The 113,502-nt window shown below is 70.3% G+C and carries 107 protein-coding genes and 2 riboswitches (1 of these 109 only partly in view); of the genes, 61 read left to right on the forward strand and 46 right to left on the reverse strand.

Annotated features, from left to right (window positions below):
- The first annotated feature begins 130 nt into the window (after nt 1-130).
- Together ASG73_RS07610 and ASG73_RS07615 are read left to right on the forward strand one after the other, a co-directional pair.
- Entirely contained in the window at nt 131-1,369 is a 1,239-nt protein-coding gene (locus tag ASG73_RS07610) for a PhoH family protein (RefSeq protein ID WP_235499420.1), read from the forward strand.
- A gap of 204 nt (nt 1,370-1,573) precedes the next feature.
- A complete protein-coding gene (locus ASG73_RS07615; protein ID WP_055993193.1) occupies nt 1,574-2,380 on the forward strand; it encodes a hypothetical protein in 807 nt (268 codons plus the stop codon).
- Between the two features lie 219 nt (nt 2,381-2,599).
- On the opposite strand, the gene coaA is transcribed toward ASG73_RS07615, so the two are convergent.
- Entirely contained in the window at nt 2,600-3,556 is a 957-nt protein-coding gene (gene coaA, locus ASG73_RS07620; RefSeq protein ID WP_055993195.1) for a type I pantothenate kinase, read from the reverse strand.
- Between the two features lie 58 nt (nt 3,557-3,614).
- Here coaA and glmS point away from each other — a divergent pair, with 58 nt between their 5' ends.
- The 3 genes from glmS to ASG73_RS07635 all read left to right on the forward strand — a co-directional run bounded on the left by glmS (nt 3,615) and on the right by ASG73_RS07635 (nt 7,463).
- Nucleotides 3,615-5,474 carry a glutamine--fructose-6-phosphate transaminase (isomerizing) gene (glmS, locus tag ASG73_RS07625; protein WP_055993197.1) on the forward strand — a complete coding sequence of 620 codons (1,860 nt, stop codon included), beginning with the start codon at nt 3,615-3,617 and terminating at the stop codon, nt 5,472-5,474.
- A 4-nt stretch (nt 5,475-5,478) separates the two neighbouring features.
- Nucleotides 5,479-5,832: a holo-ACP synthase gene (locus ASG73_RS07630; RefSeq protein WP_055993199.1), complete on the forward strand. Its 354-nt coding sequence runs from the start codon at nt 5,479-5,481 to the stop codon at nt 5,830-5,832.
- 155 nt (nt 5,833-5,987) lie between these two features.
- The gene (locus ASG73_RS07635) at nt 5,988-7,463 is read left to right on the forward strand and encodes a bifunctional ADP-dependent NAD(P)H-hydrate dehydratase/NAD(P)H-hydrate epimerase (RefSeq protein ID WP_055993201.1); all 1,476 of its coding nucleotides are present in this window, start codon (nt 5,988-5,990) and stop codon (nt 7,461-7,463) included.
- Nucleotides 7,464-7,521: 58 nt separating this feature from the next.
- Here the strand turns inward: ASG73_RS07635 and ASG73_RS07640 are convergent, their stop codons facing one another.
- The 4 genes from ASG73_RS07640 to mgrA are packed head-to-tail and all read right to left on the reverse strand — an operon-like array spanning nt 7,522 to nt 10,378.
- Nucleotides 7,522-8,079 carry a glycine cleavage system protein R gene (locus ASG73_RS07640; RefSeq protein WP_055993203.1) on the reverse strand — a complete coding sequence of 186 codons (558 nt, stop codon included), beginning with the start codon at nt 8,077-8,079 and terminating at the stop codon, nt 7,522-7,524.
- A 25-nt stretch (nt 8,080-8,104) separates the two neighbouring features.
- Nucleotides 8,105-8,650 carry an OmpA family protein gene (locus tag ASG73_RS07645; RefSeq protein ID WP_055993205.1) on the reverse strand — a complete coding sequence of 182 codons (546 nt, stop codon included), beginning with the start codon at nt 8,648-8,650 and terminating at the stop codon, nt 8,105-8,107.
- Nucleotides 8,647-9,276 (reverse strand): hypothetical protein, encoded by a 630-nt coding sequence (locus ASG73_RS07650; protein WP_156466197.1) that lies wholly within the window; start codon nt 9,274-9,276, stop codon nt 8,647-8,649. Before ASG73_RS07650 ends, ASG73_RS07645 begins: the two co-directional genes overlap by 4 nt.
- A gap of 58 nt (nt 9,277-9,334) precedes the next feature.
- The gene (gene mgrA / locus ASG73_RS07655) at nt 9,335-10,378 is read right to left on the reverse strand and encodes an L-glyceraldehyde 3-phosphate reductase (RefSeq protein WP_055993209.1); all 1,044 of its coding nucleotides are present in this window, start codon (nt 10,376-10,378) and stop codon (nt 9,335-9,337) included.
- 48 nt (nt 10,379-10,426) lie between these two features.
- Here mgrA and alr point away from each other — a divergent pair, with 48 nt between their 5' ends.
- Genes alr through tsaD form a run of 6 tightly spaced genes read left to right on the forward strand, consistent with a single transcriptional unit; the run spans nt 10,427 to nt 15,566 of the window.
- The gene (gene alr, locus ASG73_RS07660; protein ID WP_082567085.1) at nt 10,427-11,635 is read left to right on the forward strand and encodes an alanine racemase; all 1,209 of its coding nucleotides are present in this window, start codon (nt 10,427-10,429) and stop codon (nt 11,633-11,635) included.
- Nucleotides 11,635-12,780, forward strand: coding sequence for an alpha/beta fold hydrolase (locus tag ASG73_RS07665; protein ID WP_055993211.1), 1,146 nt, complete (start codon nt 11,635-11,637; stop codon nt 12,778-12,780). Before alr ends, ASG73_RS07665 begins: the two co-directional genes overlap by 1 nt.
- On the forward strand, nt 12,777-13,259 hold the full coding sequence (tsaE, locus tag ASG73_RS07670) for a tRNA (adenosine(37)-N6)-threonylcarbamoyltransferase complex ATPase subunit type 1 TsaE (protein ID WP_055993213.1): 483 nt from the start codon (nt 12,777-12,779) through the stop codon (nt 13,257-13,259). Before ASG73_RS07665 ends, tsaE begins: the two co-directional genes overlap by 4 nt.
- On the forward strand, nt 13,256-14,014 hold the full coding sequence (gene tsaB / locus ASG73_RS07675; protein ID WP_082567086.1) for a tRNA (adenosine(37)-N6)-threonylcarbamoyltransferase complex dimerization subunit type 1 TsaB: 759 nt from the start codon (nt 13,256-13,258) through the stop codon (nt 14,012-14,014). The genes tsaE and tsaB overlap by 4 nt, the downstream gene beginning before the upstream one ends.
- Complete coding sequence (locus ASG73_RS07680) at nt 14,011-14,490, forward strand: GNAT family N-acetyltransferase (protein WP_235499390.1); 480 nt, start codon at nt 14,011-14,013, stop codon at nt 14,488-14,490. Before tsaB ends, ASG73_RS07680 begins: the two co-directional genes overlap by 4 nt.
- Entirely contained in the window at nt 14,487-15,566 is a 1,080-nt protein-coding gene (tsaD, locus tag ASG73_RS07685) for a tRNA (adenosine(37)-N6)-threonylcarbamoyltransferase complex transferase subunit TsaD (RefSeq protein ID WP_055993215.1), read from the forward strand. The genes ASG73_RS07680 and tsaD overlap by 4 nt, the downstream gene beginning before the upstream one ends.
- A 20-nt stretch (nt 15,567-15,586) precedes the next feature.
- On the opposite strand, the gene ASG73_RS07690 is transcribed toward tsaD, so the two are convergent.
- Nucleotides 15,587-16,879, reverse strand: a complete 1,293-nt coding sequence (locus ASG73_RS07690) for a glycoside hydrolase family 3 N-terminal domain-containing protein (protein ID WP_235499391.1) — start codon at nt 16,877-16,879, stop codon at nt 15,587-15,589.
- A 137-nt stretch (nt 16,880-17,016) separates the two neighbouring features.
- On the opposite strand from ASG73_RS07690, the gene ASG73_RS07700 reads away from it, so the two are divergent.
- Complete coding sequence (locus ASG73_RS07700; protein ID WP_162253969.1) at nt 17,017-18,555, forward strand: DUF11 domain-containing protein; 1,539 nt, start codon at nt 17,017-17,019, stop codon at nt 18,553-18,555.
- A gap of 106 nt (nt 18,556-18,661) precedes the next feature.
- Here ASG73_RS07700 and ASG73_RS07705 read toward each other — a convergent pair whose 3' ends face one another.
- Complete coding sequence (locus tag ASG73_RS07705; RefSeq protein WP_442905369.1) at nt 18,662-19,915, reverse strand: THUMP-like domain-containing protein; 1,254 nt, start codon at nt 19,913-19,915, stop codon at nt 18,662-18,664.
- A gap of 181 nt (nt 19,916-20,096) precedes the next feature.
- Between ASG73_RS07705 and groES the strand changes: the two genes are divergently transcribed.
- Entirely contained in the window at nt 20,097-20,390 is a 294-nt protein-coding gene (gene groES, locus ASG73_RS07710) for a co-chaperone GroES (RefSeq protein ID WP_055993222.1), read from the forward strand.
- A 107-nt stretch (nt 20,391-20,497) separates the two neighbouring features.
- A complete protein-coding gene (gene groL, locus ASG73_RS07715) occupies nt 20,498-22,105 on the forward strand; it encodes a chaperonin GroEL (protein WP_055993224.1) in 1,608 nt (535 codons plus the stop codon).
- A gap of 175 nt (nt 22,106-22,280) precedes the next feature.
- Here groL and serA read toward each other — a convergent pair whose 3' ends face one another.
- Nucleotides 22,281-23,483, reverse strand: a complete 1,203-nt coding sequence (gene serA / locus ASG73_RS07720) for a phosphoglycerate dehydrogenase (RefSeq protein WP_055993226.1) — start codon at nt 23,481-23,483, stop codon at nt 22,281-22,283.
- A gap of 118 nt (nt 23,484-23,601) precedes the next feature.
- Here serA and ASG73_RS07725 point away from each other — a divergent pair, with 118 nt between their 5' ends.
- On the forward strand, nt 23,602-24,297 hold the full coding sequence (locus ASG73_RS07725; RefSeq protein WP_055993228.1) for an aspartate/glutamate racemase family protein: 696 nt from the start codon (nt 23,602-23,604) through the stop codon (nt 24,295-24,297).
- A gap of 49 nt (nt 24,298-24,346) precedes the next feature.
- Here the strand turns inward: ASG73_RS07725 and ASG73_RS07730 are convergent, their stop codons facing one another.
- Nucleotides 24,347-24,592 carry an RNA-binding S4 domain-containing protein gene (locus ASG73_RS07730; protein WP_055993230.1) on the reverse strand — a complete coding sequence of 82 codons (246 nt, stop codon included), beginning with the start codon at nt 24,590-24,592 and terminating at the stop codon, nt 24,347-24,349.
- 32 nt (nt 24,593-24,624) lie between these two features.
- On the reverse strand, nt 24,625-24,927 hold the full coding sequence (locus ASG73_RS07735) for a WhiB family transcriptional regulator (protein ID WP_055993232.1): 303 nt from the start codon (nt 24,925-24,927) through the stop codon (nt 24,625-24,627).
- Between the two features lie 180 nt (nt 24,928-25,107).
- Here ASG73_RS07735 and guaB point away from each other — a divergent pair, with 180 nt between their 5' ends.
- A complete protein-coding gene (guaB, locus tag ASG73_RS07740) occupies nt 25,108-26,649 on the forward strand; it encodes an IMP dehydrogenase (protein ID WP_055993234.1) in 1,542 nt (513 codons plus the stop codon).
- A gap of 11 nt (nt 26,650-26,660) precedes the next feature.
- Nucleotides 26,661-27,638 carry a hypothetical protein gene (locus tag ASG73_RS07745; RefSeq protein ID WP_055993236.1) on the forward strand — a complete coding sequence of 326 codons (978 nt, stop codon included), beginning with the start codon at nt 26,661-26,663 and terminating at the stop codon, nt 27,636-27,638.
- Here the strand turns inward: ASG73_RS07745 and ASG73_RS07750 are convergent.
- Nucleotides 27,622-28,653, reverse strand: coding sequence for a P1 family peptidase (locus ASG73_RS07750; protein ID WP_055993238.1), 1,032 nt, complete (start codon nt 28,651-28,653; stop codon nt 27,622-27,624). The genes ASG73_RS07745 and ASG73_RS07750 overlap by 17 nt on opposite strands.
- A gap of 45 nt (nt 28,654-28,698) precedes the next feature.
- Here ASG73_RS07750 and ASG73_RS07755 point away from each other — a divergent pair, with 45 nt between their 5' ends.
- On the forward strand, nt 28,699-29,721 hold the full coding sequence (locus ASG73_RS07755) for a dipeptidase (RefSeq protein WP_055993240.1): 1,023 nt from the start codon (nt 28,699-28,701) through the stop codon (nt 29,719-29,721).
- Nucleotides 29,722-29,774: 53 nt separating this feature from the next.
- Here the strand turns inward: ASG73_RS07755 and ASG73_RS07760 are convergent, their stop codons facing one another.
- Nucleotides 29,775-30,041 carry an antitoxin gene (locus ASG73_RS07760; protein ID WP_055993242.1) on the reverse strand — a complete coding sequence of 89 codons (267 nt, stop codon included), beginning with the start codon at nt 30,039-30,041 and terminating at the stop codon, nt 29,775-29,777.
- 91 nt (nt 30,042-30,132) lie between these two features.
- The gene (locus ASG73_RS07765; RefSeq protein ID WP_055993244.1) at nt 30,133-31,794 is read right to left on the reverse strand and encodes a DHA2 family efflux MFS transporter permease subunit; all 1,662 of its coding nucleotides are present in this window, start codon (nt 31,792-31,794) and stop codon (nt 30,133-30,135) included.
- A gap of 136 nt (nt 31,795-31,930) precedes the next feature.
- Here ASG73_RS07765 and ASG73_RS07770 point away from each other — a divergent pair, with 136 nt between their 5' ends.
- From ASG73_RS07770 to guaA, 6 genes are all read left to right on the forward strand, one after another.
- On the forward strand, nt 31,931-33,052 hold the full coding sequence (locus tag ASG73_RS07770) for a GuaB3 family IMP dehydrogenase-related protein (protein ID WP_055993246.1): 1,122 nt from the start codon (nt 31,931-31,933) through the stop codon (nt 33,050-33,052).
- Between the two features lie 111 nt (nt 33,053-33,163).
- Entirely contained in the window at nt 33,164-34,756 is a 1,593-nt protein-coding gene (locus tag ASG73_RS07775; protein WP_055993248.1) for a succinic semialdehyde dehydrogenase, read from the forward strand.
- Entirely contained in the window at nt 34,753-36,552 is a 1,800-nt protein-coding gene (locus ASG73_RS07780) for an FAD-dependent oxidoreductase (protein ID WP_055993250.1), read from the forward strand. The genes ASG73_RS07775 and ASG73_RS07780 overlap by 4 nt, the downstream gene beginning before the upstream one ends.
- Nucleotides 36,553-36,582: 30 nt before the next feature.
- Nucleotides 36,583-37,341: an SURF1 family protein gene (locus ASG73_RS07785; protein WP_055993252.1), complete on the forward strand. Its 759-nt coding sequence runs from the start codon at nt 36,583-36,585 to the stop codon at nt 37,339-37,341.
- Nucleotides 37,338-37,679 (forward strand): DUF3817 domain-containing protein, encoded by a 342-nt coding sequence (locus ASG73_RS07790; protein WP_055993254.1) that lies wholly within the window; start codon nt 37,338-37,340, stop codon nt 37,677-37,679. The genes ASG73_RS07785 and ASG73_RS07790 overlap by 4 nt, the downstream gene beginning before the upstream one ends.
- Nucleotides 37,680-37,812: 133 nt before the next feature.
- Entirely contained in the window at nt 37,813-39,387 is a 1,575-nt protein-coding gene (gene guaA, locus ASG73_RS07795; RefSeq protein ID WP_055993256.1) for a glutamine-hydrolyzing GMP synthase, read from the forward strand.
- Between the two features lie 44 nt (nt 39,388-39,431).
- Here the strand turns inward: guaA and ASG73_RS07800 are convergent, their stop codons facing one another.
- Complete coding sequence (locus ASG73_RS07800) at nt 39,432-39,983, reverse strand: hypothetical protein (RefSeq protein ID WP_156466199.1); 552 nt, start codon at nt 39,981-39,983, stop codon at nt 39,432-39,434.
- Nucleotides 39,984-40,013: 30 nt separating this feature from the next.
- On the opposite strand from ASG73_RS07800, the gene ASG73_RS07805 reads away from it, so the two are divergent.
- Genes ASG73_RS07805 through ASG73_RS07815 form a run of 3 tightly spaced genes read left to right on the forward strand, consistent with a single transcriptional unit; the run spans nt 40,014 to nt 42,908 of the window.
- On the forward strand, nt 40,014-40,712 hold the full coding sequence (locus tag ASG73_RS07805; RefSeq protein WP_156466200.1) for a lysophospholipid acyltransferase family protein: 699 nt from the start codon (nt 40,014-40,016) through the stop codon (nt 40,710-40,712).
- A 49-nt stretch (nt 40,713-40,761) separates the two neighbouring features.
- On the forward strand, nt 40,762-42,105 hold the full coding sequence (locus ASG73_RS07810; RefSeq protein WP_235499393.1) for a Mur ligase family protein: 1,344 nt from the start codon (nt 40,762-40,764) through the stop codon (nt 42,103-42,105).
- Entirely contained in the window at nt 42,102-42,908 is an 807-nt protein-coding gene (locus ASG73_RS07815; protein WP_082567088.1) for a type 1 glutamine amidotransferase, read from the forward strand. Before ASG73_RS07810 ends, ASG73_RS07815 begins: the two co-directional genes overlap by 4 nt.
- Before the next feature lie 14 nt (nt 42,909-42,922).
- Here the strand turns inward: ASG73_RS07815 and ASG73_RS07820 are convergent, their stop codons facing one another.
- Nucleotides 42,923-44,011 (reverse strand): lysylphosphatidylglycerol synthase transmembrane domain-containing protein, encoded by a 1,089-nt coding sequence (locus tag ASG73_RS07820; protein ID WP_235499394.1) that lies wholly within the window; start codon nt 44,009-44,011, stop codon nt 42,923-42,925.
- A complete protein-coding gene (locus ASG73_RS07825) occupies nt 44,008-44,853 on the reverse strand; it encodes a PIG-L family deacetylase (protein WP_055993262.1) in 846 nt (281 codons plus the stop codon). Before ASG73_RS07825 ends, ASG73_RS07820 begins: the two co-directional genes overlap by 4 nt.
- 43 nt (nt 44,854-44,896) lie before the next feature.
- Here ASG73_RS07825 and ASG73_RS07830 point away from each other — a divergent pair, with 43 nt between their 5' ends.
- From ASG73_RS07830 to ASG73_RS07840, 3 genes are read left to right on the forward strand one after another with little or no spacing between them, the layout of a single operon-like run.
- A complete protein-coding gene (locus tag ASG73_RS07830) occupies nt 44,897-46,096 on the forward strand; it encodes a glycosyltransferase family 4 protein (RefSeq protein WP_055993264.1) in 1,200 nt (399 codons plus the stop codon).
- Complete coding sequence (locus tag ASG73_RS07835; protein WP_055993266.1) at nt 46,093-46,764, forward strand: NUDIX hydrolase; 672 nt, start codon at nt 46,093-46,095, stop codon at nt 46,762-46,764. Before ASG73_RS07830 ends, ASG73_RS07835 begins: the two co-directional genes overlap by 4 nt.
- A gap of 34 nt (nt 46,765-46,798) precedes the next feature.
- On the forward strand, nt 46,799-47,134 hold the full coding sequence (locus tag ASG73_RS07840; RefSeq protein WP_055993268.1) for a hypothetical protein: 336 nt from the start codon (nt 46,799-46,801) through the stop codon (nt 47,132-47,134).
- 86 nt (nt 47,135-47,220) lie between these two features.
- Here the strand turns inward: ASG73_RS07840 and ASG73_RS07845 are convergent, their stop codons facing one another.
- The 3 genes from ASG73_RS07845 to ASG73_RS07855 all read right to left on the reverse strand — a co-directional run bounded on the left by ASG73_RS07845 (nt 47,221) and on the right by ASG73_RS07855 (nt 50,110).
- Nucleotides 47,221-48,093: a hypothetical protein gene (locus ASG73_RS07845; protein ID WP_055993270.1), complete on the reverse strand. Its 873-nt coding sequence runs from the start codon at nt 48,091-48,093 to the stop codon at nt 47,221-47,223.
- Nucleotides 48,094-48,236: 143 nt separating this feature from the next.
- Nucleotides 48,237-49,226: a quinone oxidoreductase family protein gene (locus tag ASG73_RS07850; protein WP_055993272.1), complete on the reverse strand. Its 990-nt coding sequence runs from the start codon at nt 49,224-49,226 to the stop codon at nt 48,237-48,239.
- 53 nt (nt 49,227-49,279) lie between these two features.
- Entirely contained in the window at nt 49,280-50,110 is an 831-nt protein-coding gene (locus ASG73_RS07855; protein WP_055993274.1) for a uracil-DNA glycosylase, read from the reverse strand.
- 33 nt (nt 50,111-50,143) lie between these two features.
- Here ASG73_RS07855 and ASG73_RS07860 point away from each other — a divergent pair, with 33 nt between their 5' ends.
- Complete coding sequence (locus ASG73_RS07860) at nt 50,144-50,476, forward strand: TfoX/Sxy family protein (protein WP_055993276.1); 333 nt, start codon at nt 50,144-50,146, stop codon at nt 50,474-50,476.
- A 67-nt stretch (nt 50,477-50,543) separates the two neighbouring features.
- Here ASG73_RS07860 and ligD read toward each other — a convergent pair whose 3' ends face one another.
- From ligD to ASG73_RS07875, 3 genes are read right to left on the reverse strand one after another with little or no spacing between them, the layout of a single operon-like run.
- Entirely contained in the window at nt 50,544-51,515 is a 972-nt protein-coding gene (ligD, locus tag ASG73_RS07865) for a non-homologous end-joining DNA ligase (RefSeq protein ID WP_055993278.1), read from the reverse strand.
- 60 nt (nt 51,516-51,575) lie between these two features.
- Nucleotides 51,576-52,166, reverse strand: a complete 591-nt coding sequence (locus ASG73_RS07870; RefSeq protein WP_055993280.1) for a GNAT family N-acetyltransferase — start codon at nt 52,164-52,166, stop codon at nt 51,576-51,578.
- 21 nt (nt 52,167-52,187) lie between these two features.
- Nucleotides 52,188-53,465 (reverse strand): MFS transporter, encoded by a 1,278-nt coding sequence (locus ASG73_RS07875; RefSeq protein WP_055993282.1) that lies wholly within the window; start codon nt 53,463-53,465, stop codon nt 52,188-52,190.
- A gap of 59 nt (nt 53,466-53,524) precedes the next feature.
- Between ASG73_RS07875 and pcrA the strand changes: the two genes are divergently transcribed.
- Nucleotides 53,525-55,972 carry a DNA helicase PcrA gene (pcrA, locus tag ASG73_RS07880; RefSeq protein ID WP_055993284.1) on the forward strand — a complete coding sequence of 816 codons (2,448 nt, stop codon included), beginning with the start codon at nt 53,525-53,527 and terminating at the stop codon, nt 55,970-55,972.
- Nucleotides 55,973-56,126: 154 nt separating this feature from the next.
- On the opposite strand, the gene ASG73_RS07885 is transcribed toward pcrA, so the two are convergent.
- Nucleotides 56,127-57,059, reverse strand: coding sequence for a M23 family metallopeptidase (locus ASG73_RS07885; RefSeq protein WP_156466201.1), 933 nt, complete (start codon nt 57,057-57,059; stop codon nt 56,127-56,129).
- A gap of 139 nt (nt 57,060-57,198) precedes the next feature.
- A complete protein-coding gene (locus ASG73_RS07890; protein ID WP_235499395.1) occupies nt 57,199-58,113 on the reverse strand; it encodes a lipase family alpha/beta hydrolase in 915 nt (304 codons plus the stop codon).
- Nucleotides 58,114-58,290: 177 nt separating this feature from the next.
- Here ASG73_RS07890 and sucC point away from each other — a divergent pair, with 177 nt between their 5' ends.
- The 7 genes from sucC to ribH all read left to right on the forward strand — a co-directional run bounded on the left by sucC (nt 58,291) and on the right by ribH (nt 65,199).
- Nucleotides 58,291-59,472, forward strand: a complete 1,182-nt coding sequence (gene sucC, locus ASG73_RS07895; protein ID WP_055993290.1) for an ADP-forming succinate--CoA ligase subunit beta — start codon at nt 58,291-58,293, stop codon at nt 59,470-59,472.
- Between the two features lie 18 nt (nt 59,473-59,490).
- Nucleotides 59,491-60,381, forward strand: coding sequence for a succinate--CoA ligase subunit alpha (gene sucD, locus ASG73_RS07900; RefSeq protein WP_055993292.1), 891 nt, complete (start codon nt 59,491-59,493; stop codon nt 60,379-60,381).
- A 191-nt stretch (nt 60,382-60,572) separates the two neighbouring features.
- Nucleotides 60,573-61,406, forward strand: coding sequence for a lysozyme (locus ASG73_RS07905; protein ID WP_055993294.1), 834 nt, complete (start codon nt 60,573-60,575; stop codon nt 61,404-61,406).
- 107 nt (nt 61,407-61,513) lie between these two features.
- Nucleotides 61,514-61,643: riboswitch (FMN riboswitch) on the forward strand.
- Nucleotides 61,644-61,785: 142 nt separating this feature from the next.
- Nucleotides 61,786-62,877: a bifunctional diaminohydroxyphosphoribosylaminopyrimidine deaminase/5-amino-6-(5-phosphoribosylamino)uracil reductase RibD gene (ribD, locus tag ASG73_RS07910; RefSeq protein ID WP_055993296.1), complete on the forward strand. Its 1,092-nt coding sequence runs from the start codon at nt 61,786-61,788 to the stop codon at nt 62,875-62,877.
- Complete coding sequence (locus ASG73_RS07915) at nt 62,877-63,488, forward strand: riboflavin synthase (protein ID WP_055993298.1); 612 nt, start codon at nt 62,877-62,879, stop codon at nt 63,486-63,488. Before ribD ends, ASG73_RS07915 begins: the two co-directional genes overlap by 1 nt.
- Nucleotides 63,485-64,732: a bifunctional 3,4-dihydroxy-2-butanone-4-phosphate synthase/GTP cyclohydrolase II gene (locus ASG73_RS07920; RefSeq protein ID WP_055993299.1), complete on the forward strand. Its 1,248-nt coding sequence runs from the start codon at nt 63,485-63,487 to the stop codon at nt 64,730-64,732. The genes ASG73_RS07915 and ASG73_RS07920 overlap by 4 nt, the downstream gene beginning before the upstream one ends.
- Entirely contained in the window at nt 64,729-65,199 is a 471-nt protein-coding gene (gene ribH, locus ASG73_RS07925) for a 6,7-dimethyl-8-ribityllumazine synthase (RefSeq protein WP_055993301.1), read from the forward strand. Before ASG73_RS07920 ends, ribH begins: the two co-directional genes overlap by 4 nt.
- 169 nt (nt 65,200-65,368) lie before the next feature.
- On the opposite strand, the gene ASG73_RS07930 is transcribed toward ribH, so the two are convergent.
- Complete coding sequence (locus ASG73_RS07930; RefSeq protein WP_055993303.1) at nt 65,369-66,172, reverse strand: hypothetical protein; 804 nt, start codon at nt 66,170-66,172, stop codon at nt 65,369-65,371.
- A complete protein-coding gene (locus ASG73_RS07935) occupies nt 66,165-66,671 on the reverse strand; it encodes an RNA polymerase sigma factor (protein ID WP_055993305.1) in 507 nt (168 codons plus the stop codon). The genes ASG73_RS07930 and ASG73_RS07935 overlap by 8 nt, the downstream gene beginning before the upstream one ends.
- Nucleotides 66,672-66,794: 123 nt before the next feature.
- Between ASG73_RS07935 and ASG73_RS07940 the strand changes: the two genes are divergently transcribed.
- From ASG73_RS07940 to ASG73_RS17880, 7 genes are all read left to right on the forward strand, one after another.
- On the forward strand, nt 66,795-67,949 hold the full coding sequence (locus ASG73_RS07940; RefSeq protein WP_055993307.1) for a cell division protein PerM: 1,155 nt from the start codon (nt 66,795-66,797) through the stop codon (nt 67,947-67,949).
- Between the two features lie 97 nt (nt 67,950-68,046).
- The gene (locus tag ASG73_RS07945; RefSeq protein WP_055993309.1) at nt 68,047-68,712 is read left to right on the forward strand and encodes a hypothetical protein; all 666 of its coding nucleotides are present in this window, start codon (nt 68,047-68,049) and stop codon (nt 68,710-68,712) included.
- Between the two features lie 110 nt (nt 68,713-68,822).
- Nucleotides 68,823-69,452, forward strand: a complete 630-nt coding sequence (gene purN, locus ASG73_RS07950; RefSeq protein WP_055993311.1) for a phosphoribosylglycinamide formyltransferase — start codon at nt 68,823-68,825, stop codon at nt 69,450-69,452.
- 41 nt (nt 69,453-69,493) lie between these two features.
- Nucleotides 69,494-69,574: riboswitch (ZMP/ZTP riboswitch) on the forward strand.
- A gap of 31 nt (nt 69,575-69,605) precedes the next feature.
- A complete protein-coding gene (purH, locus tag ASG73_RS07955) occupies nt 69,606-71,204 on the forward strand; it encodes a bifunctional phosphoribosylaminoimidazolecarboxamide formyltransferase/IMP cyclohydrolase (RefSeq protein ID WP_055993313.1) in 1,599 nt (532 codons plus the stop codon).
- 29 nt (nt 71,205-71,233) lie between these two features.
- Nucleotides 71,234-72,094, forward strand: coding sequence for a bifunctional methylenetetrahydrofolate dehydrogenase/methenyltetrahydrofolate cyclohydrolase (locus ASG73_RS07960; RefSeq protein ID WP_055993316.1), 861 nt, complete (start codon nt 71,234-71,236; stop codon nt 72,092-72,094).
- Nucleotides 72,091-72,426, forward strand: coding sequence for a DUF3017 domain-containing protein (locus ASG73_RS07965; RefSeq protein ID WP_055993318.1), 336 nt, complete (start codon nt 72,091-72,093; stop codon nt 72,424-72,426). Before ASG73_RS07960 ends, ASG73_RS07965 begins: the two co-directional genes overlap by 4 nt.
- Nucleotides 72,427-72,642: 216 nt before the next feature.
- On the forward strand, nt 72,643-73,434 hold the full coding sequence (locus tag ASG73_RS17880; protein WP_156466203.1) for a hypothetical protein: 792 nt from the start codon (nt 72,643-72,645) through the stop codon (nt 73,432-73,434).
- 71 nt (nt 73,435-73,505) lie between these two features.
- Here ASG73_RS17880 and ASG73_RS07975 read toward each other — a convergent pair whose 3' ends face one another.
- The 7 genes from ASG73_RS07975 to ASG73_RS08005 all read right to left on the reverse strand — a co-directional run bounded on the left by ASG73_RS07975 (nt 73,506) and on the right by ASG73_RS08005 (nt 81,545).
- Nucleotides 73,506-74,501, reverse strand: coding sequence for a malate dehydrogenase (locus ASG73_RS07975; protein ID WP_055993322.1), 996 nt, complete (start codon nt 74,499-74,501; stop codon nt 73,506-73,508).
- Between the two features lie 89 nt (nt 74,502-74,590).
- Nucleotides 74,591-75,373, reverse strand: a complete 783-nt coding sequence (locus tag ASG73_RS07980) for an anti-sigma factor (protein WP_055993324.1) — start codon at nt 75,371-75,373, stop codon at nt 74,591-74,593.
- Nucleotides 75,370-75,945 carry an ECF RNA polymerase sigma factor SigK gene (gene sigK / locus ASG73_RS07985; RefSeq protein WP_055994434.1) on the reverse strand — a complete coding sequence of 192 codons (576 nt, stop codon included), beginning with the start codon at nt 75,943-75,945 and terminating at the stop codon, nt 75,370-75,372. The genes ASG73_RS07980 and sigK overlap by 4 nt, the downstream gene beginning before the upstream one ends.
- Nucleotides 75,946-76,030: 85 nt before the next feature.
- A complete protein-coding gene (locus ASG73_RS07990; RefSeq protein ID WP_200946727.1) occupies nt 76,031-76,684 on the reverse strand; it encodes a fasciclin domain-containing protein in 654 nt (217 codons plus the stop codon).
- A 69-nt stretch (nt 76,685-76,753) separates the two neighbouring features.
- A complete protein-coding gene (locus ASG73_RS07995) occupies nt 76,754-78,277 on the reverse strand; it encodes a molybdopterin-dependent oxidoreductase (protein ID WP_055993326.1) in 1,524 nt (507 codons plus the stop codon).
- A 145-nt stretch (nt 78,278-78,422) separates the two neighbouring features.
- Nucleotides 78,423-79,214 carry an aquaporin Z gene (gene aqpZ / locus ASG73_RS08000; RefSeq protein WP_442905354.1) on the reverse strand — a complete coding sequence of 264 codons (792 nt, stop codon included), beginning with the start codon at nt 79,212-79,214 and terminating at the stop codon, nt 78,423-78,425.
- Between the two features lie 111 nt (nt 79,215-79,325).
- Entirely contained in the window at nt 79,326-81,545 is a 2,220-nt protein-coding gene (locus ASG73_RS08005) for an NADP-dependent isocitrate dehydrogenase (protein ID WP_055993330.1), read from the reverse strand.
- A 240-nt stretch (nt 81,546-81,785) separates the two neighbouring features.
- Here ASG73_RS08005 and ASG73_RS08010 point away from each other — a divergent pair, with 240 nt between their 5' ends.
- The 3 genes from ASG73_RS08010 to ASG73_RS08020 are packed head-to-tail and all read left to right on the forward strand — an operon-like array spanning nt 81,786 to nt 84,218.
- On the forward strand, nt 81,786-82,031 hold the full coding sequence (locus tag ASG73_RS08010) for a hypothetical protein (protein ID WP_156466204.1): 246 nt from the start codon (nt 81,786-81,788) through the stop codon (nt 82,029-82,031).
- Between the two features lies 1 nt (nt 82,032).
- Nucleotides 82,033-83,502, forward strand: coding sequence for a sugar transferase (locus tag ASG73_RS08015; RefSeq protein ID WP_055993333.1), 1,470 nt, complete (start codon nt 82,033-82,035; stop codon nt 83,500-83,502).
- The gene (locus tag ASG73_RS08020; protein ID WP_055993335.1) at nt 83,502-84,218 is read left to right on the forward strand and encodes an FkbM family methyltransferase; all 717 of its coding nucleotides are present in this window, start codon (nt 83,502-83,504) and stop codon (nt 84,216-84,218) included. Before ASG73_RS08015 ends, ASG73_RS08020 begins: the two co-directional genes overlap by 1 nt.
- Nucleotides 84,219-84,227: 9 nt before the next feature.
- Here ASG73_RS08020 and ASG73_RS08025 read toward each other — a convergent pair whose 3' ends face one another.
- From ASG73_RS08025 to ASG73_RS08040, 4 genes are read right to left on the reverse strand one after another with little or no spacing between them, the layout of a single operon-like run.
- Nucleotides 84,228-84,509 (reverse strand): PqqD family protein, encoded by a 282-nt coding sequence (locus tag ASG73_RS08025; RefSeq protein WP_055993337.1) that lies wholly within the window; start codon nt 84,507-84,509, stop codon nt 84,228-84,230.
- On the reverse strand, nt 84,506-87,577 hold the full coding sequence (locus ASG73_RS18360) for a glycosyltransferase (RefSeq protein ID WP_156466205.1): 3,072 nt from the start codon (nt 87,575-87,577) through the stop codon (nt 84,506-84,508). Before ASG73_RS18360 ends, ASG73_RS08025 begins: the two co-directional genes overlap by 4 nt.
- Nucleotides 87,574-88,911, reverse strand: coding sequence for an O-antigen ligase family protein (locus ASG73_RS08035; protein WP_055993339.1), 1,338 nt, complete (start codon nt 88,909-88,911; stop codon nt 87,574-87,576). The genes ASG73_RS18360 and ASG73_RS08035 overlap by 4 nt, the downstream gene beginning before the upstream one ends.
- A 16-nt stretch (nt 88,912-88,927) precedes the next feature.
- Complete coding sequence (locus tag ASG73_RS08040; RefSeq protein ID WP_235499396.1) at nt 88,928-90,889, reverse strand: glycosyltransferase; 1,962 nt, start codon at nt 90,887-90,889, stop codon at nt 88,928-88,930.
- Nucleotides 90,890-90,986: 97 nt separating this feature from the next.
- Between ASG73_RS08040 and ASG73_RS08045 the strand changes: the two genes are divergently transcribed.
- Nucleotides 90,987-92,390, forward strand: coding sequence for a polysaccharide biosynthesis tyrosine autokinase (locus ASG73_RS08045; RefSeq protein ID WP_055993341.1), 1,404 nt, complete (start codon nt 90,987-90,989; stop codon nt 92,388-92,390).
- 80 nt (nt 92,391-92,470) lie between these two features.
- On the opposite strand, the gene ASG73_RS08050 is transcribed toward ASG73_RS08045, so the two are convergent.
- On the reverse strand, nt 92,471-93,154 hold the full coding sequence (locus tag ASG73_RS08050; protein WP_162253970.1) for a hypothetical protein: 684 nt from the start codon (nt 93,152-93,154) through the stop codon (nt 92,471-92,473).
- A gap of 118 nt (nt 93,155-93,272) precedes the next feature.
- On the opposite strand from ASG73_RS08050, the gene ASG73_RS17545 reads away from it, so the two are divergent.
- Nucleotides 93,273-93,914 (forward strand): phosphatase PAP2 family protein, encoded by a 642-nt coding sequence (locus tag ASG73_RS17545; protein ID WP_162253971.1) that lies wholly within the window; start codon nt 93,273-93,275, stop codon nt 93,912-93,914.
- On the opposite strand, the gene ASG73_RS08060 is transcribed toward ASG73_RS17545, so the two are convergent.
- Nucleotides 93,868-94,854, reverse strand: a complete 987-nt coding sequence (locus tag ASG73_RS08060) for a glycosyltransferase family 2 protein (RefSeq protein WP_055993346.1) — start codon at nt 94,852-94,854, stop codon at nt 93,868-93,870. The two genes, ASG73_RS17545 and ASG73_RS08060, sit on opposite strands and share 47 nt — an antisense overlap.
- A gap of 92 nt (nt 94,855-94,946) precedes the next feature.
- Between ASG73_RS08060 and ASG73_RS08065 the strand changes: the two genes are divergently transcribed.
- Nucleotides 94,947-95,921 (forward strand): UDP-glucuronic acid decarboxylase family protein, encoded by a 975-nt coding sequence (locus ASG73_RS08065; RefSeq protein WP_235499397.1) that lies wholly within the window; start codon nt 94,947-94,949, stop codon nt 95,919-95,921.
- Nucleotides 95,918-97,471: a lipopolysaccharide biosynthesis protein gene (locus tag ASG73_RS08070; RefSeq protein ID WP_055993350.1), complete on the forward strand. Its 1,554-nt coding sequence runs from the start codon at nt 95,918-95,920 to the stop codon at nt 97,469-97,471. Before ASG73_RS08065 ends, ASG73_RS08070 begins: the two co-directional genes overlap by 4 nt.
- An 18-nt stretch (nt 97,472-97,489) precedes the next feature.
- On the opposite strand, the gene ASG73_RS08075 is transcribed toward ASG73_RS08070, so the two are convergent.
- The 5 genes from ASG73_RS08075 to ASG73_RS08095 all read right to left on the reverse strand — a co-directional run bounded on the left by ASG73_RS08075 (nt 97,490) and on the right by ASG73_RS08095 (nt 102,786).
- On the reverse strand, nt 97,490-98,356 hold the full coding sequence (locus tag ASG73_RS08075) for a glycosyltransferase family 2 protein (RefSeq protein WP_055993352.1): 867 nt from the start codon (nt 98,354-98,356) through the stop codon (nt 97,490-97,492).
- Nucleotides 98,357-98,372: 16 nt separating this feature from the next.
- On the reverse strand, nt 98,373-99,473 hold the full coding sequence (locus ASG73_RS08080) for a glycosyltransferase family 4 protein (RefSeq protein ID WP_082567094.1): 1,101 nt from the start codon (nt 99,471-99,473) through the stop codon (nt 98,373-98,375).
- A complete protein-coding gene (locus ASG73_RS08085; protein WP_055993357.1) occupies nt 99,470-100,594 on the reverse strand; it encodes a glycosyltransferase family 4 protein in 1,125 nt (374 codons plus the stop codon). Before ASG73_RS08085 ends, ASG73_RS08080 begins: the two co-directional genes overlap by 4 nt.
- On the reverse strand, nt 100,591-101,583 hold the full coding sequence (locus ASG73_RS08090) for a glycosyltransferase family 4 protein (RefSeq protein ID WP_055993359.1): 993 nt from the start codon (nt 101,581-101,583) through the stop codon (nt 100,591-100,593). Before ASG73_RS08090 ends, ASG73_RS08085 begins: the two co-directional genes overlap by 4 nt.
- A 111-nt stretch (nt 101,584-101,694) precedes the next feature.
- Nucleotides 101,695-102,786, reverse strand: a complete 1,092-nt coding sequence (locus tag ASG73_RS08095) for an acyltransferase family protein (protein WP_055993361.1) — start codon at nt 102,784-102,786, stop codon at nt 101,695-101,697.
- 253 nt (nt 102,787-103,039) lie between these two features.
- On the opposite strand from ASG73_RS08095, the gene ASG73_RS08100 reads away from it, so the two are divergent.
- The 5 genes from ASG73_RS08100 to ASG73_RS08120 are packed head-to-tail and all read left to right on the forward strand — an operon-like array spanning nt 103,040 to nt 108,599.
- Nucleotides 103,040-103,648, forward strand: coding sequence for a hypothetical protein (locus ASG73_RS08100; RefSeq protein WP_156466207.1), 609 nt, complete (start codon nt 103,040-103,042; stop codon nt 103,646-103,648).
- Nucleotides 103,649-103,706: 58 nt separating this feature from the next.
- A complete protein-coding gene (locus ASG73_RS18555) occupies nt 103,707-105,956 on the forward strand; it encodes a glycosyltransferase family 4 protein (protein ID WP_156466208.1) in 2,250 nt (749 codons plus the stop codon).
- Nucleotides 105,957-105,969: 13 nt separating this feature from the next.
- Nucleotides 105,970-107,049, forward strand: a complete 1,080-nt coding sequence (locus tag ASG73_RS08110; protein ID WP_055993365.1) for an acyltransferase family protein — start codon at nt 105,970-105,972, stop codon at nt 107,047-107,049.
- Between the two features lie 5 nt (nt 107,050-107,054).
- Entirely contained in the window at nt 107,055-108,062 is a 1,008-nt protein-coding gene (trpS, locus tag ASG73_RS08115) for a tryptophan--tRNA ligase (RefSeq protein WP_082567099.1), read from the forward strand.
- A gap of 3 nt (nt 108,063-108,065) precedes the next feature.
- Nucleotides 108,066-108,599: a 2'-5' RNA ligase family protein gene (locus ASG73_RS08120; RefSeq protein ID WP_055993369.1), complete on the forward strand. Its 534-nt coding sequence runs from the start codon at nt 108,066-108,068 to the stop codon at nt 108,597-108,599.
- Here ASG73_RS08120 and ASG73_RS08125 read toward each other — a convergent pair.
- Both ASG73_RS08125 and ASG73_RS08130 read right to left on the reverse strand, forming a co-directional pair.
- Nucleotides 108,568-109,059 carry a MarR family winged helix-turn-helix transcriptional regulator gene (locus tag ASG73_RS08125; RefSeq protein ID WP_055993371.1) on the reverse strand — a complete coding sequence of 164 codons (492 nt, stop codon included), beginning with the start codon at nt 109,057-109,059 and terminating at the stop codon, nt 108,568-108,570. The two genes, ASG73_RS08120 and ASG73_RS08125, sit on opposite strands and share 32 nt — an antisense overlap.
- Before the next feature lie 67 nt (nt 109,060-109,126).
- Complete coding sequence (locus ASG73_RS08130; protein WP_055993374.1) at nt 109,127-110,284, reverse strand: glycosyltransferase family 4 protein; 1,158 nt, start codon at nt 110,282-110,284, stop codon at nt 109,127-109,129.
- A gap of 100 nt (nt 110,285-110,384) precedes the next feature.
- Here ASG73_RS08130 and ASG73_RS08135 point away from each other — a divergent pair, with 100 nt between their 5' ends.
- The 3 genes from ASG73_RS08135 to ASG73_RS08145 all read left to right on the forward strand — a co-directional run.
- Nucleotides 110,385-111,476, forward strand: a complete 1,092-nt coding sequence (locus ASG73_RS08135) for a mannose-1-phosphate guanylyltransferase (RefSeq protein WP_055993376.1) — start codon at nt 110,385-110,387, stop codon at nt 111,474-111,476.
- 67 nt (nt 111,477-111,543) lie between these two features.
- Nucleotides 111,544-112,740: an amidohydrolase gene (locus ASG73_RS08140; RefSeq protein WP_055993378.1), complete on the forward strand. Its 1,197-nt coding sequence runs from the start codon at nt 111,544-111,546 to the stop codon at nt 112,738-112,740.
- A gap of 159 nt (nt 112,741-112,899) precedes the next feature.
- Nucleotides 112,900-113,502 carry the 5' portion of a BMP family lipoprotein gene (locus tag ASG73_RS08145; protein ID WP_055993380.1) on the forward strand. It continues 435 nt past the right edge of the window, so only the first 603 of its 1,038 coding nucleotides appear in the window; it begins with the start codon at nt 112,900-112,902; the stop codon falls past the right edge of the window.

The following is a 113,502-nucleotide window of genomic DNA, read 5'->3' on the forward strand; positions in this document are numbered from 1 at the left end:
GACCCAGACCGTCAACCTCTCTGGCACGCAGCCCGACGGCGCGCCCGACCCCGTGAACCTCCCGCCCCAGGACGAGGGGCCACGCACCTACGTCCTCGACACGTCGGTGCTGCTGTCCGACCCACGCGCGATGCTGCGCTTCAAGGAGCACGAGGTCGTCCTGCCCGTCGTGGTCGTGACCGAGCTCGAGGGCAAGCGTCACCACCCGGAGCTGGGGTACTTCGCGCGGACGGCCCTGCGTCACCTCGACGACCTGCGCATCTCGGCAGGTCGTCTTGATGCTCCGGTCTCCGTCGGGGACGACGGGGGGACCGTGCGCATCGAGCTCAACCACACGGATCCACGCTCGTTGCCGTCCGGATTCCAGCTGGGGGACAACGACACCCGCATCCTGGCGGTCGCCAAGAACCTCTCTCTCGAGGGCGCCGACGTCACGGTTGTCTCCAAGGACCTGCCGATGCGGGTCAAGGCGTCGGCGGTGGGCATCGACGCACAGGAGTTCCGGCACGAGCAGCGTCCGTCCGACTCGGGTTGGACCGGCATGGCCGAGGTGGACATGACCGCCGAGGACGTCGACCACCTCTACGAGACGGGTCGCGTCGAGCACCTGGCCTCCGCCGAGATGCCCTGCCACACCGGCCTGAAGATCCTCTCGCCCAACGGCAGTGCCCTGGGTCGGGTCGGTGCTGACAAGCAGGTGCGTCTGGTGCGCGGGGACCGCGACGCCTTCGGACTGCACGGCCGCTCTGCCGAGCAGCGGATCGCCCTGGACCTGCTCCTCGACCCCGACGTGGGGATCGTCAGCCTCGGAGGTCGGGCCGGCACCGGCAAGAGTGCCCTGGCGATGTGCGCGGGCCTCGAGGCCGTGATGGAGCGCCGCCAGCACCGCAAGGTCATCGTCTTCCGACCGCTCTACGCCGTCGGTGGGCAGGAGCTCGGCTACCTGCCCGGCAGCGAGTCCGAGAAGATGGGCCCCTGGGCGCAGGCGGTGCACGACACCCTCGGCGCCGTGGTCTCCACGGAGGTCGTCGAGGAGATCCTCGACCGCGACATGCTCGAGGTCCTGCCCCTGACGCACATCCGCGGCCGCAGCCTCCATGACGCCTTCGTCATCGTCGACGAGGCGCAGAGCCTGGAGCGCAATGTCCTGCTGACCGTGATGTCGCGGATCGGGCAGAACTCCAAGATCGTCCTCACCCACGACGTCGCCCAGCGCGACAACCTGCGGGTGGGCCGGCACGACGGTGTCGCCGCTGTCATCGAGACGCTCAAGGGTCATCCCCTCTTCGCCCACGTCACGCTCACCCGCAGCGAGCGCAGCCCCATCGCCGCGCTGGTGACCGACCTGCTGGAGGGCCTCGAGGTCTGAGCCGTGGGGAGAAGGGAGGTCCCGCACGATCACGTGCGGGACCTCCCTTCGTCCTGTGCGTGGTTGTCCACAGCCTTTTTGCGCGCGAGTGGAGGTGTCCGTTAAGGTCTCGAACAGATAACGGCCGGACGTTCCCCCTGATCGCGTCCGGCACACCGACAGCCACTCCTCGTGAGTGGCTGTCTCACGGAAGGAGCTGGTGTCGTGCGCTCGTCGAACTACACGCCCAGACACGGCACCGCTGCGTCCGCAGAGGCGTCCAGCACGAGCAAGGCCACCACCAGCAAGCGCGCGGCAGTGCGCGCTGCCGTCCGTCGGCCCATCGTCGGTGGAGCCCTCGCCGTGGCCATGCTCGGCTCCGTGGGTGCGAGTGTCGCCATCGGTGAGCCGTCCGACTCCAGCGGAGTCGCCGCCATGAGCCTCCCGACGCCGGCAACCGAGGCTGCCGTCGCCGACGGCAACCAGGCCGACACCGCCCGCCTGGCGCAGGACCGCCGGGAGAGCAATGTCTCGCGCAGCGCCTCGCGTGAGCAGGACCGCCTCGCCGTCGCCGAGCGCCAGAAGAAGGCGGCCGCCAAGAAGGCAGCTGCCGCGAAGGCAGCCGCAGCGAAGAAGAAGGCCGCCGCCAAGCAGAAGCGCGCTGCAGAGAAGGCCAAGCCGATCTCGGAGCGCGAGTTCACCGACGCCGAGATCAAGCAGATCCAGGCCGACCCCGCCCCCTACGGCAAGCAGCTGCTGGGCGAGTACGGCTGGGGCGAGGGCGAGTGGTCCTGCCTCATGAGCCTGTGGATCGGCGAGAGCGACTGGCGCTGGGATGCGACCAACAGCTCCTCCGGCGCCTACGGCATCCCGCAGTCCCTCCCCGCGAGCAAGATGGCCACGGCCGGTGCCGACTGGAAGACCAACCCGGTCACCCAGATGCAGTGGGGCATGGACTACATCAAGACCTCCTACGGCACCCCGTGCGGCGCCAAGGCCTTCTGGGACGGCAACAACCCGCACTGGTACTGAGCCTCACCGCTCCTTGGTCCCCATGTTCCGCGTGGGCGGATGGGCCCCGGTGTGAGGGCGATCGAAGGGTAGTGACGGCACACATCAGGCCGAGGTCCGTCACGACCACGTGAGTGATTCGACGGACGAAGGGACTTCGGCGGGTGCCGTTGTTGCCCTTCGACCGCCCGCGGCAAGGTCGCCCGCGGCAACGTCGCCGCGCCAGACGACGATCGTCGGTCAGAGCTTGCGCAGGCGGATGCGGCGGACCTGGTGGTCGGCGCCCTTCGTCAGCACGAGCGTGGCGCGACCACGTGTCGGCAGGACGTTGTCGAGCAGGTTGGGCTCGTTGATCGTCTCGAAGATGTGCAGCGCGCGGGCCTCGGCCTGCTCGTCGGTGAGGCCGGCGTAGCGGTGGAAGTAGGACTGCGGGTCGGCGAAGGCCGTCTTGCGCAGACGCAGGAAACGGTCGACGTACCAGCGGCGGATGTCCTGGAGGTTGGCGTCGACGTAGACGGAGAAGTCGAAGAAGTCGCTGACTGCGAGCCCGGTGCGGCCATCGCTGCGTGTGCCGGGAGGCTGCAGGACATTGAGCCCCTCGACGATGAGCACATCGGGCTGACGCACGACGATCCGCTCGTCAGGGACGATGTCGTAGGTCAGGTGGGAGTAGACCGGGGCGGTCACCTCGGGCTGGCCGGCCTTGACCGCTGACATGAAGCGCAGCAGCGCGCGTCGGTCATAGGACTCCGGGAATCCCTTGCGCTGCAACAGCCCTCGCCGCTCGAGCTCGGCATTGGGCAGGAGGAACCCGTCAGTGGTGACGAGGTCGACCTTGGGGGTGTCGGGCCAGCGCTGCATGAGCTCGCGCAGGATCCGGGCGGTGGTCGACTTGCCGACCGCCACCGACCCGGCGACACCGATGACGAAGGGGGCCTTGGGCGGGCGCTCGCCGAGGAAGGTCGAGGTGATGCGGTGCAGCCGCGTCGTACCTGAGACGTAGAAGGTCAGCAGCCGCGACAACGGGAGGTAGACCTCCTGCACCTCCTCGAGGTCGATCGGGTCGCTCAGACCACGCAACCTGACCAGGTCGCTCTCGTCGAGGTTGAGGGGATGATTTTCCCTCAGGTGCGCCCACGCCTGTCGATCCAGCTCGACGAAGGGGGACGGGAGACTCGTCGTGGCGGCGGTGGACACGCGCCCATTGTGTCCCACCTTTTCAACAGAGGGTGCCCCGGCGGATAGCCTGTCGCTCATGTGCGGAATCGTTGGATACGTCGGGCCCGACACGGGTGCCCGTCCCTTGGACGTTGTCATGGAAGGCCTCGCGCGCCTTGAGTACCGCGGATATGACTCCGCGGGCATCGCGCTCGTCACCGGTGACGAGGTCTTCACCGAGAAGCGAGCGGGCAAGCTGGAGAACCTCCGGGCGGCCCTCGAGGGAGAGCAGGTCCCCTCGGCCGCGACCGGCATCGGGCACACCCGCTGGGCCACGCACGGTGGCCCGACCGACCAGAACGCGCACCCGCACCGCGGTGGGTCCGACGGCAAGCTCGCCGTGGTCCACAACGGCATCGTCGAGAACTTCCACCAGCTCAAGCAGGAGCTGCTCGCGCAGGGCGTCGGCTTCACCTCCGAGACCGACACCGAGGTGGCTGCCCAGCTGCTGTCCGCGGCCTTCGCGGAGACCGGTGACCTCGCCGAGGCGATGCGCGCGGTCGTCAACCGCCTCGAGGGTGCCTTCACCCTCCTCGCGGTGCACGCCGACCAGCCGGACACCGTCGTGGCCGCCCGCCGCAACAGCCCGTTGGTCGTCGGCCTGGGTGACGGCGAGAACTTCCTCGGATCCGACGTCGCTGCCTTCATCGGCTACACCAAGAAGGCCGTCGAGCTCGGTCAGGACCAGATCGTCACGATCACCCCGACGACCCACACGGTGATGAACTTCGACGGCACGCCCGCCGAGGGCACGCCCTACGAGGTCACCTGGGACGCCGCGGCCGCAGAGAAGGGTGGCTACGACACCTTCATGGAGAAGGAGATCAACGACCAGCCGCACGCGGTCGGCGACACCCTCCTGGGCCGCACGGACGCCGACGGCCGACTCGTCCTGGACGAGCTGCGCATCGACGAGGACCAGCTCAAGGACATCGACCGGATCACCATCGTGGCGTGCGGTACCGCTGCCTACGCCGGCATGGTCGCCAAGTACGCCATCGAGCACTGGACCCGCATCCCCGTCGAGGTCGCCCTCGCGCACGAGTTCCGCTACTGCGACCCGATCGTCTCCGACCGCACCCTGGTCGTCTCGGTCAGCCAGTCCGGTGAGACCGCTGACACGGCGATGGCCGTACGGCATGCCCGTTCCCTCGGGGCGCTGACGGTCTCGGTCTGCAACACCCACGGTGCGACCATCCCCCGCGAGTCCGACGCCGTGCTCTACACGCACGCCGGTCCGGAGATTGCCGTCGCCTCCACCAAGGCCTTCGTCGCGCAGATCACCGCCTGCTACGTGCTGGGCCTCTACCTCGCGCAGCTGCGGGGCGAGACCTACGCCGACGACGCCAAGGCCGTCATGGCCGAGCTGCACGAGGTGCCGGCCAAGATCGAGTCCCTGCTCGGCGAGATGGACCGGGTCAAGGAGATCGCCCGCTTCATGGCCGACACCCGCGCGGTCCTCTTCCTGGGCCGCCACGTCGGCTACCCCATCGCGATGGAGGGTGCGCTGAAGCTCAAGGAGCTCGCCTACATCCACGCCGAGGGCTTCGCCGCCGGCGAGCTCAAGCACGGCCCGATCGCGCTCATCGAGCCCGGCCAGCCGGTCTTCGTCGTCGTGCCCGGGCCCGACACCCCCAACGACCTGCACAAGAAGGTCGTCTCCAACATCCAGGAGATCCGCGCTCGCGGTGCCCGAACCCTCGTCATCGCGCAGGAAGGCGACGAGGAGGTCACCCCCTTCGCCGACGAGGTCATCCGGGTGCCGCACACGTCGCCGCTGCTGCAGCCGCTCCTGACCGTCGTGCCGTTGCAGGTCTTCGCCCTGCACCTGTCGACGGCCAAGGGCCTGGACGTCGACCAGCCGCGCAACCTCGCCAAGTCCGTCACCGTCGAGTGATCCGGTGATCGTCGGGGTCGGCGTCGACATCGTCGACATCGCTCGGCTGGGGGAGCGGCTCGAGCGCACCCCGGCCCTGCTCGGTCGTGTCTTCACCGAGAGTGAGCGCGGCCTGCCGCTGCGTTCGCTCGCGGCGCGCTTCGCGGCGAAGGAGGCCGTGGGCAAGGCGCTGTGCACCCCCGGTGATCTGCCGTGGCAGGGCGTCGAGGTGACCAACGGCGAGCACGGCGAGCCGGTCCTGGTCATCTCCGGGACCGTCGCGGCTCGGGCAGAGTCGATGGGCGTGGCCCGGATGCACATCTCGCTCAGCCATGACGGGGGCATCGCGACCGCCTTCGTCGTCGCCGAGTCCGCCTGACCTTCCCTTCCGTGCACACACTGTGGCTGGCCACAGGATCGATGGTCGGCCACAGCACGAGCTGTGGCCGACCATCGCAGGTGTAGCCAGCCGCAGTTTGTGTGTTCGGGGTCGGGCGCGTTGCCTGACGAAGGGGGAGGGGTAGCGTCGCGAGCATGATCACCGGCTACTCCGTGGAGACCATCCGTCAGGCCGAGGCGGCTCTGCCCGAGCTCCTCGAGAGTGGCGAGCTCATGCAGCGCGCGGCCCGAGGCGTCGCCCGCGTGGCGGCCGCCCGCATGCGCGAGCGCGGAGCCCGCACCGTGACCGCGCTGGTCGGGCCGGGCAACAACGGCGCCGACACCCTCTTCGCCATCGCCAGGCTGGCCAAGCGGGGCTTCGTCTCGACCGCCGTGTGCGTCGACCCCAGTGCCTCCGAGGTGCAGACGCAGGCTGCCGAGCTGGCCCGCGGCCGAGGCGTCGTCGTGCTCGACGGCGACAGCCGCGAGGCCATCACCGCCATCCACCGGGCGGAGGTGGTCCTCGACGGCATCACGGGCATCGGCGGGAGGCCGGGACTGCCCCCCTTCGCCCGGCCATGGGTGGACGCGATCAGGGACCGGACCTGGGTGATCTCCGTGGACACCCCGAGCGGGCAGCCGGTCGATGGAGGTGAGGCGCTCGCCGACGCGGTCTTCGCGGACGAGACCGTCACCTTCGGTGCGCCCAAGCCCGTGCACCTGCTGCCGCCCACCGAGACGGCATGCGGCCTGCTCACCGTCATCGACATCGGTCTCGACCTGTCCGAGGCGACACCCGCCGTGCTGCGCCTGACGCCCGACGACATCGCGTCGCGGTGGCCGGTCCCGACCACGGACGACGACAAGTACTCCCGGGGCGTCCTGGGCATCATCGCGGGTGGCGAGGAGTACAGCGGTGCAGCGATCCTCACGACCACCGCGGCGGTGACGGCCGGCGTGGGCATGGTGCGCTACATCGGGACGCCGACCCCGACCGGTCTGGTCCGCGCGGCCGTCCCCGAGGCGGTGCACGGCGAAGGGCGGGTCCAGGCCTGGGTCATCGGTCCCGGCCTCGACATCACGTCCACGACGAAGGGAGCCGACGCCCAGCTCTCCGCCGCCCGGGCGGCCCTCGACTCGGACCTGCCGGTCCTCGTCGACGCCGGTGGGCTCGACCTCCTCGAGGGATCTCGCAGCGCGCCGACCCTGCTGACACCGCACGCGGGGGAGTGCGCACGTCTGCTCACCCGGCTCCGCGGCCGTACGACCGAGCTGACCCGTGAAGAGGTCGAGGGTGCGCCCCTGGAGCACGCGAGGATGCTCGCCGAGCTCACCGGGGCGACGGTGCTGCTCAAGGGGGCCACGACGCTCGTGGTCGGGTCCGACGGGCCGGTCCACGTCCAGGACGACGCGCCGACCTGGCTGGCGACGGCCGGATCGGGCGACGTGCTCGCCGGTCTGGCGGGCGCGCTGCTCGCCGGTGGCCTCGACCCGGCGACCGCGGGGTCGATGGCTGCGCTCGTCCACGGTCGGGCGGCGGACCTGGCCAACCCGGGGGGCCCGGTCAGGGCACTGGACCTCGCCCACGCTCTCGGGCGCACCGTCGCGGCACTGCTGCGCGACACCGACTGACGCCAGCCCGCACGGCCTCAAGGAGATGCGCACCTCGGGGGTTGCGGCAGGCCTCGGGTCAGGGAGCTTCGGGGACCTCGCCCCAGGCCGTGGCCTCGTCCCCGTCATCGATCTGCACGTCGAGGCTCAGCTGGGTGGAGACCTCGTCGAGCGTCGTGCGCAGGGCAGCCAGATCCACGTCGTGGGCCACCCCGACGACCGCGATGGCCTCGAAGAGCCGCTCGCCGCTCATGGGGGCATCGCTGATCGTGGTGCAGAGGTCGTGGATGCCCAGTCCGTGCTGCGCGAGCGCAGCGGTCACGTCACGCACGATGCCCGGCTGGTCCTGGCCGATGACCTGCAGCCTGACCTCGTCCAGGTCCTCGTCCGCGGTTGTTGCGGTGGTCGCGGCCGTCACCTCGACGACGTCGACGTCAGGCAGGTCACGCACCGCGGCCGACAGGTCGTCGATCCGGTCGTCCTCGATGTCGACCAGGACGGCGCCGGCGAAGGTGCCGCCCAGTCGTCCCATCTGGCTCTCCAACCAGTTGCCGCCCTGCTCGGCCACGGTCCGGGCGAGCTCGGCGACGAACCCGGGACGGTCCTCTGCGATGAGGCTGACGACGACGGTTCTCATGCGTCGAGGCTAGCCCTCCGGAGGGTCAGTCGTAGGAGATCTCGACGCGGCGGTTCTGGGCGCGGCCCTCGGGGTTGTCCTCGCCGCCCTTGCGGTTGGGCTCGACCGGGTCGGCAGAGCCACGGCCCTTGGTGGTGACCGTCAGCTCGGGCCGGGCCGCGGTGATCACCGTGCCCACCGCGGCGGCCCGGTCGCTGGACAACGTGGTGTTGTAGGCGTCGGTGCCGATGTCGTCGGTGTACCCCGTGACGCTCACCTGCGCGCCGTCGGGCGCGTCCTGGAGGATGTCCTCGACCTTGTCCGCGGCCGCTCGGCTCAGCGTGCGCTGGTCGAAGCCGAAGAGGATGTCGCTGTCGAGCACGACCGTCCCCGCGGTCGCGCCCTCCGTGCGCTCGACGTCGCTGATGGACGGCGTGATGTCGCTGACACCCAGGTCGAGGGCCCGCACGCTCTCAGCCAGCTCCCGCTCGCTGATCGCGGGCAGGTCGTCGACGCCATCGGCGCTGGCCCCGACGACGAGGACGAAGGGGAGGACCAGCCCGGCCACGCAGGCCGCGCCGACGCGCCTCACTGGATCTTCACCCCGGTCATCGCCGCGGCCCCGTCGGTGGGCTTGAGCGTCATGGTCGTGACGTCCTGGGGTGGGGCGGCGAACACCGCGTAGAGGTAGAGCGTCTGCCCTGGGGCGAAGAGCGCCGTCGCGGCTCCCGTCGACGTCACGACCTGGTCGGCGTCGGCGCGGACGATGTCGTGCACCTTGAGGTTCTTGGTGTCGACGAGCTGGGGGAGCCACTTGCGCCCGGTCCACCCGTAGAAGGTCCGGGGCTTGCTCGTGGCGCTCTTGTCCGGGGTGATGCCCATGGTCAGGATCAGCAGGTCGTCCTGGCGCTCGAGGGAGTAGAGGTCGAGGGTGAGGTCGACCGGCTCGTTCTGCATGGTCTTCCCGGGCAGGGGCGACGAGGCGATGGGCTTGGGCGGGTCGGCCGGGTCCACCCCGGCATCCGCAGCCGCCTGGTCGAGGTCGCTCGCGCTGTCGGCGGCGTCGGTCGACGACGCTGCCGCCGGGGAGGACGCTGCCGACGGGGAGCTGGACGAGGGCGACCCGCTGCCGCCTCCTCCTTCGGGCCCACCACTGCAGGCGGTGAGCATGCTGGCGGCGGTCACTGCGGTCACTGCGGTCGCCACGATCCGGGTCACGTTGCGCATCTCTACGGTTGTCCTCCTCGTTGGTGTTGGCAGAGTAACGGCTGGCGACCTAGGCCTGCGCGGACTCCGCCCACCAGTTGACCCCACCGTCGATGGCGTGCTCGTCGATGCGGGCCAGCTCGGCGTCGGTGAACTCCGTGGACCCGAGGGCGTCGAGGCTGTTGTCGAGCTGCTCGACGGTGCGGGCGCCGACGAGCACCGAGGTGACCCGCGAGTCGCGCAGGATCCACGCGAGCGCCATCTGCGCGAGCGTCTGGCCACGCTCCTGGGCAATGCCGTCGAGAGCCCGGATGCGCGTCAGGTTGTCCTCGGTGAGCTGGTCGGCGATGCCGGTGCCCTCCCGGGCCGCCCGCGAGTCCTGTGGGATGCCGCCCAGGTACTTGTTGGTCAGCAACCCCTGGGCGAGAGGGGTGAAGGCGATCGCACCGACGCCCAGCTCGTCGACGGTGTCGAGCAGCTCGTCCTCGATCCAGCGGTTGATCATCGAGTACGAGGGCTGGTGGATGAGCAGGGGAGTGCCGAGCTCGCGCAGGATCGCGTGGGCCTCACGCGTGCGCTCGGGGCCGTACGAGGAGATGCCGACGTAGAGCGCCTTGCCGGAGCGGACGGCGGCGTCGAGCGCGCCCATCGTCTCCTCGAGCGGGGTGTCGGGGTCGAAGCGGTGGCTGTAGAAGATGTCGACGTAGTCCACGCCCATCCGCTCCAGCGACTGGTCGAGCGAGGCGAGCAGGTACTTGCGCGAGCCACCGCCCTGGCCGTACGGGCCGGGCCACATGTCCCAGCCGGCCTTGGTCGAGAGGATCAGCTCGTCACGGTACGGACGGAAGTCCTGGCCGAAGATCGTCCCGAAGTTGCGCTCGGCGGCGCCGTAGGGCGGGCCGTAGTTGTTGGCCAGGTCGAAGTGCGTCACACCACGGTCGAAGGCGCGGCGCAGCACGGCCCGCTGCGTCTCGAGGGGCTCGGCGTCACCGAAGTTGTGCCACAGGCCGAGCGAGATCGGCGGCAGGAGGAGGCCCGAGCGGCCGCACCGGCGATAGTCCGTGGCGTCGTATCGGGTCCGGTCGGCCAGGTAGTCGTCGGTGCGGTAGGTCATGCCTGCCAGTCTGCCTGCCCGTGCCGTCCTAGACTCGGTGTCTTGACCATGGACATCTCGAACCCGCCATCTGCCCTCCCGTCCGTCGCGAACGTCTCCGTCCTCCCGGAGGGTGCGTCGACGGTCGGTCTCTCCGCGTGGGCCGACATCGACCTCGGTGCCATCCGCGACAACGTCGCCGAGCTCTCCCGCCGTGCTGGCGACGCAGCGGTCATGGCCGTCATCAAGGGTGACGCCTACGGCCACGGTCTCGTTCCTGTCGCAGGAGCCGCCCTCGCCGGCGGAGCAACCCATCTCGGTGTCGCCCAGCTCGGGGAGGCGCTCGCCGCACGCGCGGCCGGCGTGACCGCGCCGATCCTCACCTGGATCTTCGCGCCGGGCGCCGACCTCGCCGCTGCGATACGCGCCGACCTCACCCTCTCCGCCGGTGCCCCTTGGGCGCTCGCCGAGATCGCCGCGGCCGCCCGAGCCACCGGCACGACCGCGCGCATCCACCTCAAGGTCGACACCGGTCTCGGTCGCGGTGGGGCCTGGCACGGGGACCTCGCGGGCATGCTCGTGGACGCCGCCGGGCTCGAGGCCGAAGGCGTCATCGACGTCGAGGGGATCTTCTCCCACTTCGCCTACGCGGACTCCCCGGACCACCCGACGGTCCGCGCCCAGCAGGAGACCTTCCTCGCGATGGTGGCGGACGCCGGGCGGGCCGGCCTGCGGCCGCGCATCCGGCACATCTCCAACTCTGCGGCGACCCTGACCAACCCGTCCGCCCACTTCGACATGGTGCGCCCCGGAGTCTCGATCTACGGGCTGAGCCCCGTGCCCGACATCGGTGGGCCGACCCACTTCGGACTGCGCGAGGCCATGCGGGTCACCGCCCGTCTCATCGCGGTCAAGGACTGCCCGGCGGGGCAGGGCATCTCCTACGGGCACCTCTACACGACGAAGGGGGACACCCGCCTGGGTCTCGTCCCCCTCGGTTATGCCGACGGCATCCCGCGCCACGCGACCGGTGTCGGCCCGATGCAGGTCCACGGCAAGCGCTACACCGTCGCCGGTCGGGTCTGCATGGACCAGATGGTCCTCGACCTCGGGGCCGACAGTCCGGCGCAGGCGGGTGACGAGGTCGTCCTGATCGGCCGTGAGTCACGGGGTGAGCCGACGGCACAGGACTGGGCCGCAGCCATCGACACCATCAACTACGAGATCGTCACCCGGCTGGGCCCACGCGTCCCGCGCCGCTACCTGGAAGGGTCCTGATGGACGAGCAGAACAAGGGCAAGGGAGTCGGCCGTGCTGCCGCCACCGGTCTCGGTCTGGCGGCCGCAGCCGTGGGCGGGGTCGCCATCGCCGGTGCGGGGCTGGCGGGTAGGACCGCCGTCCGACGCTCGCGTGCCTACGCCGTCACCGGCCGCGACAAGGTGCACGTCTTCCCCTTCGTCGCGGACAAGGTGGTGGCGGTCCCCGCCAACGACGGAGTCGTCCTGCACGCCGAGATCGACGAGCCGGACGGCTGGGCTGCGAAGGTCGGGCCGACGGTCGTCCTGGTCCACGGCTTCGTGCTCAACCTCAGCTCGTGGGTGCACCAGCGCCGCGCGCTCGTCGACGCCGGGTACCGGGTCGTCAGCTATGACCAGCGCAACCACGGCGTCTCCGAGGCCGGGGACCTGGCCCGCTGCACCATCGACCAGCTCGGCAAGGACCTGCGGGCGGTCATCGATGCGACGACGCCCGAGGGCGACCTCGTGCTCGTCGGGCACTCGATGGGCGGCATGACGATCATGAGCTTCGCCGGGCGCTACCCCGAGCTGACGCGCGACCGGGTGACGGGCGCCGCCCTCATCGCGACGAGCGCGGGCGGCGACAGCCTCGTGCAGCTCGGCCTGGGCGTGACCTTCGACCGGATCATCGCCAAGGTGGGCCCCGGGTTCCTCGACGGGCTCGGCCAGCGCGAGGGCGTCTGGGGTGGCCTGCGGGCCCTCGGACGGGGCGTCGAGAACCACTTCGTGCAGAAGTACGCCTTCGGCACCGACATGCCCAAGGAGATGCTCCGCGCCGTCGCCACCATGGTCTTCGGCACCCGGCTGGACGCCATCGGCGCCTTCCTGCCCGAGCTCGACGAGCTCGACGTGCGCGAGAGCCTGCCGGGGCTCGTCGAGACGCCCATGCTCATCGTGGCCGGGTCCAAGGACGTCCTCACCCCGCCAGAGCACAGCGAGCGCCTCGCCGAGGCGCTCCCCGCGGCCGAGTTCATCGTCGTCCCCGGGGTCGGGCACCTGCTCCAGATGGAGCGCCCCGGCCCGGTGACGGACGCGGTCCTCGCACTGCTCGAGCGACCCCGCGGGGTCGACGCGGAGAAGGACGCGGAGCGGGCCAAGGCGGCCGTGCGGGGGCGCTCTGCGTGAGCGTGCTCCTGACCGACGCCGAGGACACCGTGGCACTGGGCCGACGGCTGGCCGGGTTGCTGCGAGCCGGTGACCTCGTGGTGCTCACCGGGGGGCTCGGAGCCGGCAAGACGACCCTGACCCGCGGCCTGGGCGAAGGCCTGGGTGTGCGAGGTGCGGTCACCTCGCCGACCTTCGTCATCTCGCGGGTGCACCCATCGCTCGTCGGGGGACCGGAGCTCGTCCACGTCGACGCCTACCGGCTCGGGGGCACGGCCGAGCTGGACGACCTCGACCTCGACGCCGACCTTGAGGCCGCGGTGACCGTGGTCGAGTGGGGCGAGGGGCTCGCCGAAGGGCTTGCCGACGACCGGCTCGAGATGACCCTCGTCGCCGACCCCGCCACGGAGCAACGTCGCCTCGACGTGCGCGGGATCGGCCCCCGCTGGGCAGGCACCGACATCGAGTCAGCACTGCGGGACGAAGGGGGAGCAGCATGAGGATCCTCGCGATGGACACCGCGACCTCGGCGATCACGGTCGCCGTGCACGACGGTGAGGCGGTGCTCGCTGCCCGATCCACGATCGACGCCCGGCGGCACACCGAGCTGCTCGCCCCCCTGATCCTGGAGACGCTCGCTGCCGCGAGCACCACCGCGGACGAGGTCACCCATGTCGCGGTCGGGACCGGGCCGGGTCCCTTCACCGGTCTGCGCGTGGGCCTGGTCACGGCGCAGACCTTCGCCCACGCCCGCGGCATCAGCGTCCACGGCGTCTGCTCGCTCGATGCGCTGGCCGCTGCAGCCGCGCAGCAGGGCCACGAGGGTGACCTGCTCGTCGCCACGGACGCCCGCCGCAAGGAGGTCTACTGGGCCCGGTACCGCTGCGCCGCAGGGCAGTCGAGCGCGCTCGACGAGCCCACGGTGACCAAGCCGGCCGACCTGCCCGACGGGGTGCGCACCCTGCCGACCGCCGGCCGCGGCGCCGGGCTCTACCCCGAGCTGCTGCCCCACGCGCTCGCCCCGGGAGGCGTGGATCTCCTCGACGTCGACGCAGGTGTCCTCGCCGGCGTCGCGGCTGCAGGCATCACGGCCGGCCGGAAGATGCCGATCGAACCCCTATACCTGCGTCGACCCGATGCGGTGGCGGCCGCACCCGAGCCCAAGTCCTCGCTGAGGCCCTCGCCCCGCCAGCAGCAGCGCGACCTGCGCCGCGCGGCCGAGCGCGAAGCGCGGGGCGGGGAGGCCACCCAGTGACCCCGGTGACGTGCGCTCCCTTCGCGCTGCGTGAGGTGCGCTGGCAGGACCTCGCCGAGCTGGCCGGCCACGAGAGCGATCTCTTCGGCAGCGAGGCGTGGTCCGTGCAGTCCTGGTGGGGCGAGCTGGCCGGGCGACCGCGCCGGGAGTACCTCCTCGCCGAGGACGCCGCCGGAATCGCTGGGTACGCCGGGCTCGACCATGCCGGTGACGTCAGCGATGTCATGACGATCGCGACCCTGCCCCGCGCCCGCCGCGCCGGCCTGGGCCGGCAGCTGCTCGACGAGCTGGTCATCCGCGCGCGGTCCGCCGGGGCGCAGCGCCTGCTGCTCGAGGTGCGCCAAGACAACACGGCCGCGCGCGGGCTGTACGAGGCGCGCGGTTTCACGTTGCTGCAGACCCGACGCGGCTACTACCCGGGTGGGGTCGACGCGCTCGTCCTCGCCCTCGACCTGACGACGAAGGACGCGGCATGACGGACGCCCCACTGGTCCTGGGCATCGAGACCTCCTGCGACGAGACCGGCGTCGGCATCGTGCACGGCACCGAGCTGCTCTTCGACGCGATCGCCTCGAGCGTCGACGAGCACGCCCGCTTCGGCGGCGTCGTGCCCGAGGTCGCCTCGCGGGCCCACCTCGAGGCGATGGTCCCGACGATCGAGCGCGCCTGCCGCGAGGCGGGGGTCGCGCTGTCCGACCTCGACGGGATCTCGGTCACCTCAGGTCCTGGCCTGGCCGGTGCCTTGATGGTCGGAGTCGCCTCCGCCAAGGCGCTGGCCGTGGCCCTCGGCAAGCCGCTCTACGGCGTCAACCACCTGGCCAGCCACGTCGCCGTCGACATCGTCGAGCACGGCCCGCTGCCGGAGCCGACGATGGCGATGCTCGTCAGCGGCGGGCACTCCTCGCTCCTCCTCGTCCCCGACGTCACCCACGACATCCGCAGCCTCGGGGCGACGATCGACGATGCCGCGGGTGAGGCCTTCGACAAGGTCGCGCGCGTCCTCGGCCTGCCCTTCCCCGGAGGGCCGCACATCGACCGGGTGGCGAGCGACGGGCAGATCACCATCGACTTCCCTCGCGGGCTCTCCAGCCGCAAGGACATGGAGCGCCACCGCTTCGACTTCTCCTTCTCCGGGCTCAAGACCGCGGTCACCCGTTGGGTCCAGTCCGAGCAGGCCGCCGGACGCGAGGTGCCCGTAGCCGACGTCGCCGCGTCCTTCCAGGAGGCGGTCGTCGACGTCCTCACCCGCAAGGCCGTGCTCGCCTGCACCGAGTACGACGTCGCCGCACTGCAGGTGGGCGGTGGGGTCGCCGCCAACACGCGGCTGCGGGCGATGACCCAGCAGCGTTGCGACGACGCGGGGATCCTGCTGCGTATCCCGCGACCCGGGCTCTGCACCGACAACGGCGCGATGGTCGCCAGCCTCGGCGCCCAGATGATGATCAAGGGGCGACCGGCCAGCGACCTCTCGCTGCCGGCGGACAGCTCGCTGCCCGTCACCGACGTGCAGACCGGGCTGCCGGTGCATGTCGACCACGACCACGCGCACTAGCCCGGCTCGAAGGGCAGGGGTCAGCCGCAGCGCAGCAGGCCCATGTCCTCCTTCAGGGTGAGCACCCGGGTGACCGATGCGGTGACCTGCTTGGCGAAGGCGGGATCCCCCTTCGCCTTGGTCTGGATGGCGCTGACCATGGTGCTGACCTGGGCGGGGTCGGCGGTGAGCACGATGTCGCCGCCGGCGGCGATGAACTTCGTGGCGCGCTGACCCACCGGCGTCGCGGAGACGGCCTTGGCTGCGCCGACGTCGTCGGTGATGGCGACCCCGTCGAAGCCCATGTCGTCGCGCAGCATGCCGGTGACGATCTTCTTCGAGAACAGGGCCGGCGTCTCGCCGTCGATCTTCGGGTAGTGAGCCGACCCGACCATGACGATCCGGGTCCCGCCCTTGATGTTCTGGGCGAAGGGAGCGAGGTGGGGGTCGTTGGTCGTCGCCACCGTGTCGCTGATGCCGGTCGCCGTCAGGTCGGTGTTGCCGGTGATCCGGCCGATGCCGGGGAAGTGCTTGACCGTCGGCTCGACGCCGGCGTCCTGCATGCCCTGCGCGAAGGCGAGCGCGCCCTTGCCCGCTGCCGCGGGCGTCGAACCGTACTGGCGGCCCCACTTGCCGATCGGCTGGTTGGCCCGTCCGATCGCGGCGGGCACCGTGTCCGCGACGGGCGCGAGGTTGACGTTGACGCCGGCCTGCTTGAGCTCGCTGCCCCACGCCTTGGCGGAGGTGCGCAGCTGCGGGTCCTGGGCCTGCTCGAGGCCGGAAGGCAGCGAGGTGAAACCCGAACCGGTGAGCTGCTGGACCTCACCGCCCTCCTGGTCCGCGGAGACGAGCATGCCGACCTTGGTGCCGTTGACGGTCGGGGAGACCTCCTGCAGGTGGCTGCTCGCTGCTGCGACGGTGGAGGATCCTTGCCACCCGCCGAGGTAGAGCATCGAACCCAGGGCCTGCTGACTGATCGCGGAGTCCAGCCCGGTGGGGGAGCCGGGCTGCATGGCGGCCATGAGCAGCTGCCCGGCCTGCTGGGTCGAGGTCATGGCATCGCGCACCCCGCTCACGCACGAGCTGGCCTTCGGGCCGGCCGCGGTGGTCGAGGCCGAGGTGGAGCTGCTCGATGAGGTGCGGGGGCTGCTCGATGATGACGCCGTGGACGACGACGAGGAGGAGGCCGAGGAGGACGCGGACGGGCTCGTGGACGACGCCGGGGTCGAGGTCGAGGTGGTCGACCCGCCGCCAGTGTCGGAGCCGCACCCGACGAGGGCGAGGACGGCCAGGCCGGCAGCGGCGCGGGGCAGGTGGCGGGGGCGGGTCGGCATGTGCGCAGGCTACCGGGGGACCGGACGTCATCGCGGGTCGAGACCCATCAGTCACACCAGTCACAAGGATCCCATCAACCACTTTTGTCACTTCTGCGCTACCTTGGAGTGATCTGTCTGTCGTCTGGGAGGGCGTTGTGCGTACACACGCTGTGATTTTCCGGTGGTTCATCGCCACCGTGCTGGCCATCTTCACGGGTTTCGCGATCGCGCCGGCGGCGTCCGCGGCCGAGATCGAATCGGGTGGGCCACTCACCTCGATCAACATCTCGCCTCAGCTCAACTGCGATGTGCGCCATCAGGGCGACGTCAACGGCGAGTGGTTCGACGACGTCGCCTGTGGCACCTTCGTCGCCTTCGGCGGCAACCTCTACGGACCCGCGGAGCTGCCTGCGGGCAGCGAGGCGACGTCCGTGGACAACTACGTCCCCTTCACGGCGATCTCGCAGAGCCCGATGACCGGGACAGGGACCAGCTCCGACCCCTTCGCCATCACCACCAAGGTGGGGCTCGGCGACACGGGCGCGACGCTCACCCAGGTCGACTCCTATGTCAACGGCGCGACCGCCTACCGCACCGACATCAGCGTCACGGGTGGGGCGAGCAGCGGCAATGCGGTGGTCTACCGCGGTGGTGACTGCTTCTTGCAGGACAGCGACCAGGGCTTCGGCCAGGTGCTCGACGGCAGCGCGCCGGTGTGCAAGGCGCAGCCGGACTCGGACAACCCCGAGCGCGTCGAGGGCTTTCGACCGCTGACCAGTGGCGCCGCTCACGTCGAGGGCCACTACAAGGATGTCTGGGCCTTGATCGGCTCGGGCAACATGCTGCCCAACACCTGCCGCTGTGACGAGCAGGTCGACAACGGCATCGCGATCTCCTGGGCGCGTGAGCTCACCCAGGGCGCGACCGTCACCCTGTCGAGCCTGACCTTCTTCTCGCCGGTGGGCACCACCCCGCTGACGGTCACCAAGACCGTCGACCGCGCGCAGGCCACGGCCGGCTCCGAGGTGACCTACGCGATCACGTTGACCAACGACGGCGCCACGGCACAGGAGATCACGTCCGTGACCGACTCCCTGCCCGAGGGCTTCGCCTACGTGCCGGGCTCGACCAGCGGCCTGACTGCCACCGACCCGACGGGTACCTCCGACCTGACCTGGGCGGGTGACTTCGAGGTCCCGGCCGCTGGCGACGACGGTCCGGGCACCGCGACCTTGAACTTCCGGGCCACGGTCTCCGATGTCCCGGGTACCTACACCAACTCGGCTGGCGCCGAGGGGCCCGGCGCCACCGTGGTCACGGCCGAGGACACCGCTCCGGTGACCGTCACCGCGGCCACCTCGACGTCCACGACGTCCACGACGTCCACGACGTCCACGACGAGCACCTCGAGCACGTCGACGTCGCCCTCGAGCACGACGACCACGACGGCTGAGCCCACGTCGACCACGACGGAGCCCACGCCGACTGCGACTGCGCCGACGACCACGACGACGCAGCCCTCTGCGGTCGTGACGCCCGAGGGCCCGCAGACGCCTGACAAGGTGCAGACGGACGGCGGGCCCGTGCACTCCGGGCTCGGTGACGCCGGACTGTGGCTCTTCGGGGGCGCGGGTGGCCTGGCGCTGCTCCTCGCCCTGCGCTGGACCGCAGTGCGTCCGAGCCGCCGCCACTGAGTGACGGTTCACGCCGACTGACCGACGAGGCCCGCAGGAGCATCAGCTCCTGCGGGCCTCGTCGTGCGCGGGGGCAGCGCAGGAGCGGGAGGGCACCTCTGAGAGGTCAGGCATCCGCGGGGCGGACCGCGAGCACGGTCTGGGCGCCGGCGACGCGGGTCAGCACGATCGTCGCGCTCTCGCCGGTGCCGGCATCCCGCCCGATCTTCAGCTGCTTGCGCAGCTGGTCCTCGTCGAGGCGGATGCCGCGCTTCTTGACGGTGAGTCCGGTGATGTTGCGCTGGCGCAGCCAGCCGCGCAGGCCCTTGACCGAAAAGGGCATCGCCTCGAGGACCTCGAAGCGCCGCGCGTGGCCCAGGTCGAGCGCCTGGTCGCTCGTGACGTAGCCGAGCCCGGCCTCGAGCTCCATGCCCGAGACGGCGCCCGTGACCGTGCCGATGAGCCCGGCGCGGTTGACTGCGCGGTCGGCCTCGTAGAGCCAGCGCCCGATGTCGTCGGGCGATCCTGCCGCGGCGGGGTCGTCCTCACAGGTGCGTTGGTCGACCTCGACGGGAGGCGCGCCCTTGCGCAGCACGCGGGCGCTGCGGCCAGCCTCCTTGACGAGCGGTCCCCACCAGACGGCGCACTCCAGGACCGTGCCCTGCCACGAGGTCCATTGCGCCTCGGTGCCCAGGGGTGGGATGTCGTGAGGCAGGGAGGGGCTCAGCTTGGCGCCTGTCGCCGGGACGTCTCGGGCGACGGAGAGGACGAAGTCCCATGACGGTGAGATCTCGTCGAGACGGAAGACGCGGCGGGTGCGACCGGACCGGTCGGTGACGCCCGGGGTGCGGCGTGCCGGGTCGAGCCACACGCCGGCTCGCGAGTGCAGGGGGTCCATCGGCGCGTCGAAGTCCTCGGCCACCCCCGTGCGCGCCCGGCTGTCGGGCCACGGCCGCAGGTTGACGTCGGCGATGGCCGCGGTGAGGGGGTCTGCGTCGACGCCGTGCACCGTGACACCGAGGGCGCTCATTGCCATGGCGTCGGAGCCGATGCCGCACCCGAGGTCGTGGACCGTCGCGAGGCTGGCTGCGGCATATCGACCGGCGTGGGTGGCGGCGACCTCGAGCCGGCTGGCCTGCTCGAGCCCGTCGGGGGTGAAGAGCATGCCGTCGGCGAACTCGCCGAACTTGTCCCGCGCGCGACCTTGCAGGCGCTTCTGGGTGAGGAGTGCGGAGACCTGCTCGGGGGAGAGGCCCGTGCCCCGCAACCGGGTGGCCTGGGTGACGGCGTCGGCCTCCTTGTACTCGGGCAGATCGTGCATGGCGGCATGCCCGTCAGGGGTAGCCAGCCAGCGCACGGTCGTCAGGTCCACGTCGTCCATTGTCACGCACGGGACGTGGATTGGCACTCGGGTTGACCGAGTGCCAGATCGAGGCCTAGATTTGGCACTGGCACTCACCACTGGCGAGTGCCAGATGCACGGCAGGTCGACCCCCGCGACGGCGACCGGTCACGCACACCCCAAGAACTCAACTTCACGACCCTCACACAAAGGAGTCAGCGTGTCGGTTTCCATCAAGCCGCTCGAGGACCGCATCGTGGTCCAGTCCGTCGAGGCCGAGCAGACCACTGCGTCAGGTCTCGTCATCCCGGACACCGCCAAGGAGAAGCCGCAGGAGGGCGAGGTCGTTGCGATCGGCCCCGGTCGCTTCAACGACGCCGGCGAGCGCGTCCCCATGGACATCACGGTCGGTGACCGCGTCGTCTACTCCAAGTACGGCGGCACCGAGATCAAGCACGGCGGCACGGAGTACCTGATCCTCTCCGCGCGCGACGTCCTCGCGATCGTTTCCTGAAGCGATCTGACGCACACAGCAGTACGCAGCTGACGCCCCGGGTGCGGGCCCTCCCGGGTCCCTCCGGGGCGTCGCTCATTCCCCCTTCGTAGAACCAAAGGACAGACATGGCCAAGGAACTGGAGTTCAACGACTCCGCCCGTGACGCCCTCCAGCGTGGCGTCGACCAGCTCGCCAATGCCGTCAAGGTGACGCTCGGCCCCAAGGGCCGCAATGTCGTCATCGACAAGGCATGGGGCGCGCCGACCATCACCAACGATGGCGTGACCATCGCTCGCGAGATCGAGCTCGAGGACCCGTACGAGAACCTCGGTGCGCAGCTCGCCAAGGAGGTCGCGACCAAGACCAACGACGTCGCCGGTGACGGCACGACCACCGCGACCGTCCTCGCCCAGGCCATGGTCAAGGAGGGCCTGCGCAATGTTGCCGCGGGTGCCGCCCCGTCCGGCCTCAAGCGCGGCATCGACAAGGCCGTCGAGGCCGTCGCCGGTCGCCTGCTCGAGATCGCCCGTGAGGTCGACGGCAAGGACGAGATCGCCCAGGTCGCCTCCCTCTCCGCCCAGGACCAGGGCATCGGCGCCACCATCGCCGAGGCCTTCGACAAGGTCGGCAAGGACGGCGTCATCACCGTCGAGGAGTCCTCGACGGCCGAGACCTCGCTCGACTTCACCGAGGGCATGCAGTTCGACAAGGGCTACATCAGCCCCTACTTCGTCACCGACCCGGAGCGCATGGAGGGTGTCCTCGAGGACGCCTACGTCCTGATCAACCAGGGCAAGATCTCCACGATCCAGGACATCCTCCCGGTGCTGGAGAAGGTCGTGCAGTCCGGCAAGCCGCTGCTGATCATCGCCGAGGACATCGACGGCGAGGCTCTCTCGACGCTCGTGGTCAACAAGCTCAAGGGCATCTTCAACGTCGCGGCCGTCAAGGCTCCCGGCTTCGGCGACCGCCGCAAGGCGATGCTGCAGGACATGGCCATCCTCACCGGTGGCCAGGTCATCGCCGAGGAGGTCGGGCTCAAGCTCGACCAGGTCTCCCTCGAGGACCTCGGCCAGGCCCGTCGCGTCGTCGTCACCAAGGACAACACGACGATCATCGACGGCCAGGGCGACGGTGGCGAGGTCACCGGTCGGGTCAACCAGATCAAGGCCGAGATCGAGCGCACCGACTCCGACTGGGACCGCGAGAAGCTCCAGGAGCGCCTCGCCAAGCTCGCCGGTGGCGTCTGTGTCATCCAGGTCGGTGCCCACACCGAGGTCGAGCTCAAGGAGAAGAAGCACCGCATCGAGGACGCGATCTCCGCGACGCGAGCTGCGATCGAGGAGGGCATCGTCGCTGGCGGTGGCTCCTCGCTGGCTCACGCCGTCTCCGTCCTCGACACCCTCGAGCTCGAGGGTGACGAGAAGGTGGGCGCCAACATCGTGCGCACCGCCGCCGTCGAGCCCCTGCGCTGGATCGCCGAGAACGCCGGCCTCGAGGGCTACGTCGCCGTCGCCAAGGTCCAGGAGCTGACCCCCGGTCAGGGCCTGAACGCCGCGACGGGCGAGTACGGCGACCTCATCGGCCAGGGCGTCATCGACCCGGTCAAGGTCACCCGCTCGGCGCTCATCAATGCCGCGTCGATCGCGTCGATGGTCCTGACCACCGACGCCCTCGTCGTGGAGAAGAAGGAAGAGGAGCCCGCGGCTGCCGGCAACGGTCACTCCCACTGATCTCCTGAGCTGACCCGAAGGGGGGTCACCCGCCAACTGGCGGGTGACCCCCCTTCGTCATGCCTTGAGCCTGCATTGCCATAGGGGAATGCAGGTGCACACCCCGCCCACACAAAAAGATGTGGTGGCGACCGGATGTCCGGTCGCCACCACATCTTCTCGCGAAGGGGGAGGGTCAGTCCGTGACGATGACCCGGACCTCGACGGTCTCCTCGAGGTCGCGCAGGCGCTGCTCGGTGTCGGCCGGCAGGCTGCTCGCCAGGTCGGTGACGGCGTAGCCGTACTCGCCGCGGGTGCTCAGCTGCTGGCTGTCGATGTTGACATCGCCCTCGGACAGGATCGTGTTGACCCGAGCTAGGACGCCGGGGACGTTCTTGTGCAGGTGCAGGATGCGCGTGCCGCCCTGCGCGACGGGAGCGGCGACGGCCGGGACGTTGACCGACATCGTGGTGGCGCCGCTCGTGGCCCAGTCGCGCAGCTTGCCGGAGACGTAGCGCCCGATGTCGAGCTGCGCCTCCTCGGTCGAGCCGCCGATGTGGGGGGTGAGGATGACATTGGGGATGCCCTGCAGGCAGTTCTCGAAGGGGTCGCCCGCCTTCTTGGGCTCGCTCGGGAAGACGTCGATGGCTGCACCGGCGATGTTGCCGGAGACCAGGTTGTCGCGCAGGGCCTCGAGGTCCACGACGAAGCCGCGGGAGAGATTGAGGAAGAGACTGCGGGGACGCATCTTGGCGAACTGCTCGGCACCGAAGTTGCCAGCGTTGCCCGCCCGGCCGTCGACGTGCAGCGTGATCGTCTCGCACGTCTCGAGCAGCTCGTCGAGGGTGTTGACCTTCTTGGCGTTGCCCAGAGGGAGCTTGTCCTCGAGGTCGAAGAAGGAGACGTGCATGCCGAAGGCCTCGGCGACGACCGACAGCTGGGCGCCGATGTTGCCGTAGCCGATGATGCCGAGCGTGCGGCCGCGGACCTCGTGGGCGCCCTTGGCCGACTTGTCCCAGACGCCGGCGTGCAGCGCGGTGCTCTTGTCGGTCAGGTGGCGGGCCAGCGAGATGATCTCGCCGAGCGCCAGCTCGACGACACTGCGCGTGTTGGAGAAGGGAGCGTTGAAGACGACCGTGCCCGCCTGCGCCGCGGCATCGAGGTCGATCTGGTTGGTCCCGATGCAGAAGGCACCGATGGCCTTCAGCTCCGGGCGGGCCTCGAGCACCGCGCGCGTCACGTGCGTCTTGGAGCGGATGCCGACCATGTCGACCCCCTCCAGAGCAGTGATCAGCTCGGCCTCGTCGAGCGCGCCGGAGCGGGTCTCGACGTCGAAACCGGCGTCGGTCAGTGCCTCACGGGCAGCTTCATGGATGTTTTCGAGCAGCAGGACCTTCACGCTCTGCAGGGTATGCCTGCCCCCGATGTGACCTCGCACGCGCCCGCCATCCGAAACCGAGATCCGTTGTGCGGAACCGAAACCCCACGGGTGGAAGGCCGCTGACTAGGGTGTGGCCATGCGTCTTCTAGGTGTTCTCGGCGGTATGGGCTGGTCTGCGACGGCGGAGTACTACCGCCGGCTCAACGAAGGGGTCGACGCTCGCCTCGGCGGGTTGCACAGCGCCCGGGTGCTGATCCACAGCGTCGACTTCCAGCCGATCGACGACGCGGAGAACGCCGGCGACTGGGATGCGATGGCCGAGGTCCTCATCGATGCTGCCCGCGGGCTGGAGGCCGGGGGAGCCGAGGGCTTCCTCCTGGCGGCCAACACGATGCACGCCGTGGCCGACCGGGTCGAGCAGGCCGTCGGCATCCCCTTCCTCCACATCGCCAAGGCGACCGCGAGCCGGGTCGAGGCCTCGCACCAGCGCAAGGTCGGGCTCGTCGCCACGGCCACCACGATGGCGGGGAAGTTCTACACCGGTCCCTTCGAGCAGCGGGGGATCGAGGTGATCCTCCCGGAGGAGAGCGAGCGGGCCGAGGTCGACCGGATCATCTACGAGGAGCTCGTCCACGGAGTCATCAAGGACACATCGCGGCGCGAGCTGCGCACGGTCATGCAGGGCATGTCTGCTCGTGGGGCGGAGTGCGTGGTCCTGGCCGGGACCGAGCTGAGTCTGCTCATCGACGAGGACGACTGCCCGGTGCCGCTGCACGACACGACGGCGATCCACGTCGACCGAGCCCTCGACTGGATGCTCACCGAGGGCTGAGGCCGACCGTTGGTCTGCATTGCCATAGGGCAATGCAGACTCGGGGCGGTCACCAGGGGACGTCGATCTCGGCCTCTCCGGTGAAGACCTCGATCTGCTGGCCGGCGAGCTCGACCACGCTGCCGGCGCGGATCTGTGCGCCGCGGCGGGTCTCGGGAGCGCCGTCGACGCTCACCTGTCCGTCGGCGATGACCTCGCGGGCCATGACGCCGTCCTCCACCAGCCCGGCGAGCTTGAGCAGCTGGCCGAGGCGGATGGACTCGTCACGGATGTGGACCGGTTCGGGAGATGTCACCCGACCAGCCTAGGGCGCGAAGGGGGTCGGGCTCAGCCAGCGAGGCCGGCGCTGGCGATGTCGCGTTCGGCCAGCAGGATCTGGCGCTCGTCCTCGGTGAGGCCGCCCCAGACGCCGAAGGGCTCGCGGATGGCCAGGGCGTGGCTGCGGCAAGCAGTCACGACGGGGCAGGCGGTGCAGATCTCCTTGGCCGCGGCATCGCGCAGCCGGCGGGCTGCGCCGCGCTCACCGTCGGGGTGGTAGAAGGACTCGCTGCCCGTCTCGCGGCAAGCGCCCTCGAACTGCCATTCCCACAGGTCCGCCACCGGTCCGGGCGCGCTGTCGACGTGTCCCATGATCTTCCTCCGTGCATCAATCTTTCGGCGGGCGCCTTGTCCCCGCTTCTGTTGGCCAACCTAAGGAGATCGAGGCCAACAGGGGTCGTCCAGAAGGTATGGATTGGTCCCCAAAATGGACGGTTTGGTCAGGAGATGGTCAGGTCCGGACGCGCTCGGACGGTGGCCTACGATAGGGAAATGGATTTCGGCAACCCGACGGACCGTGACGACACCGGGGCCGTGGGCCCAAACCCCTTCGCCAAGGTCGGACTGACCTATGACGACGTGCTCCTCCTGCCTGGCTACAGCGAGCTGGCGCCCGGCGATCTCGACACCACGAGCCGCCTGACGCGTGAGATCAGCCTCAAGACACCGCTCATCTCGGCGGCGATGGACACCGTCACCGAGTCGCGCATGGCGATCGCGATGGCACGCCAAGGTGGCATCGGCGTCCTGCACCGCAACCTCTCGATCGAGGACCAGGCCTACCAGGTCGACCTCGTGAAGCGGACGCAGACCGGCATGATCACCAACCCGGTCGTCATCGGCCCCGATGCGACCCTCGACGAGCTCGACCAGATCTGCGGCGAGTACCGCGTCTCCGGCCTGCCGGTCGTTGATGGCGACAACGTGCTCATCGGCATCATCACCAACCGCGACCTGCGCTTCACCCCGGTCGCCGAGTGGTCGACCGCCCTGGTGCGCGATGTCATGACCAACATGCCGCTCATCACGGCCCCTGTGGGCATCGCCAACGAGGACGCGACCCTCCTGCTGCGCCAGCACAAGCGCGAGCGACTGCCGATCGTCGACGACCACGGTCGCCTCGCCGGGCTCATCACCGTCAAGGACTTCGTCAAGAGCGAGCAGTTCCCCAACGCGAGCAAGGACGGCCAGGGCCGGCTGCTCGTCGGTGCCGCGATCGGTTACTTCGGCGACGCCTGGGAGCGCGCGACGACGCTCATCGACGCCGGTGTCGACGTCCTCGTCGCCGACACCGCCCACGGTCACGTCAAGCTCCTGCTCGAGATGTGCGAGCGGCTGAAGAAGGACCCGGCCACCAAGCACGTCCAGGTCATCGGCGGCAATGTCGCCACCCGCGAGGGAGCCCAGGCCTTCATCGACGTGGGTGTCGACGCGATCAAGGTGGGCGTCGGGCCGGGCTCGATCTGCACCACCCGCATCGTCACCGGGGTCGGAGCCCCGCAGGTCACGGCCGTCTACGACGCCTCGCTCGCCGCGCGTCCGGCCGGAGTCCCGGTCATTGCCGACGGGGGCCTGCAGCAGTCCGGTGACATCGCCAAGGCGATCGTCGCCGGCGCCGAGACGGTCATGGTCGGCTCGATGCTGGCCGGCTGCGAGGAGAGCCCCGGAGAGCTGATCTTCGTCAACGGCAAGCAGTTCAAGGCCTACCGCGGCATGGGCAGCCTCGGCGCGATGAGCAGCCGCGGCAAGAAGTCCTTCTCCAAGGACCGCTACTTCCAGGCCGAGGTCACCAGCGACGACCAGCTCGTGCCCGAGGGCATCGAGGGGAGGGTCTCCTACCGCGGCACGCTCGCGCAGGTCGCCCACCAGATGGTTGGCGGGCTGCGGCAGTCGATGTTCTATGTCGGCGCCGGCACCATCCCGGAGCTGCAGACCAAGGGCAAGTTCGTGCGGATCACCTCCGCCTCCCTCAAGGAGAGCCACCCGCACGACATCCAGGGCATCGTCGAGGCGCCCAACTACAGCTTGGGCTGACGGGAGCACGGGTGGACCACCACCAGCCCGCCCCGATCGGTGCACCGAAGCAGGTCGGTGTCGGCTGGTGGCTCCTGCAGGGCGCTGGACTGGCCATGACGCTGGGCCTCATGGCCGTGCTCGCCTTCGCGCTCATGATGCTCACCCGGATGCCCATCGAGGGGCAGACGGATCCGGAAGTCCACTGGCCGACCTTCGCCGTCTGGTTCGTCCTGTGCGCGGTGACGGTGATCGGCTCGATGACGAGGGCGACCTGGCGCGAGCTCAAGGACGAGCACGTCCACGTCGACGTCCTCGGCAACGAGCTGCGGATCGACCGGTGGTCACCACCGCACGAGCGGCAGCGCTTCGTCGAGCAGGTGACCGCCGACACCCGCGCCCGCGAGAGGGCGATCGAGCACCAGCGGTCAGCGTCCGAGGGCGACAACGAGGTGGCCACCACCGCGGTAACCGAGCAGGAGCTGCGCTCGGCCGCACTGCGGCGACGCGACGTCGGCACGGACCTCCGGGCAGCGGTCTCGACCGGCCGGTGGTCGCGCCCCCTTCGCCTGCTGCGCCTGACGGCGTTGACCTGCCTCTACGGGTGGCTGCCGCTGTCCCTCGTGCTGGTGGTCGTGCTGGTGGAGCTGCAGGACCGCGTCGACCCCATGTGGGGCCTGCTCCCGATGCTCCTGCTCCCGATCGGCTGGATCCTCATGGAGGCCCACGCTCTCCTGCGTCACCGCTTGCTGCGGACCCGCAGGAGCCGCAGCGACCTCGCCCAGTGGCAGGCCGCGAGCGGGTTCGTCGCGGCCGTGGTCCTCGCGCTCCTGGCGTTCACGGGAGTGGTCCTGCGCGAGGACTACCCCGGCGTCGCCCTCATCTGCTTCCCGCTCATGGTGCTGTGCGGTTGGATCTGCAAGCACGAGCTGGGGCACCACATCCCGAGCGGACCGGACCGCGACCCAGACGTCCACGACCCGCCCCCCGACCTCAGCCTGACCGACTGATCGACTCCCGGTAGGACGGCAGGGAGGCACCCCCGTCGGGGGTGCGGTCGACGGACCTCGCCGCGAGCATCCCCCGCACGATCGCCCGGGTGACGCAGTCCGCGGCAGCCGTCTGCACGGCCACGAGCTCGAAGGGGGAGGGCTGGGGTCGGTCGCCCGTCGACAGGGCGAAGACGGTGTCGCCGTCGAAGGCGGTGTGGACCGGGGACAGGGCCCGGGCGAAGCCGTCGTGGGCCACGCCCGCGAGCGTCGCGCAGCCCGCCTTGTCGAGGGCCGCGTCGGTCGCGACGACGGCGAGAGTGGTGGCCGTGCCTGCCTGCAGGGCCCGCGCCTCGTCCACCTGACGCTGCCAGTGCGCCTGTACTGCAACGGGATCGGGCTCTGGCACATCGACCTCACCGGGGACCAGCAGTCGCTCGCCGAGCAGTCGGCCATCAGGTCCCATGGGGGATCCGACGGCATTGACGACGACGATTGCCCCGACGGTCACTCCCGAGTCGAGCACGAGACTTGCCGTCCCGATGCCGCCACGCAGACCGCCGGCCCTGGCTCCGGTGCCGGCGCCGACGCTCCCTTCGTCCACCGCTGCGTCGGTGGCAGCGAGGTAGGCGGCTCGGCCCTCGTCCGGTCCGGGGTGGTGGCGCCACGCGCCGCCCCGGCCCAGGTCGAAGAGGATCGCTGACGGCACGATCGGCACGATCTGGCCGGGACCGCCGACGGGCCAGCCCCTCCCTTCGTCCGCCAGCGTCGACATCACGCCGTCCGCCGCGGACAGGCCGAAGGCGCTGCCCCCCGACAGCACGATCGCGTCGACCGCATCGACGAGATTGCGGGGGTCGAGCAGATCTGTCTCTCGCGTCCCCGGGCCTGCGCCGCGCACGTCGACGCCCCCGGTGGTCCCCACCGGGGGCGTGATGACGGTCGTGCCGGTCAGCCAGCCCTTCTCCTCACGGGTGGCGTGACCGACCTTGATGCCGGGGACATCGGTGATGGCGTTGTGGGCTCCGGGGCGCATGGCTCCAGCATGCACCCCGGCCGTGAGGTGGGGTTGACTGGAGCGATGACGACGAGCAGCGACCAGATCCGCGTCCTCGACGGCCACAACGACCTGCCGTGGCGTCACCGCGAGGTGGCCGGCTACGACCTCGACGCGTGCGACATCGCCCAGCCGCAGCCACACCTGCACACCGACCTGCCGCGCATGCGTGAGGGCGGTCTGGCCGCGCAGCTCTGGTCGGTCTGGGTGCCGTGCTCCATGGCGGGTGAGGACGCGGTCGCGGCGACGCACGAGCAGATCGACTTCGTGGGCGCGCTCTGCGATCGCTACGACGAGATGGTGGCGGCCCGCACCGCCGCGGACGTGCACGCCGCCTGGGGCGAAGGGAGGCACGCCGCCCTCATCGGGATGGAGGGCGGGCACTCGATCAACGGCTCGCTGGACCACCTGGCGAACTTCGCCGACCGCGGTGCGCGCTACATGACGTTGACGCACAACGACAACACGCCGTGGGCGGACTCGGCGACGGACGAGCGGGTCCACGGTGGCCTGACCGACTTCGGTCGCGAGGTCGTCACGCGGATGAACGACCTGGGTGTCGTGGTCGACCTCTCCCACGTGAGCGCCGAGACGATGCACTGCGCGCTCGACGCGACGCGGCTACCGGTGATGTTCAGCCACTCCGGCGCGCGGGCGATCTGCGACCACCCGCGCAATGTGCCGGACGACGTCCTCGAGCGGATCCCCGCCAACGGCGGGATCGTCATGGCCAATGTCGTGCCCAAGTTCGTCAACCAGGCACGAGCCGATGCCTCTCTCGGCCGGACCGACGTCGTCCCGGAGCCGGTCGCGACCATCGAGCACGTCGTGGCGCACTTCGAGCACCTGCGCGAGGTCGTGGGGATCGAGCACGTCGGCATCGGGGCCGACTACGACGGCGTCGACGAGACGCCCGTCGGGCTGGAGGACGTGGCGAGCTACCCGCGGCTGCTTGCCGCTCTGGGGGAGCGGGGTTGGTCCCGAGCCGACCTCGAGGCCCTCGCGCACGGCAACGTGCTGCGGGTCCTCGAGGCGACGCAGGTCTGATCCCGTCGAGACGGTTGCGGCGCAACCTCCTCAGGGATCGGGCTCGGTGCTCGTCAGGCGCGCACGTCGGGGAAGGGCCGGGGTGACGGCGGGACGTCACCGTGGACCGTCGAGCCCTTGATGGTGTCGCCGAGCAGGTTCTTCTTCATCGTCCGGGACAGTCCGTCGAGCTGCTTGTGGTACTTGCCCTTGGTGCGCTGGTCGATGAAGCCCGTGGCCTTCTCGACGTAGTCGTTCGCCTTGTCGGGGTTGTTCTTGGCCCACTGCCGCGCGCCCTCGGCGGCAGTGAGCATCAGGGCGGCGTTCTTGAACTTGGCCATGGTGGTCCTTCGGTCGGGAGCGTTCTTGCCAGTATCCAACGAAGGGGCGGCTCCCAGGATTCCTGCGAGCCGCCCCTTTCGTCCGATCACCTCAGTGCATGAGCACCGGAGCGCTGTCCTGCGGCTCCTCGTCGAGCAGATGGCTCTTCTCCTGCTTGCGCGGGAGGAAGGCCGCCACGACGAGCGTCGCGAGGCACATGAAGGCCGAGACCCAGTAGGTCGCGGCGAAGGCGTCAGCCATGTCCAGACGGACCGCGTGCATGAGCGCCTGGGCGCCGGCTGCCGGGTCACCTGCGTACTGACCGAGGATCTGCGCGACCTCGGGGAACTTCGCGAGCAGCTGCTGGATCGCGTTGGGGTCGGAGACCTTGGCGCTCTCCTCGCCGAAGGCCTGGGCCTGCCCGATGAGCGGGCGGCTCTCGAAGCCACGCGTCAGGACGACCGACGCGATGGCGACACCGAAGGAGCTGGCCACCTGCTGGGTGATGTTGAGCAGGGTCGAGCCACGGGCCACCTGGTGGGCGGTCAGTGCCTTGAGCGAGCTGGTCATCAGCGGCATCATCGTCGCGCCCATGCCCAGACCCATGACGAAGAGCGCCGGGATGACGAAGCCCCAGTAGCTGGAATCGGCCGAGAGCTGGGTGAAGGCGAACATGCCGCCCGTGATGAGGGCGATGCCGACCGGCACGATGCGGCCGACCGGGTACTTGTCGACGAGCATGCCGGCGATCGGCATGGTGATCAGCGCGCCGAGACCCTGCGGGATCATCAGCACGCCCGCCATGGTCGTGCTCTCACCGCGCACCTGCTGGAAGTAGGTCGGCATGAGCAGCAGGCCGCCGAAGAAGGCTGCGGCGAAGAGGAACATCGTCAGGGCCGCGACGGAGAACTGACGGTTGGCGAGCAGGCGCAGGTCGAGCAACGGGTGCTTGGGCCGCATCGACCAGAAGCCGAAGGCGATGATCAGGGCGAGACCAGCGAGGGCCGTGCCGTAGACCTTGGGGGAGTTGATGGTGCCAGCCTCGGGGATCGAGGAGACCCCGTAGAGGAAGAGGGCAAGACCGGGCGACATGAGCAGCAGGCCGACGACGTCCAGCGACTCGCTGGGGTGCGTGTCGTCCTTGGGCAGGACGAGGGCCGCGTAGACGAACGCAGCGAGGCCGATCGGCAGGTTGATCAGGAAGATCCACGTCCAGCTCGGACGACCCAGCCAGTGGGCGTTGTCGATGAGCCAGCCACCGAGGATCGGGCCACCGATGGGGCCGAGCAGCATCGGGACCCCGAGGATCGCCATGAGCCGACCGATGCGCTGCGGGCCTGCTGCACGGGTCATGATCGTCATGCCGAGCGGCATGAGCATGCCGCCACCGAGTCCCTGGAGCACCCGGGCGCCGATGAGCATCTGGATCGTGGGGGCGAAGGCACACAGCACGGAGCCGGCCACGAAGAAGGCCACCGCCGCGAGGTAGAGGCGCTTGGTGCCGAAGCGGTCGGCCGCCCAGCCCGTCAGCGGGATGACGGTCGCCAGCGCGAGTGTGTAGGCCGTGACGGTCCACGCGACGGTGGAGTACTGCAGCGGCTCGGGGCCCGTCGCCAGGTCCGTCTGGAAGTGGGGGAGGGCGACATTGACGACGGTGATGTCGAGGATCGACATGATGGCGCCGAGGACGACGACGCCGGCCACCTTGAGCACGGCGGCGTCGATCTTTTCCGGATACTCCTGTGGCGGGGAGTCGTGGACGGTCGTGGACACAGGAGTCTCCTGAGAGGGTTTGCGAAGGGGGTGACGGCAGCCTCGTCGCCACCCGGGCCGAGCGAAAAGATGCATGCATCGGCCAAGCAAGTATGCGCCCTCCCACCTCGAGGACCAAGCCCTTTAGGCTGGGCGCGTGAATGAGATCGAGATCGGCCGAGGCAAGCGTGGCCGCAGGGCCTACTCCTTCGACGACATCGCGGTGCTGCCGAGCCGGCGCACGCGCGACCCCGAGGAGGTCTCACTCGACTGGCAGATCGACGCCTACCACTTCGAGATGCCCGTCCTGGCGGCACCGATGGACTCGGTGATGTCGCCGACGACGGCCGTCGCCTTCGGCGAGGCCGGCGGCCTGCCGGTCCTCGACCTCGAGGGCCTGTGGACGCGTTACGCCGACCCGGAGCTCCTCCTCGCGGAGATCGCCTCCCTCGACCCCGTCGTGGCGACCGTCCGCATGCAGGAGATCTACGCCGCACCGATCCAGCCCGAGCTGATCACCGAGCGGCTGCGTGCGTTGCGCGCCGCCGGCGTGACCGTCGCCGGTGCCCTCAGCCCGCAGAACACCCAGCAGCACTGGAAGACCGTCGTCGACGCGGGAGTCGATCTCTTCGTCATCCGCGGGACGACGGTCTCCGCCGAGCACGTGAGCAGCCGCAGCGAGCCGCTGAACCTCAAGCGCTTCATCTACGAGCTCGACGTCCCGGTCATCGTCGGTGGCACTGCCGGCTACACCTCTGCCCTGCACCTGATGCGCACGGGCGCAGCGGGCGTCCTCGTCGGCTTCGGTGGGGGAGCCGCGCACACGACTCGTCAGACCCTGGGCATCCACGCCCCGATGGCCAGCGCCGTCGCCGATGTCGCCGCCGCCCGTCGCGACTACCTCGACGAGTCCGGTGGGCGCTATGTCCACGTCATCGCCGATGGTGGCCTCGGCACCAGCGGTGACATCGTCAAGGCCATCGCCTGCGGCGCCGACGCCGTCATGCTCGGTGCCGCGCTCGCGCGGGCTGCGGACGCACCCGGTCGTGGCTACCACTGGGGCCCCGAGGCCCACCACCCCGAGCTGCCCCGCGGCTCTCGCGTCGAGGTCGGTTCGGTCGCGCCGCTGCAGGAGGTCCTCTTCGGCCCGAGCAAGGTGGCCGACGGCTCGACCAACCTCATCGGGGCCCTGCGCCGGGCGATGGCGACGACCGGGTACACCGAGGTCAAGGAGCTGCAGCGCATCGAGGTCGTCGTCGCGCCGCATCAACCCAGCTGACCGTCGAGGTTCGCCGGCGCCCGCTCCTCCTCAGCGGGCGGAGCAACGGTGTGGCGTCTCGCACCTAGAGCGCCTCTGGCGCCGAGGTGATCACCCGGTTACCTTTGAGTAATGACCTCGGAGATCATTGCTGACCCAGAGCTGGACCCCACGGCCACCTACGCGGTCGACCCCGGGCGGGCCCGGCGCTTTGCCAGCCGCGTGGTCGCCTCGCCGACGGCCGAGACCTTCACGCGGATCTCGCCGCTGACCGGCGGTCCGATCGCGGCCCTGCCGCTGTCACGCGCTGACGACGTGACGCGCGCGGTCGCCGCCGCACGTGCCGCCCAGGTCCGGTGGGCCGCCACGTCCTTCGACGAGCGCCGCCGGATCATGCTGCGCTTCCACGACCTCGTGCTGGCCAAGCAGGTCGAGCTGCTCGACCTGGTGCAGATCGAGTCGGGCAAGGTACGCAAGCAGGCCTTCGAGGAGGTCCTCGACACCGCCCTCGCGGCCCGCTACTACGCCCGTACCGCCGAGGGGCACCTCAAGCCGCGCCGGGTCGCCGGCGCCTACCCGGTGCTGACGCAGACGCGCGTCCAGCACCATCCCAAGGGCGTCGTGGGCATCGTCTCCCCGTGGAACTACCCCCTGAGCCTGGCGATCACCGACGCGTTGCCCGCGCTGATGGCCGGCAACGCCGTCGTCCTACGTCCCGACCAGCAGGGTTCCGTCACCGCGCTCGCCGGCGTCGAGCTGCTGCGCGAGGCCGGCCTCCCCGAGGGTGTCTTCCAGGTCGTGCTCGGAGCGGGCAGCGAGGCTGGCCAAGCGGTCGTCGACCAGACCGACTACGTCTGCTACACCGGCTCGACCCCCACGGGTCGTCGGGTCGCCCAGTCGGCCGCCGCGCGGCTGGTCTCCTTCAGCATGGAGCTCGGCGGCAAGAACTCCGTCTACATCGCCGACGACGCGGACCTCGGCCGAGCGGTCGAGGGGGCCGTGCGGGCGTGCTTCTCCAGCGCCGGGCAGCTGTGCATCTCCACCGAGCGGGTCGTCGTCCACGAGGCGATCGCCGACGAGTTCATCCCGCGGTTCCTGGCCGCAGTCGAGGCGATGACCCTCGGCACGGCTCTCGAGTACGGCTACGACATGGGGTCCCTGGTCAGCCAGTCCCAGCTCGACACCGTCACCGCGCACGTCGAGGACGCCAAGGCCAAGGGCGCCACGGTGCTCACCGGTGGCCGGCACCGCCCCGAGATCGGTCGCTTCGTCTTCGAGCCGACGGTCCTCGAGGGCGTCACCGCGGCCATGACCTGCCGCGACGAGGAGACCTTCGGGCCGCTCGTGTCGATCTACCGCGTCGCCGACGACAACGCCGCGATCTCGCTCGTCAACGACACCCAGTACGGCCTGAACTCGTCGGTGTGGACCCGCGACGTGCACCGAGGCCGACAGATCGCGGCCCGGATCCAGACCGGGACCGTCAACATCAACGAGTGCTATGCGGCCGCATGGGCGTCGATGGGCGCGCCGATGGGTGGGATGAAGGACTCCGGCATGGGTCGCCGTCACGGTGCCGAGGGCATCCTGAAGTACACCGAGTCGCAGACCGTCGCCGCTCAGTACCTCGTGCCGATCGCACCGGCCTTCGGGATGAGCGACAAGGCGCACGCCACGGCACTGACACTGGGCCTGCGGGCCATGAAGATTGTAGGTATGAAGTGAACGACAACCAGGCGGTCGACACCACCGTCGACACCGACGTCCTCGTCATCGGCTCCGGCTTCGGCGGCTCCGTCGCCGCACTTCGCCTGTCGGAGAAGGGCTATCGCGTCACCGTCCTCGAGGCCGGGCGACGCTTCGCGGACTCCGAGTTCGCCGAGACCAGCTGGGACCTGAAGAACTTCCTGTGGGCGCCCAAGCTCGGGTGCTACGGGATCCAGCGCATCCACCTGCTCAAGGACGTCATGGTCCTGGCCGGTGCAGGCGTCGGCGGAGGCTCGCTCAACTACGCCAACACCCTCTACGTCCCGCCGGAGGTCTTCTTCAAGGACCGGCAGTGGGGGCACATCACCGACTGGCAGGCCGAGCTGCTGCCGCACTACGACATGGCCAGCACGATGCTCGGTGTCGTCACCAACCCGTGCGAGTCGGTCGTCGAGGACGCCATGCGCGACGCGGCCGCCGAGATGGGCGTGTCCGAGACCTTCCGCAAGACGCCCGTCGGGGTGCTCTTCGGTCAGGACGACTCGGCCCAGGAGCAGGGTCGCACCATCGAGGACCCCTACTTCGGTGGCGCCGGCCCCACGCGGACCACGTGCACCGAGTGCGGCAACTGCATGGTCGGGTGCCGCGTCGGTGCCAAGAACACGCTCGTCAAGAACTACCTCGCCCTCGCCGAGGGCCTGGGCACCCAGATCGTGCCGATGCGCACTGTCACCAGGGTCGGCGTCGTCCCGGGCACCGAGGGGCCCGACGAGGTCTACCGCGTGCGCCACGAGGCCACGGATGCACTGGGGGACAAGAGCGCTCGCGTCACCACGGCACGCAAGGTGATCGTCGCCGCCGGGACCTGGGGTACGCAGAACCTCCTTCACGCGATGAAGGCCGACGGTGAGCTGGCTGGGATCAGCGACCGGCTCGGTGAGCTGACCCGCACCAACTCCGAGGCCCTCGTGGGCGCGCTCGCCACGACGCCGCCCGAGGGTGACGACGACCTGACCAAGGGGGTGGCCATCACCTCCTCCTTCCACCCCGACTCGTCCACCCACATCGAGAACGTCCGGTACGGCAGGGGCTCGGACGCGATGGGCATGCTCACCACGCTGCTCGCGCCGCCGAGGACGGGCCGGACCCCGCGCTTCGTCAAGCTCATGCTCGACCTGCCGCGCAACCTCCCCGCGCTCAAGGCATGGTTCCCCCCGGGCACCCACTTCGCCGACAGCACGGTCATCGGCCTGGTGATGCAGTCCCTGGACAACTCGCTGACGACGTCCTTGACGCAGGGTCGTGGCGGTCGTCGCCGGCTCACCTCCACGCAGGGCCACGGTGAGAAGAACCCGACCTACATCAAGGCCGGGCACGAGGGCGTCAAGGTCCTCGCCGACAAGCTCTCGGCGCGGCTCGGTCAGCCCTTCTACCCGGGTGGCACGTGGAGCGAGGCCTTCGACATCCCGCTCACCGCGCACTTCCTCGGGGGCGCCGCGATCAGTGACTCGCCCGCCACGGGCGTCATCGACCCCTACCAGCGGCTGTGGGGTCACCCCGGCATCAGCGTGGTCGACGGGTCGGCCGTCTCGGCCAACCTCGGTGTCAACCCGTCGCTGACGATCACGGCGCAGTCGGAGCGGGCCTTCTCGATGTGGCCCAACACCGGCGACACCGACGCGCGACCGGCGCAGGGCGACGCCTACCGTCGGGTCGAGCCGATCGCGGCGCGTCGACCGGCCGTGCGCGAGTTCACCCACACCAGCTCCACGGTGTCCCTGCCCACCCCCGCCGTCCGCCAAGGGGTGTCCTGACCCTCCAGCGTGCTCGCGTAGCCTGAGTGGGTGCTCCGGACCGCCCTTCGACCCCGCTTCCTGGGGCTGCTCGTGGTGGCCCTCGTCGTCGCGGCCGTCGGGATCATCGCTGGTCGCTGGCAGTGGTCCGTGGCCCATGACGTGGCGCGCGCCGACGCGGTGCGTACGGTCCAGGAGCGCCCGGTGCGTCCGCTCGCCGACGTGGTCGCGCCCCACGAAGCCTTCCCCGACGAGGGGTCGGGCCAGCAGGTGTCGACCCGCGGCGAGTACACCGGTGACCCGCTGCTGGTGGTCAACCGTCGTTTCGACGACGCCAAGGTCAGCTGGGTGCTCGACCGCTTCGTCGTCGAGCGGACTGGAGCCAACCTCGCGGTCGTCCGCGGGTGGATCCCCGCGGGGGAGGACCCCCCTTCGGCCCCGAGCGGAACCGTCGACCTCGTCGGCTCCTTGGCGCCACCGGAGGCTCCTGATCAGTCGGGCGGCTCCGCAGACGGCGAGCTGACCTCGGTCGACATCGCCCAGCTGGTCAATGCGTGGGACGGCGACATCTACAACGGCTTCGTCTTCGCGATCAGCGAGGACGGCTCCGCGTCCGCCACCGGGCTCGAGCGGGTCCCGCCGCCGCTGCCGGACACCTCGCTGCAGTTCCGCAATGTCATGTACGCGGGGCAGTGGTGGTTGTTCGCGGCCTTCGCGCTGTGGATGTGGGTCAAGATGGTGCGCCAGGCCGCGCGCGCCGACGACGACGAGGCGGATGCATCCGCCACGATGATGAAGGAGAGCACGTGAGCAACGAGACAACGGGTGCGACGACCGCCGACCCGAGGGCGATCGCGACCGCACTGCGCGTGTTTCGCGTGACCGCGATCCTCGCGGGTCTGGCGATGTTCGTCCTCATCCTCGAGATGGTCCTCAAGTACGGCATGGACAACGAGGCGCTGACGTGGTGGTCGCCGGTGCACGGTCTGATCTTCATGGCCTTCGCCGTCGCCACCGCCAACCTCGGCTTCAAGATCGGCTGGCCCGTGGGCCGGATGATCCTCACGATCCTGCTCGCGTGCGTCCCCTTCGTCGCCTTCGTCGAGGAGCGCCGCGTCGTCCGCGAGGTCTCCCCGCTCACCACCTGACCGGTCGCGTACCTACTGACCATTCGTCTGCATTGCCCTATGGCAATGCGGACGAAGCGTGCATTGCCATAGGGCAATGCAGAGTGGCGGACGGGGCGAAGGGGGAGTGGCTGGGTCCCGGTAGCCTGTGCGGGTGACGGATTCGCTCAAGACCTCCCCGGTTCTCGTCGTCGACTACGGCGCCCAGTACGCCCAGCTCATCGCCCGACGGGTGCGTGAGGCCAAGATCTACAGCGAGGTCGTGCCGCACACGATGTCGGTGGCCGACATCCTCGCCAAGGAGCCGGCCGCGGTGATCCTCTCCGGCGGCCCCTCTTCGGTGTACGCGGACGACGCCCCCGAGCTCGACGTCGCCCTGCTGGAGGCCGGGATCCCGGTCTTCGGCATGTGCTACGGCTTCCAGGCGATGGTCCAGGCCCTCGGCGGCACCGTCGATCGGACCGGTCTGCGCGAGTACGGCTCGACCCGTGCGGAGGTCAGCGACCGGGAGTCCACCCTCTTCAACGGCCAGCCCGCCGAGCAGTCGGTGTGGATGAGCCACGGCGACTCCGTCACCGAGGCGCCCGAGGGCATGCGGGTCACCGCGAGCACGTCCGGTGCGCCGGTCGCCGCCTTCGAGGACGACGAGCGTCGCCTCTACGGTGTGCAGTGGCACCCGGAGGTGCTGCACTCGACCTTCGGCCAGCCCGTGCTGGAGAACTTCCTCGTCCGCGGCGCCGGGCTCACCCCCGACTGGACCGCTGACAATGTCATCGACGAGCAGGTCGCCCTCATCAAGGAGACCGTCGGCCAGGACCGGGTCCTGTGCGGCCTGTCCGGTGGCGTCGACTCCTCTGTCGCCGCGGCGCTCGTGCAGCGCGCCGTCGGGGAGCAGCTCACCTGCGTCTTCGTCGACCACGGTCTGCTGCGTCATGGTGAGGCCGAGCAGGTCGAGCAGGACTTCGTCGCGGCCACCGGCGTCAAGCTCGTCGTCGTCGATGCCAAGGAGCAGTTCCTCGGGGCGCTCGCGGGCGTGACCGACCCGGAGGACAAGCGCAAGATCATCGGCCGTGAGTTCATCCGCGTCTTCGAGCAGGCGGCCCGCGATGTCGTCGGCAGCGGCGACGACCAGCACCCGGTCAAGTGGCTCGTGCAGGGCACGCTCTACCCGGACGTCGTCGAGTCCGGCGGTGGCACCGGCGCGGCCAACATCAAGTCGCACCACAACGTGGGCGGCCTGCCCGACGACCTGCAGTTCAAGCTCATCGAGCCGTTGCGCGCCCTCTTCAAGGACGAGGTGCGTGAGGTCGGTCGTGAGCTCGGCGTCCCCGACGAGATCGTCGACCGCCAGCCCTTCCCCGGCCCGGGGCTGGGCATCCGGATCATTGGTGAGGTCAACGAGACCAACCTCGACATCCTGCGCCGGGCAGACGCGATCGCGCGCGAGGAGCTCACCGCAGCCGGCCTGGACAAGGAGATCTGGCAGTGCCCGGTCGTCCTGCTCGCCGGCGTCCGCTCGGTGGGTGTCCAGGGGGACGGCCGCACCTACGGTCACCCGATCGTGCTGCGCCCCGTCTCGTCCGAGGACGCGATGACCGCTGACTGGACCCGCGTGCCGGGCGACGTCCTCGCGCAGATCTCGGGTCGCATCACCAACGAGGTCGAAGAGGTCAACCGCGTGGTGCTCGACGTGACGAGCAAGCCGCCGGGCACCATCGAGTGGGAGTGAGCGAAGGGGGCCCGCGGGCCCCCTTCGTCATGGGTGCGGACTGCTCAGCTGAGCAGGATCGGGCCGAGCGAGCAGCCGCAGACGATCAGGATCACGATCGCGACGATCGCGATCATCACCCCGAGCCCCTTGCGGGACTGCTTGTCGTGGCCGATGGAGCCGGTCGTGAACTGGTGCCACGGCACGGCGTAGGAGCCGGGGATCGTCTGCCCCTCGCGGATGTCGAGGCCCATCGCCGCCTGACCGTACTGCCGCATCCACTGGGCGTGCACGTCGACGCGGTGCTGGCCGGGGCGAAGGGGGTAGAAGTTGGCCCCGAAGGCCGCCGGGACGGGGTGGCCGTCGATCTTGACCGTGGGCGTCAGACCGGTGGTGAAGGCGTTGCCCTGCAGGGTGAGCATCAGGGCGCCGTGTCCGGCGGGCGGCTGCATCATCGCCGCCTGGGGCCCGGAGACCGGCATGACCTGCTGGGGCTGCTGGTACTGCTGCGGGCCACCCTGCTGGTACTGCTGCGGGCCACCCTGCTGAGGGTGCTGAGGGCCACCCGGCTGAGGGGAGTGGAGCGGCTGTCCGGGCGGCGGTGGGATGCTCGTCATGCACCGAAGGCTAATGACTACTCTGGCCGGGTGACTGGCAACCTGACGATGCGCACGCTCGAGTGGCTCCTGCGACGGGTTGTCGTGGGACCGCCCCTTCGTGCCTATCTGCGCCTGCGGGTCGAGGGGGCCGAGCACATCCCGACCACCGGGCCGGTCATCATCGCCAGCAACCACCTCAGCTTCGTCGACTCGATGGTCATCCCGCTCGCCGCGGGCCGCAAGGTCGGGTTCCTCGGCAAGGCCGAGTACGTGCAGGGCACCGGCGTCTCCGGCTGGTTCGGACGACTGTGGTTCGGCGAGTTCGGCGGGATGATCCCGGTGGATCGCTCCGACGCGCGCGCTGCGGCCCGCTCCCTGGAGCTGGCCGAGGAGCACCTGGCGCGTGGGGGGGCCTTCGGGATCTACCCCGAGGGCACCCGCAGCCGGGACGGTCGCCTCCACAAGGGCCGCACCGGCGTCGGCCGGCTCGCCCTGGCCAGCGGCGCCCCGGTGATCCCGTGTGCCCTTGTGGGGACCGACAAGGCCCAGCCGGTCGATGCCCGCGGGTTGCGACCTCACCGCGTCACCGTGCGATTCGCCCCACCCATCGACGTCGCCGCCCTCGAGGCGCAGTTCGTCAAGGCACGACTGCTGCGGGCCGTCACCGATGAGGTGATGGATGCGATCGCCGAGCGCTCGCCCCAGACGCGATCCGACGAGTACGCCAACCGACCCGACGCGGCCTGAGCGAGCGCGTCGGGCACGACCTGCCGTGAGGGCTGGGTACGCTGGCGCGGTGCTGAAGACCACTGTCGCCGCCCTCGCCGGCAAGGCCGCCCGCCGCGCCGCCCGCCTCAGAGGCGGTGGCACCGGAGGATCCGCGCTGCCAGGCTTGGTCGCGGAGAAGATCGACCCGGGCTTCCTCTCCCACGCGCTCGCTGATGTCCGCGGTGGGATCGTCGTGGTCTCCGGGACCAACGGCAAGACGACGACGACCAAGATGCTCGTCGCCGTGCTGCGTGCCCACGGCAAGACCGTCTTCACCAACCCGACGGGCAGCAACTTCACCCGCGGTGTCATCTCCTCGATGCTCAGCGAAAAGCTCCAGCGCGGTCGCCTGCAGGCCGACATCGCCGTCCTCGAGCTCGACGAGGCGCACGCACTGCACTTCGGTCGGGCGGTGGCTCCGACGCACGCGCTGCTGCTCAACGTCGCGCGGGACCAGCTGGACCGCTTCGCCGAGATCGACCACACGGCGGGCCTGCTCACCCAGCTCGCCGCCATGACGACCCGCGGGGTCGTGCTCAACCGGGACGACCCCTTCGTCAACCGGATCGCCACGACCCTCGCGCCCGGCGTCGACGTGAGCTGGTTCGGTCTGGACGCCGCCGCGGCGGATCGCCTCGGCGAGCTGTCGGAGCACGACTCCCGCGAGCAGGACGACTTCGTGCCCCCGGCCGCTGCCGAGCGCGACGGGCTCCTCACTCCCATCGACGAGCAGCAGCTGCAGATCACCTTCGGCGCAGAGGGCGAAGGGGGCCGGGTCGGCCCCGTCACGCTGCGCCAGCGCGGCCTCGCGGCGATGATCAACGCGACGGCCGCGACCTCGATGGCCAAGCACCTCCTCGGGAGCGGCTTCCGCGCCGATGCCACCGAGCAGGCACTGCGCACGGTGGCGCCCCCCTTCGGCCGGGGTGAGGTCGTGGACGCCGACGGGACACCGCTCGAGCTGGTGCTGGTCAAGAACCCCGCCGGCTTCACCGTCGCCCTCGGCACCTACGGCAGCACGCCCACCGCGACGATGATCGCGATCAACGACGACTACGCCGACGGGCGCGACGTCTCCTGGCTCTACGACGTGAGCTTCGAGTCCCTGCGCGAGCAGGGCGTGGCGCTCACCACCGGCGTGCGCGGCTGGGACATGGCCCTGCGCCTGCAGTACGACGACGTCCCGGTCGCGGCGACCGAGGTGGACCTGGGCCGGGCACTGGAGACCTTCCTGGCCGACCACCGCGACGAGCCCAAGCGGATCTTCTGCACCTACACGGCGATGCTCGCCCTGCGTCGGATGCTCGGCGAACGCTACGACCTGCCCGAGATGGGCGTCGACGCCCCCGACACGACCGGAGGCGCGGCATGAGCGATGCCGGCACGAGCACCCGCGACATCCCGATCCTCGGCGAGCCCTCGGGCTCAGCGCTGCCCGCCGACTCGGGCCACGAGGGCAAGGGCGAGATCCACCTCGTCCACCTCTACCCGCGCGAGATGAGCATCTACGGCGACCTCGGCAACACCCGCTGCCTGGCCGCTCGCATCCGACGGCACGGCTACGTGCCGGTCGTGCACCAGCACCACCCGGGTCAGCCCTTCCCCGAGCAGGCGCACCTCGTCGTCGGCGGGGGCGGTCAGGACTCGGGGCAGTCCAAGGTCGAGGACGACCTGGAGCGCATCGCCGACCGGCTGCGCGGGCTGGCCGCCGACGGGAGCGCGATGCTCATGATCTGCGGCATGTACCAGCTCTTCGGCAAGGCCTTCGTCACCGTGGAGGGCAAGACCCTGCCCGGGCTGGGCATCCTCGACGTCACGACCCGGGGCAACGAGCAGCGGATGATCGGCCCCGTCGTGCTGAGCACCGACCACGGTGACGTCGTCGGGTACGAGAACCACTCCGGCTCCACCCTGCTCGGGGCGGGGCAGGCCCCCTTCGGCACGGTGCGGCACGGCCAGGGCAACAACGGCAGCGACGGCACCGAGGGCGCCGTCACCGACCACGTCATCGGGTCCTACCTCCACGGCCCCGTCCTGCCCGCCAACCCGCTCCTCGCGGACGCGCTCATCGGCTGGGCCGCCGAGCAGGCGACCGGCGGCTTCGAGCCGGGCGACCTCGACGACGAGGTGGCGCGTCAGGCGCAGACCCGCCAGGTGCGACGCCTGCTCGGCTGAGCAGACCGGACTGATCAGGCAGGTGCCTCGGCGTCGGCCAGCTCCTCGGCGCTCGCCTTGGGCATGATGCTCCACGCCAGCCACCCGAGAGCCCCCAGCGGGATCTCCATGAGGTGGGTGAAGATCGAGAACAGGACGACGCCCGCCATGGCCGAGGCCGGGTCGGCGCCCCATGCCACGAGGGCTGCCGCGGTGCCCGTCTCGGTCACGCCGAGGCCGCCGGGCGTGACGCCGACGGCGGTGAGCAACCGGCCGATCGCGTAGGCCGCGAAGAGCTGACCGAAGGGCAGCTCGATGCCGGTCGTCTCGGTGCACAGCAGGAAGAGCACGTAGTACAGCCCGAAGAACCCGACCATCCCGAGCGTCATCTGCAGCCACCCGGTGCGCACGGTCTCTGCGGTGCGCTCGCGCATCCCGGTCAGGCCCCGCTCGACGGTGTCGTCGTGGCTGCGACGGACGAGGCGGATCAGACGATCGATGCCACGACCGAGCATGCGGGCCCCTGCGTCGGTGCCGATGGCCACGACGAAGAGCACGACGACGGCGGTGCCCGACAGCACCGCGGCCCACGCGGCCTCGCGCATCGCCGTCGGCAGATCGGTGGCACCCCAGGCCAGCCCCAGGACAGCGATGATCGGCAGCGCGACGCGCGTCAGGACATTCCACACCCCCGTCACCACCGCCATCGTGGTGACGCTCGCGGCGGAGAAGCCCCAGGACTTGGCGATGGAGTACGTGGCTGCCAGGCCGACGGCACCACCACCCGGCAGGAGGTTGGAGACCGAGGACCCGCAGACATTGAGGATCAGTGCCCGCGAGTGGGTCAGGCCGGGCATCGCGCCGGTCATGACGAAGGTGTAGCAGTACAGACCGGCCACGACGAGGCCGAGGAAGAGCGCCGCCTTCCACGCGGGGACGGTGCCCAGGACGTGGAAGACCTCGCTCCACGACGTCTTCGCGAAGTGGGGCAGTCCCCACCAGAGCATCGCGATCGCCAGGCCGAGCCCGAGGCAGATCTGCACACCCCGGACGACAGGGGAGGTCCGTTTCGGGTCAGCGGGCCCCGGCCCGGCGGGCACGGGCTCGGACGGTGCGGTCGTCACGACAGTCCTTCGAAGAGGTCGGTTCGGGCGGTGCCTGCGGGAGCGGTCGGATCGACGAACCACTCTCGGCCGAAGACGAGGTCGTAGAGCGGCCGGGGGATGCGCACGAGCATCCCGAGGGTGCGATCGCCGCCGTCGGTGTCAGCGGCCTGGCTGGCGTGCGCCCGCATCGCGGCGCGCTTGGCACCGGCGAAGCGCCGCACGTCGAAGCGGTGGGTGATGTCGGACGTCGCGGAGAAGGCCCGGTCGAAGCTGCTGCGGTCGAACTCAGGAGGGAAGCGGTAGACCATGGCGACGAGGTCGATGGCGCGGCAGATGAGATCACGCGGGACGGTCGCCCACAGCAGGCGCACGTCGAGGCCGCGCTCGTGAGCCAGCTCGGCGGCGCGCGCACCGACCTCGTGGACACGCACGTGGTCCCGGTGGCCGTAGCCGCCGTTCGGGTCGTAGGTCGTCAGCACGTCGGCGCACTCCTCGAGCAGCACGTCGGCCAGTGCTGATGCCGCCTCGTCCAGCGGCACGCGCACGAAGCGTCGGCCTCCCGGCGGGTCCGGCCGGACCTCGGGGCCGCTGCCGCTGTCGGCGTATCCGAGCTCGACGGTGCGAGCGACTCCGAGGGCGCGCGCACTGGCGGACAGCTCGCGGCTGCGGGTGGCGGCGAGGGCATCGCCCGTCCCGCCGTAGGCGGACTCGTCGGTCAGGCCCAGAGCGCCGTCCGTGGCGACCACGAGGACGACCCGGTGCCCGGCGGCGGCCGCGCGGGCCATCGTCCCGGCCGTGAGCAGTGCCTCGTCGTCCGGGTGTGCGTGGAAGACCACGAGGGTGCGGGCTGCGGAGTCCATCGGGTGAAACCTTGCCACACCTGTCCGTGGCACCCTTGGAGCCGTGAAGGTGGCCCTGCTCTCCGACTGCTACCCGCCGCGCACCGGCGGGATCGAGTCACAGGTCAGTGACCTTGCGGCTCAGCTCGTCGTGGCCGGTCACGAGGTCGAGGTCTTCACCGCGACAGCGGGGGGTCCGAGTGCCGGCGGTGAGCGCGTCCACCGGTTGAGCACGCCACTCTCGCTGGGGCTCCCGGTCAACCCGATGGCGCCGCCGCAGGTGCGGCGACTGCTCCTCGACGGAGACTTCGACGTGGCGCACGTGCACTTGGGCGTGGTCTCTCCCTTCGCCTGGGACATGGCGGGGGTCACGACGGGTCTGGGGCTGCCGACGGCGCTCACCTGGCACTGCGTGCTCGACCGGGCAGCGCGTCCTCTCGGGCCGGCCGTCCGCCGCTGGGTACAGCGGGGCGCCGTGCTCTCGGCCGTCTCCGGCTTTGCCGCGGAGGGCGTGCGCAAGGCAGCGAAGGGGGAGCCCGTCGCCGTACTTCCCAACGGCATCGACCCGAGCGCGTGGCGCGCGCCTGATCTCCCGACGCTGCCTGAGGAGGCGCGCCAGCGCGGCCAGATCCCCTCGCTGCCTGCCCTTCGAGATGCTCGCCCGCTGCGCGGACTCGCTCCTCAGGATCCGGAGGCGCGCCAGCGCCGTCTCGAAGGCACCCGACCCGTGCGGGTGGTGACGGCCTCGCGGCTGGCTCCGCGCAAGCGCGTCGGTGCCCTGCTCTCGGTCGTGGCCCGAGCCCACGAGCGGCTGGGGCCGGGCGCGATGACGGTGGACGTCTACGGTGAGGGGGCGCTGAGGCCATGGCTCGAAGCCCGGGTGGAGGCCCTGGGCCTGCGCGACGTGGTGCGCATGCCCGGTCGCGTGACGCGAGGCGAGCTCGCCCGGGAGTGGTCGCGCGCCGACCTGTACCTGTCGCCCACGCGGTTGGAGGCCTTCGGCATCGCGGCACTCGAGGCACGCACGGCGGGACTGCCGGTCATCGCACGCGGTGACTCGGGAGTGCGTGAGGTCGTGGCCGACGGCGTCTCGGGTCTGCTGGCCCGCGACGACGACGGGCTGACCGATGCCCTCGTTCGTCTCGTGGCTGACGAGACCCTGCGGAGGCGGATCGCCCTGCACAACCGGCAGACACCGCCGGCACAGACCTGGGATCGCGTCGTCGATCTGACCGTGGCCGAGTACCGACGGGCCGGCGCATGAGTGTCATCGTGGTGGCCGTGGGCCCCGCGGGCGAGGTCGGGCGCTGGCCCTTGGCGCACGGGCAGGACCCGGTGGACCTGCTGTCCGAGCACGGCTGGGTCGGGAGCCCGGTGCGGACCGAGCTCGTCGAGGGCCAGGTCGAGGTGCGCTATGACGTGGAGCCGCTCGCACCGGTCGTCGACGTGGTCGAGATCCCCGTCGGAGCAGCTGGCGCCCGGACTTTCCAGCGACTGGCGGCGTACGCGATCGTCGTCGACGAGGGGCGGCTGCTGCTGTCCCAGCTGGCCTCGTGGGTCGGCGGCGGCGCGGGGCTGTGGACGCTGCCCGGCGGAGGGATCGATCCGGGGGAGGCGCCACTCGACGGGGTCGTGCGCGAGGTCCATGAGGAGGCCGGTCAGCATGTCGTCGTCGACGCGCTCGTGCAGGTGCAGTCCCTGCACTGGATCGGGGATGTCGCGGCGGGGGATCGGCACGAGGACTTCCACGCGGTGCGGCTGATCCACTCGGCGACCTGCCCTGTCCCCACGCCCGCCCGCGTGGTGGAGGTCGACGGGTCCACGGCTGCTGCCGCGTGGGTCCCGTTGGGGGAGGTCGGTGACCTGGCGCTGTCCGACATGGTGCGTCTGGCCTGGCCGCATGTACCAGGTGGGGACTCCTACCCGGTGTAGGAGTCGGCGCTGGCGGTCGCCTAGGCTGCCGGGCATGTCAGCCCTGCACATCGTCCTTTACAGCCTGCACATGATCGCCATGCTCGCGATCATCGCCGGACCCTTCGTCGCCGGTCGTGGACACCTCATCCAGGTGTGGGGCGCGCGCATCCAGCTGCTGCTCGGTCTCGGTCTCACCGGTCTGGCCGAGGCCGGCGACGACCCGGTCAACCACGCCAAGATCGGCACCAAGCTCGTCGTCATGATCGCGGTCCTGGCCTGCGCCGAGATCGGCAACGCCAAGAGCAAGCGCGGGGAGAACGGCAAGACCCTCGCCCTGGTCGCCGCCGCTCTGGCGGTCGTCAACGCGGTCATCGCCTTCGCCTGGTGACCTCTCGCGGGCGAGTCACACCCGCACCCCACCGCGTGTCGTACTGCGGTTCGCCCGTGAATGGCCGCTTGTCGCCCAACTCCTCGTCAGGCGATGAGTGAGCTGCAGTACGACACGCGTTGTCGGGTCACCCAGGCGATGACCTCGCGGACCCAGTCGGGTCGGAACATCACGTGCTCCCACGCGAAGTGGAGCACGATCCACCCGGCCAGCGTCATCTCGTTGTGCCGCCAGGAGTCACGCCGGACGTCCTCGCGGGTCCTGTGGAACTCCAGGCTGTCGGCCTCGAGGGCGATCCGGGTGTCGGGGTTGCCGACGTCGGCGTGCAGCACGCGCCCGTCACGCAGTCGGATCGGCACCTGCGGCACCCAGTGGCGGTCGGCGGCCTCGATGGCCGCAGCCCTCAAGCCCGACTCGAAGGGGTTGGCCGCCTCCGCGCTCGCCAGCTCCAGGACCCGACGCGCGGCCGTCCGCCCCGTCCGGGGAAGCACGACCGCGGCGAGCTCCTCGGCCGTCACCGCGCCCGAGCGCAGTGCCGAGTCGGCCACGGCCAGCCCCTCCGCCAGCGGCAGGTCCCTGGCGCAGTCGATGACGGTGCGCAGCGGCTTCGTCGCGCGCAGCCCGACGTCGCCCGCGGCCAGGGTGCGGAACCGCAGGGCCACGTCGTCAGGCACCGGGATGCGCCGCGACCGGGGGGCGACCAGCTCGGGAGGGTCAGGGGCGTGCAGCACGCCCCATCCGTGGTGCAGGGCCGCGCTCCGATGGCTCAGGTGTGCCCCGAGCTGCGCCGCGCGAGCGGGCACCCCGTCGAGCGGCAGGCCGTAGACGCCGCGCCGGTGCCGAGCCACGAGCCCGGCCGTCAGCGCAGCGTCGAGCGTCGCCTGCGTCGTGGTCTCGAGCAGCTCGGCAAGCGTGGCCGAGCCGCCGTGCTGGGCGACGATGAGGGGGACGACTGACATCCCCACACACTGGCGCAGCCGGCCCGAGCGGCCGCCAGCTTTTCCACAGCACGGTGTCGTACTGCAGTTCGTCGCGCCGGGGCCGGCTCAGGCCCGTGCTCTCGTCACCGGGAGCGCGAACCGCAGTACGACACGCGCCTCCCTCAGGAGACGAGGATGAGCTTGCCCGTCGTGGCACGCCCTTCGAGCGCCCGGTAGGCCTCGGCAGCGTCGGCGAAGGAGTACCGGCCGCCGATGGCGATGTCGAGCCGCCCGCTGGAGATGTCGTCGAAGAGCTCTCGCCCGCGCATCATCAGCTCCTCCCGCTCGCTGATGTAGTGGGCCAAGGACGGGCGGGTGACGAAGAGGGACCCGCCGGCGTTGAGCCGCTGCAGGTCGAAGGGGGGTACCTGCCCCGACGCCCCGCCGAAGAGCACGAGGGTGCCGCGGGGACGCAGCGAGGACAGGGACGCGTCGAAGGTTGCCTTGCCCACGCCGTCATAGGCGACGTCGACTCCCTTCGGGGCGCCGAGCCGCTTGGCCGCAGCCTTGATCTCGCCGGCCAGGTCGTCGGTCTCGGAGTAGTTGATCAGCTCGGAGGCGCCGCGCGAGCGCGCGATCTCGAGCTTGGCGTGGGATCCGGCGGTCGCGATGACCGTGCCACCACGGGAGGTGATCATCTGGGTGAGCAGCTGGCCGACACCGCCGGCGGCTGCGTGCACGAGGGCGACCGTGCCCTCCCCGACGGGGTAGCAGCCCGTGACGAGCGAGTGCGCGGTCATGCCCTGCAGCACTGCGGCGCAGGCGGTCTCGAGGTCGACATCGTCAGGGACGGGCACGAGCCGGGCGGAGTCGGCGATGACGAGACCGGCGTGCAGCCCGTCGACCATCGACCACGCGACCCGGTCGCCGACGGACACCAGGGCGTCCTCTCCGACGGCGCGCACCGTCCCGGCCGCCTCGAAGCCCTGGACGTAGGGAGGAGACATGCGATAGATCCCCTCGCGCTTGTACGCGTCGACGAAGTTGACGCCCCCGGCGGCGACCTCGACGAGCGCCTCTCCGGGACCCGGATCCGGCACCTCGCGCTCCTCGAGCGCGAGGACCTCGGGCCCTCCGTGGCGGGTGACGACGAGCGCAGTGGTGGTGGTCATGCGGCCACCCTAGGGCCCGCTCCCTGAGGAGGCGCCAGCACCGTCTCGAAGGATCACAGCGAGGCGATGACCTCGTCGAGCATGGTCTCGGTCAGCTTGCCGGTGAAGGTGTTCTGCTGGCTCACGTGGTAGCAGCCGACCAGGGCGACCTCGCGGCCGTCGGGCGTTCGGAGCGTGGCCCGCGCACCGTGCCCGAACTTCGGCTTGGGTCGTGGCACCTCCCAGCCTGCGTGGCGCACCCCGGCGATCGTCGCGTCCCACCCGATGGAGCCCAGGCACATGATCGACCGGACGAAGGGAGCGCTCCTCGCCAGGTCGGCATCGAGCCACGGCGCGCAGGTCTGCTTCTCGAGCGTCGTCGGCTTGTTCTGCGGCGGGGCACAGCGCACGGGTGCGACGATCCGCACACCATCGAGCGTGAGCCCGTCCCCGGCGGCCCAGGACTCCGGCTGGCTCGCGTAGCCGGCCCGGTGCAGTGCGGCGTAGAGCCAGTCGCCCGACCGGTCGCCGGTGAAATTGCGTCCCGTCCGGTTGGCGCCGTGGGCGGCGGGCGCGAGACCGACGACGAGCACCGGCGCATCCGGTGGGCCGAGCGTCGGCACGGGCCGTCCCCAGTAGGGCTGGTCGCTGAAGGCCGCGCGCTTGGTCAGCGCGACCTCCTCGCGCCAGGCCACCAGGCGCGGGCACGCACGGCAGACCGAGATGCGAGCGTCCAGCCCGTCCTGCCCGACGGCTCCCTTCGCCAGTCGTCGGACCTGGGCGGCGGTCCTGGCGACGGGGGTCTCGGGGGTCGCGAGGTCATCGGGCCAGCCGGTCCCGGGGAGCACGGGCGAGACGAAGGGAGCACCCGTCACCGGATGGGGGAGGAGGACTGGCTCAGGCACCTGCTCACCATAGACATCTGCCAGTGTGGAGCGATGGCGATCGACGAGGCACTCGCGGACAGGATCCGAACGGCCCTCTTCGACCGCGGCATCGAGTGGGAGGAGCGTCGCATGTTCGGGGCGCTGATCTTCATGGTCGGTGGCTCCATCCTCATGGGTGTTCGCGGCGGTGGCGGCCTGCTCGTGCGGGTCGACCCGGCGGAGAGTGAGCGACTGCTTGAGCAGGCGGGTCGCTACTACGCCCAGGTCGCGCTCATGGGTGCCAAGGACATGGGGCCGAGCTGGCTCGACGTCTCGCCCGATGCCGTCGAGGACGAGTCAGGCCTGGCCCACTGGATCGACGCCTGCCTCCGTCGCGCCTCCTGATCCGCCCCCCTGATCCGCGCCCCCTGACCCGAGTGCGCCCGGGACACGCGGCCGGACACGAGGGTGACTAGGTGGATTCGGGGTCCGGGGGAGGCTCAGCACCCTCGGCCTCGTCGCGGTCGGCCCACTCGAGCAGCGGGCTCAGGTCGTGCGCCACGTCGTCGATGCCCGCGTGCAGATCACCGAGCTCGGCGAAGCGCTGCGGCACCGTCGCCATCGTGCAGTCCCGCGGCTCGACGTCGGCTACCTCCGCCCAGGTGATCGGTGTCGACACGGTGCCAGCGGCGTTGCCCCGCACCGAGTAGGCGGCAGCAATCGTGTGGTCGCGAGCGTTCTGGTTGTAGTCGACGAAGACGGCCGCGGGGTCGCGGTCCTTGCGCCACCACGTCGTCGTCACCTCGTCGGGGGCCCGCCGCTCGACCTCGCGGGCGAAGGCGAGCGCCGCCCTTCGCACCTCGCCGAACTCCCACCGGGGCTCGCTGCGCACGTAGACGTGCAGCCCGGACCCGCCTGAGGTCTTGGGGAAGCCCACCACACCGAGCTCGTCGAGGACCTCGTGGACGACGCCGGCCACCCGCCGCACCCGGTCGAAGGGAGCATCCGGCATGGGGTCGAGGTCGATCCGCCACTCGTCGGGCCGGTCGACGTCGGCGCGGCGGACATTCCACGGGTGCAGCTCGACGGTGCTCATCTGCACCGCCCAGATGATCTGGGCCAGCTCGGTCGGGCACAGCTCGTCGGCGTGCAGGTCGTACCGGGGGAAGTGCAGGCGCACGGTCTCCACCCAGTCCGGCGCTCCCTTCGGCAGGCGCTTCTGGTGGACCTTGGCACCCTCGACCCCCTTGGGGAAGCGGTGCAGCATCGTCGGCCGCTCACGCAGTGCGCGCAGGATCCCGTCGCCGACGGACAGGTAGTACTGCGCGAGGTCGAGCTTGGTCTCGCCGCGCTCGGGGAAGTAGACCCGGTCGGGGGAGGAGATGCGCACATCCCTGCCGCCGACGTCGAGGTGGACGTCCTCACCGTGCTCGCCGCGTGCCATGCACCGACGGTACTCACTCCACGTTCCCCGAGGAGCCTGCGCAGCAAGCGTCTCGAGGGGTCACCCGATCCGGGCGCCCTCCGGTCGGTCGCTCGGCACGGTCGTCACCCAGTAGCGCCGCTTGCCGCTGCGCGAGTCCTCGTACTCGCCGCCGGCGCCCTCGATGGTCGCGCGGGAGGCGTCGTTGTCCTCGTCGCAGGTGATCAGGACGCGCTCCAGACCCATCTCGCCGGCCAGCTCCAGCACCTGGCGAAGGGCGGTCCTCGCGTGCCCCTGACGCCTCGCCGAGGGGCGGATCGAGTAGCCGACGTGCCCGCCCTGCTCGAGCAGGAAGTCGCTCAGCTCGTGGCGCAGCGCGATCGAGCCGAGGTACTCCTCGCCGTCGACGACCCACAGGAAGGTGCACGGCACGTGACCGTCCGGCCGTGGGGACTCGGGCAGCTCGTCGGCACGGCGCACCTGCACGAGCCGACGGAACTCGGTGGCGTCCTCGAGCCCTGCGCGCGTGAAGGTGTAGCCCGCGTAGCCGGTCGCCTCCTCGGCCGGGACCACCCAGACGCCGTCACCGTCGCGGTGCACGCCACCGAACTCGTCGTGCGCCTCCAGGTAGGAGGACTGGTAGCGGGGGTCGGGGCGCACGATCTGGGACATGGGGCCAGCCTAGATCCAGGGTCAGACGACCGGGTCGACCGGTGACGTGTACTCCCCCTCGGGGACCGGCGTGATCCGGTCGGGCGCCCGCAGGGTGCGCACGTCCCGGGAGAGCAGGGCGAGCAGGCTGGACAGCAGGATGAGCGCGGCACACCCGAGCAGGGCACGGTGGGCACCGAGGTGCACCGCGGCCGGGCCGGCGAGCAGCACCCCGACCGGCCCGAAGAGCATCGAGCCGAAGGCGTCGTACGAGGCGACCCGAGAGAGCGCCTCGGGCGGCACCTCGCGCTGCATCGTCGTCTGCCACAGCACCGTGAAGGTGTCCATGCCCAGGCCCATGACGAAACCGCCGAGCACGATGAGCGGAAGGGGGGCGCCCACACCGAGGAGCAGGTACGGCAGTGCGGTGAGCGAGGTGAGCAGCACCCCGAGCAGGATCGGTCGGCGTGGCCGGATCCGCAGGGCGATGACGACGCCGACGAGCATGCCGACCGCCTCGCCGGTGAGGATCGCCGACCAGGCTCCGGCGCCGCCGAGCTCGGCCTCGGCCACGACTGGTCCGAGGACGGTGTGCGCGCCCTGCCAGGCGAGGATCAGCAGGGCGAACTGTGCGACGACGACCCACAGCCACTGCCGTGAGGAGAACTCGACCCAGCCTTCGCGTAGCTCGGCCACGACGGAGGTCCCCCCTTCGCGTCCGGGGCGGGGCGTCGAGCCGATCCGCCAGGCGAAGGCCGCCGCCGCGCCATAGATCGCGGCGGCACCGACGAGGGCCCAGCCTGGCCCGATGAGCACGACGACGGCCCCGGCCGCGATGAGCCCACCGATGCGCGCGACATTGGCACCGACGGCGAGCAGGGCGTTGGCCGGCTGGAGGTGCCCGGCGGGCGCGACCTCGGGGATGATCCCCGACAGCACCGGCCAGACCACGGCGCCCGCGAGGCCGGTGAGCACGGCGAAGGCGCAGACCGCCGGGATCGGTGCCCACCCGACCAGGAGCATGGTGCCGATCCCGAGCCAGGCGAGCAGCGAGAGGCACTCGCCGGTGAACATCACGAAGCGGCGGGGATACCGGTCGGCCACGACACCACCGAGCAGCAGCCCGAGGACGTGCGGGATCGCCTCGGATGCGACGACGAGGGACAAGGTGCCGGCGTCGGCTCCCGGCAGCCCGAGGACTCCGAAGGCGAGCGCCACCGGCGCGAAGGCCAGTCCGAGCATCGACAGGGTGCGTGCGGCGAAGAGCGCGGCGAAGCGCCGCTCGCGCAGCAGGCTCAGGTCGTCGCGGATCGGGCTCACCGCGGCACGCTATCCGGACGAAGGGGGTGTCGGTCCCGCGACGTAGGCTGGTCGGCGACATGAGCAGCCTTTTCGACGACCTTCCCGATGCCCTCCCTGGTGACTGGAACCGGGAGGTGACCGACGCCGGTGTCCCCACCTGGGCGATGAGCGACGAGGGCCCGACCCGGGCCGCGCACAGCCGGCACCACGCTCCCGTCCAGCGCGACCCGGCGGAGCTGGTCGCCGGCCTCAACCCGGGCCAGCGCGAAGCGGTCCTGCACGCCGGCGGGCCGCTGCTCATCATCGCCGGCGCCGGCTCGGGCAAGACCCGGGTGCTCACCCACCGCATCGCCCACCTGCTCGGGGCGCGGGGCGTCCAGCCGGGCCAGATCCTGGCGATCACCTTCACCAACAAGGCCGCCGCCGAGATGCGCGAGCGGGTCGAGGACCTCGTCGGGCCTCGGGCCAAGGCCATGTGGGTGCTGACCTTCCACTCCGCGTGCGTGCGCATCCTGCGCCGCGAGGCCGGCAAGGTCGGGATGAAGAGCAGCTTCTCGATCTACGACGCAGCCGACAGCCAGCGCCTCGTCGCCATGGTCATGCGCGACCTGGACCTGGACCCCAAGCGCTACCCGCCGCGCTCCCTGGGCCATCGGATCAGCAACCTCAAGAACGAGCTGGTCGACGAGGAGGAGTTCGCCCGGCGCGCGGCGGTCGACGAGGACGCTCAGACCGGGGCCAGCCAGCAGGACCAGACGCTCGCGCAGGTCTACACCGAGTACCAGCGCCGGCTGCGACAGGCCAATGCGCTCGACTTCGACGACATCATCATGACGACGGTGCACATCCTGCAGGCCTTCCCCGACGTCGCCGAGCACTATCGCCGTCGCTTCCGCCACGTGCTCGTCGACGAGTACCAGGACACCAACCACGCGCAGTACATGCTCGTGCGTGAGCTGGTGGGTGGCGACAAGGACGCGGCCCGGTCGGCGCACTCCGTCGAGCCGAGCGAGCTGGTCGTCGTCGGTGACGCCGACCAGTCGATCTACGCCTTCCGCGGCGCCTCGATCCGCAACATCGTCGAGTTCGAGGAGGACTACCCGGACGCCCGAACCATCCTCCTCGAGCAAAATTACCGCTCGACCCAGACGATCCTCACCGCCGCCAACGCGGTCATCGAGCGCAATGAGTCCCGTCGCAAGAAAAACCTGTGGACCGACGCCGGGGCCGGCGAGCAGATCGTCGGCTACGTCGGCGACAACGAGCACGACGAGGCCTCCTTCATCGCCAAGACCATCGACGAGCTGCACGACGAGCACGGGGTGCGTCCCGGCGATGTCGCGGTCTTCTACCGGACCAATGCGCAGTCCCGCGCCATCGAGGAGATCTTCGTCCGGGTGGGCTTGCCCTACAAGGTCGTCGGGGGCACCCGCTTCTACGAGCGAAGGGAGGTCAAGGACGCCTTGGCCTACCTGCGCGTCGTCACCAACCCGGCGGACACGGTCAACATGCGCCGGATCATCAACACCCCCAAGCGAGGCATCGGTGACCGGGCCCAGCTCGCCATCGCCCAGCTCGCCGAGCGCGAGCGGATCCCCTTCGTCGCCGCGTTGGGGCGGGTCGAGGACGCGCCGGGCATCGCCACCCGCTCGGTCAAGGCGGTCAAGGGATTCACCGCCCTGCTCGAGGGTCTGGGCGAGCTGCACGAGGCCGGCGCCGGCATCGGTGACCTCCTCGAGGCCGTGCTCGAGCGCAGCGGCTATGTCAGCGAGCTGCAGGCCAGCCGCGACCCCCAGGACGAGACCCGACTGGAAAATCTCTCCGAGCTGGTCGGCGTCGCCCGTGAGTTCGACGCGACCCGCGAGGCCACGGGCGAGGTCATCAGCCTCGATGACTTCCTCGAGCAGGTCAGCCTCGTGGCCGATGCCGACGACATCCCTGACGATGACGGTGGCGAGGGTGAGGAGCAGGGCGTCGTCACCCTGATGACGCTGCACACGGCCAAGGGGCTGGAGTTCCCCGTCGTCTTCCTCACCGGGATGGAGGACGGCACCTTTCCCCACCAGCGCAGCCTGGCCAACGACACCGAGCTCGAGGAAGAGCGCCGCCTGGCCTATGTCGGCATCACCCGGGCCCGCGAGCGGCTGCACCTCTCTCGTGCCGCGGTCCGCAGCGCCTTCGGCACGCCGCAGTACAACCCGGCCTCCCGCTTCCTCGACGAGATCCCCGCGGACCTCGTGCGGTGGGAGCGCACGGGCCCGCCGCTCGGTGGCTTCGGTGGCTCCCGCGACGGCCGGCAGCCGGCGGTCGCCCGACTCGCGGCTCGCCCCGGCGTCCGCTCACCCGGCAACCGGCCGGTCATCGTCCTGGCCGATGGCGACAAGGTCACCCACGACAGCTTCGGCCTCGGCACGGTCATCCGGGTCGAGGGCGAAGGGGACAAGTCGATGGCGCACGTCGACTTCGGGGGAGAGGACGGGGTCAAGCGCCTGCTGCTGCGCTACGCCCCCCTCGAAAAGCTCTGATCGACCTGCATTGCCATAGGGCAATGCAAGCCAACCTGCATTCCCCTATGGCAATGCAAGCCAACCTGCATTGCCATAGGGCAATGCAGACGAAGGGGGCCCGACGAGCAGTCGCTCGTCGGGCCCCCTTCGTCGCTCTCGCGTGGATGTCGCGTCAGCTGATGCCGCGCTCGGCCAGCCAGCCCGCGGGGTCGATCGCGCCGCCGCCACCGGGGTGGATCTCCATGTGGAGGTGGGGCCCCGTGGAGTGACCGGTGTTGCCCGAGAGGGCCACGACGTCACCGGTGGAGACCTGCTGGCCGACGCTGGCGCTGATGGAGCTCAGGTGGCCGTAGCGGGAGACCGTGCCGTCCCAGTACTTGACGTCGATGTAGTTGCCGTAACCGCTCATCGGGCCGGCACCGATGACGGTGCCGCTGCTCATGGCCTTCAGGGGCGTGCCGATCGAGGCCGCGTAGTCCTGCCCGGCGTGCAGCTTGCCCCAGCGAGTGCCGAAGGGGGAGGTGAAGACGGCGTTGTCGAGCGGCTTGACCCAGCTCTGGGCGCCTTGGGCGCCCTGTGCCGGGGTGTCCGAAGAGGTGGATGAGGAGGACGTGGCAGGAGTCGTCGACGACGTCTCGTCCCGCTTCTTGTCGGCCGCGATCTTCGCATCGCGCTTCTTGTCCGCGGCGATCTCCTTGCGGGCCGCGTCGCGGGCGACGCGCTTGCGCTCCTGCGTGCGTCCCTGGTCCTTGGCGACCGAGGTCGAGACGGCCTGTCGGCGGGTGGCCAGACCACTGCTCTCCTGTGCGGAGGCGGCGACCTCCTCGCGGGCGTCGTCGCCCAGCGCCGGGTCGGACAGCAGCGACGTCGTGCCCTTGTCCTGACCCTCGGCGAGGAAGGCGGCGCCGGCCTGCGTGCCCGCCCCGCCTGCGAAGGACGAGGAGGACGCCGCAGTCGCGCCTGCAGCAGTGAGCACCAGGGTCGCGGCTGCGGCGGTGGGGACCAGGTAGGCAGGGCCGAAGCTCTTGGGCAGGCGCGAGCGGCGCTCGATGGCGCGACGCTCAGCGCGGGTGGCCGGCCGATGCCGTCCGGAGTACTCAGACATGAAGGGGAAGTCCTCGCAGGGGGTCGTGGACAAATCCCCGAAACCTTAGCGTGACCTTTTCGTTATGCAAAACCCGCATGGTCGGCCTCAGGCGGTCGACGGTGCCGTGCGGCCGGGGCCCCGGCCGATGGAAGGCCTGTCAGGCGATGGCGGTGACCGACGCGGTCGGTGTGCCCTCGCTGTCCAACTGGGTCAGCCGGGTCGCGATCTGGTGCACGACGCTCGGCAGGATCGGCAGTGACAGATGACCGATGCCGCGGAGCCGGATGTTGGTGCTGTGGACCCCCTCCTGATGGAGAGAGGCGTTGACCGCAGGCACGACCGCCTCGTCGGTGTCGGACCAGAAGGCGATCACCCTGGTGCGGCACTCGGGGGCCGGTTGGTTGATCTCCTGCATGAAGGGGCTGCCCGGCCGCAGCTGCCGCAGCAGTGATGCCGGTAGCAGGTGCGCGAGCAGCGTCCCCTGGTGCGGGGAGCCCAGGGTGACGAGGGTGTGGACGCGCTCGTCACCACCGAGCCGCGTCACGTAGTACCGGGCGACGACGCCCCCCAGGCTGTGCGCGACCACGTGGATCCGCTCGAACCCGGTCTCCTCGGCGATCGCCTCGATCTCCTCGGCGAGCTGGACCGCGGCGGTGCGCACGTCCTTGGTGCGGACCGAGTAGTTCATGGAGAAGACCCGGTTGAACCCCCGACGCAGCAGGCCGCGCCGGAGCAGAGCGAAGATCGAGTGGTTGTCGGCCATGCCGTGGAGCAGCAGGATCGGCGTGCCGGCCTCGGTCACGTCAGTGACGAGCCGGCCACGCTGGACGGGGCTGAGGTGCTCTATGCGATAGCCGTTGCGCGCGCCGCCGCGCCGTGGCGCGCGAGTACCGAAGGGGTAGAGCGACAGATGTGTCGTCGCCCAGACGATCTCGACGGCGGCGCCGATCGCAGCCTGGGCCGTGGCCATCTGTCGCAGCTGCTGACATACGCCGGATCGCAGGCGGGCCGGCGTCTTTGCCGGGCCGCTCCTCGGGACGGTGGTGGTCACCGTGCGTGTCTGCGGGGCCATGGTGACTCGAGAGTAACCCTGAAGGACGCCTCGATGGGAAGTGCTGTGACGACTCCGTGATCAACCCTTCAACGATCGCCGTGGTGGTCATCTCATGACCGGAGGTGCTTCCCTTCGCGCCCGGGGGATAGTCTCGACCCGCACCCCGTTACCACAGCAGAGGACGGAATCAACCTCGTGGATCTCTTCGAGTACCAAGCACGCGACGTGTTCGAGAAGCACGGTGTCCCGGTTCTTGCCGGCGCCGTCGCCACCACCCCTCAGGAGGCGCGAGCCGCCGCCGAGACCATCGGTCAGAAGAGCGGCGGTGTCACCGTCGTCAAGGCCCAGGTCAAGACCGGAGGCCGCGGCAAGGCCGGTGGCGTCAAGGTCGCCAAGACCGCAGAGGAGGCCGAGGCGCACGCCGAGGCCATCCTGGGCATGGACATCAAGGGCCACACGGTCCATCAGGTGATGATCGCCCAGGGCGCGCAGATCGCCGAGGAGTACTACTTCTCGATCCTGCTCGACCGGGCCAACCGCACCTACCTCGCCATGTGCTCCGTCGAGGGCGGCATGGAGATCGAGGTGCTCGCAGTCGAGCGCCCCGAGGCGCTCGCCCGCATCGCGGTCGACCCCAATGTCGGCATCGACGACGCCAAGGCCAAGGAGATCGTCGACGCCGCAGGCTTCGACGAGGATGTCAAGGACCAGATCGCCGAGACGATCAAGAAGCTCTGGATCGTCTACCGCGAGGAGGACGCCACCCTCGTCGAGGTCAACCCCCTCGTCAAGACCGAGCAGGGCGACATCGTCGCGCTGGACGGCAAGGTCACGCTCGACGAGAACGCCGACTTCCGTCAGCCCGACCACGCTGCCCTCGAGGACAAGGGAGCGGCCGACCCGCTCGAGGCCAAGGCCAAGGCCAAGGGCCTCAACTACGTCAAGCTCGACGGCAACGTCGGCATCATCGGTAACGGCGCCGGGCTCGTCATGAGCACCCTGGACGTCGTCGCCTATGCGGGCGAGGACTTCACCGGGGGCAAGGCCAAGCCGGCCAACTTCCTCGACATCGGTGGCGGTGCCTCGGCCGAGGTCATGGCCAACGGCCTCGACGTCATCCTGAACGACGAGCAGGTCAAGTCCGTCTTCGTCAACGTCTTCGGTGGCATCACTGCGTGCGACGCCGTCGCCAACGGCATCGTCGGCGCGTTGAAGACCCTCGGTGACGGGGCCACCAAGCCCCTCGTCGTCCGTCTCGACGGCAACAACGTCGAGGAGGGCCGTCGGATCCTCGCCGAGTTCAACCACCCGCTGGTCACCATCGAGGCCACCATGGACGGCGCTGCCCGCAAGGCCGCCGAGCTGGCCGCGAAGTAAAGGACGTAGAAAAAAGACATGGCAATCTTCATCACTGCTGACTCCAAGGTCATCGTCCAGGGCATGACCGGCTCCGAGGGCATGAAGCACACCACGCTCATGCTCGCCTCGGGCACCAATGTCGTGGGCGGCGTCAACCCCAAGAAGGCCGGCCAGAGCGTCGACTTCCCCGACGGCAAGACGGTCCCCGTCTTCGGCTCCGTCGCGGACGCGATGAAGGAGACCGGCGCTGACGTGTCGGTCATCTTCGTGCCGCCGGCCTTCGCCAAGTCCGCCGTCGTCGAGGCGATCGACGCAGAGATCCCTCTCGCCGTCGTCATCACCGAGGGCATCGCGGTCAAGGACTCCGCGGAGTTCTACAACTACAGCAAGGGCAAGGCCACCCGGATCATCGGGCCCAACTGCCCCGGCCTGATCAGCCCCGGACAGTCCAACGCGGGCATCATCCCGGCGAGCATCGCCGGTGCGGGCCGCATCGGTCTGGTGTCCAAGTCCGGCACGCTGACCTACCAGATGATGTACGAGCTGCGTGAGTTCGGCTTCTCCACGGGCGTCGGCATCGGCGGCGACCCGGTCATCGGGACCACGCACATCGACTGCCTCGAGGCCTTCGAGCAGGACCCCGACACCGACGCGATCGTCATGATCGGCGAGATCGGTGGCGACGCCGAGGAGCGCGCTGCGGCCTACATCAAGGACAACGTGACCAAGCCGGTCGTCGGCTATGTCGCGGGCTTCACCGCCCCGGAGGGCAAGACCATGGGCCACGCCGGCGCCATCGTCTCCGGCTCCTCCGGGACGGCCGCCGCCAAGAAGGAGGCACTTGAGGCCGCCGGGGTCAAGGTCGGCAAGACGCCGTCCGAGACCGCGGACCTCATGCGCGAGATCATGAAGTCCCTGGCCAAGTAAGTACCCGCCAGGATCGATGACGAAGGGCGGTTCCCACCGATGAGGTGGGAGCCGCCCTTCGTCATGTCTGCGGACATCGTGACCGTCCCCTGACGGGATCCGGGAACGATCGTGGCCGGCTGGCCACCTGCGGCATCTAGCCTGCGGTTCGGCCCGTTCCCGGGCCACGACTCGTCGCTGGAGGAACCCTGATGTCCCGCACCACCATGACTCTGGCCGCGGCCGCGCTCACCGCCGTCGGCCTGCTCGTCCCCACCGGCGCGGGCGCCGCTCCGGCCGAGCGCACCCCGACCGCCGAGGCACGATCCGCTGGGGTCACGGGCCCCGGCGAGGCGGCGATGGGCTGGAAGCGGAACGACGTGCAGCAGACGCCCAAGCGGAGCGCGGCTGCCGTGACAGCCACGCCCCCGGGGGTGCCGGGCATCGACGTGTCCAGCTGGCAGGGGCGTGTCGACTGGGCTGCCCAGTGGAACGCCGGCAAGCGCTTCGCCTATGTCAAGGCCACCGAGGGGAGTACCTACACCAGCCCCACCTTCGGCCACCAGTACACCGGGTCCTACGCCCAGGGCATGATCCGTGGCGCCTACCACTTCGCGCTGCCGAACAGCTCGAGCGGCACGACGCAGGCCAACCACTTCGTCGACCACGGCGGCGGCTGGTCCGCTGACGGCAAGACCCTCCCGGGAGCCCTCGACATGGAGTGGAACCCCTATGGCGACACCTGCTATGGCAAGACCCAGGCCCAGATGCGCACCTGGGTCAACGACTTCCTCAACCGCTACCGCAGCCGCACGGGGCGCTACCCGGTGATCTACACGGCGACGAGCTGGTGGAACAAGTGCGTCGGCGGCGACACCTCCTTCGCCGCGAAGTCCCCGCTGTGGCTCGCCCGCTACGCGAGCGCACCCGGCACCAAGCCGGCCGGCTGGTACACGTACAGCTTCTGGCAGTACTCCACCACCCCCGTCGACCAGAACGTGTGGAACGGGACGCTGACGCGGCTTCGGTACTTCGCGACGCACTGACGGACGCGTCGGGTGACGTGTGCACCGAGCCCGTACCGCAGGGTGGGACAGGGCGTGCTGCCACCCATGAGGGCGGGGTATCCTCGACGGAGTACGAGTCATGTCGTACGCGTGCTCCGGGGTCGGTGTAATTCCGAGCCGGCGGTGACAGTCCGCGAGCCCCTCCTCTCGAGGTGGGGTTGAGCTGGTGAAACTCCAGCACCGACGGTGAAAGTCCGGATGGGAGGCAGCACGCGGCGTCGCGGTCGTGCCGTGTTGGGTCCAGCCACCCCGGTACGACGTCATCGGGCACCCCCGAGGTCTCCGCGCACGCCGTGACACGCCGTTGGCGTGCCTCCCTTCGCCCCCGTGGTCCGCGTCAGGACCACGGAGAGGGCAGATGCAGCAGCCGATCACCACCGAGAGCGCGATGGCCCGTGCCATCGAGCTGGCGGCACGCGGCCTGGGGCGCACCGCCCCCAACCCCGTCGTCGGTTGCGTCGTCCTCGACGTCGACGGGCGGACCGTCGGCGAGGGCTGGCACGAGCGGGCCGGTGATCCGCACGCCGAGGTCATGGCGCTCGCCGAGGCCGGCGACGCCGCCCGAGGTGGCACCGCGGTCGTCACCCTCGAGCCCTGCCGACACACCGGTCGCACCGGACCGTGCACCGGCGCCCTGCTGGATGCCGGCGTCGCGCGGGTCGTCGTGGCCGTCCCTGACCCCACCGTGACCGCTGGCGGGGGAGCGGACCTGTTGCGCGAGCACGGGATCGACGTCGTCGAGGGCACCGGGCGTGACGCCGCCGCACACGGCAACCGCGCCTGGCTGCACGCCATGAGGACCGGCCGTCCCTTCGTCACCTGGAAGCTGGCCAGCACGCTCGACGGACGCACCGCTGCCGCGGACGGCACGAGCCGCTGGATCACCGGGGCGCAGGCCCGCGCCGACGTCCACCGACTGCGGGCGCAGAGCGATGCCGTGCTCGTCGGTGGTACCACCCTGCGCGCCGACGACCCCCACCTGGCCGTCCGGGACATCGAGGGCGCGGCCCAACCGCTGCGCGTCGTCATCGACAGCCAGGCGCAGGTGCCGCTCACGGCGCGCGTCCTCGACGACGCGGCCCCGACCCTCGTGGTCGTCGCCGAGGGTGCCGACACCGCTCGCCTCACCGCTGCGGACGTCGACGTGCTCGCGGTTCCTTCCACTCCAGCGGGCCTCGACCTCATGGCGCTGCTCGCGGCACTCCACGAGCGCGGCGTGCGCTCGGTCCTGCTCGAGGGAGGGGCCCACCTCGCGGCCTCCTTCGTCGCGACCGACCTCGTCGACGAGGTCGTCGCCCACGTCGCACCGACGCTGCTCGGGGCCGGCTCGCCGGTCCTCGCGGACGCCGGCATCACCACCATCACCGAGGCCTTGCGCCTCACCACGACCGATGTCGCACGCCTCGGCGACGACATCGCCATCACGGCCACCGTGAGGAGGGAGCACTGATGTTCACCGGGATCATCGAAGAGCTCGGGGAGGTGGTCGCCATCGAGCCGGCCGCCGACTCCAGTCGAATCACCGTCCGGGGGAGCGTGACCACCACCGACTCCGCGCACGGTGCCTCGATCGCCGTCAACGGCGCCTGCCTGACCGTCACCGACCACGAGACGAAGGGGGGAGTCGTCACCTTCGACGTCATGGCAGAGAGCCTGCGCCGCACGGTCATCGGCGACCTGGCTGTCGGAGACGCCGTCAACCTCGAGCGTGCGATGGTGCTCGGCGCCCGCCTCGACGGACACCTCGTCCAGGGGCACGTCGACGGCACCGCCACGATCATCGAGCGCCGACCGGGCGACCGATGGGAGGAGGTGCGGCTCGCGATCGACCCCGAGCTGGCCCCCTTCGTCGTGGAGAAGGGCTCGATCTGCCTCGACGGGGTGAGCCTGACCCTCACCGTGGCCGCGGACGACCACGTCGAGGTCGCCCTGATCCCCACGACCCTGGAGCTGACCACCTTGGGCCGCAAGGGGATCGGTGACCGTGTCAATGTCGAGGTCGACATCCTCGGCAAGTACGTGCAGCGCATGCTGGCGCTCGACCCCAAGGAAACCCGATGAGCCACGACGACACCCTGCTCGACCCCATCGAGAGCGCGATCGAGGCGATCGCCGAGGGGCGCCCCGTCCTCGTCGTCGACGATGCCGACCGGGAGAACGAGGGAGACATCATCTTCGCCGCGGACGCGGCCACGGACGAGCTCATGGGCGTCACGGTGCGCCTCGGCAGCGGCGTCATCTGCGTCGCGATGACGGGCGAGGAGCTCGACCGTCTCGCGCTGCCGCCGATGACCGCCATCAACGAGGACTCCAAGGGGACGGCCTACTCCGTCTCCGTCGACGCACGAGAGGGCGTGACCACAGGGATCAGCGCCGCCGACCGCGCGCGCACCGCCCGACTCCTCGCCGACTCCACGACCGGCCGCGGTGACCTGGCCCGGCCGGGCCACGTCTTCCCCCTGCGCGCTCGCGACGGGGGAGTGCTCGTGCGCCGCGGCCACACCGAGGCGGCGGTCGACCTGTGCCGACTCGGTGGTCGCGCACCGGCCGGGGTCATCTGCGAGGTCGTCGAGGAGGACGGCTCCATGTCCCGCCTGCCGCAGCTGCGGGAGCTCGCCGACGAGCGCGGCTGGCCACTGGTCAGCATCGCCGATCTGGTCGACCTGCGGCGCCGGTCCGAGTCACTCGTCGAGCGAGTGGTCTCCACGCGCCTGCCGACCGTCCACGGCGAGTTCACGGCCCACGGATATCGCAGTGGCATCGACGCCAGTGAGCACATCGCCCTCGTCCACGGGGACATCACCGCCGGAACGCCGCTCGTGCGCGTCCACAGCGAGTGCCTCACGGGAGACGTCTTCGGCTCGCTGCGCTGCGACTGCGGACCCCAGCTCGACGCGGCCCAGGCTGCGATCGCCGCTGCTGGTGCCGGCGTCATCGTCTATGTCCGCGGGCACGAAGGGCGCGGCATCGGGCTCGTCGACAAGCTGCGGACCTACGCCGGCCAGGACGCGGGTGCCGACACCGTCGACGCCAACTCCGACCTGGGCCTGCCGGTCGACGCGCGGGACTACACCCACGCGGCGCAGATGCTGCGTGACCTCGGGGTCGAGAGCGTGCGGTTGCTCAGCAACAACCCGGACAAGGTCGTGGCACTCGCCTCGCTCGGGGTCGAGGTCGTCGAGCGGGTGGCGCTGCCGCCGCAGGTCACGAGCGACAACCTGAGGTACCTGCGCACCAAGCGCGACCGGATGGGTCACGACCTGCCGTGGCTCCCGGGCACCGACGACGATGGGAGCACACGATGAGCGGTCACGGAGCACCGACGATCCAGATCGAGGGGGCCGACGGCCTCACGGTCGCGATCGTCGCGTCGAGCTGGCACACCGAGGTCATGGACGGACTGGTCGGCGGAGCCGAGGCAGCCCTGAGGGAGGTCGGCGTCGAGGCGACCCTCGTGCGGGTCGCGGGCAGCTTCGAGCTGCCGGTCGTGGCGGCCGAGCTCGCCCGCACCCACGACGCGGTCATCGCTCTGGGCGTCATCATCCGTGGGGGCACTCCCCACTTCGAGTACGTGTGCGCTGCAGCGACGGACGGCCTGTCGCGGGTGGCCCTCGACTCCGGGACCCCGATCGGGTTCGGTCTGCTCACCTGCGACGACGACGAGCAGGCGCTCGCTCGCGCAGGCCTGGTCGGCTCGAAGGAGAGCAAGGGCAGGGAGGCGACCGAGGCCGCCATCTCCACGGCGATCACGCTGCGCCGGCTGCGGGCGTGACGCACCCCACGCGCTCCCGGGCTCTCGCGGTGGTGACGCGGAGCACCGAGCAGGGCTAGCCTGACGCTGCAGCGCCGACCTGGTCGATCCCCCCTGTTCCCGGGTCGGCGCTGTCATGCGTCCGGCGGTCCAGTGGCCCGAGCCACCCCTCAGGGAGTCGGGCGCCACCTCATGGAGCGATGCTCTGGGTGGTGAGGTCGACGTCGCCGAGGGCGGACTGCGCGACCTGCCGCATCTCCTCGGACGTGTAGGTCATGCCGTCGAGCTCGGCGACCGTGAGGTACGAGGTCGAGGCACCTCGGGTCGCCTCGACCCACCAGTAGGTGGAGCCGTCCTTGCCCCGGGCGTGCCAGGAGCGGAACCGCGAGTCCCCGGGCAGGTCCTCGGTCACCCGCTGGGTGACCGTGTAGGTCTTCTCGCACTGGGCCACGGCGGTGTCGATGGCATCGGTCGGGGCATTGGTCCCACCGGAGGCGGTACCGATCCACTGCCCGGCGACCACCCGACCGTCAGACAGAGTGGACACGCGTCGCTCCCACGTGTCAGAGCGAGGTGTCTGGAAGCACTGGCCGTCGGGCTTGGCCGTGCCCACGGTGCTCGCGACCGGCAGGCCGAGCGCCGCCGACCACTCGGTGGAGTCGAGCATGTGCATCGTCGGCTCACCCGCCGAGTCCGTGGAGGTCGCTGCAGGGGGAGCCGTGCCGTCGCCGGCCTGGACGAGAAGTCCGGTCCCGGTGGCGATGAGGGCGGCTGCCGCGACACCGGCGAGGAGGATGAAGGAGCGCCGCCGACGCGTGGCCAGAGTGACGACCGTGTCGCCGGACACCTCGTCCCGTCCCTCGGCACGGGCCCGGACGAAGGCCGGCTCGGGCAGGGGCTGGACGGAGACGTCCTCCCGGAGGGACATCAGTGCTGAGCGGACGAGCTCGTCGTCGTCGAGGTCCCACGGCATGTCGTCGTGACGGTCAGTCATCGTGGTCCTCCTTGTCCGTGAGTGTCTTGGCCAGCTGCGCCCGACCGCGGTGCAGGCGGGCCTTGATGGTGCCCGGTGGGGCACCGGTCTGTCGGGAGATGTCCTCGACCGACATGTCGGCGAGGTAGTGCAGTGCGAGGGTCTCGCGAACCTCGGGGCCGAGGGTGCGCAGGGCAGCGACGACCGTCACCCTGTCCACGGTGGGGCCAGCCGGTGAGGGTGGCTCCCCGTGCCGCTCCATCGCCTTGTCCCTGTTGGTGTCCTTGCGCCATGCGGAGATCGCGATGCGTCGTGCCACGGTTCGTACCCACGCGCCCGGCTCGTCAGTGGCGCGTACCTGGTCCCACCGCTGCCATGCCCGGGCGAAGGCCTCCTGAGCGGAGTCGCGTGCCAGCTCGAGGTCGCCTGTCGCGGCGTACACGAGGTGGACGACGCCTTGCGCCGTGGAGCGGTAGAAGTCGTCGAACTCGGCCTCGGCGGATGCTTCGCCTCCCTTCATCTCACCCCTCCAGACGCCTGCGGGGGCACGTGGGTTGCTCCCGGAACCGAAATCTTTTCGTGACCATCGGCTGGCCTCCACCAACCATCCCCCTTCGTCGGTGACCATGGGGGCGTGACGGTGATGGAGATCCTTCGGTCGGCCACGACCGTGGACGACGGTACTCGGAGACGCCCGGAGCTGCGGGCCGCGGCTGCGGGTGCCTTGACGGCGACTGCCGGTTGGGTGCTCCCGGTCCTCCTCGTCATTCTCGGTGCCCTGGCCGTGCCGCGCGCCTCGGCCGGCTTCGGAGACGCGCTGGGCTCCGGCAGCCTGTTGTGGCTCGTCCTCGGTGGCGCCCGGCTCCACCTGGGCGCCGGGACCTTGGCGCTGACTCCTCTGCTGGGCGCCGCGCTCCTCGTCCTGCTCGCCAGGGTGGGCGCGCGCCGCGGGCTGCCCGAGGCGCCCGACCTGCGCGTGCAAGGCTCTTGGCTGGCCGGCTATGCCGCCGTCGGGGTGGTCGCCTCACTCCTGGGCTTGTTCTCGCCCGCGGGACCGGTGCTGGTGAGTCTGGTCCTGCCTCTGCTCGTCATCCCCGCGCTGGGCCTGGCCTGGGCGCACGGACTGCCGGAGCGCCCAGCGGACCTCTGGTCCCGCGCACCGCTGTCGCTGCGGCGCGGCATCATCCCGGGCGCGAAGGGCGCGCTCCTCCTCATCGCGATGGGTGCCGTCCTCGTCGCGCTGGCCACCCTCATCAACATCGGCCGGGTCGGGCACATCCACTCGGCTCTCGAGGCTGGCTTCTTCGGCGGTCTGGTCCTCGTGCTGCTGCAGGTGGCGCTGCTGCCCAACCTGGCCCTGTGGGGGCTCTCCTTCGCGGCGGGCCCCGGCTTCTCCACCACGGGCGGGGCGATGACCACGTGGTCAGGTGCCGAGGCAGGGCTGCTGCCGATGGTCCCCGTCCTCGCCGCGCAGCCACAGCCCGGTGGGCTCCCGTGGATGACCCACCTGCTCGTCCTGCTGCCGATCGCGGCCGGTGTCTGGCTCGGCCGCGAGACGCTGACCCGTGTTCCCCGGCTCGCGGCGACCCAGACCAAGCTCGCCGCAGTGGCGGCAGCGGTCGTCGTCGCGGCCCTGACCATCGGCGTGATCGACTCCCTTGCCGGTGGATCGATGGGGGCGGCCCGGCTGTCCCACTTGGGCGCCCCCGCCTTCGTGCTCATGCTCGTGCTGGCCGGTGAGCTGGCGCTGGGCGCCTTCGCCGCCCTCGCGCGCGACTGGTGGGTGCTGCGGCGCTGAGGCCATGATCGTGTGCGAGGCAACCGGTCGGGTCGCCCGCACGTCTGGTCCAGCAACGCGGTCGCTGCAGGGCTCCCGCCGGACGAAAGGCGCCACGATGCACCACACCACCCGTCCACTCGCCTTCGCCGCTGCCGGGGCCGCGATCGCCCTGGCCATCGGTGCGTGCGCCGGGCCCGACGAGACCAGTGGAGCGCCTGACGCCACGGTCACCGTCACCGCAGGACCCGACCGGTCGGGGTCGGCGACCACGGTCTCTCCCGCGGGCGGCGCGGCGCCCCGCGGAGCCACGTCGACGATCGCCGAGCCATCGGCCCCCGAGATCCCGTCCGCCAACCGGGTGGGAGCGACGACCTCTCGCGCCGGCTGGGTCTCACCGAGCGGCAAGATCGCCTGCACCTACTCCGCGCTGGGGGGCGAAGAGCTCGCACGCTGCGACCTGCGCAGCGGCAGCCTCCCGGTCCCGCAGGACCTGCGGGGTGGCTGCGAGTTCGACATCGGCACCAGCATGGTCGTCGACGCGCAGGGCGCCCGCCCGGGCTGCGTCAGCGACGCGGTCCAGGCGCAGTCGAGCGACGAGGCCGCCTCGGCGGGATGGTGGACGCCCGGACTGGGTGTCTCCGCGGATGACGAGGCGATCCTCCCGTACGACCACAGCATCGGGAGCGAGCAGACGGGGTGCGAGAGCCGCGCGAGCGGAATGACCTGTCGGGTCGGGGACCACGGGTTCACGATCAACGACTCCTCCTACACCACTTGGTGACCTCGAGCCCCGGATGCGCACGACCTTGAGGAGATGCGCCAGAGGGTGAGGGCGGGCGAAGGGAGTGGGAGCCCCGCTGACAGGACGCCAGGGGATCTAGACTCCGCTGGGTGAGCGCCCCCCTTCGTCTCGTCGTCCTCGTCTCCGGCTCGGGGACCCTCCTGCAGGTCCTGCTCGATGCCACCGCGGCCGGGACCCTGCCCGCGCAGATCGTCGCCGTGGGGACCGACCGCGCCGACTGCACCGGGCTGGCCCGCGCCGACGCCGCAGGCGTGCACACCTTTGTCGAGTCGGTGGCCGACCACCCCGACCGTGACGCCTGGGACGCCGCGCTCGCGGCGCGGGTCGCCGGGTACGAGCCAGACCTCGTCGTGACGGCGGGGTTCATGAAGATCCTCGGTCCGCGGACCCTCGACGCCTGCACCTTCCTCAACACCCACCCCGCCCTGCTGCCGGCCTTCCCCGGGGCCCATGGGGTGCGCGACGCCCTGGCCTACGGCGTGCGCGTCACCGGTTCGACCGCCCACCTCGTCGATGCCGGGGTCGACACCGGCCCGATCATCGAGCAGCGGACCGTCGTCATCACCGACGACGACACCAAGGACACGCTCCACGAGCGGATCAAGGTCGTCGAGCGCGAGATGCTCGTCGACGTCGTGACCGCCATGGCGCTCGGCGGGTGGCGCGTCGACGGCCGCCGCGTGATCCTCGGGCCCGCGCCTGACTGCGCACGACCTTGAGGTCGTGCGGTTTCGCGGGCCGTGGCGCACGGCCGTAGACTCGGCCCCAACACGACTGGCGAAGGTGGGTCACCACCGGGGAGTGACGACGTCGAGGTGCATCGCCCGCCTGGGTGCACCCATCCCGCACCACAGCGACCCCAGGAGTTCTTCGTGTCAGACCGCCGTCCCGTCCGCCGTGCCCTCGTCTCCGTCTACGACAAGACCGGGCTCGAGGACCTCGTCCGCGGCCTGTCCGAGGCCGGTGTCGAGCTCGTCTCCACCGGCGGCTCCGCCGCCACCATCGCCGGCCTGGGTCTGCCCGTGACCAAGGTCGAGGACCTGACCGGCTTCCCCGAGTGCCTCGACGGGCGGGTCAAGACCCTCCACCCGCGCGTCCACGCCGGCATCCTCGCCGACACCCGGCTGCCCGACCACGTGCGTCAGCTCGAGGAGCTGGAGGTCGCCCCCTTCGACCTCGTCGTCGTCAACCTCTACCCCTTCGCCGACACGGTCGCCTCGGGCGCCGGTGTGCAGGACTGCATCGAGAAGATCGACATCGGTGGGCCGACCATGGTCCGCGCCGCGGCCAAGAACCACGCGTCCGTCGCGATCGTCACCGACCCCACCTCCTACGGCGAGGTGCTCGAGACCGTGCGCGGCGGCGGGTTCACCCTCGCGCAGCGCCAGCGCCTGGCGACGGACGCCTTCGTCCACACGGCCACCTACGACGTCGCGGTCGCCTCCTGGATGGGTTCGGTCGTCAGCACGAGCGACGAGACCCCCTTCCCCGGTTGGATCGGTGGGACCTACGCCAAGAAGTCCGGCCTGCGCTACGGGGAGAACCCGCACCAGTCCGCCGCGCTCTATGTCGCCGAGGGCGCCTCCGGGCTCGCGCAGGCCGAGCAGCTGCACGGCAAGGAGATGTCCTACAACAACTACGTCGACGCGGACGCCGCCCTGCGCGCCGCCCACGACCACGGCGACCAGCCGACCGTCGCCATCATCAAGCACGCCAACCCGTGCGGCATCGCGGTGGGGGAGAGCATCGAGGTGGCCTACGAGCGCGCCCACGCGTGCGACCCCGTCTCCGCCTACGGCGGCATCGTCGCCACCAACCGCCCCGTGACGGCGGCCATGGCGACCGCGCTCAACGACACCTTCTCCGAGGTCATCGTCGCCCCGGACTTCGACGCCGACGCGCTGACGATCCTCAGGGAGAAGAAGAACCGTCGCCTGATCCAGGTCGCGACACCGACGCCCGGTGGCGTCGAGACCCGCCCGATCTCCGGTGGGCTCCTCGTGCAGCAGCGCGACGCGATCGACGGCGTCGTCGAGGCCACGGGGGACGACAAGCCGACCCAGGGCCACGGCGACGACCCGAGCGCCTGGGTGCTCGTGACCGGCGAGGCTGCAGACGAGGCGACCCTGGCGGACCTGTCCTTCGCCTGGCGCGCGGTGCGCGCCACCAAGTCCAACGCGATCCTCCTGGCCAAGGACCAAGGGTCCGTCGGCATCGGCATGGGTCAGGTCAACCGCGTCGACTCCTGCCACCTGGCCGTGAGCCGCGCCGGTGAGGAGCGGGCGAAGGGGGCCGCCGCAGCCTCGGACGCCTTCTTCCCCTTCGCCGACGGGCTGCAGGTCCTGCTCGACGCCGGCGTCACGGCCGTCGTCGCCCCCGGCGGCTCGGTCCGCGACGACGAGGTCGTCGCGGCGGCGCAGGCTGCCGGGATCACGATGTACTTCACCGGCACACGCCACTTCGCCCACTGACCCGCCACCTCGACCGCAAGGGACATCACGTGACAGCACAGATCCTCGACGGCAAGGCAGCACTGGCCTCGATCAAGGCCGAGCTCACGGTGCGGGTGGCCGCGCTCAAGGAGCGGGGCGTCACCCCGGGGCTGGGGACCGTCCTCGTGGGCGACGACCCGGGCAGCCGGTGGTACGTCGGCGCCAAGCACAAGGACTGCGCCGAGATCGGCATCACGAGCATCCGTCGTGACCTGCCGGCGAGCTCGAGCCTCGAGGAGGTGCTCGAGGTCGTGCGTGAGCTCAACGAGGACCCGGGGTGCACCGGATTCCTCGTCCAGCAGCCGACCGGGCTGGACGAGAACAAGATCCTCTCCGCGGTGGACCCCCTCAAGGACGTCGACGGGCTGCACCCGACGAATCTCGGGTGGCTCGTCCTCGGCGAGCCGGCGCCCCTGCCCTGCACCCCCATGGGGTGCATCGAGCTGCTGCGCCGTCACGATGTGCCGATCGCGGGTGCGCACGTGGTGATCGTCGGGCGTGGCATCACCGTGGGCCGCCCCCTCAGCCTGATCCTCACCCGACGCAGCGAGAACGCCACGACGGTCTCCTGCCACACCGGCACCCGCGACCTGGCGGCAGAGGTCCGGCAGGCCGACATCGTCGTGGCCGCAGCCGGCGTCCCGGGGATCATCACCAAGGACATGGTCAAGCCCGGCGCTGCCGTGCTCGACGTGGGCGTGAGCCGGATCGTGGCCGAGGACGGGAAGTCCAAGGTCGCCGGCGATGTCGCAGCGGACGTCGCCGAGGTCGCGGGGTGGGTCAGCCCCAACCCCGGTGGTGTCGGTCCGATGACGCGGGCAATGCTGCTGACCAATGTCGTCGAGGCGGCGGAGCGCAGCCTGGCATGAGTGAGCCGGGAGCAGGGGAGCTGGAGGACGGTGCGCAGGAGGCTCCTGCACAGGTTCGTCCTGCCCTCGACACCCGGCCGCTGGCAGCTTGGTGGGTGATCTTTGCCGGTCTCGTCGTCGGGCTGCTCTTCGTGCTCACCGACCACATGCTGCGCGCGACCGTGTCGCTCGGAGCCGCACTCCTGCTGGCGGCGCTGCTCCGCGTGACCCTGCCCGGGACCAAGGTCGGGGGGATCGCCGTGCGTGGTCCGTTCGTCGACGTCGTCATGCTCGTCCTGCTCGGCGTGGCGGTCCTCGTGTCGGGCTTCACCCTGGATCTCGCCGCGCGCTGACGCGCGCCGATCATGGTTCGGCTACTCCCGAAGGTTTCCACAAAAGGGTAAAGATCTATTGTGGAGATGGTAAGCAATCAGTAACGTTTGAGGCAGTCGGGGAGTCTTGGCGCCGCTTGGTGCGTCGAGAGGGGACCACGCCTTCTGCCGCCCCGTCGGTCGGCGTGACCGCGGTGAGGGCCGCCTTCGCCGCGTTGCTGAGCACGGGGAGTCATCATGACCGCACGTCCATCCTTTCGTCTTGCCGGGGCAGCTGGTCTGGCCGCTGGCCTGACACTCGGCGGCAGCGTCCTCATCGCTGCCTCGACCGCCTCGGCGGCGCCCGCCGAGCACGTCACCATCTGCCACGCGTTGGGCACGCCGGACGCTGCCGACCACGGCTACGTCGAGATCGGGCCGGCCGAGACCGGCACGGTCCGCGGGCACGCGGCGTGGGACTTCAAGACCCACGTGCCGAGCGCCAACGGCCACGAGGCTGACATCATCCCGCCCTTCACGTACTCCGATCAGGACGGTGACCATGAGTTCCCGGGTCAGAACTGGGACGCCGGGGGCGAGGCCATCCTCGACAACGGCTGCGTGGCGCCGGAGCCGACTACGCCTCCGGAGTCGACCACGACCACCGGCACGTCGACCACCAGCACGTCGACGACCAGCACGTCGACCACCACTCCGCCGACGTCGACCACCAGCACGTCGACCACGACCCCTCCGACGTCGACGACCAGCACGTCGACCACCGCTCCGCCGACGTCGACCACCAGCACGTCGACCACGACGATGCCTCCGACGTCGACCACCACGGCCTCGAGCTCGACACACATGCCCCCGCCCGTGGTGCCGACCAACCCCGCAGGCCCGCAGACCCCTGGCGTTGTCCAGACCGATGGTGGCCCGATGGGCGGTGACTCCGGCGCGCTCCTGGGTGCCCTCGGGATCGCTGCGCTCCTCGGCACCATGGGCGCTGCCGGCGTCGTCGGCAACCGCGCCGCCTCACGCCGTCACTGACGGTCACGGCATGACGAAGGGGGTCCCGCACCTGTCCGGTGCGGGACCCCCTTCGGTCTGTGAGGGGTCGGTCAGCCCTTGATCAGGCCGAGCTTGGTCACGGCCTCGCGCTCCTCGGCGAGCTCCGCGACGGAGGCGTCGATCTTGGCGCGCGAGAAGTCGTCGATCTCGAGGCCCTGGACGATCTCCCACTTGCCGTCCTTGACGGTCACGGGGAAGGAGGAGATGAGACCCTCGGGGACGCCGTAGGAGCCGTCGGAGCACACCGACATGGAGACCCAGTTGTCCTCGGGGGTGCCGAGGGCCCAGTCACGGGCGTGGTCGACGGTCGCAGAGGCAGCGGAGGCGGCCGAGGAGGCGCCACGGGCCTCGATGATCGCTGCGCCACGCTTGGCGACGGTCGGGATGAAGGTGCTCTCCAGCCACTCCTGGTCGCCCACGGTCTCGGCGGCGTTCTTGCCGGAGACCTCGGCGTGGAAGAGGTCGGGGTACTGCGTGGCGGAGTGGTTGCCCCAGATCGTCATCTTCTTGATCTCGGTGACCGGCACGCCGAGCTTGGCGGACAGCTGGCTGATGGCCCGGTTGTGGTCCAGGCGGGTCAGCGCGCTGAAGCGCTCGTTGGGGATGTCCGGAGCGTTGTTCATCGCGATGAGCGCGTTGGTGTTGGCCGGGTTGCCGGTGATCGTGATGTGCACGTCGTCGGCCGCGACCTTGTTGAGGGCCGCGCCCTGGGGGGCGAAGATGCCGCCGTTGGCCTCGAGGAGGTCACCGCGCTCCATACCCGGGCCACGCGGACGGGCGCCCACGAGGAGGGCGTGGTTGACACCATCGAAGACCTTTTCGGCGTCGTCGCCGATCTCGACACCCGCGAGCGTCGGGAAGGCGCAGTCGTCGAGCTCCATGACGACACCCTCCAGGGCCTTCAGGGCCGGGGTGATCTCGAGCAGACGCAGCTCGACGGGGGTGTCGGGGCCGAAGAGGGACCCACTGGCGATGCGGAAGAGAAGGCTGTAGCCGATCTGGCCGGCGGCGCCGGTGACGGCGACCTTGACGGGAGTGGTGCTCACGAGAAGTCGTACCCCTTAGTGCGGTGATTGGGCAGCAGATACGGGGTCGACCCTACTCCGCGGCAGGGACCTGACGTCATCGACGTCCGTCACCCGAGCGCGATGAGGGCCACGGGTGCGGAGGTCGGCTGCGGCGAGCCGGCGGCCGGCTCCTTGGTCAGGCCCACGCCCGCTGCGCCCTCGACATCGCCCTCGAGGAGCATCTCGCCGTCGGTGGTGGTCATCATCCCGGCCGAGACCATGGAGCCCGAGGAGTCCTGGAGCCAGGCCTGGTACGCCTTGCCGCTCCCGGGGTCGGCAAGCCCCTCGACCCGCAGCACCGCCTTGCCCATCTGGTCGGACCGCACGACGCGGACCGTGCCCCCGTCGTCGGTGGTGGCCTGCCAGGTCTGGGCATCGGAGGCTTCCAGGACCTGGTCCGAGATGCTCGTGGTGGCCTGCTCCACCACCTGCCACGTGACGCCTCCGCCGACGACGAGTGCGGCCGCAGCGGCCAGCGCGGCCCACTGCCGGCTCACCCGGCGACGAAGGGGGACGACGTTCGTCTCGGTCGGGGCCTCGGTGTCGGACTGTGCGACGGCCGGCTCCGCAGCGACGGGCTCCGCAGCGACGGGCTCCGCGGCGGCGGGCTCGTCGACGACCGGCGGGTCCTGACGGGTGGTGCGGATGGCCGCCATGATGTCGGCGCGCAGGGCCGGGGGAGGTGAGACCGCGACGGTCTCGGCGAGCAGCGGGGTGACCCCGCGTAGCGAGTCGACCTCGTCGCGGCAGGTCTCGCAACGGCCGAGGTGTACCTCGAAGTCGGCACGTTCCCCATCACTCAGGGCGTCGAGGACGAAGGCCCCGGAGAGGCTGTGCAGGTCGTCGCTCATGGTGTCACTCCCAGCTGGTCCCTCAGACGGATGAGTCCGTCGCGTATACGTGTCTTGGCGGTGCCGAGCGGTAGGTCCAGCAGGCTCGCCACCTCGGTGTGGGTGTAACCACCGAGGTAGGCGAGGCTGACGGCTTCGCGCTGGACCTGTGTGAGGCCGTCGAGTGCCGAGCGCACCCTGCGGGCCTCGATCCTGGCCGTGGCCTGCTCGGCCGTGGTGTCGAAGGCGACATCGCGGCTGCGTGCGTGCCAGGTGTCGTCCCGGACGGTGGCCGACTGACTCGCGCGGACCCGATCCACCGCTCTGCGGTGGGCCATCGTCAGCAGCCAGCCGATCGCCGACCCCTTGCTGGGGTCGAAGCGGGTGGCCCCGCGCCACACCTCGAGGTAGACCTCCTGGGTGACCTCCTCCGACTGGGAGGGGTTGCGCAGGACTCGCAGGATCAGGCCGTGCACGCGCGGCGCCGTCTCGTCGTAGAGGGCGGCGAAGGCGTCCTCGTCCCCCTTCGCCACCTGACGAAGACGATCAGCGAGAGGCTCGCCGGCCCCCCGACCAGATGTCCGATCGACCATGGAGTGGTCGTACGGGGAGTCGTGGTCGGGGGGAGGAGGCACGAGGTACATGATGCCTGCTCAGGTCACCGTGAGTCAGACGGGGTTACTTGGCGGTCGGCATGAGGACGCCGTCGATGATGTAGACGGTCGCGTTGGCCGTCTGGACATTGCCGCAGACGACCTTGGCGTCGCCCACGGTGAAGGCCTCGCCGGAACCCTCGACCGTGATCTTGTCGCCGGCCAGCGTCGTGTGGGTGCCAGCCAGGTCCTCGGGGGCCAGGCGGCCCTCGACGACGTGGTGGGTGAGCACGGTCGTCAGCAGGCCCTTGGGGTCGCCCATGGCCTTGTCCATCGTGGCCTTGTCCATGGCGGCGAAGGCGTCGTTGGTGGGGGCGAAGACGGTGATGTCCTTGGCGGAGTTGAGCGTCGATCCCAGGTCGGCCTTGGTCACCGCGGTGACGAGGGTCTTGAGCGCGGGGTTGTTGCTCGCGGCGGTGGCGACCGGGTCGGTGGCCATGCCGTCGAAGGAGCCCTTGCCGGACGTCGGAACGGAGGCGCAGCCGTCGCCGAAGGGAGCGGAGGCCTTGTCGGCAGTGGAGGAGGAGCTCATCGCGTCACTCGAGGTGGAGCTGGAAGCGGCGCTCGAGGAGCTGCTGGAGCCGGAGCCCGAGTCCGAGCCACCACATGCGGTGAGGGCGAAGGGCAGGGCCAGCGCGGCGAGGGTTGCGGCGGTGCGGGTCGTGGTCATGCGGATCATGTCGGCCTCCAGAAGGCGTGGTGGGAAGAGGTGCAAGAGGGGTTCGGAGCTGCGGCACAACCGGATTGGTCAGTCGGTGACCGTCACGGCGGACCGGTGCCATCCCGTGGCGCCGGAGGGGAACGGGGGCTCGATCTCCTGCGTCTGGAGCTGTCCGTCACCATCGGTCGCCCGCGCGATGAAGTCGTGCCGGCCCGGTGTGGCGTCCCAGGGCAGGAACCACTGGCGCCAGCAGTCGACATCGGCCTCGGCGCCCAGCGTGGCCCGCTGCCACGGTCCGTCGTCGATGCGCACCTCGACCTTGCTGATGCCGCGACGCTGCGCCCAGGCCACGCCACCGATGACGGTGCGACCGGGAGCGATGCGGCGCAGGGCTCGTGGTGTGTCGATGCGGGCCTGGGTGTGCACCCGGCCGTCGATGGCCCAGTCACGGTCCGTCCAGTAGGCGCTCGCGGCGTCATAGCGGGTGACGGTCATCCGGGTCAGCCACTTGGTGGCACCGACGAAGCCGTACAGGCCGGGTGTCACGAGCCGCGCCGGGAAGCCGTGCTCGCGGGGGAGAGGCGTGCCGTTCATCCCCACCGCGACGAGGGCGTCGCGATCGTCGAGCAGCGCCGACAGTGGCGTGGAGATCGTCATGCCGTCCGTCGACGTCGAGAGCACCTGCAGACCCGGGTCCTTGGGATCGGTGTCGAGTCCGGCGCGGGCGAGCAGCTCGCGGGTGGGCACACCGAGCCAACGGGCATTGCCGATGAGCGGACCGCCCACTTCGTTGGAGACGCAGTTGAGAGTGATGTCACGCTCGACCATCGGCATGTCGAGCAGCTCATCGAGGGTGAGCGAAAAACCTTGTGGCACATCGCCGTCGATCGTCAGCTTCCAGTCGCCGGGGTCCACGTCGGGGGCCAGCAGGGCGGTGTCGATCCGGTAGAACTCCCCGTTGGGCGTGACGAAGGGGGCGATCCCCGACTTGCCCAGCTCCACCCCCTTCGCCAGCGGTGGCAGTGGCGTTGTCGGCGTCGGGAGGGTGAGCGTCGGGGGCCGGCTGCGAGAGATCAGGCCCTGACCGGCGCCGCCGAGGGCGAGGGCCGCGGCGCCGGTGCCACCGAGGGCGAAGAGCCTGCGCCGGGTGGGCTGATCGGGCCGGCTGTGGGCCGCATCGGACGGGACCACTCGGGCCACGAGCCAGTCCAGGGTCAGGACGCCGACGACCGCGGCCACGAGGGCCGGCAACCAGGCCAGGGTGTCGGCGGTGGGCCGCAGCACCGCCGCCGCGCCCGCGAGCCCGGTGAGCAGGAGCAGCAGGCCGGTGCCGAGGATCCGGGAGCGGGGACGCACGGCTCCGGCGACAGCGGCCAGGAGCAGGGTGACGATGGCGACGGACCCGATGAGGACCGGCTTGTCCGCGGTGCCGAAGGTCCCCACGGCCCACTCCTTGACCGGCGTCGGGGTGGCGTCGATGACCTGGCTGCCGACCGCGAGCACCGGGGACGAGGGCGGGGAGGTGAGGGCCGCGACGAGGTGTGCGGCCGCCGTGCCGAGGGTTGCCGCCAGAACTCCGCAGGCGGCGGCGGGTGCGATGCGAGATCTCATGAAGAGGGTTCGGAGCGGAGCGGCTGTTGGGATGGGACGACGAAGGGGGACCCGGCCGGCGCAGTCCTGCGGGGGGACGCGCGCCCCACGACCAGGGGCGCCCGGCACGATGCCGAGGCGCCCCCTTCGTCCATGTGGATCAGCCTCAGTCGCCGTCGATGTCGATGTCGGCGCGGTTGACGCCGGTGATGACAGCGTAGGTCGCACCGGCGATGGCCGCACCCACGATCGGGGCGAGCCAGAAGGCCCACAGCTGGCCGGCAGCGCCGTCCTGGAAGAACGCGACCGCGGTCGAGCGGGCCGGGTTGACCGAGGTGTTGCTGATCGGGATCGAGATGAGGTGGATCAGCGTCAGGCTCAGGCCGATGGCGATCGGGGCGAAGCCGACCGGAGCACGCTCGTCGGTGGAGCCGAGGATCACGTAGAGGAAGAAACCAGTGAGGATCGCCTCGGCGACGAGTACGGCCACCAGCGAGTAGCCGCCGGGGGAGTGGATGCCGTAACCGTTGGCCGCGAAACCGGCGCCGGCGTCGAAGCCCTCCTTGCCGCTGGCGATCGCGAAGAGGGCACCGCCCGCGACGAGACCCGCGACGACCTGCGTGATGACGTAGGCCGGCACGTCCTTCCACTCGAAGCGTCGGCCGGTGGCCAGGCCGATGGTGACGGCGGGGTTGAAGTGGCCGCCGGAGACATGACCGACGGCGTAGGCCATCGTGAGCACGGTCAGGCCGAAGGCCAGGGCGACACCGACGAAGCCGATGCCGAGACCGGTGTCCTTGCCGTCGACGACGTGCTGGGCTGCGAAGATCGCCGACCCGCAGCCGCCGAAGACGAGCCAGAAGGTGCCGAGGAACTCGGCGCCGAGTCGGTGGACCAAGGAGTGGTGCATACAGGCTCCTGCCGTGGTGTCGGTCGCCCGGACCGTCGACCCGGGCATGGTCTGGATCCTAGGGAGCGGGCCGACCGGCTGCAGGACGAAGGGAGGGCCCCGGCGGTTGCCGGGGCCCTCCCTGGGTCGTCGTGCTCACCCCGCGAGCGGGGCGGGCGCTCAGAGTGCGTCGATGATGGCGTTGAGCGTGCTGCTCGGGCGCATCGCGGCCTCGGCCTTGGCGGCGTCCGGCTTGTAGTAGCCACCGAGGTCCACCGGGGACCCCTGGGCGCCGATGAGCTCGTCGTTGATCTTGGCCTCGTTGGCCGCCAGCTGCTCGGCGACGTCGGCGAAGCGCGCCTTGAGCTCGGCGTCGACGTCCTGGGCGGCCAGGGCCTGGGCCCAGTACAGGGCCAGGTAGAAGTGGCTGCCGCGGTTGTCGATCTGGCCGAGCTTGCGGGCGGGCGACTTGTTCTCCTCGAGGAAGGTCGCGATCGCCGTGTCGAGCGTGTCGGCCAGCACCTGAGCCTTGGCGTTGTCGAAGTTCGTCGCGAGGTGCTCCAGCGACGCGCCCAGCGCGGAGAACTCGCCGAGGGAGTCCCACCGCAGGTAGTCCTCCTTGATGAACTGCTGGACGTGCTTCGGGGCGGAGCCACCGGCACCGGTCTCGAAGAGGCCGCCACCCGCGAGCAGGGGGACGATCGAGAGCATCTTGGCGCTCGTCCCGAGCTCGAGGATCGGGAAGAGGTCGGTGAGGTAGTCACGCAGCACGTTGCCGGTCACCGAGATGGCGTCCTTGCCGGCGCGGATCTGCTCGAGGCAGTAGGTCACGGCCTCGACCGGCGGGAGGATCTTGATGTCCAGGCCCTCGGTGTCGTGCTGCTGGAGGTACTCGCCCACCTTGGCGATGATCTGCGCGTCGTGGGCGCGCTTCTCGTCGAGGTAGAACACGGCCGGGGCGCCGGTGGCGCGCGCCCGGGTGACGGCAAGCTTGACCCAGTCCTGGACGGGGATGTCCTTGACCCGGCTCATCCGCCAGATGTCACCCTCTTCGACGGTGTGCTCGAGGAGGACCTCACCCGCGGAGCTGGTGACGGTGACGGTGCCGTCCTGCGGGATCTCGAAGGTCGTGGGGTGCGAGCCGTACTCCTCGGCCTTCTGCGCCATGAGACCGACATTGGGCACGGTGCCGATGGTGGCCGGGTCGAGGGCGCCGTTCTTGCGGTGCTCGTCGAAGACCGCGGCGTACATGGCGCCGTAGGACCGGTCAGGGATGAGCGCGAGCGTCTCCTGCTGGCCCCCCTCGGCGTCCCACATCTGACCGGAGTCGCGGATGACGACCGGCATCGAGGCGTCGATGATGACATCGCTCGGCACGTGGAGGTTGGTGATGCCCTTGTCCGAGTCGACCATGGCCAGGGCCGGACGCTCGGCGGACAGTGCCTCGATGTCGGCGCGGATCTCGTCGCGCTTCGCGGTGGGCAGCTTCTCGATCTGCGTGTAGAGCGACGCGAGGCCGTAGCGCAGGTCGACACCGGCCTCGGCGAGGGCCTCGGCGTGCTTGTCGACGACGTCACCGAGCCAGGTCGCGACACCGTGGCCGAAGAGGATCGGGTCGGACACCTTCATCATCGTGGCCTTGAGGTGCAGCGAGAGCAGCAGGCCCTCGGCGCGCGCGGTCTCGATCTGCTCGGCGTAGAAGGCGCGCAGCGCCTTCGCCGACATGAAGGTCGCGTCGACGATCTCACCCTTGGTCACCGGGACGGAGTCCTTGAGGACGACCTTGGTGCCGTCGGTGGCGGTGAGGGTGATCGCGAGCGTGTCGTCGGCGGGGACGACGACGGACTTCTCGTTGCCGTAGAAGTCGCCCTCGGTCATCGAGGCGACGCGGGCCTTGTTGTCGGCCGTCCAGGCGCCGAGGCGGTGGGGGTGCTTCTTGGTGAAGTTCTTGACCGCGAGCGGCGCGCGACGGTCAGAGTTGCCCTCGCGCAGCACCGGGTTGACGGCCGACCCCAGGACATTGGCGTAGGCCGCGGCGACCTGCTTGTCCTCGTCGGTGGAGGGGGAGTCCGGGTAGTCCGGCAGGTCGTAACCCTGACCCTGCAGCTCGGCGATGGCCGCCTTGAGCTGCGGCACGGAGGCGGAGACATTGGGCAGCTTGATGATGTTGGCCTCGGGCCGTCCGGCGAGCTCGCCGAGCGCGGCGAGGTTGTCGGTGACGCGCTGCTCGTCGGTGAGGCGGTCGGGGAACTGGGCGAGGATGCGGCCGGCGAGCGAGATGTCGCTGGTCTCGAGCTCCACCCCGGTACCTGAGGTGAAGGCCTGGACGATCGGCAGCAGCGAGTAGGTCGCCAGCGCGGGCGCCTCGTCGATCTTGGTCCAGATGATCTTCGCGGTCATGGGTGTCCCTCCGTGGGGTGTGGGGTGGGTCTCGCCGTGATTCTCCCACGGGCCCGAAGGGAGGGGCCCCCGGCTCCATGTCGCTCCCCGGTCGGGACCCCAGGTTGCCGCAGATTCGCCGGTAAGGGTCTAGTCAAGAAGAGTAAGCGGTTGGTAAGGTCCGATATCGGGATCATGGCCGGGGAGGTTCATGAGTCCGAGTCCGGGCGGACGTCGCACCGGACTCTGGGAGGGGCTGCGGTGCAGATCGAGAGCATGATGTTCGTGGGCTGGGTGGCGTTGCCCATCGCGGCCTACACGATGGGGCGGATGGCGATCCGCCGATCAAATCAGCGCACCGCCCGGCGTCCCCACGTGGATGCCACCACCCGCCTGGCCGAGATGCGGGCCGTCCAGGGGGTCGTGACCCGAGGCCGGATGGCCGAGGCGATCCGGCTCGCCGACGGCACGGCCGGCTCCAGCGCCCTCACCACCCACCGAGGTTGACGTGGTCGGGCCGGCGCGTCTGGTCCACCCCGATGTCGGCGCAGGTCGTGCCGCGCTGCGTCCGCTCCAGGTCATGCTGGCGGTCACCGACCTGCTCGTGATCCTCTGGGCGACCTTCGGCGCGCAGGTCGTCCGGTTCGGCGTCGATGGGCACGGCAACGACGTCGCGGCGAGCACGGACAGCTTCACGCTGACCTACACGAGCTTCAGCGCGGGCCTGGCGCTCGTGTGGTGGCTGGCACTGCGTGTCCACGGCGCCTACGAGGCGCACATCCTCGGTCACGGAGCGTCGGAGTACCGGATCATCGCGGTGGCATCCCTGTGGGTCTTCGCCGCGGTCGCGATGCTCGCCTTCGCCCTGCAGGTGGCCGTGGCCCGCGGCTACATCCTCCTCGCACTGCCCTCGGGGATCATCGGGCTGTGGGTGGCCCGGCGCCTGTGGCGCAGGTGGCTCGGCGGTCGCCGGGCGGCCGGTGACCTCAGTCATGACGTCCTCGTCGTCGGCCACGAGACCTCGGCGCACCAGCTCGTGCAGGTCTTCGCCGCGGTGCCCGAGGCCGGCTACCGCGTCATCGGGGTCTGCGGCGCGAGCGAGGGACAGGCCATCGAGGGGATCCCGGTCCTCGGCCGTGAGCGGGACGCCGGTCGCGTGGCCATCGAGCTGGGCGTCGACGTCGTGGCCTGCGCCGACGGCCACGGGTTGGGGAGCGCCGGCCTGCGCAGACTCGGGTGGGCTCTCGAGGGCAGCGGCATCGACCTGGTCGTCTCCCCGGGGTTGACGGAGATTGCCGGCCCCCGCGTGCTGACGCGGCCCGTGGCAGGGCTCCCGCTGCTGCACGTGGAGGCGCCGAAGTTTTCCGGACCCAGGCTGGCGATGAAGTTCCTCCTCGACTGGGTTGGTGCTCTGGTACTCCTCATCGTCTTCTCTCCGCTGATGATCGTGGTCGCGGTCATGACCAAGCTGCACGACGCAGGCCCGGTCCTCTTCCGGCAGGAGCGAGTCGGTCTGGACGGCCAGACCTTCCTCATGACGAAGTTCAGGTCGATGGACGTCGACGCCGAGGAATGCTTGGAGGACCTGCGCCGGGCTCGGGTGTCCGACCGGGACCGCGGCGTCCTGTTCAAGATGGAGGACGACCCACGGGTGACGCCGATCGGCCGATTCATCCGTCGCTACTCGATCGACGAGCTGCCCCAGCTCTTCGACGTGCTCGCCGGCAAGATGAGCCTCGTGGGTCCTCGCCCGCCGCTGCCGTCCGAGGTGTCGCAGTACGAGGGCGACGTGGGCCGACGGCTGCTCGTGCGGCCAGGCATGACGGGGCTGTGGCAGATCAACGGGCGCAGCGACCTGTCGTGGGAGGAGTCGGTGCGCTTCGACCTGTACTACGTGGAGAACTGGTCGGTCGCCCAGGACATGATCATCCTGTGGCGCACCATCGCGGCGGTGCTGGCCAAGGACGGTGCCTACTGATGGTGACGGACGTGCGACGGCGATGGAGTGCTCCCTTCCGTCCTCGCAACTACCGGGCCGCCTGGTCGACGTTGACGACCAGCAGACGGCCGGTCGATGCCTTGGACCGGTACGTCCGGGGGAGAGGTGACTACCCCTGGACGGTCACGCTCCGCACACCCGTCGGCCCGCTGGAGCTGCTCGTGCCCCACCCGCACGACGTGCGCACGGTCAACGAGGTCTTCCACCGCCACGACTACGGGGCCGGCCAGCCGGCCGTCGTCGTCGACATCGGCGGCAACATCGGCATCAGTGCCGCCTACTGGCTCAGCCGCTCGGCCACGAGCCGGGTGCACGTCTGGGAGCCGGTGCCCCACAACCTCGAGACCCTGCGGCACAACGTCGCTCCCTTCGGGGACAGGTGCGTCGTGCACGAGGCGGCACTCGCGCCGGTGGCCGGACCGGCCACCTTCCTCATCGATCCGGTGGGCCGCTACAGCGGGCTCGCGGAGTACCAGTCCACGACCGAGGGCCGGGTGGCCGTCGAGATCCGGTGCGAGGCCGTGGCCGATGCGCTCACCGTGGTCCTCGAGCGGGAGGGACGTATCGACCTGGTCAAGGTCGACACCGAAGGGAGCGAGGACGCGATCGTCGCGGCGATCCCACCTCACCTGCGCGCGGCCATCGGGGAGATCGTCCACGAGTACCCCGGCGGGGTGCGCCGCATCCGCTCCTGAGCCGATGCGTCAGCGGTACTCGAGCAGACGCTGCCCGACGAGGTCGTCGACGAATGCCTCGATGTCTGCGCGCACCGTCGCGACGGGGTGACCGGTCGCCTCGGCGACCGATGCCACCAGAGGTGTCGCGCCGTCAGCGACGCTCAGCCAGATGGTCGCGGCGACGCCGGCCAGCATGACCACCGGGCCGCCCGGCAGGCGGGCGGCCATCACCCGCGGGAGGCCCAGGACGTCGGTGTCCGTGGTCCAGCCGACATCGGTGGGGATGACCGGTCGGGAGGACGTCGTCATCTGTCTCCTCCTCGGCCGAGGATCTCCAGGGCGCCCCGACGGATCCGGTCGACGAAGGCGAGCAGCGTCTCTGCCCGGGTGGGTCGATGGCCCAGCTGTGTGGCCAGGTGGTCGGTGTTGACCATGAAGGCACGCAGGGTGAGCACCAGCCGTGACCGCCGGTCCGGCGCGACGGCGATCCGAGCTCGCCACTCGTCGATCCGGCCATCTCGGGCCACCGCGGACCAGAGCGCCTGCTCCGGCGACGGGGGAAGGGAGTCGAGCATCCCCAGACCCGCTGCGAAGCCCACCTCTGCGTGCATCTGGGCCACCCAGCCGCGGACCGCTTCTCGGGTGGGCTCGTCGGCGAGGTGCCAGACGTGCCGGACATCCCGGGCCGCGCGACCGATGGACGAGGTGCGACCGGAGTGCAGGACGACGATGCCGATCTGCGCGATCAGCGCGGGCGTCGCGCACGGGACCGCAGCGATGTCCTTGTGGGTCCTCGCCGACCACAGCCGCTCGAAGGCCTCATCAGGTGGAAGTCCGATCCCCGGGAAGTGTCGGTGGATGTCGAGATAGCCCCAGAGGTCGTGCCACAGGGTCATCGCGTGCTCGAAGGGGGAGCTGGTCGAGAAGCGACCTGTGGCGCGATAGCCCACGGCGGTGCAGGCGGCGACCAGCTGCTCGATGTGGTCCGGCCGGACGAGGACATCAGCGTCGGTGGGATGGCGGTCAGGATGGATGAGCGAGTCGTCCAGTGCCACTCCCTTGATGTGGAGCAGGTCCACGCCAGCGCGTTCGGCGACCTGCTGGACGGCCGCGTGCCCGAAGCGGACGCGCGCATCGAGCGGCACCTCGGCCCCGCTGAAGACCGCTCGGTCCTCCGGGTCGGCCGGGTCCGGGCCCACCTCCACCCGCTGCAGGACCTCCCGCATCTCCTGCACCCGGTCGGCCCACGTCGGGACAGAGGTGTCGACACCGGTGGGGTAGCGGTCGGCGGCCGGAAGGGCGGTGGTGACGGCGGCAGGGAAGTCGCGGCTCGCGACGACACGGAGGCGGTCGTCGGCGGCCTCCCGGAAGCCGGCGACCGGCGTGCTGACGACCGGTCGACCGACGGCGCGGTACTCGTAGAGCTTGATCGGGTCGAGGCTGTCGGTGAAGTCGTCGACCACGTGCGGCACGACCAGCACGTCTGCGTGCTGCAGGTAGGCGGGGACGAGCCGGCGGTCCTTGGGCCCGAGGCGCACGATACCGGCCTCGTCCAGTCGCTCGCGCTCGCGGTCGGTCAGGGCATCCGGACCGACCAGGACGAGGGTGCCGCGATCGCCGAGCGACTCGGCCGTCTGCTCGCACAGCCGGATGTCCAGGCGGTCGGAGTGGAGGGTGCCGATGTACACGGCGACGGGCCCGGCAGGCAGGTCTGATGGCCGAGCGGTCGGGCGAGCTGTGGCCGCCGCGTCGACGGCGTTGTGGATCAGCGTGACGGGCCGGTGCCGTGACTTCGTCGTGACGAGTGACGGTGAGCAGACCACCACCTCGGCGGCCCGCTCCATGAGGGTGGCCTCGTGGGTGGCCAGCCGGGTCAGCGTGACGGCATCGCGGTCGGCCTCGAGCCAGTCGTCCGTGATGTCGTACAGAGTGGGCCATCCTGTGCGCTCGAGGACGAGAGCGCCATGGGGATCATTGGCCCAGAGCATCGGGTGCGTGAAGCCCAGTCGCGTCGCGGCCTGCTCGACCTGCGCGGCCCATCGCTCGTCCTGGTCCGGGTCCAGCCGGCGGGGGAGAGCCTTGGTCGGCTCCAGCAGCCAGAGGTTGTCGATACCGACACCGCTGAGGTGCGGTCCCCGGCGCAGCCCTCGCCCGACCCGGGGGGCGCTGCCGGAGCGCAGTCGGTGGACGGGGTCCTGCGCAGGCTCGACGACGAGGACCCGCAACGAGGGTTCCGCCAGCAGCAGACCGGCCAGCAGGTGCTGGTTTCGTCGCCACACCCGGTCCCACGGCTCCAGCGAGACGACGACGAGCTCGCGTCCCGTGCCCATGGTCGGTCGCGGCGAGCTGGCCGCGATGACGTGGCGGTAGAGCGCCTCGGTGGCGGTGGCCTGGGCTGCCACGGAGAAGTCCCTGCGCTGTCGCTCCTGCAGCTCCCGGCCGTAGCGGTCGCGACGCTCGGGGTCCGCGGCCAGCGACGCCATGAGGTGCCCGGCCTCCTGCGCGTCACCGGGGGCGAAGAGCACAGGGTCCCGGGCGCCTCCGACGCTCTCCAGGTGGCCACCCGCCGCGGCTGCCACCACGGGGACCGCGGCGGCCATGGCCTCCACGACGGCCAGCCCCATCCCTTCGATCGTGCACGGGGCCAGGAAGAGTGACGCCTGCGCCATGAGGTGGTCGACGTCGCTGCGATGACCGAGGAAGTCGACGCTGCCGCGCACCTGGAGCCGCTCGGCCAGACCCTCCAGCGCTGCGCGCTGCGACCCGTCGCCCGCGATGGACAGTCTCCAGCCCTGCCTGTCCAGCCCCGATGCGGCGAACGCGGCGACGGCGACATCCGTCGACTTCTCTGCCTCGAGCCGCTGGGCGACGAGTACGGTGCGCGAGCGCGACGACGGGTCGCTCCCGTCAGGTCGGTCCGGGATGCCGGGCAGGATGACGGTCGCATCGACGTCGATCGACGTGGCGATGTGCTCGCTGACGGCGATCTCCGCGCTCAGGCGGGACTGCAGCCGTTCGGCCACGGAGCGGGTGCCGGGTGTTGCTCCCCTGCGGGCGGCGAAGTGTCGGGTGCTGACGACCGGAGTCCGCACGAGTGCCGGACTGATCAGCGCGGCGACGTCGGCCGTCGTCATGTGGGTCGCGACGACGTCTGCACGACGACCGGCGGGGCCGGTCAGGCCCCGTAGCGCGGCCCACATGTCGGGGGCGGGAGACAGCTCCACCCCCGGGCGGTCGATCGCCTCCCTCATCTGCCCCAGGTCGCCGCCGAGCACCGTGACCTGGTGGCCCTGGTCGTGCTGGGCCGAGGCGAGGACCGCGACGTGACGCTCGACTCCGGCGAAGTTGGTCGTGCAGACCACGTGGGTGATCCTCACGGCCGGGCACCTGCGATGGCCGCTGGGTGCTCGGGAACCTGCAGCGACAGGTCGTCCAGTGCCCCCTGCTCGGCATCGTCGTGCTCGCGCAACGCAAGGGCTCCCAGGCAGATGCCGGCGATGACGAAGGGGATGGAGGTCTGGGCAGCGACCCAGAAGAGGTCGAGCTGACCCTGGACGAAGCGCGAGAGGACGGCCAGGACGGCGAGCGTCCCGTAGGCAGGGGGCAGCTTCCACAGGATGACGACGCTGCCGACCATCAGGACGAGGAACCCGACCAGCCCGAGGATGCCTGCCGAGGTGAGGACCTCGAGCTCGGCGTTGGGCGGTTGGAAGCCACCGGGGAAACGGTCGGTGTACCACCACCGCAGCCCGACTCCGACGATCGGCGACGTCTGCCAGATCTCCATGGCGTCCTGGAACCACGTGAATCGCTGGAAGACGGAGTTGTGCACGTTGCCGCTGGACAGCTGGTCGCGGACCAGGGTCAGGACGAGGACGAGGGCGGGGACGATGCCGAGCAGGATGATCTTGGAACGGCGACGGTCGGTGCGGTTGCGCAGGATGAGCACGAGCAGGACCAGCCCCAGGGCGACCACCGCCTGACGGGACTGGGTGAAGCCGATGCCGATGGCCAACCACCAGAAGGCGGTGACGCCGACCCGACGACTGAGGTTGGCCCAGGCCGGCCGGACGTAGGCGATCAGGGCCGTGATGCCCATGACCGTTCCGAGGAAGTTCTTGTGCATGCCCGGCTGGAGGTACACCGGTCGGAAGTCGCCCTGCAACGCATGCAGCACGCCGACCACGATGGTCCACGTGGCGAGGACGAGCGCCGCAGCGAGCATGAGCTTCAGGGCGAGGCTGCCCGCGCCCGATCGCCCGACGCTCCATCCCAGCAGGAGTCCTCCGGCGACGAGCAGGCCGGAGTGCGCCCAGTCCAGGGTGTTGGCCAGGTAGGGGTTGGCCACCACGGTGAAGAGGGTCGCGCTCTGGTAGATGGCGACGAGCCACAGGAGGTTGCGTAACGGAGAGCTGATCGGGTGCCGCACGAAGAGGAGGGCGCACAGCGTGCCGATGGCGAGGGCGACGTCCGACACCGAGATGTCCGTGCCGCCGTAGACGGCTCGGGCCGCGACGTAGAGCAGGGGGAGCGTGAGCAGCGGGACGACGACGGGTTGGACGGCAGAGATGCCCAGCAGGAGCACGCCCAGCGCGGCCACGAGTGCCACGGCTGGGTGCTGGGGTGCGAACCAGCCCAGGCCGGCTGCGGCGCCGCCGACGAGCACGAGGGCGCTGGCGGCGGTGACGCGGTCACGGACCGTGGAGCTCATCGGCGCTCAGGGCCAGTCATCGGGGCAGGTCCTCGAGGTCGGACTCCACCCGGAGCGGACCGCGCACGTACCGACGGACACGGTCGCGGGCTGCGTGCCCGCGCTCGTCCCGCAGGAGCAGCGCTCGCGCAGCTGATCCGACGATCACTGCTGCCCGCGTGACCTGCCAGCCGAGCGGCCCGAAGTGCTTGCGGTGGTAGCGCTCCTGCGAGGCGTGGAAGTGCGCATCGCGCCGGCCCGGGTCAGAGCTCGTGGCTGCCCCGAGGTGGCGGGCGGTGACCTCGGGCACCACGGCATGGCGCCACCCGAGGTCGTGGGCGCGACGGGCCCAGTCGGTCTCCTCGGCGTAGAGGAAGAAGGACTCGTCCAGGCCCCCGACCTGCTCGAGGGCCTCGGCGCGAAGGAGGAGCACGGATCCGATGACATAGCCGCGGTCACGCTGCAGTGACCCGAGGCCGATCGCCTCCAGGACAGCACCCCCCGGTGTCGGGAAGGGCCAGGCGACCCGCCCCGGACGGTCGTCGCCGTCGAGCTGCTGCGGTCCCACGCTCGCCAGATCAGGTCGGGCACGCAGGGCCGCATGCAGCAGGTGGACCCCGGCCTCGTCGATGACGGCGTCCGGGTTGAGCAGCAGCACGTCGTTACCGGGCGTGAGCCGTTCGGCCAGTCCGTGGTTGACCCCCGCGGCGAAGCCACCATTGCGGCCCGGGTCCAGGTACCGCACCCCGAGCTCGGTGCACACCTCGCGCACGAGCGGGTCGGACGAGTTGTCGACGACGGTGACCGGGAAGTTGCGGACGGGCTCGAGGCTCGCTCGCAGGAGGTCTGGTCGGTGGTAGGCCACGACGATGATCTCGGGGTCCGCCGCGGGTGTGGCCGTGCCTGTGCCACTGATGTGCTCGTACAGCGCCACGTAGTCCCCACCGATCGTGTCCCAGGTGAACGCGTCTGCGCGCGCCAGCCCCTCACGTCGCATTGTGGCCCAGACCTCAGGGTCTGCTCCCACGTGGTCCAGTGCACTCGCCAGGGCGGCCGGATCGCCCGGGGGGACGAGCAGCCCGGCACCGCGCACCACGTCGGGCAGCGCACCACTGTCACTGGCGACCACCGGTGTGCCACAGGCCATCGCCTCGACCGCCACGCGGCCGAACTGCTCGATCCACGTCGGTGTCGTGAGGGACGGGACGGCGAGCACGTCGAGACCCCGGTAGAACTCCGGCAGGTCCGTCTTGTCGACCGGTCCGACGAGGTCGACCCGGCCCTCGAGGTCCGATCGCGTGATTCTGGTGCGCACCTCGCTTTCCTGCGAGCCTGCGCCGGCGACGGACAGCCTCAGACGAGGGCTCATTGCGATGGCCTCGAGGAGGACGTCGACCCCCTTGTGCGGCTCGAGGCGACCGACGTAGCCGACCCGGACGAGGTCGTGCGGGTCGAGAGCGTGCTCGGCCGCGGGGGAGAAGTGCTGGGTGTCGACGCCCAGCCCGATGGTGACGGCACGCCCGGTCAGTCCCTTGCCGGTGACGACGCGGCCGGCCTCGTCGTTGCACACGCTGACGGCGCTCGCGTGACGCAGCGCCCACCTCTCCATCCAGCGGAAGGGAGGCGGGTAGCGCTTGTCGATGTTCTGCGCGGAGTACAGGGCGAAGGGGGTGCGCGAGCGGCGCAGTGCCCGGAGGGCCAGCACCTCGAAGGTCGCCAGCGCGAAGGGCTCCTCGTGCAGGTCCAGCACGTCCCAGTCCTCACCGAGGAGGTGCCACAGCGGCCGGGGGTCGTAGACGAAGAGCGCCGGGTGGCTGCCGAGGGTGCGCACCCCGCGCACGTCCTCGCCCTCGCGCGGACGAAGGGGGACGGTGCGGCCCCCTTCGTCCCACTGCACGGCGGTCACCGAGACGACCTCGTGACCGGCCCGGCGGGCGACTCGCTCGCGTGCTCGCCAGTCGTCCACCACACCGCTGTGGGAGATCCGCAGGATCCGCACCTTATAGACTCCTCGCGAGTGGGTGGGGGGCGTCACACTGACCTTACCGTCGGCGCATCGGGCGCTGGACGGTTCGCGCACTTGGGGAGGAGCAAGAGTGCAGTTCAGCGAGTTCTTGAATGTCCTGAGGGCGCGGTGGAAGCTCATCGCTGCGTGCGTCGTGCTGGCGGTCCTCGCGGCCACCGCCCTGACCCTGCTCACGACCCCGGTGTACGAGGCCAGGGCGCGCATCTACCTCAGTGCGGAGGGGCGCGGTGGGGATGCCGCGCGGACCACGGGCAATGTCTTCGTCCTCACCAGCGACGACCTCGACACCTATGTCTCCATCCTCAACACTCCTGCCGTGCTCGAGCCCTTGCGCAAGGAGCTCGGCCTCGAGCCGGGGCATCCGATCGACGTGCGTGCCGACGTCACCGGCTCGACCTCGATCCTCAACGTCACTGCCCGCTCGTCCGACCCGAAGGAAGCCGCAGAGGTCGCCAACGAGGTGGGCCCTCAGCTCGGCGCGGTGGCGGGGGAGTTCTCCACGCTGCTGAAGTCGTCCGGGCAGAAGGTCGTCTCGACGCCGATCCAGCCGGCGTCGGCGCCGTCGCGACCGGTGTCTCCGGACCCGGTACGCAACATCGGCCTCGGTCTGCTCGCCGGTCTCGTGCTGGGGATCGGCATCGCCTTCATCAGGCACTCGCTGGACACCAAGGTGCGTGGTGAGGACGACATCCGCGCGCACTCGGATGCGCCGATGCTGGCCGCGTTGCCCCTCGACCGGTCCTCGTCCAAGGGACTCGTGAGCGTCGAGGACGACCCGCACGGTCGGCATGCCGAGGCGATCCGCCGGCTGCGGACCAACCTGATGTTCGTCGACGTCACGACGGGTCGGCACTCCTTCGTCGTCACCTCGGCGATGCCGGGCGAAGGCAAGACGACGACGGCGGCCAACCTCGCGCTGGCGATGGCCGACTCCGGGCGCCGCACGCTGCTCGTCGATGCCGACCTGCGCAACCCGTCCGTCGCCCGCACCCTTGGCATGGAAGGCAGCGTGGGCCTCACGAGCGTCCTGCTCGGCGAGTCCGAGGTCCACGACGTCATCCAGCCGTGGGGCTCCCACGGCATGGATGTCCTGCCGGCAGGGCCCGTCCCGCCCAACCCGAGCGAGCTGCTCGGCTCGGCGCCGATGGAGGCGCTGCTGCGCTCCCTGGTGGGTGAGTACGACTTCGTCCTGGTCGACTCCCCGCCCGTGGTGCCGGTCATCGACGCGGTCGTCATCGAGCGGCTCACCGGCGGCCTGCTCATGGTCGTGGGCGTCGACCGGACCCGCAAGAAGGACCTGGCTGCCGCACTGCGCCAGCTCGACACCGTCGGCGCCAAGGTCTCGGGGTTTGCCCGCAACTTCGTCTCCGGCAAGGCGGAGGGTGCCTACCGGTACGGCTACCACGCCTACGAGCAGGAGGTCGAGCGCGAGACCCGGCGAGCCCGCAGGACCAAGACCCGCAGCCGCGCCTGAGGTGGGGTTGAGCGCCACGACGAAGGGCGCCGCACGAGATCTCTCGTGCGGCGCCCTTCGTCGTCAGTGACGGGAACCGGTCAGGGTGCCGCGGTGGTGACGGGGGAGGGCTCGAGGGACGCCGGGGGAGCCTGAGTGGCCGGTGCCGAGGACGAGGTGGGCGCGGCAGCCGTGCTCGTCGTGGAGCTGGTCTGGGCACTCGAGCGAGCGGCAGTCGTGCTCGACGTCGTGGCGGACGGGTCCTTGCAGCAGTCGGGAGGAGTGCCAGGCACGTTGACCGTGGCGGAGACGAAGGTCCCGTCGTGGTCGTGGTCGTCGTCCGGGTCCGGGGTGTGGCCCCAGGTGAAGGAGATGGTGAAGGTGAAGACCTGGTCTGCGCTGTTGGTCGACGTGGTGTTCATCCGCACGGTCCGCGTGGTGTTCGGCGGGATCGCGATGTTCCCCGTGTTGAGGGTGCCGCCGTCGTCGTAGCCCACATACGTCAGGGTCAGCGTCGTGCCACTCACCACGATGGTCGGCGGGACGTAGAGGTACACCGTCTTGTTGGAGGTGTTGGTGATCGTCGCCGTGAAGACGTACCCCTTGACGAAGGGGTTGCAGCTGTTGCCCGGCGCCTTGCACGCGGCGCCGAAGGAGATGGTGGGCTTGGTGCCGCTCGAGGCGTACGCGGGAGCAGCGACGCCGCCGAGGATGACCGGAGTCGTCCAGGCCGCACCCTTGGCCACCGTCCTGCGTGAGATCGGCCTGCTGGTTGCCTCGGTCATTGACTTCCCCTCAATGTGCGTGCGGAGCAGTGGCGCCCGCGACTTGACCAAAACCTTACTGACATTGACTGGGTACTGGCAATACCCTGACGAAGTCGAGATGGCAAGGGGGCGCGCTGTGAAATATGCCAAAGGGACGTGGCCGGCGCGACGATGGCTCGACGGGTACCCCACAGCAGTCGCCGTAGCTGCCCTCATCTGCCTGTATGGCATCGCGGTGCGCACGGTGCCGGGGCAGTGGCTCGACGACCAGGTCTTCGGCTGGGCGCAGCGACCGCCCTACGGGCCGCTGCGGGACGTCCTGCCGATCGCCGCACGCAGGGTCCTCCCCTTCGTCATGCTCGTCGCCCTCGGGCTGGTGGCGGGATGGCGGCTGGTCCGGGGGGAACGGGCCGTCATGGCCGTTGCGCTCCTGGTCCCGCTCATCTCGATCCCGCTGGCCCGATGGCTGCGTGTGACCCTGCCTCGGCCCGACCACGGGTACTCCTACGTCGACAACACCATGCCGTCGACCCATGCAGCCGTGGTCGTGGCGTCAGCGGTCGCGATCGCGATGATGTTTCCCTCGGAGCGACCAGCCTGGCTCGGGTGGTGTCTCGGCGGGGTGGCTGCCGTGGCCTGCCTGGGCAATGTCGTGGGCCATGCCCACCGCCCGAGCGATGTCCTCGCCTCGGTGCTCCTCGTGATCGCCGTGGCCGGAGTCGTGCGCGGCCTCAGCCGTCGGCTGGCCCGTCGGGATCGCGGGGATCGCGGGTGGTGACGGGACCGAAGCGCAGGATCCGCAGCTGCTCGAGCGTCTCCTCGAGCAGGACCCGGTTGGTGCGTTGCAGGTCGGCGATGATCAGGAGGGCGTAGGAGAAGAGCGCTCCGACGAGGAGTGCGGTCCCGAAGATCAGCGACTGGATGTGGCCACCCCCGTCGCCCATCGCCACGAGGACGAGGAAACGCACGAAGGGGATCAGGCCCAGCAGGAGCAGCAGGGTGCCGAGCAGGCCGAAGAAGGCGTGCGGCTTGAACATGATGAAGGAGCGCATGATCGCTGACGCCGACTTGCCCATGTGCTGCCAGATGTTCTTGAAGAGGCGGGACTCGCGCGTCTTCTCGTTGGTGACCACGGGGATGGAGACGATCGACATCCGCTTGTGGCCCGCCTGGATGATCGTCTCCATGCAGTAGGAGAACTCGGTGACGATGTTCAGCCGCATCAGCGAGGCGGCGGAGTAGGCGCGGAATCCGCTCGCCGCGTCGGGCAGGTCGGTGCTCGCGGCCCGGTTGACCACCGCCGACCCGAGAGCCTGCATCCGCCGCTTGAAGGGGGAGAAGTGCGCGATGGTCTTGGTCTGCCGGTCGGCGACGACGATGTCCGCCTCGCCGGTCAGGATCGGCTGGACGAGGTCGCCGATGCGCTCCTGCGGGTACTGGTTGTCACCATCGGTGTTGACGAGGATGTCGGCACCGTGCGCGAGGGCAAAGTCTGCTCCGTCGCGGAAGGAGCGGGCCAGGCCGAGCGGACTGTTGTGGCTGAGGATGTGCGTGACGCCCAGCTCACGCGCCACCTGCGCGGTGCGGTCACTCGAACCGTCGTCGATGACGAGGGTCTCGATGACGTCGACACCGGGGATCGACGTGGGGATCGTGGCCAGCACGAGGGGGAGGGTGCTCTCCTCGTCGAGGCAGGGGATCTGGACGATCACCTTCATGCTGGGTCCTCCGAGATGCGCTGAGACGAGCCGGAGCCTCAGGGTAGTCGGCGACCGGCCCCGCCCGTCACGCCGCCCGATACGCTGGCGCCGTGACTGAGCCGACCGAACTTGAGCAGACGCAGGCGCCACGACGGGTGATGGTGACCGGCGGGGCCGGGTTCATCGGGTCGCACATCGCGGAGCGACTCCTCCAGCAGGGACACGAGGTGCTCGTGGTCGACAACTTCTACTCGAGCACGCGCCGCAACCTGACGCACCTCTTCGAGCACCCCAACTTCGAGCTCCTGCGCCACGACGTGACCTTCCCGCTCTACGTCGAGGTCGACGAGATCTACCATCTGGCCTGCCCCGCGAGCCCGATCTTCTACCAGCGCGACCCGGTCCAGACGACGAAGACGAGCGTCCTCGGCTCGATCAACATGCTCGGCCTGGCCAAGCGCACCAAGGCCAAGATCCTGCTGTCCTCGACCTCTGAGGTCTACGGCGACCCGCAGGTGCACCCCCAGACCGAGGACTACTGGGGCAATGTCAACCCCATCGGCATCCGCTCCTGCTACGACGAGGGCAAGCGCTGCGCGGAGACGCTCTTCTTCGACTACCGCCGTCAGCACGACATGCCGGTCAAGGTCGCCCGCATCTTCAACACCTACGGCCCGCGGATGCAGCCCAACGACGGTCGGGTCGTCTCCAACTTCATCGTCCAGGCGCTCGCAGGCGAGCCGCTGACGATGTACGGCGACGGCAGCCAGACCCGCTCCTTCTGCTTCGTCGACGACATGGTCGACGGCCTGATGTCGCTCATGGCGACACCGCACGAGGTGACGGGTCCGATCAACATCGGCAACCCGGTCGAGTTCACGATGCTCGAGCTCGCCGAGCTCGTGCTCGAGCTGACCGGCAGCAGCTCCGAGCTCGTCCACCTGCCGTTGCCCCAGGACGACCCGACCCGCCGCCGGCCCGACATCACGCAAGCCACCGAGGTCCTCGGGTGGGAGCCTCGGGCGCAGCTGCGGGCCGGGCTGGAGCGCACGATCGACTACTTCGCAGCGCTGCAGCGCCCGTGACTGAGGGCCCCATCGCCGCGGAACCTCCGCGTCGCGGCATTGGTGAGGGGCTCATCAGCGGGACCGCATGGACGGCGATCCATGTCGTGGTGTCGGTGCCGATCGCCTTCCTCGTCAATGTCGTCGTTGCCCGGAGCCTAGGCGTCGTCGACTACGGTCGACTGGCCATCCTCACGATGGTGCTGGCGTTGGCGACGGCAGCAGCCTCCCTCGGCGTGGGTGCCGCATTGATGCAGTTCGTCACCAAGGCCTCCGAAGCTGCTCGTCACCGGGACGTGGCGCGACTCGTGTCCGGGGCGCAGGGGTACAACCTGCTCGTGGCGGCGCCCGTGGTGTCGCTCGTCGTCCTTCTCGTCGTCGACGTGCCGTGGCCCTTCCTCCTCCTGGCAGTGGTTTTCGGAATCTTCGGGCCCGCGCTGCTCCAGGTGGGGCCCATCCTCCTGGCCACCGAGCATCGGTCCGACAGGGCGGCTCAGATCGCCTTGGTCAGCAATCTGGTGATCCAGGGGACTGTCGTCATGACAGTCCTGCTCCACCCGACCTCCAGCGCGGTGTGGATCGCTCGCGTCGTCGCCACCGGTGCTCTGATGGTGCTGCCGGTGCTGGCGCTGTCACCGAGGCTGCGTCGCGCCGCCACCCGCCCGGGGTCGCCGTGGTCCTTGCCCGCTGCCTTCTGGGCCTTCGCCGTGCCCACCGGCCTCGCGGCCCTCGTCAGCCAGCTCGTCACCGACAGGGTGCAGGTCTTCTTCCTCGAATGGCTCGAGGACTCGGTCGCGGTGGGACTCTTCGCTCTGGCCTTCGGCCTCGCCGCCCAGATCCTCGCGCCGGTGCAGGCAGCTGTCGGTCCGCTGCTCCCTGCCTTCGCAGCCTTGCGTGAGCGAGGGAACGAACAGGCGCGAGTCGGCCTGCTGAGGGTGACGCGTGTGTCAGCGGTGGCCACCGGAGGGGTGCTCTCCTTGGGACTGCCACCCCTGGCTGCCCTCATCCCGTGGATCTATGGCCAGCCCTTCGAGCCCAGCGCCGACTACTTCGTGGTGATGGCGTGCGCGGCGGGGTTCGTCGTCGTGGGCTCCGCCTCGTATGCCTCGCTCATGGCCCGCCTCCGGGGCGGGACCTACCTCCGGGTGAACCTCTTGGCCCTGGTGGTGATGGTCAGCGTGGCCCTGACCACGATCCCGCTCCTGGGCGCGTGGGGAGCAGTGGCCTCGATGGTCACCGGCACGCTGGCCCGGGCACTTCTGATGGTGGCCGTCGAGATGCGAGCACACGTCGTGCCCCGCGCCGAGATGACACGGGCCTTCGCTCCGGTCGTGCTCGCGACAGGTGTCGTGCTCCTCGTGTGGTTCGGGGTGGTGGAGAGGCTGGGGGCTGACCCGGTCGTCGCAGCGGTCACAGGTGGCGTGATGGGAGCGGCCGGGTACATGCTCTTGGTCGCGCTGACTGGATCAGGGCTGACGCCCGAGGACCGTGACACCCTCCTGGGAGCTGTCCCGTCACGAGCTCGACGCCCGGCATCGATCGTGCTGCCCCTCGTCTCACGAAGGCGGTAGGGCACCGCGCCCCGTGGCTCAGGCGACGCCCGAGGGGGGCGTCGCGGAGCGACCCGGGAGGACCCGCCGGAGCCGTCGGCGCACAGCGCGCCCCCACCGGCGCAGCTGCCACCGGTCCGACCACGCGAGGGCAGCCTCTAGCTCGGCAGCGTCCGTGGCAGCCCACGCCCCGCGCAGCAGCTGGCGCAGAACCCGAGGTGGGTTGTTGGCGAGGATGTGCTCGCGCGTGACGGCCAGGTCCTCTGCGTAGGGACGAGTTCGCGAGCGGGATCCCGGGCGTACGCGGTAGCTCAGCACCGCGCACGGCATTGGGGCAGCGACCCCACCGGTTGCGCCCAGCAGCCGGACCCACCACTCGTGGTCCTCCATGCCCGTCCGCATTCCCTCGTCCCATCCGCTGGTCGCTGCCCAGTCGGCGCGGCGGAACATCGAGGCCACCGGTACAGCGGACCGCTGGGCGAAGTGCTCGAGGGACAGCTCGCCTCGCGTCGGCCACCCCGGCGCGTCCAACTCTCCGAAAGGGACCAGCCCCGCGTAGACGACAGCGCGCGCTGGGTCCTCCTCAAGGAGCTGGACCGCTTCGGCAACGTACGTTGGTGAGACGAGGTCGTCGGCGTCCAGGCACAACACGTAATGGCCCCGACCGGCATGAATTCCGGTGTTGCGCGCGGCGGCCGGACCAGCGTTGGGCTGTCGGATGACGTTCACCGGTGCCCCGGCGCGAAGCGACGCAATGTCCACGGGGGGCTTTGAGCCGTCGTCGACGACGACGATCTCCAGACGGGGATGAGTCTGTGCCACGACTGAGGCGAGGGCGGCCGCGAGGTGCTCGGGGTCGTCGTCGTACGTGGGGATGACGACAGTGACGAGAGGTGGTGGCTGCATGTTGGTCGTCTCCGCGTCAGTCGACGGCCGCGGATGGGTGGGGATCTCGAAGGGCGACGACGCGCTCGTAGGCCGCCAACGTGGCTCGAGCGGTCTCGTCCCACGTGAACCGAGAGGTCACGCGGTCGCGGAGGGGTGCAGAGGCGCTGTCGCCGAGCGCGGCCATGGTGGTCTGCCGGATGGTTGTGGGGTCGGCGGGGTCGCAGTAGCGGGCGTCGTCGCCGAGGTACTCACGAGCGTGCCCCCGGTCGGTGGTGACGATCGTGCAGCCGGATGCCGCGGCCTCCAGCGAAACCAGCCCGGTCGTCTCGTACCAGGAGGCCAGGACGTGGGTGTGGTGACGGGCGTACAGATCAGGCAGCTCGCTGTGCTCGACGCCCGGCAGGAGCGTCACGTTGTCTGTCGCCGCAGCTCGGCACTGATCGGCGTAGTCGCGGTGATGAGGGTGCTCGGGTCCCACGATGGTCAGCGTGACGTCCGGCAGGCCACGGAGTGCCTCGATGAGGGCGAGCTGGCCCTTGTGCGGCTCGATCCGGCCCACGCTCAGCACCGTGCCGGCCAGCCGAGGGCGATCGAATCCCGGGGCGAAGAGTCCTGCGTCGATGGCATTCGGCACGACGACCGTCTGCGTGAGCACCCCTAGGTCGTCGCGGATGTGCCGGGCCTCGCCCGCAGCATTGGGGAGCAGGACGTCGGCCATGGACCAGGCGCGCATCCGGTCGAGCTGGTCTTCCATCTCGAGGGTCGCCAGTCGGGTCAGACTCTCGCGACCACGCAGGCTCGCACCGAGGTACCGCATGCCGCGGTAGGTACGACCCGCTCCGTCGCGGAGCGTCGGGCCGCCACCACCTGCTGCGGTTCCGTAGGCCAGTCCGACGTAGATCGTCGACATCGCGACGGGGAACCCCCGCTGCCGGGCCTGCGCCACCTCGCCGGCGCCCAGCTGGAACCCGTGGACGATGTCCCAGCCGCCGTCGGGCAGGGAGGGCCCATCGTGCTCGTGGACCTCGACCCCGAGCGTGCGCAGGGCGCTCGCCGTCTGCTGCAGCTGGACGCGGTGACCGCCCGGGATCTCGGCACCGCTGTTGATCCACATGAGGACGCGCATCCGGCTCATCTGTCGCACCGTCGGTCGATGACGCCCCGGTACATGTCGATGTAGCGCTCACCGATGTGCGACCAGCTGAGGGACTCTGCGTGCGACCGGGCCCTGTCGGCGTCGACGGGCTGCCGGTGCGCGGCGACCATGGCGGTGGCCAGGGCGTCAACGTCCCTCGGGTCGGCCGGGTGCCCAAGGCCGCCGGTGGCATCAGCCAGACCGCCGTTCGTGCTCCAGACGACACCCCGGCCCGCAGCCATGGCCTCGACCGCGACGATGCCGAAGGGTTCCAGCCGGCTCGGGACGACGGCGACGCGTGAGGAGGCGAGCAGGGACTGGACGCCGGCACGGTCGAGGGCTCCGACGAGCTCGACGCCCGGCCCGGCCTGGGCACGCAGCCGATCGTGCTCGGGCCCGTCACCGCCGAGCCGCAGGGTCGCGGCGGGCAGCTCGGTGCGCACCTGGGCGAAGGCGCGCAGGAGGAGGTCGAAACCCTTCTGCGGGACGTGCCTGCCCCAGGCCGCGAACGCCGGTGTCTGCGGGAGGGGAGTGACGGCCCACTGGGACGGATCAACCCCGTTGGGCAAAACCGTGCACCCGGCGAACCGGCGTGCGATGCCGGCGGCATCCTCGCCGGCACGTTGCGAGCAGGCCGTCAGGAGGGCCGCGCGTCGACTGCCCAGACGCAGGACAGCACGGAGCTGGGCGCTGTGCTCGTAGATCCGGCCGGCGTCCATGGTCACCTCGCCTTGGGTGGTGATGATGAGCGGGACCCGCCGGAGAGCCGTCCAGATGGTCAGCGGCAGGACCTGGTTGGAGGCGCACTGGACGTGGACGAGGTCGGGGAGCGGGCCGAGGGCGTCGAGTCCGGCGAGCTGCCGTCTGAGGGCCAGGGGATGACGGAGCAGCCGGACCGGATGGGCGCCGGGGAGGTCGAAGTTGATGCGCCGCACCCTCACCCCTTCAACGACCTCGGACTCCGGCAGATCGGCGGGGTGACGATGCACGACGACGGTGACGTCGTGACCGCGTTGCTGGTACTGACGAGCCAGCTGCAGCGTGAGCTCCTCGACGCCGCCGCGAGACGGGTGGAATGCGCTGGGCGCCAACCAGATCCGCAGTGGACCAGCGGTGGTCACTGCAGGACCTCGCGGTAGACGTCGAGATGGGCGCGCGCTGCCTTTTCCCACGAAAAGGTTGCTGCACGCTCCAGCCCTCGTCGGACGAGGTCCTCGCGATCGACCTCACGTCGTCCGACAGCACGCATCGCCTCGGCAATGTCGGCCCCGTCGGGTCCGGTCATCAGGGCATTGCCCTCACAGACCTCGGGCAGCGCTCCACGCTCCACGGCGATGACCGGGGTACCCACAGCCATGCCCTCGAGCGAAGGGAGCCCGAAGCCTTCGTAGATGCTGGGGACGACGACGGCGTTCGCAGCCGCCATGACGCGGCCGACGATGTCGAGGTCCACCTTGCCGGCGAAGACGACGCGGGGCAGATTGCCGAAGAGTTCCTGCCGTCGTTGCGAGGGAGGCCCGAGGAGCACGAGCTCGTGCTCTGGGAGTTCCGGCGCAACGGCGGCCCATGCGTCGGCCAGGCCCTCGAGGTTCTTGCGGCGAGTGACTCCCGCAGCGTGCACGAAGAAGGGACGGGTGATCCCGAGGTCCTGCAGTGCACCTCGGTCCAGCGGGTCCGGTTGCCGGAAGCTGGGTCGGACGCCATAGGGGATCACGCTCACCCGTTGCGCACCGAGGAGCTCACGGACCTCGCTCGCGGCGAACTCGGACGGGCAGATCACCTCGACGTCGTCGCGGAGAGGGCGCAGGCACCAGTCAGGAAGGCTCCCCTCGTCCGGGAAGCGTGCTGGGGGGAGGTCGTGAAGAGTCAGGACATGCGGCCTTCGAGGACCTGGCACCCGCAGATCGAAGCGGTGCACCAGATCGGACCTCAGAGCGGTGAGTGTCCCCACGGCTCGTTCGCCGACAGAGTGGTTGAGCACGCGCTGCGGCACACGGTAGGTCGCGGCACTACGCCCGCTGCCCACGCTGTCCGAGCGGAAGTCCCACCCGGGCTCCTCAAGGTCGAGGATCGCCTGCTGGATGCTCGTCTCGTAGGTCTGCTGCCCCATGGGCACAGAGGTGTACAAGGTCAACCAGCGGACCCGCCGTGCCAGATGTTCGGAGTCGGTGTCACCTTCGCGGTGCACAGCCTCCGGATCGCTCCCCGCCATGGCGTCACTCTAGCCGTGGGGTTCGGCAACTGGCTCTGAACCGCGAGAGGGGTACTGGACTGAAGCGGCGTGGCCTCCGAGCCGGTCCTTGAGACGGAGGAAGGGCGCTTCCAACCACCGGAAGGAGGCCTCAGCCACGATGATGGTCGCCACGATGCCGATGAGCATCCGGGCCCACTCGGGTCCCACATCGATGTGGTGCCGAAGGACCTGGAGGACGGGGAAGTGGTACAGATACAGGCCGTACGAGCGGGTGCCGGCCCATCGCAGTGGACGCCAGGTCAGGACTGCGGAGCCTGCGGACCCGGGCGAGAGAACGATGCCTGCAAGGACGAGCAACGACAGGATGCCCGTCCCACTGCTCGGCCCGGTGAGCCAGCGCTCCGGCAAGGTCCATGGGAGCAGCAGGACAACGAGGAGAACCAGGAGGGCGCCGTTGCCGATGGCGCCCAGCGCTCGACTGGAGGTGGCCTCGCGACGCCGGGAAACCACCCATGCCAGGAGTGAGCCCCAGATGATGGGGAAGCCCCGCAGATATGTACCGCGCACGTCGGTGATCGGCTCGGGCCACGGCGTGAAGATGAGAGCGACGCCCACGACTGCTGCGACCACGGCGAAGGCTCGCAACGCACGGAGGCGAGAACACAGACCGATCAGGAGCACGGGCCACACCGCGTAGAAGTGCTCCTCGATGGCGAGGGTCCAGGTGTGATCGAGCAGGGGCGCTGACCCGCCCGTGTACATCCACCAGTTCCCCAGGTACACGAGTGCCGCCAGTGTCCCGGGAGCCGCGTCGCTCAGCTGCCCGGTAGCGGCAGCCGCGGCCATGACGAGTGCGCACGTGGCGACCAGCGCTGGCCAGAGGCGCAGCATCCGGCGCAGGTAGAACCTCAGCAGTCGGATGCGTCCGTGACGTTGGGTCTCGACCAGCAGCAATGACGTGATGAGGAAGCCCGAGAGGGCAAAGAAGACATCCACGCCCACGTACCCATTGGCGGCGAGTCCGAGATGCGCGTGGAAGATGATGACTGCGAGCGCAGCGATGCCCCGGAGCCCGTCCAGCCCCGGCCAATAGGTCCGCGCAGAGGGCCCCGCCGTCACAGGGGAAGGGTACGAGGAAGTTCGAGAGAGCGAGGCACTATTCGAGTGGCTGTGCTGCCATGCTGCCTGCATGGCACTGAAGGAACAGTTGCGAAGCCATCTTCCGCCGCCACTCTTCTCGGCGGGCCGATCGGTTTATCGCCTGCGTCCGTCAGCCGTCACGGCGCGCAGGCGCCATCGCCGCGATACGGCAGCAGGCATCTCGGTGGCTGAGTCTGCTGGTTGGGTCGTGCAGCGCGGGCCCTTCCGAGGGATGAAGTACGTCGAGGCCTATGGGGACCTGGGGGCGAAGGTGCTCGGCTCTTACGAGGAAGAGCTCCACGAGACGGTGGAGCAGCTGGTTGCCGCGAACTACGACGTCATCATCAACGTCGGGGCTGCTGAGGGGTACTACGCAGTCGGGTTTGCACTGAGGTGCCCGCAGGCGAAGGTCATCGCATACGAGACGAGCCCAGCAGGTCGTGAGCTCTGTGCGTCGATGGCGCAGCTCAACGCGGTGCCTGTGGAGGTGCGGGGCACATTCACGACGGGTGACCTGGCAGATGTCCCCGACGGCAGGACCCTGGTGCTCATGGACATCGAGGGAGGGGAGCTGGCCTTGCTGGACCCCGATGTGGCACCGTCACTGAGCCTTGTCGACCACGTGGTCGAGCTCCACGACTTCGTCGATCCATCGATCAAGGAGACCATCTTGGCTCGCTTTCGCGACACCCATGATGCGCGGCTCGTCGCCACAACGCCACGGAGGGAAGCGGACTACCCGGAGCTGACGTCACGCACGGCCCGCGTCCTGGACGAGCACCGGCCGTGCCCGATGGAGTGGGCCATCCTCACAAGGCGCCACACGCAACGACTGCACTGATCTAGGCTGCGCTCAGTCGAAATGTGTGTGTGGGGGGAAGTTGATCAGACCGGTGCAGGTGGCGATCCTCGACCACACGGCACAGCTCGGGGGAGTCGAGCTGGCGCTCGTGCGTCAGATGGACGCGCTCGCCGAGCGCGATGACGTGCGGGCACGCGTCCTGCTCTTCGCAGACGGTCCGCTCGTCGGGCGACTCCGCGAGCGGGGGCACGAGGTCGAGGTGCTCCCCATCGACGAGGGGCTCGGCACGACGACCCGTCACGAGGCAGCTGGCCTGCGGACCGCGCTGACCTCCGCAGTGGGGGCGGCCCCCTTCGTGCGGCGGTTGGCTCGTCGCCTGCGCGAGATGGACGTGGACGTCGTCCACACGACGACACTCAAGGCCGACCTGCTCGGCGTGTCTGCGGCTCGCCTCGCGCGACTACCGCTCGTCTGGCACGTCCGCGACCGCATCGCGCCGGACTACCTCCCTTCGCCGCTCGTGCACCTCATGCGCTCCGTCGCACGGAGCGCGCCGCAGCGGGTCGTCGCCAACTCCCGCGCCACCGCCGCGACCCTCCCGGGAGCCAGAGGGCTGACCGTCGCGTATCCCGGCCTCGCCCCGGAGCAGATCGCGTCGTCGCCCCGCCCCGAGCCGGACCATCGCATCGTCGGGATCATCGGGCGCATCTCGCCGACCAAGGGGCAGCTCGAGTTCGTCCGCGCGGCCGGCCGGATCGCCGAGCGGCACCCCGACGTGACCTTCCGCATCATCGGCTCGCCGATGTTCGGCCAGGAGGAGCACGAGCGAGAGATTCGTCGCGAGATCGAGCAGCTCGGACTGACCGACCGCGTGGAGCTACCCGGCTTCAGCGCCGACCCGAGCGCCGAGCTCGACCGGATGACCCTCGCCGTCCACGCCTCGCCCGTGCCGGAGCCCTACGGCCAGGTCGTCGCCGAGGCAATGGCTCGCGGGGTCCCGGTCATCGCGACCGACGCCGGTGGAGTGCCCGAGATCGTCCTGGGCGGCGCCGAGCCCGTGGGCTGGCTCGTCCCGCCGCGGGACGTCGACGCGCTCGCGACGGCCATGGATGCCGCTCTGTCCGATCCTGACGAGGCCGGGCGAAGGGGGCGGGCCGGCTGGGAGCGGGCTCGCACCGCACTGGGCATCGGGCCGAGCATGGACACGCTCACCGGGGTCTGGCGGGAGGTGGCCGGCCTGACCCGGCCACGCGTGGCCATCGCGCACGACTACCTGACCCAGCGTGGGGGAGCGGAGCGGGTGGTCCTGGAGATGGCCCGGGCCTTCCCCGGTGCCACGATCCACACCACGCTCTACGACCCCGAGGGCACCTTCCCCGAGTTCCGCGACCACGACATCCGGGTCAGCCCGCTCAACCGCGTCGGTCCGCTGCGTCGCAACCACCGGGCGGCGCTGCCCTTCCTCCCCTTCGCCGCCGGTCGCCTGCGCATCGACGCGGACCTCGTCATCGCGAGCAGCAGCGGGTGGGCGCACGGGTTCCCGACGACCGGGCGCAAGCTCGTCTACTGCCATGCCCCGGCTCGCTGGCTCTACCAGAGCGAGCGCTACCTGGGCAGCGACCCGAGGCGCTCCCCGGTCGGGCTGGCGTTGCTCGCGCTGCGCGCACCCCTTCGCGCCTGGGATCAACGCGCGGCCCGGACCGGCGATGCCTACCTCGCCAACAGCAATGTTGTGCGCGAGCGCATCGGGGAGGCCTACGGCATCGACGCCGAGGTGCTGCCGCCTCCCTTCGCCGTCGACACCACGGGGGAGCGCGAGCCCGTCCCCGAGGCTTCTGACTGGCCGGAGGGGTACCACCTCGTCGTCTCCCGGTTGATGCCGTACAAGAATGTCGACGTCGTCATCGACGCGTTCCGTGAACTGCCGGAGCGACTGCTCGTCATCGGGGCCGGCCCGCTCCTCGACCGGCTGCGAGCCAGCGCCCCCGACAACGTGCGCATCGCCACCGAACTGAGCGATGCCCAGATGCGGTGGGCCTACGAGCACGCCACCGCACTGGTCGCCGCGAGTCACGAGGACTTCGGGCTGACACCTCTCGAGGCCGGTGCCTTCGGCAGGCCGACGATCGCTCTGCGTGCCGGCGGCTACCTCGACACCATCAGCGAAGGGGTCAACGGCGTCTTCTTCGACGAGCCGACAGCCGAGGCGATCCGTGACGCCGTCATTGCCATGCGGCAGACCACGTGGGACTCTCATTCCCTCCGCGACCACGTGGACGCTTTCTCCCCCGAGTGCTTCGCTGATCGGTTGCAGGCCGTCGCAGCGCGTCTCTCAGTGATGCGCTAGGAGGTCCAGGGCGATGCCGCGGACGAACCACGTCTTTGGTCTCGATGCGCTCCGCATCCTTGCGGCACTTGCCGTCTTCGTGTGTCACCTTGCTGCCTACTGGGGTCTTGAGGGCCTCCCTCTCAAGCTGCCGGAGCTGCTCACCATCGGTGCCCATGGCGTCGACGTCTTCATCGTGCTGTCAGGTTTCGTGCTGAGCCTTCCTGTCTTCGCGACCGGTCGGGACCTCGCCACCGGCAATTTCCTGCGTCGACGAGCGACGAGGATCCTGCCGCCCTACTACGTGGCCCTGGCCTTCGCCGCCGCCATCGCACTGTCACCCGCTGCCACCTGGACCGTCGCCGAGCGAGCGTCGCTCGCAGACCTGGGGTGGCACGCCGTCCTTCTCCAGACCTGGACGCCGTCGCGCTTGGGGACGATCAATGGATCCCTGTGGAGCGTGGCACTCGAGGTGCAGCTGTACCTTCTCCTGCCGTTGCTGATCGTGATCGCCAAGCGCTGGGGCCTGCACGCGGTCGTGGCCGGTGCTGCCGTCCTCTCGGTGGTGCTGTCGGCCGTCGACCTTCCGGGTGCCCTCGGGGCAGCCCTCAATGATGAGCACAACCTGCCGATCCGACTGATCCAGTTCGTTGCAGGGATGGCGTGCGCTCGCATCGTGGCGGCCGGTCGGGGGCCGTCGCGCAGGTTTCTCTGGCCCGGTCTGGTGGTGTCCGCGCTTGCGGCCATGGGGGCCACGACCGTGGAGTTCCGCGTCGGGCAGGCCGTCCTGTGGGCCCTCGCCGCCAGCTTCCTCCTTCTCCTCGTGGTCGATCAGCTCGGCCCGGCATTGGCGCGGACCCCCCTCGAGAAGTGGGGCCTGGGGGCGTACAGCTTCTACCTTCTCCACCAACCCATCATGCTGATCCTCGGGAAGGTGGTCCGACCACACGTGGCCAACGACTGGTTGGCGTTGGTGGTCGGGGTCGCCGTGTGCCTTCCCGTGGTCTCGCTGGCCGCGTGGGGCATGTACCTCGTCATCGAGCGACCAGTCCACCGCTTCGGGCGAGCTCGTTACCCCGTGCTGCAGAAGGCCGCCACCCAACTGTCACAATGACGCACATGACGACGGCCAAGCAGCGCATCCTCTCGGGGATGCAGCCCACCAGCGACTCCCTGCATCTCGGCAACTACCTCGGGGCGCTCGTCAACTGGGTCGGCCTGCAGGAGGACTTCGACGCCTACTACTTCGTCGCCGACCTGCACGCACTCACGGTGCCGACCGACCCGGCCGACATCACCCGCCGCACCCGCGTCACCGCCGCCCAGTACATCGCCGGGGGCGTCGACCCGGAGCGCTCGGCGATCTTCTGCCAGAGCCACGTGCGCGAGCACACCGAGCTGATGTGGGTGCTGGCCTGCCAGACCGCCTTCGGCGAGGCCAGCCGCATGACGCAGTTCAAGGACAAGACGACCAAGGGTCACAACGCCAATGTCGGGCTCTTCACGTACCCGATCCTCATGGCCGCCGACATCCTCGTCTACGACGCCGCCCGCGTCCCGGTCGGCGACGACCAGCGCCAGCACCTGGAGATCACCCGCGACCTCGCCGAGCGCTTCAACGCCCGCTTCGGCGACACCCTCGTCGTGCCCGACCCGCACATCCTCAAGGAGTCGGCGCGGATCATGGACCTGCAGGAGCCGACCTCCAAGATGAGCAAGAGCAGCTCCTCGGACAAGGGTCTGATCTCCCTGCTCGACGACCCCAAGCGGATCGCCAAGAAGATCCGTTCGGCCGTCACCGACGCCGAGGGCGAGGTCCGCTACGACGCCGAGACCAAGCCCGGTGTGTCCAACCTGCTGTCGATCCACTCGGCCCTCTCGGGCACCTCCATCGCCGACCTCGAGGCCAGCTTCGCCGGCAATGGGTACGGGGACCTCAAGCAGGAGGTCGCCGACGTCGTCGTGACCGCCCTCGAGCCGTACCAGCAGCGCATGGACGAGCTGATGTCCGACCCTGCCGAGCTCGACAACATCCTGGCGAAGGGAGCCGCCCGCGCCTCCGAGGTCGCCTCGGCCACTCGAGATCGCGTGTACGACCGGGTCGGGCTGCTGGCTCCGAGGATCTGACCGGTGGCCGTCCACGGTGTGTCGATCGCGGTCCCCGAGCCGTGGTGTGCGCAGCTGCAGACGCTGCGTGAGGACGTCGGGGACCCTCTGGCGCAGGCGATCCCGCCGCACATCACGCTCATGCCGCCGACGGAGATCGCCGAGTCGGAGATGGACCGCTTCCGAACCCACCTCGAGAGAGTGGCCCAGGAGCACGGTCCCTTCACGATGCGGCTACGGGGTACCGGCACCTTCCGCCCGGTCAGCCCGGTCGTCTTCGTCCAGGTGGCCCAAGGCATCCCGATGTGCGAGCGCCTCGAGCAGGCGGTGCGCCGCGGGCCGGTGTCCCGAGACCTCGAGTTCCCCTACCACCCGCACGTGACCATCGCGCACGGGATTGCCGACCCGGGTCTGGACCGAGCCTTCGACGAGCTGGCCTTCTTCGACACCAGCTTCGAGGTGGAGGACTTCCACCTGTACGACCACGGTGATGACGGTGTGTGGCGACCGGTCACCAGCTTTTCACTCAGTGGGGAGCGTCTGCAGCCCTCATCGTGAGGTCCCCGGACGGGTCCAGACTGCTCAGGACGGCCCCGGCGATCTCACCGAGTGCCCGCACCTGATCGGCGGTCAGCTGGTCGAGGACGCGCTCCCTGACGAAGTTGACGTGGTGGGGTGCCGCGGCCACGATCTTTGTCCATCCCTCGTCGGTGAGCACGGCATCGGTGGCCCGGGCGTCGAGCTCGCTGCGCGAGCGGGAGACGAGTCCGCGGTCCTCCAACCGTTTGACCACGTGGGACAGACGGGGGAGCGTCGCATTGGCGCGCCGGGCCAGCCACGACATGCGCAGCGTCCGCTCCGGGGCCTCGGAGAGCATCGCGAGCACCTGGTACTCGAAGTGCGTCAGTCCCGAGTCCTGGCGCACCTGTGCGTCCAGGCGAGCGGGGAGGACCTCGGCGAGGGCGACCACCTGCAGCCAGGTGCGCATCTCGTCGTCGTCGAGCCAGCGTGGTTCCATGCCCGGATCATCCCAGACGTCCCGCTCCCGGTGCGACCGGCGAAGGGGGTGGGTCCCCCCTTCGCCCTCAGGCGGCTCGGGAGGACATCGCGCTCTCGTAGTGACCGACGAGCTGCTCCGTCAGGCTGCTCCACGAGCGCTCGGCCACCATCGCCGGACCTCTTTCGCCCATCCGCTCCCGCTGGCTCGGTGAGTCGACCAGCTCGGTGACCCAGCGCGCGAGGTCGCCGCGCACGGCCGGGTCGAAGAGGTAGCCGCTCTGGCCGTGGGCGACGAGGTCGAGCGGACCGCCGGCGGCAGGCGCGACGACGGGCAACCCGGCAGCGGCCGCCTCCTGCAGGGTCTGGCCGAAGGTCTCCTTGGTGCCCGTGTGGACGAAGACGTCGAAGGTCGCGTAGGCGCGAGCCAGCTCTTCACCCGTGCGTGGCCCCAGGAAGGCCGGCGGGAGGTTGGGCCGCCCCGAGCTGGAGGCGACGGCCTCGGCCAGACGAGCACCCAGCTCGTTGCGGCTCGGCCCCTCGCCGACGAGCACGAGGCGCGTGCCGGGCAGCTGGGCGAGCTCAACGAGCCGGTGCAGCTCCTTCTCGGGGGCGAGCCGTCCGACGTACCCGAGGATGAGCTCCCCGTTGGGCGCCAGCGCTCGCTTGAGGGCGAGCGTCTCCGGGTCCTGCTTCCACGTCGGGGTGAACAAGCGGGTGTCCACCCCACGCCCCCACAGGGCGGTGCGGGGGATGCGGTGGGCGCGCAGCTCCTCGAGGGTGGGTCGGCTCGGGGCGAGCGTCAGGTCAGCGCGCTCGTGGAGGCGCCGCACCCACTCCCAGGTCAGCGACGAGGCGCCGCGACCGAGGGAGCCGGGGCCGTGCTGCTTGATGTAGTTGGGCATGTCCGTCTGGTAGATCGCGACCGTCGGCAGGCCAAGGGCCTCGGCGTTGTGCAGACCGCGAGCACCGACGAGGAAGGGGGAGGCGACATGGACGACGTCGGGCCGGAAGTCGCGCAGCGCTCGCCGCACGGAACCCGTAGGCACTCCCGCCCGGAAGCCACGCACCGACACGGCCGGCAGGGCCCGCACCGTGTGACCGGCGAAGGTCGCTGGAGCCGGGCCCGGGGCGATGATCATCGCCTGATGTCCCTGCTCGCGCAGGCTCTCGGCCACTCGGCACACGCTGGTGGTGACGCCGTTGAGGCTGGGCAGGAAGGACTCGGTTGCTATCGCCACTCTCACGGGTCCCAATCTCCTCGCGGCGTCCTCCGGATGGGTGACCTGCAGGGGGGTGTCGGGTGATCATCAGGTGACGTCTTGGTCGTCCGGGTACGGTGCGCCCATGACGACGACACCCGATCTCGAGCGCTTCTGGGCCGTGGTGCCCGCCGGTGGTGCCGGGACGCGACTGTGGCCGGTCTCGCGGGCCTCCTCACCGAAGTTCCTGCACGACCTCACCGGCAGCGGCCGCACCCTGATCCAGGCCACGGTCGATCGGCTGCGCGTCCTCGCCGGAGAGCGGGTCCTCGTCGTCACCGGGAGTGCCCACGCCGAGGCCGTACGCCGGCAGGTACCCGACCTGCCTGCGGACCTGTTGCTCGCCGAGCCCTCGCCACGCGACTCGATGGCCGCGATCGGGCTGGCCGCGGCCGTGCTCGAGCTGCGTGACCCCGAGGCGATCATCGGGTCCTTCGCAGCCGATCACGTCATCAAGGACGAAGAGGCCTTCGGCCGCGCGGTCACCGAGGCCGTCGGCGTCGCCCAGCGCGACCGCCTGCTGGTGACCATCGGCATCGAACCGACCTTCCCCTCCACCGGGTTCGGCTACATCCAGATGGGTCCGCGACTGCGGGCCCACCCCACGGCCACGCGCGTGCGCCAGTTCGTCGAGAAACCCGACGCCCGCCGCGCCGCGTCCTACCTGGCCACCGGCGAGTTCCGCTGGAACGCCGGCATGTTCGTCGTGCGCGCCTCCACGCTGCTCGACCTGCTCGCCGAGTGGCACCCCGACCTGGCCGCCGGTCTGCGAGAGATCGCGGCCGACCCCTCGCTGCTGGAGGAGCGCTGGGAGGGCCTGGAGAAGATCGCGATCGACCACGCGGTGGCCGAGCCCGCCGCTGACGAGGGCCTCGTCGCGGTCGTACCTGGCGACTTCGACTGGGACGACGTGGGCGACTTCAAGTCCCTGTCCGGACTGCTGCCGAAGGGGGAGGGCTCGATGACCGTCGTCGGTGACCCCGCTCAGGTGCAGGCCATCGACTCCGGTGGTCTCGTGGTCTCCGAGTCCGGCCGGATGGTCGCCATCGTGGGACTCGAGGACGTCGTCGTCGTGGAGACCGCCGACGCGCTCCTCGTCGCCAGCCGCGAGCGGGCCCAGGACGTCAAGCTCGTCGTCGAGGCGCTCAAGGCGGCCGGCCGATCCGACCTGGTGTGACCTGTCCGGTTCATCCGGTGGTCACCTCCCCGTCGTCGCGGTCTGACCTCGGTAGAGTCGCCACGCCATGACTGCTCCCCTCGCCCCGACGCTCCTGCGCGTCATCGACGACCTCGTCCCCGAGCTCGTCGACTTCCGTCGGGACCTGCATGCCCACCCCGAGCTCTCCTTCCAGGAGCACCGCACGACGGCCAGGCTGCGTGAGCGTCTCGAAGCTGCGGGACTGAAGCCCAGATCCGTCAGCGAGACCGGTCTCGTCGTCGACCTGGGAGCCCCCGAGCCGCGCCGCCGGGTCGCCCTGCGCGGTGACATCGACGCCCTGCCGGTGCGCGAGCGCACCGGCCTGGACTGGAGCTCGACCACCGACGGGATCTGCCACGCCTGCGGTCACGACGTGCACGCCACCGTCCTCCTGGGCGCTGGGCTGGCGCTCGCCGAGGTGGCCGACGAGCTGGCCGCGCGCAAGGTCGGGGTGCGCCTGATCTTCCAGCCCGCCGAGGAGCAGATGCCGGGCGGTGCCCTCAAGTTCGTCCAGGCAGGCGTGATGTCCGGCGTGGACACGGCCTATGCCGTCCACTGCGACCCGTCCCTCGACGTCGGGGAGGTGGGCCTGCGCGAGGGCGCACTCACGGCCGCGGCGGACCAGGTGACCGTCACCCTTCGCGGTCGTGGTGGTCACACCTCTCGCCCCTTCCTCACCGAGGACCTCACGTACGCCTTGGCCAAGGTCATCACCGACGTCCCGGCCGTGCTGAGCCGACGCGTCGACCCTCGGGCCGGGCTCGTCGTGGTGTGGGGCCGGGTCTCCGCGGGCGAGGCGATCAACGTCATCCCGTCCGTCGGTGTTGCCCAGGGGACGTTGCGGATGCTCGACGTCAGTGTCTGGGAGACGATCGGTCCGCTCCTGCACGAGGTCGTCGAGGACGTCGTCAAGCCCTACGGTGTCGCGGCGACGATCGACCATGTGCGCGGTGTGCCGCCGGTCGTCAACGACTCGGCGGCGGTCGCGGCTCTCGGTCGCGCCACGATGGCTGCCGGGTTGCGCCCGGTACCGACACCGCACAGCCTCGGCGGTGAGGACTTCGCGTGGATGCTCCACGAGGCCGAGGGGGCGATGGCCCGCCTGGGGACGCGCACGCACGGAGGTCGCAGCTTCGACCTGCACCAGGGTGACCTCGTCGTCGACGAGGGGGCCGTGCGCAACGGCACTGCCCTGCTGAGCCTCGCTGCGGCGGGGGAGTGGACGCGCGTCGAGAGCGACTGATCGAGGGCGAGGGTTATCCCTCCCGGGGCCGCCGACGGTCGCGGTCTCATAACAGTTGGTCCCATCCACCCCATCGCCTCTGGCGCGGGGGCTACCGCGTCGTAACATCCCGGGATGGCACATGCGTGCCGAGATACCCCTGTTGAGAAGGAGAGCGCCTTGCGCCACACCGTGAAGGCCGCATCGATCTTGTCCGTGGCCGCTTTGGCCCTCACCGCATGCGGTGGCAGCGACTCCGGCGGCGACCCCACCGCGGGCAAGGACGGCGGCAGCGACGTCAAGGCCTGCCTCGCCTACGACGTGGGCGGTCGCGGAGACCAGTCCTTCAACGACTCCGCTGCCAAGGGCCTGGATCAGGCCAAGGACGAGCTCGGGGTCGAGATCGAAGAGGTCGAGGCCAGCCAGGGCGAGAACGACGCGGCTCGCGAGGACCGCCTCAACCAGCTGGTCGACGCAGGCTGCACCAACATCGTCGGCGTGGGCTTCATCTACGCCAAGGCCATCGGCGCCGCGTCCAAGGCCAACCCCGACGTCTCCTTCGCGATCGTCGACGACGCCTCCGCCGACTCCAAGGGCCCCAACGTCGCCCAGCTCGTCTTCGCCGAGAACGAAGGCTCCTTCCTCGTCGGCGCTGCGGCCGCGATGAAGTCCAAGAGCGGCAAGGTCGGCTTCATCGGTGGCATGGACGTGCCGCTGATCAACAAGTTCGACGCGGGCTTCAAGGCCGGCGCCAAGGCTGTCGACCCCAAGATCGAGATCCAG

The sequence above is a fragment of the Janibacter sp. Soil728 genome (assembly GCF_001428305.1).
GTDB lineage: Bacteria > Actinomycetota > Actinomycetes > Actinomycetales > Dermatophilaceae > Janibacter.

What these genes read in the sequence shown, in the direction of transcription:
- ASG73_RS07610 (WP_235499420.1), top strand. Translation starts at nt 131, where the DNA reads ATGCTGCGCTTCAAGGAGCACGAGGTCGTCCTGCCCGTCGTGGTCGTG.
- glmS (WP_055993197.1), top strand. Translation starts at nt 3,615, where the DNA reads ATGTGCGGAATCGTTGGATACGTCGGGCCCGACACGGGTGCCCGTCCC.
- ASG73_RS07635 (WP_055993201.1), top strand. Translation starts at nt 5,988, where the DNA reads ATGATCACCGGCTACTCCGTGGAGACCATCCGTCAGGCCGAGGCGGCT.
- ASG73_RS07640 (WP_055993203.1), bottom strand. Translation starts at nt 8,079, where the DNA reads ATGAGAACCGTCGTCGTCAGCCTCATCGCAGAGGACCGTCCCGGGTTC.
- mgrA (WP_055993209.1), bottom strand. Translation starts at nt 10,378, where the DNA reads ATGACCTACCGCACCGACGACTACCTGGCCGACCGGACCCGATACGAC.
- alr (WP_082567085.1), top strand. Translation starts at nt 10,427, where the DNA reads ATGGACATCTCGAACCCGCCATCTGCCCTCCCGTCCGTCGCGAACGTC.
- ASG73_RS07665 (WP_055993211.1), top strand. Translation starts at nt 11,635, where the DNA reads ATGGACGAGCAGAACAAGGGCAAGGGAGTCGGCCGTGCTGCCGCCACC.
- tsaB (WP_082567086.1), top strand. Translation starts at nt 13,256, where the DNA reads ATGAGGATCCTCGCGATGGACACCGCGACCTCGGCGATCACGGTCGCC.
- tsaD (WP_055993215.1), top strand. Translation starts at nt 14,487, where the DNA reads ATGACGGACGCCCCACTGGTCCTGGGCATCGAGACCTCCTGCGACGAG.
- ASG73_RS07690 (WP_235499391.1), bottom strand. Translation starts at nt 16,879, where the DNA reads ATGCCGACCCGCCCCCGCCACCTGCCCCGCGCCGCTGCCGGCCTGGCC.
- ASG73_RS07705 (WP_442905369.1), bottom strand. Translation starts at nt 19,915, where the DNA reads ATGGACGACGTGGACCTGACGACCGTGCGCTGGCTGGCTACCCCTGAC.
- groL (WP_055993224.1), top strand. Translation starts at nt 20,498, where the DNA reads ATGGCCAAGGAACTGGAGTTCAACGACTCCGCCCGTGACGCCCTCCAG.
- ASG73_RS07725 (WP_055993228.1), top strand. Translation starts at nt 23,602, where the DNA reads ATGCGTCTTCTAGGTGTTCTCGGCGGTATGGGCTGGTCTGCGACGGCG.
- ASG73_RS07735 (WP_055993232.1), bottom strand. Translation starts at nt 24,927, where the DNA reads ATGGGACACGTCGACAGCGCGCCCGGACCGGTGGCGGACCTGTGGGAA.
- guaB (WP_055993234.1), top strand. Translation starts at nt 25,108, where the DNA reads ATGGATTTCGGCAACCCGACGGACCGTGACGACACCGGGGCCGTGGGC.
- ASG73_RS07750 (WP_055993238.1), bottom strand. Translation starts at nt 28,653, where the DNA reads ATGCGCCCCGGAGCCCACAACGCCATCACCGATGTCCCCGGCATCAAG.
- ASG73_RS07755 (WP_055993240.1), top strand. Translation starts at nt 28,699, where the DNA reads ATGACGACGAGCAGCGACCAGATCCGCGTCCTCGACGGCCACAACGAC.
- ASG73_RS07760 (WP_055993242.1), bottom strand. Translation starts at nt 30,041, where the DNA reads ATGGCCAAGTTCAAGAACGCCGCCCTGATGCTCACTGCCGCCGAGGGC.
- ASG73_RS07775 (WP_055993248.1), top strand. Translation starts at nt 33,164, where the DNA reads ATGACCTCGGAGATCATTGCTGACCCAGAGCTGGACCCCACGGCCACC.
- ASG73_RS07800 (WP_156466199.1), bottom strand. Translation starts at nt 39,983, where the DNA reads ATGACGAGCATCCCACCGCCGCCCGGACAGCCGCTCCACTCCCCTCAG.
- ASG73_RS07815 (WP_082567088.1), top strand. Translation starts at nt 42,102, where the DNA reads ATGAGCGATGCCGGCACGAGCACCCGCGACATCCCGATCCTCGGCGAG.
- ASG73_RS07825 (WP_055993262.1), bottom strand. Translation starts at nt 44,853, where the DNA reads ATGGACTCCGCAGCCCGCACCCTCGTGGTCTTCCACGCACACCCGGAC.
- ASG73_RS07835 (WP_055993266.1), top strand. Translation starts at nt 46,093, where the DNA reads ATGAGTGTCATCGTGGTGGCCGTGGGCCCCGCGGGCGAGGTCGGGCGC.
- ASG73_RS07840 (WP_055993268.1), top strand. Translation starts at nt 46,799, where the DNA reads ATGTCAGCCCTGCACATCGTCCTTTACAGCCTGCACATGATCGCCATG.
- ASG73_RS07845 (WP_055993270.1), bottom strand. Translation starts at nt 48,093, where the DNA reads ATGTCAGTCGTCCCCCTCATCGTCGCCCAGCACGGCGGCTCGGCCACG.
- ASG73_RS07850 (WP_055993272.1), bottom strand. Translation starts at nt 49,226, where the DNA reads ATGACCACCACCACTGCGCTCGTCGTCACCCGCCACGGAGGGCCCGAG.
- ASG73_RS07860 (WP_055993276.1), top strand. Translation starts at nt 50,144, where the DNA reads ATGGCGATCGACGAGGCACTCGCGGACAGGATCCGAACGGCCCTCTTC.
- ligD (WP_055993278.1), bottom strand. Translation starts at nt 51,515, where the DNA reads ATGGCACGCGGCGAGCACGGTGAGGACGTCCACCTCGACGTCGGCGGC.
- ASG73_RS07870 (WP_055993280.1), bottom strand. Translation starts at nt 52,166, where the DNA reads ATGTCCCAGATCGTGCGCCCCGACCCCCGCTACCAGTCCTCCTACCTG.
- pcrA (WP_055993284.1), top strand. Translation starts at nt 53,525, where the DNA reads ATGAGCAGCCTTTTCGACGACCTTCCCGATGCCCTCCCTGGTGACTGG.
- ASG73_RS07885 (WP_156466201.1), bottom strand. Translation starts at nt 57,059, where the DNA reads ATGTCTGAGTACTCCGGACGGCATCGGCCGGCCACCCGCGCTGAGCGT.
- ASG73_RS07890 (WP_235499395.1), bottom strand. Translation starts at nt 58,113, where the DNA reads ATGGCCCCGCAGACACGCACGGTGACCACCACCGTCCCGAGGAGCGGC.
- sucD (WP_055993292.1), top strand. Translation starts at nt 59,491, where the DNA reads ATGGCAATCTTCATCACTGCTGACTCCAAGGTCATCGTCCAGGGCATG.
- ASG73_RS07905 (WP_055993294.1), top strand. Translation starts at nt 60,573, where the DNA reads ATGTCCCGCACCACCATGACTCTGGCCGCGGCCGCGCTCACCGCCGTC.
- ribD (WP_055993296.1), top strand. Translation starts at nt 61,786, where the DNA reads ATGCAGCAGCCGATCACCACCGAGAGCGCGATGGCCCGTGCCATCGAG.
- ASG73_RS07915 (WP_055993298.1), top strand. Translation starts at nt 62,877, where the DNA reads ATGTTCACCGGGATCATCGAAGAGCTCGGGGAGGTGGTCGCCATCGAG.
- ASG73_RS07920 (WP_055993299.1), top strand. Translation starts at nt 63,485, where the DNA reads ATGAGCCACGACGACACCCTGCTCGACCCCATCGAGAGCGCGATCGAG.
- ribH (WP_055993301.1), top strand. Translation starts at nt 64,729, where the DNA reads ATGAGCGGTCACGGAGCACCGACGATCCAGATCGAGGGGGCCGACGGC.
- ASG73_RS07930 (WP_055993303.1), bottom strand. Translation starts at nt 66,172, where the DNA reads ATGACTGACCGTCACGACGACATGCCGTGGGACCTCGACGACGACGAG.
- ASG73_RS07935 (WP_055993305.1), bottom strand. Translation starts at nt 66,671, where the DNA reads ATGAAGGGAGGCGAAGCATCCGCCGAGGCCGAGTTCGACGACTTCTAC.
- ASG73_RS07940 (WP_055993307.1), top strand. Translation starts at nt 66,795, where the DNA reads ATGGAGATCCTTCGGTCGGCCACGACCGTGGACGACGGTACTCGGAGA.
- ASG73_RS07945 (WP_055993309.1), top strand. Translation starts at nt 68,047, where the DNA reads ATGCACCACACCACCCGTCCACTCGCCTTCGCCGCTGCCGGGGCCGCG.
- ASG73_RS07965 (WP_055993318.1), top strand. Translation starts at nt 72,091, where the DNA reads ATGAGTGAGCCGGGAGCAGGGGAGCTGGAGGACGGTGCGCAGGAGGCT.
- ASG73_RS17880 (WP_156466203.1), top strand. Translation starts at nt 72,643, where the DNA reads ATGACCGCACGTCCATCCTTTCGTCTTGCCGGGGCAGCTGGTCTGGCC.
- ASG73_RS07980 (WP_055993324.1), bottom strand. Translation starts at nt 75,373, where the DNA reads ATGAGCGACGACCTGCACAGCCTCTCCGGGGCCTTCGTCCTCGACGCC.
- sigK (WP_055994434.1), bottom strand. Translation starts at nt 75,945, where the DNA reads ATGGTCGATCGGACATCTGGTCGGGGGGCCGGCGAGCCTCTCGCTGAT.
- ASG73_RS07990 (WP_200946727.1), bottom strand. Translation starts at nt 76,684, where the DNA reads ATGATCCGCATGACCACGACCCGCACCGCCGCAACCCTCGCCGCGCTG.
- ASG73_RS07995 (WP_055993326.1), bottom strand. Translation starts at nt 78,277, where the DNA reads ATGAGATCTCGCATCGCACCCGCCGCCGCCTGCGGAGTTCTGGCGGCA.
- aqpZ (WP_442905354.1), bottom strand. Translation starts at nt 79,214, where the DNA reads ATGCCCGGGTCGACGGTCCGGGCGACCGACACCACGGCAGGAGCCTGT.
- ASG73_RS08005 (WP_055993330.1), bottom strand. Translation starts at nt 81,545, where the DNA reads ATGACCGCGAAGATCATCTGGACCAAGATCGACGAGGCGCCCGCGCTG.
- ASG73_RS08020 (WP_055993335.1), top strand. Translation starts at nt 83,502, where the DNA reads ATGGTGACGGACGTGCGACGGCGATGGAGTGCTCCCTTCCGTCCTCGC.
- ASG73_RS08025 (WP_055993337.1), bottom strand. Translation starts at nt 84,509, where the DNA reads ATGACGACGTCCTCCCGACCGGTCATCCCCACCGATGTCGGCTGGACC.
- ASG73_RS08035 (WP_055993339.1), bottom strand. Translation starts at nt 88,911, where the DNA reads ATGAGCTCCACGGTCCGTGACCGCGTCACCGCCGCCAGCGCCCTCGTG.
- ASG73_RS08050 (WP_162253970.1), bottom strand. Translation starts at nt 93,154, where the DNA reads ATGACCGAGGCAACCAGCAGGCCGATCTCACGCAGGACGGTGGCCAAG.
- ASG73_RS08060 (WP_055993346.1), bottom strand. Translation starts at nt 94,854, where the DNA reads ATGAAGGTGATCGTCCAGATCCCCTGCCTCGACGAGGAGAGCACCCTC.
- ASG73_RS08075 (WP_055993352.1), bottom strand. Translation starts at nt 98,356, where the DNA reads ATGCAGCCACCACCTCTCGTCACTGTCGTCATCCCCACGTACGACGAC.
- ASG73_RS08080 (WP_082567094.1), bottom strand. Translation starts at nt 99,473, where the DNA reads ATGAGCCGGATGCGCGTCCTCATGTGGATCAACAGCGGTGCCGAGATC.
- ASG73_RS08090 (WP_055993359.1), bottom strand. Translation starts at nt 101,583, where the DNA reads ATGGGGCAGCAGACCTACGAGACGAGCATCCAGCAGGCGATCCTCGAC.
- ASG73_RS08100 (WP_156466207.1), top strand. Translation starts at nt 103,040, where the DNA reads ATGAAGTACGTCGAGGCCTATGGGGACCTGGGGGCGAAGGTGCTCGGC.
- ASG73_RS08110 (WP_055993365.1), top strand. Translation starts at nt 105,970, where the DNA reads ATGCCGCGGACGAACCACGTCTTTGGTCTCGATGCGCTCCGCATCCTT.
- trpS (WP_082567099.1), top strand. Translation starts at nt 107,055, where the DNA reads ATGACGACGGCCAAGCAGCGCATCCTCTCGGGGATGCAGCCCACCAGC.
- ASG73_RS08125 (WP_055993371.1), bottom strand. Translation starts at nt 109,059, where the DNA reads ATGGAACCACGCTGGCTCGACGACGACGAGATGCGCACCTGGCTGCAG.
- ASG73_RS08135 (WP_055993376.1), top strand. Translation starts at nt 110,385, where the DNA reads ATGACGACGACACCCGATCTCGAGCGCTTCTGGGCCGTGGTGCCCGCC.
- ASG73_RS08140 (WP_055993378.1), top strand. Translation starts at nt 111,544, where the DNA reads ATGACTGCTCCCCTCGCCCCGACGCTCCTGCGCGTCATCGACGACCTC.